Below are 113,503 nucleotides of genomic sequence, written 5' to 3' on the forward strand. Positions count from 1 at the left end.
CGATCGGCCGGCTCGCCGGCCTTGCCGACGGCCATCACCACGCGGCCCCAATTGGCGTCCTCGCCGGCGATTGCGGTCTTCACCAGCGGCGAGTTGGCGATCGACATTGCGATCTTGCGGGCGGAAGCCTTGGTCTTGGCGCCCTCGACCGTGATCTCGACCAGCTTGCGCGCGCCTTCGCCGTCGCGGGCGACTTGTTCAGAAAGATTGGCGAGGATCTGGTTGAAGGCCTTGGTGAAGGCCTTCAGGCGCGGATCGCTGGCGCGGCTGATTTTTGGCGCGCCGTGTTCGGCAGCCGCACCCGTCGCGAACGCCAGCAGCGTGTCCGAGGTCGAGGTGTCGCCGTCAATCGTCACCGCATTGAACGTGTCCTCGACGCCGGACTTGAGCAGCGCCTGCAGCGCGGCGGGCGCGATCGGCGCGTCGGTGAAGATGAAGGACAGCATCGTCGCCATATCGGGGGCGATCATGCCGGCGCCCTTGGCCATGCCGTTGATGGTGACCTTGGCCTTGCCGAGCTTCACGGTCGCGGTCGCGACCTTGGGGAAGGTGTCGGTGGTCATGATCGCTTTCGCCGCGGCGAGGTAATCGCCTGGCTCGGCGGTCTCGGCGAGGCGGCCCAGCACGCCGTCGAATTTGGTCGCGTCCAGCGGCTCGCCGATCACGCCGGTCGAAGCCAGGAAAATCTCGCTCTCGCTGCAGCCGACGGCCTTGGCAGCGATCTTCGCGGTCAGCGCCGTGGAGGCCCGGCCGGTCTTGCCGGTGAAGGCGTTGGCATTGCCGGAATTGACGACCAGTGCGCGCGCCTTGCCGCCCTTCAGCTTGGCACGGCACCATTCAACCGGTGCGGACGGGCACTTCGACTTGGTGAAGACGCCGGCGACGGCCGTGCCCTTGTCCATGATGGCAAGCAGCACGTCGGTGCGGTTCTTGTAGCGGATGCCGGCCTCGGCCGTCGCAAGACGGACGCCCGCGATCACGGGCATATCAGGGACATTCTTGGGGGCGAGGGGAGAGACGGAGGAGGACATCGCGGGGGCCTTGGTGAGGTCTGGATATGCAGATGCCCGGCCCCTCTTTGCGGGGGCCGGGCATCAGGTAGGCTTAGATACTCTCCGCGTCACCGAAGTGACAGCAAATTCTTACTTCTTGGCGGGAGGGGCCATCTTGCTGTCGGCCGGCTTGGCATCCTTGGACGCGTCGGCCGCCGGCTGGTCCAGCCGCTCGACCTTGGCTTCGGTGCGGAGCTTGGCGACGTAATCGGCCTGGGCCTTGCGGGTGACGTACTGCTCGATCTGGGGCTTGACCTGGTCGAACTCGGGCGCCTTGCGGTTGCGCTTTTCCTCGACCTTGATGATGTGCCAGCCGAACTGCGACTTGACGGGGTCGGAGATCTTGCCCGGCTCGAGCGTGAAGGCCACGGCCGAGAATTCCGGCACCATCTGTTCCTTGGTGAAGAAGCCGAGGTCGCCGCCGTCGGCAGAGCCCGGGTCCTTGGACTTCTTCTTGGCGAGGTCGGCGAAATCGGCGCCCTTGTCGAGCTCCGCCTTCACCGCCTTGGCCTCGTCCTCGGTCTCGACCAGGATGTGGCGGGCGCGCACTTCCTGCTCGCCGGTGATCTGCTTGGAGGCCTCCTCATAGACCTTCTTCATGGCGTCGTCGGTGGTCGCCGCCTTGCCTTCCTGGGCCAGCAGGCTGTCCATCAGCAGGCGGTTGCGGGCGAACGCCATCCGCTTCTTGAACTCCTCACCGTCGGCGACCTTCTTGTCCTCGGCGGCCTTGGCCACGATCTTCATGTCGATCAGGAACGACAGGACGTTTTCGTCCTTGGTCGCCGGATCCATCTGGGCGAGGCTCGGTCCGAGCTCTTCCTCGGCCATGGTGACGTCGCTCTTCTTGATTTCAGCGCCATTGACCTTGGCCAGGACCGGATCGTCGGCCGCCCGGAGCGGCCCTGCGAACGCCAGGGTCAGCGCCAAGCAGGCTGCCAAGCCGAGGCTGCCAGCCAGGACGGACGCTTGGCGGAAACGCAGGCCGGTGGTTACCGGGAACGAGGTGGTCATGGAAAATCCTTTTGTTGAAGCAGGGGGCTGCTCGAGCGGGGCGGACACTCGCCCAATTCAGGGGGGCTTGGCAACGCGAAAAGTCTGTCAAAATGATGAATTAGCCGCAATGCGCCCGCCGTTGACAAGGCCCTGACCGGGCCATATCTCTGCGCGGTCGCGACCATGGCGATGGCGTTTATTTTGCTGCGTTTTTGGCCGTTGAACCCAGACTAGCCCAATTCCCACCCATATGGCGGATGACCCCCCGCAGTCCGGGCTCTGGTGCCATAAGGCGTCACGGTGAGTTGATAGGCCGGAGGGTGACAACTTCTTAGGCCAACGCGGTTAAATCGCGAACACAGGAACTAGGCATGATCGGCGCGCTCGCCCGCAAGTTTTTCGGTTCCGCCAACGACCGGCGGGTGAAGGGATATCAGTCCCGCGTCAACGCGATCAACGCGCTGGAGCCCGAGCTCATCAAGCTCTCCGACGAGCAGCTCAAGGCCCGCACCGCCGAGTTCAGGAAGCAGCTCGCCGAGGGCAAGACGCTGGACGACCTGCTGGTGCCCGCCTTCGCCACGGTACGTGAGGCTGCCAAGCGCACGCTCGGCCAGCGCCATTTCGACGTTCAGCTGATCGGCGGCATGGTGCTGCACGAGGGCGACATCGCCGAGATGAAGACGGGTGAAGGCAAGACGCTGGTGGCGACGCTCGCCGTCTATCTCAACGCGCTCGCCGGCAAGGGCGTCCACGTCGTCACCGTCAACGATTACCTCGCCCGCCGCGACTCCGGCTGGATGGGCCAGATCTATGGCTTCCTCGGCATGACCACGGGCGTGATCGTCCACGGCCTGGACGATGCCGAGCGCAAGGCCGCCTATGCCTGCGACATCACCTACGGCACCAACAACGAATACGGCTTCGACTATCTTCGCGACAACATGAAGTACCGGCTCGAGGACATGGTCCAGCGGCCGCACTTCTTCGCCATCGTCGACGAAGTCGACTCCATCCTGATCGACGAAGCGCGCACGCCGCTGATCATCTCCGGCCCGCTCGACGACCGCTCCGACTTCTACAACACCATCGACGGCTTCCTGCCCAGGCTCGACAAGACCGACTACGAGGTCGACGAGAAGCAGCGCACCGTGACGCTGACCGAAGGCGGCATGGAGAAGATCGAGACGCTGCTGCGCGATGCCGGCCAGCTCAAGGGCGAGTCGCTCTACGACGTCGAGAACGTCTCCGTCGTGCACCACATCAACCAGGCGCTGCGCGCCCACACGCTGTTCACCCGCGACAAGGACTACATCGTCCGCGACGGCGAGGTCGTGATCATCGACGAGTTCACCGGCCGCATGATGCCGGGCCGGCGCTATTCGGAAGGCCTGCACCAGGCGCTGGAAGCCAAAGAGCACGTCCAGGTTCAGCCCGAGAACCAGACGCTCGCCTCGATCACCTTCCAGAACTATTTCCGCATGTACGAGAAGCTCGCCGGCATGACCGGTACGGCCGCGACCGAAGCGGACGAGCTGTTCGACATCTACAAGCTCGAGGTCGTGGAGATTCCGACCAACCTGCCGGTGGCCCGCCTCGACGAGGACGACGAGGTCTACCGGACCCAGAAGGAAAAATACCAGGCGATCCTCGCCGAGATCGAGCGGGCGAACGCGCGGCTGCAGCCGGTGCTGGTCGGCACCGCGTCGATTGAAAAATCAGAAGTGCTCGCCGAATTCCTCAAGGCCAACGGCTACAAGCAGATCGACTTCGGCAAGGAGAACGCGCTCGACAAGCTCTATGCCGCCGCGCGCGCCGGCAAGCCGGCAAAGCTGTTCGCGGTGCTCAACGCTCGCTTCCACGAGCAGGAAGCCTATATCGTGGCGGAGGCCGGCGTGCCCGGCGCGATCACGATCGCGACCAACATGGCCGGCCGCGGTACCGACATCAAGCTCGGCGGCTCGCTCGAGATGCGCATCCAGCAGGAGACCGCGGGCATCGAGGACGAGGCCGAGAAGGCCAAGAAGATCGAGCAGATCAAGGCCGACATCGCCCATTTCCGCGACATCGTGCTGAAGGCCGAGGAGACCGTCGAGGTCGAGCCGGCCAAGGGTTCAAAGCCTGCCAAGACCGTGAAGAAGCCGGGCGGCCTCTACATCATCGGCTCCGAGCGTCACGAATCCCGCCGCATCGACAACCAGCTCCGCGGCCGTTCCGGCCGTCAGGGCGACCCCGGCCGCTCAAAGTTCTTCCTGTCGCTGGAAGACGATCTGATGCGGATCTTCGGCTCGGACCGCCTCGACAGCATGCTGCAGCGTCTCGGCCTGCAGGAGGGCGAGGCGATCATCCATCCCTGGATCAACAAGGCGCTGGAGAAGGCGCAGCAGAAGGTCGAGGCGCGCAACTTCGACATCCGCAAGAACCTGCTCAAGTTCGACAACGTCCAGAACGACCAGCGTAAGGTGATCTTCGACCAGCGCGTCGACCTGATGAAGGACGACAGCGTCGCCGAGACCGTCAGCGACATGCGTCACGCCTTCATCGAGGATCTCGTCGCCAAGCACGTGCCCGAGCATGCCTATGCCGAGCAGTGGGACGTCGCGGGCCTGAAGGACGAATTGAAGCGCGTGCTCGATCTCGACCTGCCGGTCGACGACTGGGCCAAGGAAGAGGGCATCGCCGACGAGGAACTGCTCAACCGCATCGAGACCAAGGCGGATGAGCACATGGCTGCCAAGGTGGGGCAATGGGGTCCCGACGTGATGCGTTACGTCGAGAAGACCATCCTGCTGCAGACGCTGGACCATCTCTGGCGCGAGCATCTGATCATGCTCGACCATCTGCGCCAGGTCATCGGCCTGCGCGGCTACGGCCAGCGCGATCCGCTGCAGGAATACAAGACCGAGGCCTTCAACCTCTTCCAGGAGATGAGCGCGCATTTGCGCGAGGCCGTCACGGCGCAGCTGATGCGGGTCGAGATCGTGCCGCCGGAGCAGGAAGCCCCCGTGCTGCCCGCGATGGAAGCGCACAAGTTCGATCCGAGCACCGGCGAAGATGAAATGGCCCTCGCCAGCGTCACCCTCGCCCCGCAGCACACCGACGCCGCGCTGCGCGACCCGAAGAATCCCGCCAGCTGGGGCAAGGTCGGCCGCAACGAGGATTGCCCGTGTGGCAGCGGCAAGAAGTTCAAGCACTGCCACGGGCGGTACGCGTAGCGACTGGACGATACTGTCATGCCCCGCGAAGGCGGGGCATCCAGTACGCCGCGGCTTCTCGGCTCAATCACATCAGTCTCTGGAATACTGGATCGCCCGATTAAATCGGGCGATGACACTGTGTGGCGTTCAGGTATTTCCGCGTCGTCTTTAGGTCGGCTGGCTGCATCGCAACTCTCGTGCGTAACCGCCCGCTCAATTCGAGCTGTCGATCAAGCTCTCCAGCAGCCGCTTGAGCTCGCTCGTCGACTTGTCGCCGTAGCTCTCCAGGATGTGCTCTTCCTGGTCCACCGCGAGCGAGTTGAGCTTCTTGCACAGCACCTTGCCGCGATCGGAGATGAACATCAGCACCTTGCGGCGGTCGTTGGGGTCCTGCACGCGATAGACCAGCGTGTCGGAGACCATGCGGTCGATCATCTTGGTCAGCGTCGGATGGTTGAGCAGCACCGCGTCCGCAAGCTCGCCCATCGAGTGGCCATCGCCGTCAGACAGCACTTTCAGGATGCGCCATTGCTCGACGGGAACTCCTTCCTTGCTGAGGCGCAGTTCCAGCTGGCGGTTGATCTCTCGGTTGGCTTGCGCGAGCAGGTAGGCGAGGTGTTCGGTGATGGGAGCGTTCGATTTTGCCACGGCTAAAGACTTCGTCTTGACCCAATTGAGTGAATGTCTTGCAATCAATGCTGCATCTATATGCACTTCAATTGTTGAATATTCAATATTTTCAAAATAGGATGATTGCCCAACAAAAGGGCGGATGCCGCGGCCGCCTGCTCAACGGGCTTTCAGGTCTGGGACCGGACAGGAGTTGGCGTGCACGCGACGGTAAACTTCCCGGCTCACGGCGGTCCGGCGTTGCCGCCGTCCTTGCTGTTCAGGAATCTGTCGTCTTCGGCGGCTGATGGCGCGCTGTCGCCGCGCGATCACGCCCTCTTCAAGCGGCGCGGCGCCAACAAGCTGCGTGTCGGTGGCTTCATCTGCTGCACCGGATCGCCGGGGATCTGGGGCCCCTGCGCAACCAACAGCGCGCAGCTCGCCGTTGCCGAAATCAACAAGCGCGGCGGCATCCTCGGCCGCGAGATCGAGCTTTCCGTTTACGACGCCGGCGGACCGCTGGACGAGGTGCTGACCCGTGCCGAGCAGGCCATCGCCTTCGACGAGCTCGATCTCATCGTCGGCCTGCACACCAGCGCGGTCCGCGTTGCCTTGCGCGACATCACCACGCGGCATCGCATCCCCTATATCTACACGCCGGTCTATGAAGGCGGCGAGCGCACGCCGGGCGTGATGGCGATCGGCGAGACGCCGCGCTGGCAGAGCCGGCCCTCGATTCACTGGCTTGCCGATGTCAAGAAAGCAAAGCGCTGGTACCTGATCGGCAGCGACTACGTCTGGCCCTGGCAGTCGCACCGCGCGGTGAAGAACTACATCAGGGAAACCGGCGGCCACGTCGTCGGCGAGGAGTTCGTTCCCTTGGGCGAGGACAATCACGAGCCGCATCTGGCGCGCATTCGTGCCGCGCGGCCGGACGTGGTCCTGATCTCGCTGATCGGCACCGACAGCAGCACCTTCAACCGCGCCTTCGGCGAATGCGGCCTGGGCGCCACCACGCTGCGGTTCGCGGGCGCCATGGACGACACCGTGCTGCTAGGCATCGGCGCCGACAACAGCGAGAACATGTTCTGCGCCTCCGGCTATTTCACCGGCACCGGCGCGCCTGCCAATGACGACTTCCAGAGCCGCTATCGCGCGATGTTCGGGCCGAACGCGCCGCCGATCGGTTCGGTCGGACAGTCCGGCTACGAGGGCATGCGTTTCCTCGAAGCGGTTGCCAACAAGGCCGGCTCACTGGCGGTGGGGCCGATGCTCAAAGCCGGCCGCAACATCGTCTACAGCGGCGCGCGGGGGACGGTCACCGTTCGCGACGGGCGCGCGCGGATGCCGATGCATCTCGCCGAGGCCGACGGCCTCGATTTCAAGCTGATCAAGCCGATCTGACCCGCGCGGGGCAAGCCGCCGGGGAGGCTCCTGCAAAATAATACTTGAAAAGGAAAATATTTCCGTTTTGAATGTTTCAGCGGGGCCGGTGGTGCGCCGCGCCGGGGCGGCCACGCCCATCTTCGTTTCAAGAAACTTCAGGAGAGCGCCGTGACAGTTGTCCTTCCCACGCCAGCCCAGCTTCGCAGCGTCGCCGAGCAGTGCGGCCTTTCGCTGACCGACGACGATGTCGCCTCGTTCCGCGGCCTGATGCAGGGCTCGATCGAGGCCTACAATCTCGTCGCCGCGATGCCCGACGAGCTGCCCGAGGTGAAATACCCGCGCACGCCGGGCTACCGGCCCTCTGCGGAGGAGAACCCTCGCAATGCCTGGTATCGCAAATCGACAGTAAAGGGTGCGGCGAGCGGCAAGCTCAAGGGCAAGACGGTGGCTCTGAAGGACAACATCATGCTGGCCGGCGTTCCCATGACCAACGGCTCATCGACCCTGGAAGGTTATGTGCCCGATTTCGATGCCACCATCGTCACGCGCATGCTGGATGCCGGCGCCGAGATCAAGGGCAAGGTGCATTGCGAACATTTCTGCCTGTCGGGCGGCAGCCACACCGGCTCCTACGGGCCGGTGCACAATCCGCACAAGATGGGCTACTCGGCCGGCGGCTCGTCGTCAGGCTCGGGCGTCGTGGTTTCGCTCGGCGAGGTGGACATGGCGATCGGCGGCGATCAGGGCGGCTCGATCCGCATGCCGTCCTCGTTCTGCGGCGTCTACGGCATGAAGCCGACCTGGGGCCTCGTGCCCTACACCGGCATCATGCCGATCGAGATCTACGTCGATCATACCGGTCCGATGACGGCGAGCGTCGCCGACAACGCGCTGCTGCTCGAAGTGCTCGCCGGCGATGATGGCTACGACCCGCGCATCAAGGCGCCGAAGGTCGAGGAATACACCAAGGCGCTCGGCCAGGGCGTCAAGGGCATGAAGATCGGCATCCTCAAGGAGGGCTTCGAGCAGCCGGGAGCGGAAGCCGCGGTGAATGAAAGCGTTCGCGAGGCGGCAAAGCGCTTCAAGGATCTCGGCGCCAGCGTCGAGACGGTGTCGATCCCGATGCATCTCCTCGGCGGCGCGATCTGGACGCCCATCGGCACCGAAGGTCTGACCCAGACCATGATGTTTGGCGATGGCTACGGGCTCAGCCGCGGCGATCTCTATTCGACTTCGCTGATGGATTTTCATCGCGGCTGGCGCCGACAGGCCGATTCGCTGTCCGAGACCACGAAACTGTTCATGATGCTCGGCACCTACATCAACAATAACTTTGGTCCTCGCTTCTACGGCAAGGCGCTGAACATCTCGCGGCGGCTGACCGCAGCCTATGACAAGGCGTTCAGCGATTACGATCTGCTGCTGATGCCGACCACGCCGATGAAGGCGACCAAGCTGCCGGAGCCCAATGCCAGCCGCGAGGAGTACGTCGCCCGCGCGCTGGAGATGATCTCCAACACCGCTCCGTTCGACATCACGCATCATCCCGCGATGTCGTTGCCCTGCGGCATGGTCGACGGCCTGCCGGCCGGCCTGATGCTGGTCGGCCGGATGTTCGAGGAATCCACGATCTACCGCGCCGCGCATGCGTTCGAGCAGATCGGCGACTGGAAGAAGATGTGAGCGAAGTGTTGATACAGACGGGCGGACCAGAGCGTTTTCGAGCGAAGTGGATGCCGGTTCGCGTGAAGAAAACGCGTCAAAACAAGAATCCATCGCATGGCTAACGCGTTCGTCGCGGCGTTCGAAATCCTGAGCTTTGGCGCGATCATCGTCCTGATCGTGCTGGGGCTCGGGATCATTGCCAGCATGATGGGCATCTTCAACTTCGCGCAGGGCGAGTTCGTCCTGCTCGGGGCCTACATCACCTATCTCGCCTATTCCAGGGGCCTGCCGATCTGGGCCGGCATGGTCGCGGCACCCTTCCTGGTCGGTGCGCTCGGCTTCGTGCTGGAGGCGCTGATCATCCGCCGCTTCTATGCCGCGCCGATCGTGGCCATGCTCGGCACCTACGCGCTCGGCCTGATCATCCGCGAAGCCGTGCGCGGGCTGATCGGCGGCTTCTATCTCACCGTGCCCGAGCCGATCGGCGGCTCGATCGACATCGGCACCATGCACATCTCGGCCTGGCGCTTCACCATCATCGTCATCACGCTCCTGGTGATGGCCGGTTGCTATCTGCTGCTGTCGCGCACCAGCTTTGGCCTGCGCATGCGCGCCACGCTGGAGAACCCGTCGCTGGCCCGGGCGTCGGGCATTTCGACGCCGCTGATGTACGGCGCCACCTTCGCTTTCGGGTCGGCGCTGGCCGGCCTTGCCGGTGCGCTGATCGTGCCGGTGTTCAGCCTCTATGCCGATCTCGGCATCCGCTTCCTGATCCAGGGCTTTGTCGCCGTCATGGTCGGCGGTGTCGGCTCCTTCATTGGTCCGGTCGCCGGTGCCGGCGTCATCGGCACGCTCAGCGCCGCGCTGCCATGGATCATGGCGCCCGTGGTCGCCGATGTCCTCGTTTTCGTGCTCGCAATTGCCTTCATCAAATTCCGGCCGCAGGGCCTCATCGCTGGAAAAGGGGTTTAGTCATATGTTCGATCGTCAACTCTCACGCCGCCGCTTCCTGTCCAATTTCGCTTTTGCCTCCGGCGCAGTCGCAACCGGGGTCGGCAGCTGGGTGATCCCGGCGCCCTGGGCCAACGCGGCCGAAGCCCCGATCAAGGTCGGCATCGCCACCGACCTCACCGGACCGATCGCCTATGCCGGCAATGCCGACGCCAATGTCGCCAAGATGGTGATCAAGGACATCAACACTGCAGGCGGTCTGCTCGGTCGTCCGCTCGAGCTCTATATCGAGGACACCGCGTCGAATGAATCGGTCGCCGTCGGCAACGTCCGAAAACTGATCCAGCGCGACAAGGTCGACATGGTGCTGGGCGGCATCACCTCGTCGATGCGCAACGCGATCAAGGACCCGATCGTGGCGCGCGGCAAGACGCTCTATATCTATCCGCAGCTCTACGAGGGCAAGGAGTGCACGCCCTATCTGTTCTGCACCGGCCCGACGCCGGCGCAGCAATGCGACGAGTTCATTCCCTGGCTGATCAAGAATGGCGGCAAGAAGTTCGCGCTGCCGAGCGCCAATTATGTCTGGCCGCACACGCTCAACGTCTACGCCCGCAAGGTGATCGAGCAGAACGGCGGCGAGGTCGTGTTCGAGGAATACTATCCGCTCGACCAGATCGACTTCTCCTCGACCGTCAACCGGATCATCTCCAACAAGGTCGACGTCGTCTTCAACACCGTCATCCCGCCTGGCGTCGGTCCGTTCTTCAAGCAGCTCTATGAAGCCGGCTTCCTCAAGAACGGCGGGCGTCTCGCCTGCGTCTACTATGACGAGAACACGCTCAACATCAATCAGGCGAGCGAGATCGAGGGCCTTGCGAGCTGCCTCGACTATTTCAAGGTGCTGACCAAGGAGAACCCGTTCGACGCCAAGATCCAGGCGGCTTACGAGAAGGATTTTCCAGGCAACTTCCTGTTCGCCGCCGGCAGCGCGGCGACCGGCACCTATCGCGGCCTCAAGCTGTGGGAGGCCGCCGTCAAGGAAGCCGGCAAGATCGACCGTGACTCGGTTGCGGCCGCGCTCGATCACGCCAAGATCGCCGAAGGTCCGGGCGGACCGGCCGAGATGGTGCCGGGCAAGCGGCACTGCAAGATGAAGATGTACACGGCGGTCGCCAAGGGCGGGAATTACGAGATCGTCGGTCGCAGCGACGGCCTCGTCGATCCCAAGGAATGCTGATCTTTCTGCACCTCTCCCACAGGGAGAGGTCGGATCGCATCGGCGATGCGAAGCATCGTCCGGTGCGATCCGGGTGAGGGGATCCGGTCTCACTGGATGCTGCGGCCCCTCACCCGGATTGCTCCGCAATCGGACCTCTCCCCGACGGGGAGAGGTGCAGCGTCAGCCACAAGGTGCTTTAGTTCGAAATGCTGAAATCTATGAGCGCTGTGAAACAGGCGATCCCCGCCGAGATCGGCGGGGAGACGGACGCTGCCATGACTGAACGCATAGCGACGGCCCGGGCTGTCGCTGGTCGAAAGGTCCTGCCGATCGTCGAGGGCGTGGTGCTGATCGCCGCGCTGCTCGCGCCGCTGGTGCTGCAGGATTATCTCACGGTGTTCGCGACGCGGGTGGTCATCCTGGCGCTGTTCGCGCTGTCGTTCGATCTGGTCTGGGGCTATGCCGGCATCATGAGCTTCGGCCAGGCCTTGTTCTTCGGTTCGGCCGGCTATGGCGTCGCGCTGCTGGCGCGCGATCTCGACGTCACCAACATCTTCCTGGTGCTTCCCGCGGGCACGCTCATCGGCCTCACCTTCTCGCTGCTGCTCGGCGGCTTCCTGCTGCTGGGACGGCATCCCTCCAGCGTGATCTTCGTCTCGCTCGGCACGCTGACCGGCTCCTACGCCGCCGATCGTCTCGCCCGCGGCTGGTATTATCTCGGCGGCCAGAACGGCATTCCCTCGATCGCGCCGATGACGCTTGGCGGCTATGAATTCTCGGAAGGCCCGGCGTTCTATTATCTCGTGCTCGGCATTCTCGTCGTGGTCTATCTGCTGTGCCGCTTCCTGGTGCGCTCGCAATTTGGTCTCGCACTCGCGGGCCTGCGCGAGAACGAGCAGCGCATCGCCTTTTTCGGCTACAAGGCGCAGCACCTGAAAGCGATCATCTTCGCGATCGGCGGCGCCGTCGCAGGCCTTGCCGGCAGCCTCTATGCCTTCCACGAAGGTTTTGTGTGGCCCAACATGGTCGGCGTCGTGGTCTCGACCCAGGTCGTGCTCTACGTGCTGTTCGGTGGCTCCGGCACGCTGATCGGCGCCGTCATCGGCACCGTCATCGTCGAGGGCGTCAGCTTCTGGCTGTCGGATAATTACCGCGACATCTGGCCGATCATTCTGGGCGTGTTGCTGCTGCTCGTCATCCTGTTCCGTCCGCTCGGCCTGATCAGTTTTGTCCTCGGCGAGCGCGAGCGGGTCGGCAGCTTCGGTGCAACAATCAAGGGGAAGCGAAATGCCGCTCCTTGAAGCCGCCGGCATCTCGAAAATCTTCGGCAAGCTCACCGCGCTCGACGGCGCCGCGCTCAGCGTCGGCGAGAACGAGTTTCATGGCCTGATCGGGCCGAACGGCTCCGGCAAGAGCACGCTGATGAAGTGCATCGCCGGCGCCGAAGTGCCGACGCAGGGCAAGGTGAGCTTCATCAACACCGACATCACCGCCTTCACGCCGACCGAGCGCGCCCGCGCCGGCATGAGCCTGAAATTCCAGATCACGTCGGTGCTGCCGTCGCTGACGCTGTATGACAACATCCTGCTGGCCCTGCAGGCGCAATCCTCGCTGCTCGATCTCGTGTTCTCGCGCACGCGCGGTGCGCTCCATGATCAGGTCATGGCCATGCTGACGCAATTCCGTCTCGCCGACCGCGCCTTCGATGCGGCGGCCGCGCTGTCGCACGGCCAGCAGCAATGGCTGGAGATCGCGATGGCGCTCGCGGGCAAACCCAGATTGCTGCTGCTCGACGAGCCCACCGGCGGCATGAGCCTGGAGGAGCGCCGCGTCACCGGCGAACTGCTGCAGCCGATCAAAGAGCATTGCTCGCTCGTCATCGTCGAGCACGACCTCGATTTCATCCGCGACATCTGCGATCGCCTCACCGTGCTCGACCAGGGCAAGGTGCTGGCGTCAGGTACCGTGCCCGAGATCCAGGCCAACCCATCCGTCCAGGAGATTTATCTGCGCCGTGCCTGAATTTTTGCACATCAAGCATCTCGACGCCGGCTATGGCCGCAGCCAGGTGCTGTTCGACGTCAACCTCGGCATCCCCTGGCGCGGCGGTGTTGCCGTGCTCGGGCGCAACGGCGCGGGCAAGACCACGCTGATGAAGACTATCGTCGGCGAGCTGCCGGCGTGGAAGGGCGAGCTCGGCTTCGACGGCCGCGACATCAGCCGCAGGCGGCCCGAGCAGCGCGTCCGCGCCGGTATCGGCTATGTGCCGCAAGAGCATTCGGTGTTCGCGCGCCTGTCGGTGCGTGACAATCTCGCGGTCGGCTCGCTTTTCAACAAGGATGCCACTGCGGTCGACCGCGTGCTGGCGATCTTCCCGAAGCTCGGCCAGCGCCTCGACCAGCCCGCCGGCACGCTCTCCGGCGGCGAGCGCAAGATGCTCGCCATCGGCCGCGCCATGCTGGGAGATCCCAAGCTATTGCTGCTGGACGAACCCACTGAAGGCGTCTGGATCGGTGTGATCGAGGAGATCACCGAGCGCCTGATCGAGCTCGCGAAGAATATCGCCGTCATCATCGTCGAGCAGCACCTCGATCTGGCACTGCGCGTCGCCGACTACGCCTACGTCCTCGACCGCGGCCGCGTCGCGCTGCAAGGCGCCGCCGGCGAGGTGCGTGGCAATCCGGAGCTGATGCGGTATCTGGCGCCGTAGGCGGAGTCGAATTACGTGGCTCTCGCCCCGATCTCAACTGTCATGCCCCGCGAAGGCGGGGCATCCAGTACGCCGCGGCTTCTCGATTGATAACGACTGCTTCTGGAATACTGGATTCCCCGCCTTCGCGGGGAATGACAGCGTCAGTCTTGGACAGTTCGGCGGGAACGTGCGAAGCCTGCGCCTACTTCACCGCGCTAAAGCGGCTGTCGAACGAGTTCGACGACACCACCGGCGCTGCGCCAGCGAGCTGGCCGTTGCTGCTCGTCGTATCGCCCGCACCATTGCCCACGGACGGTCTCAGCGCGGGCCGGGTCGCCGCGACCTTGGTCTCGGCGGGCTTGGCCGGCTCGGCAGGCTTGGCGGCAACGGCCGGAGCGTCCTTCGACTTGTCGTGGCCGGGTATCAGCTTGGTCACCGCGGCCTTCAGCTTGGAGGTCGTGCTTGGCGCCGCGGGGGCCGGGGTCACCGATGCGGTGGCTTGCGGCGGCGGCGTGGTCGCCGTGGTGTCGGCGGTGCTGAAGCCCATCTTGCGGCCGAGATTGGAGAAGAAGCCGCCGGACTTCTCGGGCGCGGCGGCGGAGGCGACACGGGTGTTGGTTGCGGGCGCGCTGACGGCGACGACCGGCTCTTCCTGCGGGGCAGAGGCGACCGGCTCGAGATTCGGCTTCGGCGGGTTGACGGTGCCGGGGATGGTGCCCGGCGCCTTCGCCATCGCCAGCATCTGCAGCGTGTTGCCTTCGGCGCCTTCGGACAGGCCGGTCGAGCCTTCCGGAATCTTGGCAGCGAAGATCTTGTTCATGCCGCCGTCGATGCCGGTGTTCATGCGCGCCACCGGCGTGCCCTTGGCGACGAGCTTGTTGTACTCGGCCTCGTCGCGCTCCTGCTTCTCGCGCACGGCGCTGGCGATTTCTTCGGGGATCACATAGGCCGGGCACTTGGCGGAGGCGTCGAACACGGGTTCGCGCTTGGCATCGGGTGCCTTGGCCGCGTCGAACACGTATTTCTTCTCGCAGAAGTCGACCTTCGGCTCCTGCCGCGTCACCTCGAAATGATCATAGCCTTCCTTGATCATCTTCCAGAAGGCCATGTTCGGATTGTTGCGGTGCTTGGCCATGTTCACCGGCGTCATCCGGAACGGATAGGCCTGGAACTGGAACGCCTTCTGGCCGCCGAAGAAGGATTCGCGCCCGAGCGAATAGATCTCCGCGATCTGCTCGTCCGTCATGGCGTAGCAGCCGCGCGAAGAACAATCGCCGTGCACCATCAGCTGCGAGCCGGTGCGACCCAGCGCCTTGTCGAAGGCGTTGGGGAAGCCGGTGTTGAAAGAGAGGTAATAGGCCGACTGCGGATTCATCTGGCTCGGATTGATCGAGTAGAATCCTTCCGGCGCCTGACGATCGCCTTCGCGCACCTTCGGTCCCAAATCGCCCGACCAGCGGCAGATCGGATAGGTCTTGAGCAGCGCGAACCGGCCTGATCGGGTCTGCTTCCAGATCTCGAGCTCGGCCTCCTGCTTGAACAGGCGGATCAGGATCGGCGAATTCAGATCCATGTCCTTCTCGGCCATCGCGGCGACGAGCTTGGGCGGGACCGGCTGATTGGCCTTGGCGTTGGTCGCCAGCGACATCTGATCGGTATCGCAGCCGGCGAGCACAATGCTGGCGGCAAGCGCAACCGAAGCCAAGAGCGCGCGAGCAAGCGAACGAGAATTCAAGATGGACCCCACAACGTGCCGGGCGGAAGCGCGAACCCCTGATCTTGGAGCAAGGCCTGACCGGACAACCGGACGTTTTTCAGACCCAGCCCCAGCGCTTATGCCCTGAAGCCATTGATTAAAATTCTAACCTCCGCCCCTTCAGGTCGCAACCCGATCGGAAATCACGAGCCCGTTGGCGCGGCGGCGTGGTCAACAGAGACTTAAACTGGGCCGGAACTTGGACTTGGCAGCGAACCGGTACTGAGATCGCCGATTTGGGCAAAAAAAGGGTTAATGCGGGGTAACCGGGGGCTTCAGGGGGGTGCCGTAGGGTGGGCAAAGGCGCAAAGCGCCGTGCCCACGACTTGGTTCTTGCGGCCTGGAATGGTGGGCACGCTTCGCTTTGCCCACCCTACGGCACCGGAATCGAGGCGAATCAGCCCAGTTTCCGGCCGATATCGAGGAATTTCTGCCGGCGCTGCTTGCGGATGGCCTCGCCGTCCATGCCGCGGAGCTCGTCGAAGGCCTTGGCGATGGCGTCCCCGGTGGTGGCGATCATGGCGGCGGGATCGCGATGGGCGCCGCCGACCGGCTCCTTCAGGATGGCGTCGATCACCCCGAAGCGCAGCATGTCCTGGGCGGTGATCTTCATGTTGTTGGCGGCTTCCTGCGCCTTGGAGCCGTCGCGCCAGAGGATCGAGGAGGCGGCTTCCGGCGAGATCACGCTGTAGATCGCGTGCTCCAGCATCAAGACCTTGTTGGCGGTGGTGATGGCGATGGCGCCGCCCGACATGCCCTCGCCGGTGATGATGGCAACGTTCGGCACGGTCAGCGCCAGGCAGGCATCGGTCGAGCGCGCGATCGCCTCGGCCTGTCCCCGCTCCTCGGCGCCGATGCCGGGATAGGCGCCGGCGGAATCGGCCAGCGACAGCACCGGCAGGCCGAACCGCTCGGCCATCTCCATCAGCCGCACGCATTTGCGATAACCTTCCGGCCGCGCCATGCCAAAGTTGTGCTTGATGCGGCTCTCGGTGGAATCGCCCTTTTCCTGGCCCATCACGCAGATTGCTTCGCCGCGGAAGCGGCCGAACCCTGCGACCAGCGCCTCGTCCTCGCCGAACTTGCGGTCGCCGGCGAGCGGGGTGAATTCGGTGATCAGGCCCTTGATGAAATCGTTGAAATGCGGCCGCTGCGGATGCCGCGCCACCAGCGTCTTCTGCCACGGCGTCAGGTTTTGATAGAGGTCGGCCAGCGCCTGCGCGGCCTTGTCCTCGATCCGGCCGATCTCCTCGGCAATGTCGGTGCCGGAGGCGGCCAGCGTCCTGAGCTGGTCGACCTTGGAGTCGAGCTCGGCGACGGGCTTTTCGAAGTCGAGATAGCTGCGCATCTGGTCTGGCATCGTTTCAATATAGGGGGACGGGACGACGAGGCGAAGCGAGGTTGGCTTCAGATAAAGAAGTGTAGCTTCTTCAAGGGTTTGACCTGTGCGCATCATGGAAGCGCGCCAAATCAGTGACAAGGCCACGGCTCTTTCTGCGGAGATGTGGCCGAAGTCAAGGCGGTTTCGCCCGCCGCGGAGCGGCGGCGGCTACTTCTCCGCCAGCGGGTGCAGGTCGCGCACCAGGCTCTTCAGCCGCTCCTCGACGACGTGGGTGTAGATCTGCGTCGTCGAAATGTCGGTGTGGCCGAGCAGGGTCTGCACGATGCGCAAATCCGCGCCGTTATGCAGCAGGTGGCTGGCGAAGGCGTGCCGCAGCACGTGCGGAGAGACCAGCCGCGCCTGCAGTCCCGAGGCGACCGCGAGCTCCTTGAGGTCGCGGGCAAAATGCTGCCGCGTCAGATGCCCGCTCTCGCCGAAGGAGGGAAACAGCCATTTCGAGGCGGCGAGGCTGCCCTTCTTCTCCCCTTTCGCAGCTTCCGTTGCGGCGAGGTAATCCGCCATCGCCTGCCGCGAAGCCTCGTTCAGTGGTACCAGCCGTTCCTTGTTGCCCTTGCCGCGCACCACGATCATGCGGGCGTCGCGCTTGGCGGCCGAGCGCGGCAGCGACACCAATTCGGAGACGCGCAGGCCCGTGGCGTAGAGCACCTCGAGCAGGCAATAGAGCCGCAAGGCCCGCAGCCGCTGCGAGGGCGAGGCGTCCGCCGCCTCGCTCATCTCCTTGGCGCGGCGGAGCATGCGGTCGACGTCCGAGATCGACAGCACCTTGGGCAGGCCGCGGCCACGCTTGGGGCCGGACAGGATCGCGGCGGGATCTTCGGTCCGGATGCGCTCGTTCAGCAGAAAGCGGAACAGATGCCGCATCGCCGACAGCCGCCGCGCCACGCTGGAGGATTTGAAGCCGCGCGCATCGAGGTCGCCAAGATAGTCGCGCAGCGTTTGCGTCTCGGCGTCGACAAAGCTATGGCCGACACGGGTCAGAAACTCGGAGAAATCGGTGAGGTCGCGTCTGTAAGCATCGAGTGTGTTGGGCCCGGCGCCCTGTTCCGCCGCGAGCATGTCGAGGAACAGGCCGGTGAGCTTGGCATCGGAGGGCATGACGGCAGAGGGCTTGACGTCTGGGGGCTTGGCGGAGGATTTGCGCATGCCCTTCAGGCTAGCTCCTATTTCTTGAGAAACTTATCCGGCGGGATCGTCACCGTCATTTCCCGCGGCTTCGGATTGACGAAGTTGGCCAGCGCGAACACCGCGCCATAGACGATGCCGGCGATCACGGCGACGACCGTCAGGAAGCGGAACAGGCTGGGCATCGGGCAAGGTCTCGACGAGGGTCTTGATACGGGTCTTGAACAGGCAAATTAACCAATGAAATCATCCAACATGTTCGCCGTTTCGTGGCAAGAGTCCTCTGGCGAGGGCCCCGAGGGGGTCGTATAGGTGGCCCGGATGCCGCCTTTAGCGGCAGTGTGAGATCCAATCGAGCGAGATAATGTCCGACGTCGTATTGCCAGCACAAGCGAGCCCGGAGGCCGACATCCTGTCGGCGCTGGGGCTGCGTTCGATCGTGCTGGTCGGCATGATGGGCGTCGGCAAGTCCACCATCGGCCGCCGCATGGCTCTCAGGCTCAAGCTGCCCTTTGTCGACGCCGACACCGAGATCGAGGCCGCGGCCGGCATGACCATACCGGAGATTTTCGAGCGCCACGGTGAGCCGTATTTCCGCGACGGCGAGGCCCGTGTGATCGCGCGCTTGCTCGAGGGCGGGCCGGTGGTGCTGGCAACCGGCGGCGGCGCCTTCATGCGCGAGGAGACGCGCAGCCGCATCGCGGCGAAAGCGATCTCGATCTGGCTCAGGGCAGACCACGACGTCATCATGCGGCGGGTGCGCCGCCGCGCCGATCGTCCCTTGCTGCAGACCGCCGATCCCGAGGGAACCGTGACGCGGCTGCTCACCGAGCGCGAGCCGGTTTATGGCAAGGCCAACATCACCATTGCCTCGCGCGACGTGCCGCATGACAAGATCGTTGAGGAATGCATCGAGACGCTGCACGCCTATCTCTGTGGTCCACCACCAGCCCAATCTCCTGCCGATGTCGCGAGTGCCGTTCGATGACCGCACCCCTGAAACATTCCGACCCTGTTCATGTCGACGTCGCGCTCGGGGATCGCGCCTATGACATCGTCATCGGCCGCGGCGTGCTGGCCTCGCTCGGCGAGCGCGTTGCCGCGTTGCGCCCGGGTGTGCGCACCGCCATCGTCACCGACCGCACCGTCGCAAAATACTGGCTCGAGCCGGCGGAAGCCTCGCTCGCAGCTAGCGGCATTCCGACCGCGCGCGTCGTCGTCGAGGAAGGCGAGATTTCGAAAACCTATGCGGGCCTGGAAAAGGTCAGCGAAGCCCTGATCGCCGCCAAGATCGAGCGCAACGATCTCGTCATCGCGCTCGGCGGCGGCGTGGTCGGCGATCTCGCCGGCTTTGCCGCCGCGATCCTGCGCCGCGGCGTCGATTTCGTGCAGGTGCCGACCTCGCTGCTGGCGCAGGTCGATTCCTCCGTCGGTGGCAAGACCGGGATCAACTCGCCGCAGGGCAAGAATCTGCTCGGCGCCTTCCACCAGCCGGTGCTTGTCATTGCCGACACCGCGGTGCTCGACACGCTGTCGCCGCGGCAGTTCCGCGCCGGCTATGCCGAGGTCGCCAAATACGGCGTGCTCGGCGACGAGGCCTTCTTCACTTGGCTGGAGAAGAACCATTCCGACATCTTCAAGGGCGGCTCGGCTCGCGAGCATGCGATCGCGACCTCCTGCCGCGCCAAGGCGGGCGTGGTCTCGCGCGACGAGCGCGAGACCGGCGAGCGCGCGCTGCTCAATCTCGGCCACACTTTTGGCCACGCGCTGGAAGCCGCGACCGGTTTTTCGGATCGCCTGTTCCACGGCGAAGGCGTTGCCATCGGCATGACGCTGGCGGCGCAGTTCTCCGCAAAGCTCGGCATGATCGCGGAGGCGGACGCGATGCGCGTCGAGCGCCACCTGATCGCGGCAGGCCTCCCGACCCGCTTGCAGGACATTGCCGGCTTTGCGCAGGAAGGTCTTGCGGATGCCGACGCGCTGATGGCGCTGATGGCCCAGGACAAGAAGGTCAAGCGCGGCAAGCTCACCTTCATCCTGCTGGAGGCCGTCGGGCGCGCCGTCATCGCCAAGGATGTCGAGCCGGCGCCGGTGCGCGACTTCCTGAAGGACAAGCTCGCGCAAAAGGCTTGATGCGCGGCTGAACGATCAAAGCGTTTTCGAGCGAAGTGGATACCGGTTCGCGTCAAGAAAACGCGTCAAAACAAGAGCTTTGAGAGTCTCATGGATTGGCTCGGCTTCACCATCGTCATCATCTGCCTGCTGGTCTCGGGCTTCTTTGCCGCGAGCGAGACCGCGCTCACCGGTGCCTCGCGCGCCAGCATGCTCAGACTCTCCAAGCAAGGTAATCGCGACGCCGACGTGGTCTCGCAGCTGCTCGACATGCGCGAGCGCCTGATCGGCGCACTGCTGCTCGGCAACAACATCGCCAATATCACCGCCTCGGCGCTTGCGACTTCCATCTTCACCGCCTGGTTCGGCGATGTCGGCGTGCTCTATGCCACCGGCGTGATGACGGCGCTGGTCGTGATCTTCGCGGAGGTGCTGCCCAAGACCATCGCCATCAACGCGCCGGATCGCATGGCGCTCGCGGTGGCGCGCCCGATGCGGCTGACCATGTATGTGCTGGGGCCGCTGCTGCGGGTGGTGGAGGTCATCGTCCGCGTCTTGATGCGTCTGTTCGGCCTCGCCGGCGAGCACCAAGCGATCCTGTCGCCGACCGAGCGCCTGCGCGGCGCGGTCGACCTGTTGCATCACGAGGGCAAGGTCGAGAAGCAGGACCGCGACATGCTCGGCGGCCTGCTGGACTTACGCGAACTCCAGGTCTCCGACGTCATGATCCATCGCACCGAGATGATGATGATCAACGCCGACATGCCGCCGGACGATCTGGTGCGCGAGGTGCTGGCGACCGAATACACCCGCATCCCGCTCTGGCGCGAGAAGCCGGAAAACATCATCGGTGTGCTCCATGCCAAGGATCTGTTGCGCGCGATCCGCGCCTCCGACGGCGATACCTCGCGCATCGACGTCTCCACCATTGCGCTGCCGCCCTGGTTCGTGCCGGAGATGCGGCCGCTCGCCGAGCAGCTCAAGGCGTTCCGCCGGCGAAAAACCCATTTCGCGCTCGTGGTCGACGAGTATGGCGAAGTTGAAGGTCTGGTGACGCTGGAAGACATTCTGGAAGAGATCGTCGGCGACATCTCCGACGAGCATGACGTCGTGGTCGCGGGCGTGCGCGCCCAGCCTGACGGCTCCGTCGTGGTCGACGGCTCGGTACCGATCCGTGACCTCAACCGCGCCATGGACTGGCGCCTGCCTGATGAAGAGGCAACCACGGTCGCTGGCCTCGTCATTCACGAAGCGCGCTCGATCCCCGACCGCGGCCAGAGCTTTACCTTCCACGGTTTCCGTTTCCGCGTCCTGCGCCGCGAACGCAACCGCATCACCGCGCTCCGTATTTCACCGGTCCCGCGCGAGGCCGAGATGGAAGAGGTGAAGCCGAGACGGGCGGGGACGTCGTTCTAGCCTTCAGTCATTCCGGGGCGATGCGAAGCATCGAACCCGGAATCTCGAGATTCCGGGTTCGGCTCTTCGAGCCGCCCCGGAATGACTGAGCTAATTTTCCCCCGGCGCCTGCGCGTGGATCGCCAGCGCATGCACGCGGCCGGAAAGTTCCGCGGCCAGCGCCGCATTTATCATGCGGTGACGGTCGACCCGGCTCTTCCCTTTGAAGGCCTCAGACACGATATAGACACGGAAATGCGTCTCGCCGCTCGGCCGATGGCCGGAATGGCCCTCATGCAAATGTGACTCGTCGACGACTTGCAGGCTTTCCGGCGTGAAAGCTTCCTGCAACTTGTTGCTGATAGTATCTTTCATAACCATGAGTGCCATTAAATCCTGCGATCGCGCTCCGTCAATTGCATAGGCCGCCTCCGGCGGCCGTACTTCAACGGATGCCGAAGTGAAACTTCGGCTACGGGTTTCGTTCTAATTGCAATGTCAAGACTTGAAGGTTTTTGCATTGCGTAGTCAAAGTCAGCCATGCCGATCGATTCATCAAAGTTCTTCGACTCCATCCGTGTGAAGCCGCGGGGCAAGCAGGCCGAAGTGAAGCCGCGCGACACTGCGGTCGGTTGCGAATGGGCCGGGTGCCAGAACAAGGGCGCGCACCGCGCGCCGAAGGGCCGCGAGAACCAGCGTGAGTACTGGCACTTCTGCCTGGACCACGTGCGCGAGTACAACCAGAACTACAATTTCTTCTCCGGCATGAACGCCGACGCCGTCGCGCGCTATCAGAAGGACGCGCTGACCGGCCATCGCCCGACCTGGAAGATGGGCGCCAATGGCGGCAAGAAGGGTGCGGAAGCCGAGATCGACATGGCGTCCGATCCGTTCAGCATGTTCAGTGAGATCAACGGCCGCGCCAGCTGGCGCAAGGGCCCGGAGGCCGAGCCCAAGGCCGAAACGCGCAAGGTCATGAACGCCGAGCGCAAGGCGCTCCAGGTCATGGGCCTCGGCCCGAATTCCACCCTCGCCGACGTCAAGAGCAAGTACAAGGCGCTGGTCAAGCAGCACCACCCCGACGCCAACGGCGGCGACCGCTCCACCGAGGATCGCCTGATCGAGATCATCAAGGCGTATAATTATCTGAAGACGGTGGTGCGGGAGGCGTAAGGGCTTCCCGGTGTCGTCCCGGCTTTCGCCGCGGCGACAGTATCGTAGGGTGGGCAAAGCGTAGCGTGCCCACGCATTTTTTTTGTGATCGAGAGAGATGGTGGGCACGGCGCAAACGCGCCTTTGCCCGCCCTACGATTGCTACGATTGCTACGATTGCTTGCTCGCGGCGACATCCGCGATACCTCACCCCTCCGGCATCGCCCCCACATAGGACGAGCTCGGCCGGATCAACCGCCCGGTCCGCTGCTGCTCGCGTGCATGCGCGGTCCAGCCGGCGCTACGCGCCACCGCGAAGATCGGGGTGAACGCCTGCCTTGGGATCGCCAGCGCATCGAGCAGGATCGCGGTGAAGAATTCGACATTGGTCTCCAGCGGCCGGTTCGGATTCTTCTTGCGCAAGGCTGCGCGGATATAGGCTTCGACCTCGCCGGCAAACGGCAGGTCGGTGCCGTTGGAGGCCAGCGCCTCGACCGCGGTCTTGAGCACATCCGCACGCGGATCGCGCACGCGATAGACGCGATGGCCAAAGCCCATCATGCGCTCGCCGCGTGCCAGCGCCGCATCGACCCAGGGCTGGATCCGCTCGCGCGTGCCGATCGCATCCAGCATTTCCAGCACTGGCTCCGGCGCGCCGCCATGCAGCGGACCGGTCAGCGCGCAATAGCCGGCGGTGACGGCGGCGAACAGATCGGCCTGTGTCGAGGCGACGACGCGCGCGGTGAAGGTCGAGGCGTTCATGCCGTGGTCGCTGGCGGTGACGAGATAGGCATCGAGCGCGGTGACCTCGCGCGCTGCGGGCGCCCGCCCGTGCAGCATACGCAGCGTATCGGCGGCGTGGCTCACGGTCGGATCAGGCGCGACCGGGTCGAGCCCTTTCGCGCGGCGGACCAGCGCGCCGGCGATCACCGGAAACGCGCCGACGATGGTCGCTTCATGCTCCAGCCCGTGCTCGGCGCGGAGGCCCGCAACCGCTGCACGAAATCCGTCGATGATGCCCATGCCGCGCGCTGCCGGCAGCAGCTCGTCCAGCCGCGCGAAGGCCCGCTCGCGTGCCGCGCCGAGGCTCGCCCGCACATTGGCTTCGGTGAGGGTGGTCTTGCTGGCGCCGTTCCAGAGCCGGGCGGTGACGCCCTCGAAGCTGGAGATCGCGGCGAGGCGGCCGACATGCTCGCCCGCGATGATCAGCTCGCCGCGTTCACCGTCGACATGGCTCAGCACGGTTTCGGCCGCGGGAACGCCGTCCAGCCCGATCTGGCTTTTGGTGAGGTGGATGTTCATGGCCCAAATCTCCCTTTTTGCACTGCACCTGGAGAAGATCAGGCCTCTCGACAGATTGATCAATCTTGATTACATGAATCAATATGAAAAATTCCGACGGCCTTTACCTCTCTGCCCGGGAAGCTGCTGCCGAGCTCGCGATCTCGCCGGCGACCCTTTACGCCTATGTCAGCCGCGGCCTGATCCGCTCCGAGCCGACGCCGGACTCGCGCAAGAACCGCTATCGCGCCGAGGACGTCCGCGCCTTGAAGGAGCGCCGGGTGCCGTCGCCGGAGCCGCGCGGCCTGCGCAGCTTCGATGCCGACTTGCCTGTGATGGACACGGAGATCTCGACCATCACCGAGGAGGGCGCGATCTATCGCGGCGTGAACTGCATCGATCTCGCCGAGAACGACACGCTGGAGCACACGGCAACGCTGCTCTGGGACGTCTCCGACGTCGATCCGTTCGCGCCTGACAACCAGCCGAAGATCTCCGAGGAGATGCGCACGATCGCGCAAGCCGCGCGGCGCGCAGCGCCGATCGATCGCGCCATCGCGGTGCTTGCATTGGCGGCCAGCGCCGATTCCCGCGCCTTCACCCGCGCGCCCGATGGCCGTGCGCTGGTCGGCGCGCGCATCGTCCGGCTGCTAGTTGCCACCATGCTGAATGCCGAGCCGTCATCCGAGCCGCTGCATCAGCAGATCGCGCGCGCCTGGGCTCCCGATAACAAGCACGCGCCTGATCTGATCCGACGCGCACTGGTGCTGCTCGCCGACCACGAATTGAATGCGTCGACCTTCACCGCGCGCTGCGCGGCCTCGACCGGGCTCAATCTCTATGATGCCGTGATCGCCGGCCTCGCTGCGCTGAAAGGCCCAAAGCATGGCGGCGCCGGCGTGCTCGCCTCGCAACTGGTCAAGGCGCTGGTCGATCGTGACGTCGAGCCGATGGTGCGCGAGCGCGTCGCGCTGGGCGAGCGCATTCCGGGCTTTGGCCACGGCGTCTACAAGCGCGGCGATCCCCGTGCACAATCGCTGCTGAACGCGCTGGCGCGCACTGGGGCGCCGCGCAAATTCACCAAAGAAGTGCCGGAGCGGATCGCGGAAGCGACCGGCGAGTTCGTCAACATCGACTACGTTCTCGCCGTGCTCGTCCACGCGCTGCGGCTGCCTGCCGGCAGCGAGCTCGCCTTGTTTGCCATGGCTCGCAGCGTCGGCTGGATCGCCCATGCCAGCGAGCAATTGCAGTTTGGGAAGTTGATCCGGCCAAGGGCGAGATATGTGGGGCCAGCGCCGGGGCGGAGGGCGGCAGCTGCGAGTTAAATATCTGGGCGCTCCACTCTCCGCTGTCGTCCCGGCGAAGGCCGGGACCCATACCGCGTGATTTATCGGTTGCGGACGCTAGCAGTACCGGACGACGAGTCTTCGCCAAACCGCTCTGTGGTCATGGGTCCCGGCCCCCGCGCGCAATTGCGCGCTCGGCCAGGACGACTCGGGGAGGGCCTACACCCGCGGCTTGGCCTCCGCGACGGTGCCGCCATTGCGCCGGCGATAGATCCACACCGTCACGCCGACCACGATCGCCACGGCAACCACCGTCAAAATCCACATGTGCTTGAACGGATGCCCCTCGTGCGGCACGCCGAAATATTGGTGGAAGGCCGATACCGCCAGCACGCCCGGCAGCACATGGGCGGGCGCCCAGACCAGGATCGCCGGGATGTTGACCGCGTAAAACCGCGCCGGCTCCATCCCCAGGGCACCCGCCGTGACGGGCACGAAGGCGCGGATCGGCGGCACGAAGCGGGCGAAGAACACGGCCCAGGTGCCGAAGCGGTGGAAGAAGGTCTCGCTCTCCTCGACCACGCGCGGGTAGTTGGTCAGCGGCCAGGTGTTGAGGATCTTGCGCTGCTGCCGGTGTCCGATCCAATAGGCCGAGCCGTCGCCGAGCACGGCGCCAAGCGCGGCTGCCAGCAGTACCCATTGCAGTTTGAGTTCGCCGCCCGGAACCAGCGCGCTCAGCGCCAGAATGATGGTCGAGCCGGGAATGACCGAGCCCACCACCGGGACGGCTTCGAGCAGCGCCGCCAGGAACAGGGTCAGGTAGGCCAGCCACGCATGGACTGAGACGAAGGAGATGAGGGGGTCAAGGAAGGACGTCACGAGGTCTCTGTAGCGGACTGGAGCAATCGGGTTCAGACCCTTACATAAGTAAGCGGCGGCGATGGAAGTGCCATTCGCGTTGCCATTCCCTTGTGCAGGCGCCTGTCTGGCGCGAAATTTGGGCGAGATTTGCAGGGCAGCCTTCCAAAAATCGCGTTCCTTGCCTATCTAAATGAAAAGACAACGGAACTTTGATTGCGGGGCGGGCTTCTGCCGGCACGTTGTCTCTGATAGGTTCGAAAGCGCACCCAGCCGCAGCCAACGTGCAAATAACTGGTCTCGGGATCGCCCGGGGCCTCGGAGGATTGATGACGACCGCCGCCCTGTCCAAAGTTGAGGAAGTTTCCGGTTTGCCCGACATGAAGGTGTCGGTGCGCCAGGTGTTCGGGATCGACAGCGATCTCGAAGTGCCGGCCTATTCCGAAGTCGATCCTCACGTCCCTGAAGTCGATTCCGACTACCGTTTCGACCGCGCCACCACGCTTGCCATCCTCGCCGGCTTCGCCCGCAACCGCCGCGTGATGGTCACCGGTTATCACGGCACCGGTAAATCCACCCATATCGAGCAGGTCGCTGCCCGGCTGAACTGGCCCTGCGTGCGCGTCAACCTCGACAGCCACATCAGCCGTATCGACCTCGTCGGCAAGGACTCGATCGTGGTCCGCGACGGCAAGCAGGTCACTGAGTTTCGTGACGGCATCCTGCCCTGGGCGCTGCAGAACAACGTCGCGCTGGTGTTCGACGAATACGACGCCGGCCGCCCCGACGTGATGTTCGTGATCCAGCGCGTGCTGGAAGTCTCCGGCCGCCTGACGCTCCTGGACCAGAACAAGGTGATCAAGCCGCATCCGGCGTTCCGCCTGTTCGCGACCGCCAACACGGTCGGTCTCGGCGACACCTCGGGCCTCTATCACGGCACCCAGCAGATCAACCAGGGCCAGATGGACCGCTGGTCGATCGTCACCACGCTCAACTATCTCAGCCACGACGAGGAAGTCGAGATCGTGCTGGCCAAGGCCAAGCATTATCGCACCCAGGAAGGCCGCGACATCGTCAACAAGATGGTGCGCCTTGCCGATCTCACCCGCAACGCCTTCGCCAATGGCGATCTGTCGACGGTGATGAGCCCGCGCACGGTGATCACCTGGGCGGAAAACTCCGACATCTTCGGCGATATCGGGTTCGCCTTCCGCGTCACCTTCCTCAACAAGTGCGACGAGCTCGAGCGTCCCCTGGTCGCCGAGTTCTACCAGCGCTGCTTCAACGCAGAGCTGCCGGAATCGGCGGTGAACGTGGCGCTATCCTGATCTCTCTCGGCATGTCGTCCCGGCGAAAGCCGGGACCCATATCGCGTGATGTCTCGATTGAAGCGACGCTGATAGTTTCCCTGACCCAACGAACGCCGGTGGTTATGGGTCCCGGCCGCCGTGCGCAATTGCGCACCAGGCCGGGACGACGGTGAGATCGAGATGAGCACGCCTTCCAACTCCAAATTCCGCAACAGCAAGGAAGCCCCGACCGAGCCGTTCAAGCGCTCGGTGGCGTCCTGCCTGAAGGCGATCGCGAAATCGCCCGAGCTCGACGTCTCCTTCGCGGCCGAACGCCCGGGCCTCGCGCCGGGCAAAGCCCGCTTGCCCGAGCCGGCGCGCAAAATGACAAAACGCGACGCCGCGATCGTGCGCGGCCACGCGGACTCGATCGCGCTGAAGATCGCCTGTCACGATCCGAAAGTTCATCGCAAGTTGATGCCCGGCAATCCGCAGGCGCGCGGCGTGTTCGAGGCGGTCGAGCAGGCGAGAGTCGAGGCGATCGGTGCGCGCCGCATGGCGGGCGTTGCCAGGAATCTCACCGCGATGCTCGACGACCACTTCCACCGCGGCAAGTTCGACGAGATCACCGACCGCGCCGATGCGCCATTGGCCGATGCGCTGGCGATGCTGGTGCGCGAGCGCCTCACGGGTCTGGCGCCGCCCACGGCCGCCAGGAAGATGGTCGATCTCTGGCGTCCCATTCTCGAAGACAAGATCGGCAAGCGGCTCGACCGGCTCGATGGCGTGGTCGAGGACCAGACCAAGTTCGGCGATGCCGTGCATGACCTCCTCACCGCGCTCGACCTCGGCGACGAGCGCAGCGCCGACAGCGAGGACGACGAGGACAACGACGAGAACCAGGACGGCGACAACGATCAGTCCGGCGCGGAAGGCTCGCCCGATTCCGACGCCGCGCAGGAGATGAGCGCCGACCAGGCGCAGGCTTCATCAGAGGAGATGAGCGAGAGCGCGATGGAAAGCGCGCAGGCCTCGACCTCCGATACCTTCGACGACGGCGAGCTCGGCGACGACGAGACGCCGGGCGAGGCGACGCGTCCGAACCAGCACGGCAAGAACGAGCCGCGCGGGCCGGAATATCACGCCTTCGCGCCGAAATTCGACGAGGTCATCGCCGCCGAGGATCTCTGCGACCATGACGAGCTGGAGCGCCTGCGCGCCTATCTCGACAAGCAGCTTGCGCATCTCCAGGGCATCGTTGCCCGCCTCGCCAACCGCCTGCAGCGCCGGTTGATGGCGCAGCAGAACCGCGCCTGGGAGTTCGATCTCGAAGAGGGCATTCTGGACCCCGCCCGCCTGTCGCGCGTCGTCACCGATCCCTATCACCCGCTGTCCTTCATGCACGAGAAGGAGGCGACGTTCCGCGACACCGTCGTCACGCTGCTGCTCGACAATTCCGGCTCGATGCGCGGACGCCCGATCACGGTCGCCGCCACCTGCGCCGACATTCTGGCGCGCACGCTGGAGCGTTGCGGCGTCAAGGTCGAGATCCTCGGCTTCACCACGCGCGCCTGGAAGGGCGGGCAATCGCGCGAGGCGTGGCTGGCCGCCGGCAAGCCGGCCAATCCCGGCCGCCTCAACGATCTGCGCCACATCATCTACAAATCCGCCGACGCCCCCTGGCGCCGTGCGCGGAAGAATCTCGGCCTGATGATGCGCGAGGGGCTGCTGAAGGAGAACATCGACGGCGAGGCGCTGGACTGGGCGCACAAGCGCCTGCTCGGCCGCCCCGAGCAGCGCAAGATCCTGATGATGATCTCGGACGGCGCGCCGGTCGACGATTCCACGCTGTCGGTCAATCCCGGCAATTATCTCGAGCGGCATCTGCGCCACATCATCGAGGAGATCGAGACCCGCTCGCCGGTCGAGCTGATCGCGATCGGCATCGGCCATGACGTGACGCGCTACTATCGCCGCGCGGTTACGATCGTGGATGCCGAGGAGCTCGGCGGCGCCATCACCGAGAAGCTCGCCGAACTCTTCAGCGAGACCAACGCCGCGCCCACGCAACCGGCCGGTCGCCCGCGACGCAAACTGCATTCGTGAGCACAGATCAATCCCGCCGCAGCTTTCTTGGTCACGCGGCGGCGGGATTTTCCACTTTCGCTTTGCCCAGGCTCGCACAAGCGCAGGTCAAGCCGGCGCAGCTCGAGCATGCCGTCAACGAGCCCGTCAGCATCGAGGTCAATGCGCGGCCGATCCCGTTCTTCGAGCCGCGCGATCGTTCGCGCGTGCGCTTCGGCTCACTGCAATATCGCAGCGGGCTGGTGCTGACCTCGCCGCATCGCGGCTTCGGCGGCCTCTCGGGCTTCCGCTTCCTCGATGCCAACGGCGAGCGCTTCCTCGCGCTGTCGGATCAAGGCACCTGGTTCACCGGCGCCATCCGCTATGACGGCGGCAAGATGGCCGGCCTTGCCGATGTCGAGGCCGCGCCGGTGCTGAACGCGGAGGGCCGCCCGATCACCGAGAAGCGGCTCTGGTACGACACCGAGTCGCTCGCGCGCGACGGCTCGCTGGTCTATGTCGGGCTCGAGCGCGTCAACCAGATCATGCGCTTCGACTTCGCACACGGCGGCACGCGCGCCCGCGGCGAGGTGATCCCGACGCCATCGGCGATCCGCAAGCTGCCGGTCAACAAGGGGCTCGAAGCGCTGGTGTTCGTGCCGAAAGGCAAGAGCACGCCGCTCGCCGGCACGCTTGTAGCGTTCTCCGAGCGCGGGCTCGATGCCGACGGCAATCTGGTCGCCTTCCTGATCGGTGGCCCGTCGCCGGGCCAGTTCGCCGTGCGCCGCACCGACAAGTTCGACATCAGCGACGCCGTGCTGCTGCCATCAGGCGAGCTGCTCATCCTCGAGCGCAAATTCTCCTGGTTCACCGGCATCGACATCCGCATCCGTTCGATCCCCCTGAAATCGATTGCACCGGGGGCGCTGGTCGACGGCTTCGAGCTGTTTCGCGCCGATCTCGGCCACGAGGTCGACAACATGGAGGGCATCGACGCCCACGTCACTGATAACGGCGAGACCGTGCTGACCATGGTGTCGGACGACAATTTCTCCCTGCTCCAGCGCACGCTGCTGCTGCAATTCACGCTGGTGGAGTAGGTTGAACGTCGGCTGCCCCTGCGCCGACACACCATCATGCCCGACCGCCGCGCCGTCCTCGCTTTGCTCCTCGCCTTCGCCGCCTCGCCGGGCATGTCGCCCGCTTTGGCGACGGCCGAGCACAAATACGGCAAGGGTGAATACGCCATCATCCAGGGTGGCAAGGCGCCGAACGGAAAGCTCTCTGTTGCCGCGCATGGCGAGGGCGATGCCGGCTCGGAGAATTTCCGCCTCTCATTGATGGCGGAGCCCGCGCATCGCAAGCTGATGACCCTTCCCAATGTCAAGGACGACAACATCCTGGACTCGGCGCCGGATGCCTTCCACGCCGCCTGGTCGGCGGATTCGCGCATCGTCGCGGTGTCGTTCCGCAGCGAGCGCCACGTCGTCACGCTGAACATCTATGACATCAACGGCACCAGGGCGAAGCTGCTCGATAGCCCTGATCTATTCCGTGACGTCACCGGCCGCAGCGTCGATAGTGCCAACGATATCCAGGTTCGCTCGTCCGTCCCTGATTTCACCTGGGCGGCGCCGCGCCGTTTCCACCTCACCGAATACCGGGTCCTGGTTGCTGATGACGCCAAGCTGCTCGACAAGCTCGGCCCTCTCGCCAGGACGCTGAAGTATGACGGTGACGGCACGATGATCGAGTTCTCCGCGGTGGCGGATGGGGAGCTTCTGCCCGACGGCAAGATCCGCATGGGCAAGCCGACGCCGGGCAAGTTCGTGGATTCGCCGTAGGGCGCGCGCTTCCCGCAATGCATGGCCCCGCCATCCGCCATGCCGCCCGCGCATCTCGCAATTCGCCGCCCAGCCACTAGACTTCATGCAATCGCTTCCATCCCTCGCTGTCCCGGATCCCCCTCGCATGAGCGCCCTGTTTTCCCCGATCAAGTTGCGCGGCCTGACCCTAGAGAACCGCGTCGTGGTGTCGCCGATGTGCCAGTATTCGGCCGAGGACGGCGTTCCCACCGATTGGCACTTCACCCACATCAACAACCTGGCGCTGTCGGGGGCTGCGATGTTCTGCATCGAGGCGACCCATGTCGAGGCGATCGGCCGCATCACGCCGGGCTGTCTCGGCCTCTACAGCGACGCCTCCGAGGCCGCGCTGAAGCAGATCCTCAGCTCGGTGCGCAAGTATTCGCACACCGCCATCGCGATGCAGCTCGCCCATGCCGGCCGCAAAGCCTCCAGTGCGCGCCCCTGGGACGGCGGCCAGCTCATTCCGCTCGAGCAAGGCGGCTGGCAGACGGTGGCGCCGTCGGCGATCCCGCACAAGGAGGGCGAGGCCGCGCCGCTCGCGCTAGATAGCGCCGGCCTGAAGCGCATCCGCGAGGCCTTCGTCGACGCAGCGAAGCGCGCGACGCGCATCGGCATCGACGCGATCGAGCTGCACGGCGCGCACGGCTATCTCATGCACGAGTTCCTGTCACCGCTCTCGAACAGGCGCACCGACGAATATGGCGGCTCCTTGCAGAACCGCATGCGCTTCCCGCTGGAAATCTTTGAGGCCGTGCGCGCCGTGTTCCCGGAAAACAAGCCCGTGGGCATGCGGGTGTCGTCGACCGATTGGGTCGAGGGCGGCTGGGACTTGGGCCAGACCATCGAATTTGCCAAGGCGTTGAAGGCGCGCGGCGTCGACTGGATCGATGCCTCCTCCGGCGGCGTCTCACCGCTGCAGAAGATCACGCTCGGCCCCGGCTATCAGGTGCAGTTCGCAGACGCCATCAAGCGCGAGACCGGCGTGCCGACCATTGCGGTCGGCCTGATCACCGAAGCGAAGCACGCCGAGGAGATCGTCGCGAGTGGCAAGGCGGACATGGTCGCGCTCGGCCGCGCCATGCTCTACGAGCCCCGCTGGGGCTGGCACGCCGCCGCCGCACTCGGCGGCGAAGTCGAGGCCCCACCGCAATATTGGCGCTCGCAGCCCTCCACCCAGAAGGCGCTGTTCGGCAGGACGACGTTCGGGGCGAGGTAGCTTGTTCGCCGCCCAATTCGCACCAGGTCGTCATGCCCGGGCTTGTCCCGGGCATCCACGTTCTTGATGCCGCGAGACAAGGCGTGGATGGCCGGGACAAGCCCGGCCATGACGGAGAGAGACTCGCTCGCGCCCACTTCACGCATCCGTAACCCCGCTTAGCTTTCACCGGCCGGCAAACTGGCCTAACCTCTGCGCCTCATCACGGAGGGTCCGCCATGCGGTTTCGTGTTCGCAAGACTGCCCACGTGTTCGAGCGATTGGGCCTCGCCATGGCTGGCGCGGCGTGCGGGCTGTTCGTGGGCGCCTATGTCGGATCGGCGATATCAGCGCTGACAACGCAGGGCTTCCTGCTGCTGATGATGGTGCTCGGTGCCATCGGCTTCTATCTCGGCATCGACACGCCGCAGCTGCCGTTCGACGACGCCCACAGCCACATCGACGCCGCCGAGCTGCTCAGTTCCGCCGGCACGCTCTGCGCCACGCTCACCGCGCTCGTCTCCGTCGCCGTCATCGTGCTCCGCCTCGAGCCCCACGACGCGCTGACCTGGCTGGCGCTGCTGGGCTGGATCGGCGGCGTCGCCATGCAGATCGTCGCGGGCGCGAAGGCCAGGATGCGGAAGGCGTGAGGGAAGCGGGTCAGGCTTCGCCCAGCATTCCGCCGTCGTCCTGGCGAATTAAAACACCACGCCCACCCGCGTGCCGCGTTTCCACGCGATCCGGCAGCGCTTCTTGGTGTTGACGTGCAGCAGCTCGAACCGATCGGGGATCTTCACCTGCCCGCCGAGATCGACGCAGGCCCCGCCGGGCGAATAGTCGATCAGCGTGCACGGGATCACCGGCGCGCGCGGGTCGGTGATGATCTTGGCCTGGCGCGACACCAGGCCTGATGGCTTCACACGGGCAAACCTTCGCGGAAATTGTGGCACGTGTCCTCCTGCTCCGCCGCTCATGCGGAGGTCTCGACGGTCATGATGCCGGTGATGTGATGCGATCGCGCTAAAGCGAGGGCGAGAATTTTAATGAAAAGTAGCGGCGATTGCAGAATGCGGAGGTAGTGGGGTGGGGATTCTTCCCCTCTCCCCTTGCGGGCCCCTTGGGGGAGAGGGTGGCTCGCGAGCCTGCCTCCTCACACTCCGTCATTGCGAGGAGCCCTTGCGACGAAGCAATCCAGACCGCCTTCGCCGAGGCTTCGGCGGACAAGTCGCTTCGCTCGCAATGACGCGGAGAGGCCGGCGCCCGTCACTCTCCATCATCCCGTCACGACCTCCTCCACCCCCGCCGCCAGATCCACCCCCGGCGGCACCGGCATCGGCACCGTCACGAAATCCTTCGGCAAATTCACCGGCCGATAGTCCGGCTCGACGTCCATCCGTTTCAGCACGCTCTCATGCACATGCGCGCCTTCAGGGATGAAGCGCGGCTCGGCGTCGGGAATGTAGAAGCCCCACACCACCTTCCGCTCCCGCCATTCCCGATATTTCGCGCGCTTCGGCAGATATTCCAGCACGCGCCAGAGTGCCGTCATGGAATTGTGCAGCACGCCCGCCTTGCCCGTGAACGCGGGCGAGACGTATTGGAACGGCGAGTTCTTGCGCTGGATGCCCCAGGCGAGCTGGTTCACGGTGCGCCTGTTGAAGTTGAGCCCGGCCTTTTCCGCTTCCTCGATCATCCAGAGCAGCGGGTATTTCGATTCCGCGCTCGTCGCCTCCGGATAGCCGCCGCCGACGTCGCAATGCACGCCTGAGAACCACACCTGCAAAATGTCCTGCCCCACCTTTTTCTCGTCGGGCACGTAGCGGTTGCTCCAATATTCCTGCGGCTCCTCATACGCCTTGAGGCGGAACATGCGCCGCCGCTCGTCGATCGCGATCGCCTGGCGGAAGATGTTGACGCTCGGATTGCGCCTGACGAAGGCGAGCTCCTCCAGCGTGAACACCAGGAAGAACACGTCGCGCCGCGGCACGATCACGCTTGCCACCGTGTCCCACACGCCGATGAAGTGGATGGTCGGCCAGCGCGTCGAGGTGATGCGCGCGAACTGCGCGGCAAGGTCGAATGCGTCCTTCGGCAGCGGCCCCTGGTCGTCGACCACGATATCCTTGAGGTCCTCGATATCGTTGCCGCGCCCCAGCCCGGAATATTGCTTGTAGGCGACAAGGCCACTGCCTGCGAGGTTCGCCTGCTCCGGCGAGATCAGGCCGACTTTATGGATCAGCCCCGCCAGCACGCGCACGGTATAGGCGCCGCGCGAAAAGCCGAACAGATAGATGCGGTCGCCGGGCGCATAATGCTCGATCAGGAAGCAATAGGCGGACAGCAAATTGTCATCGAGCCCGTAGCCGGTGGCGAGCCCCAGCACCAGCTTGATGTTGGCCTTCCACCTGTTCCAGGTCGACGGCTCCGTCACCGTGCCGACCCCGGGATCGTAAAACACCATCTGCCGCGGCTGCGTCTTGTCGGTCTTGCGCAGGCAGCGATACAGCTTCAGGACGTTGGAGATGTTCTCGCTGATCTCGTTGCCGGTGCCGTCACAGCAGATGACGAGGTTCTTCGACTCGGGTTTGGCCGCGTACTCCATGGGATGCGCCTCCGGGTGATGCTACCGGGGCGAGTATAGCCGAAATGCGCGGCGGCGAGGAGACGGCAGTGGCGCCGCGAAGACGGTGCGCTCCCTCGCCCCGCTCTTGTCCGCCGAAGCCTTGGCGAAGGCGGATGCGGGGGCGCGACGAGCTTCGCTCGCGCTGAGAGGGTTGGGGTGAGGGGTGCTTCCGCAATCACGGTGAGAGTTGGGCGCGCGATCGCTCCACAAACTCGTCATGCCCGGGCTCGTCCCGGGCATCCACGTTGTGGTCTCCACGGCGCAAGAACGTGGATGGCCGGGACAAGCCCGGACATGACGGGCTCCGCGATGCAGCCGACGCTATATCTCTCGTTACTTCTTCTTCCCCGGCCCGAAATCCGGCTGCCAGTTCGCCTCCTTGCGGCTGGGCGCTGCGGCGATCACCTTGGCCTTGTCCTTCTTCGGCTTCTTGGCTTCACGATTGCTGCGCTGCTGTCCCTTGGCCATTTTCGTCTCCTCCAAAAGGTTTGGAATGAACTTGGCTTGACCGATGGCAACGTGTGCATCCCGCGCGACGTGCAGGCGCATAACAGAGGTACGCCTGTAGCGCACCGATAGCGAGAGCTAAAACGCCGCGCGTGCAAGCGCGCTAACCCCCTCAACTTCTATGCCGCACTCCCGGCCGAAGAACACCCGCCACCGCGCGCCGGTGACCGCACTGTTCGACGATTTCGCGAGACTTGGCGGAGATAGTTGAAGCGGGCGACGGGCGCCTGCGGTAGCCACGGCTCGCGCCCGGAAATAAGTATCGTCCCGGCCTAGTGCGCAAGGGAGCCGGGACCCATAACCACCGCAGCGAGTTGTTGCGGATAGTTGTGCCACAGCGTGCTTCGACAAGAGTAGACCGGGGTAATGGGTCCTGGCTCCGCAGCCTCGGCTGTTGACATTAACCACCTGTTAACCATGCGGTCGCCTAATGTCGGCGATGGGGGGATTCACCATGCCGGCCCATGTGACGCGACTGAAGTTGATGCCTGTTTCGGCCGATCCGGCCATCCAGTCGGTGGCGAGGCTGGCGGCACGCGCCAGGGCCGTCCTACAGGGCAAAACGCCTGTCCTACGGAGCAAAGCCATGTTCGGAAAGGATGACCTCGTGGACCATCTCAGCCGCGATCTCGATCGCGCGCGCGAAAGACGCGACGCACTCGCATCCGAAGCCACGACCCTGACGGCCCAGATCGCCGAAATCGAAGCCCGCCTCATCGAGGAAAAGAAAAGGCGGGAGCGCGAGCGCGTCCTGGGCGAGATCGAAGCGATCAAGACGCGAATCAAGCAAGCCGCCGGCGCATTTGCACCTGTCGTCGACGGTCTCTCGAGGGCGATCGAGCAGGCTACGGCAGTCGTGCCCGAGGCGCGCGAGCTCAATAGTTTCCTGGTGTCGGTGGCGAGCGAGATCGACAGCGTGCTCGATCCCCTGTTGCGCGAACTTGATCAGCGCGCGGATGGGGTGCGAGGGGGACAGGCCGTGCCGGAGCTGCCGAGTCCGGCCCATGAAGCGCCGCCGGTCGAGCTGCCGAAAGACACCAACGAGCGCCTGCTTCGCTTCCCGGCGTGGCTGTCTCGCGACAAGGAGGCGGACAAGAAGGAAACCGCAGAGAGCCCGCGCAGCACGGCAGCGTGAGCCTGGGTTGCGCTGCGCACGCTCGCAGCGCTCCATGTCCGGTCCTGGAGAGTTATTGTTTGCTCGTCATTCCGGGGCGCGCCTTTTGGCGCGAACCCGGAATCCATCTCTCGACGTTTACTGCGGCCAGATGGATCCCGGGCTCGCGACTTTGTCGCGCCCCGGGATGACGAGCTGTTGTTGGGCTCGCTGGTCGCCGAGCAGGTAACCCCGCCTCGTCCACTCAATTGGCCGCGCGGCGCAGGAAGGCCGGGATATCGAGAACGGCCTCGTCGGGCGCATTGCGCGCAGGCGCGCGGCCTTGGGGATGCAGCGGCTGAATTGCCGCCTGGCGCGCATACTCCATGCCCGGCCTTGCTGGTGGTCCCACGGGATGATGCGGCTGCGGGCGGAGCGGCGGGCTTTCTCCTTGCGGAAGGGGTGCGCTGCGCTCGATGCGATCGGCGATGCGCCGGCCGTCATTGCGCAGCTTTCCGGCGAGTTGGGCGAGGGCGGTTTCCACCGGCAGCGCCTGCGCCGCGTCGAGATTGTCTATGCCGGTCGCCACCACCGAGACGCGGACGATGCCTTCGAGGCCTTCGTCAAAGGACGCGCCGACGATGATGTTGGCGTCCGGGTCGGCCTCGTCGCGAATGCGGGTGGCGGCTTCGTCGACCTCGTACAGCATGAGATCCTTGCCGCCGGTGATGGAGATGATGAGGCCGCTGGCGCGCTTGATCGAGGGATTCTCGATCAACGGATTGGAGATCGCGGCCACGGCGGCGGCAAGCACGCGCTTCTCGCCCGAAGCCTCGCCCCGTCCCATCATGGCCTTGCCCTTCTCCTTCATGACGGAGAGGACGTCGGCAAAATCGAGATTGATCAGGCCTTCCTTGACGATGAGGTCGCTGATGCAGGCGACGCCCGAATACAGCACCTGGTCGGCCAGGGCGAAGGCATCGGCGAATGTGGTCTTCTCGCTGGCGACCCGGAACAGGTTCTGGTTCGGGATGATCAGGAGGGTATCGACCGTCTTCAGCAGCTCCTCGATGCCGGCTTCGGCGAAGCGCATGCGGCGCTGGCCCTCGAAGTAGAACGGCTTGGTGACCACGCCGATGGTGAGAATGCCGAGCTCGCGCGCGATCCTCGCGACGACGGGTGCGGCCCCGGTGCCGGTGCCACCGCCCATGCCGGCCGTCACGAACACCATGTGCGCGCCGGTCAATTGATCGCGGATCGTATCGATCGCCTCTTCGGCCGCGGCGCGTCCCAGTTCCGGCTGCGAGCCGGCGCCGAGGCCCGCGGTCACCTTCGTGCCGAGCTGGATGAGGCGGCTTGCCTTCGACATGGCCAGCGCCTGCGCGTCGGTATTGGCGACGACGAACTCGACCCCCTGCAGCCCGGCGGTGATCATGTTGTTCACGGCATTGCCGCCGGCGCCGCCGACGCCGAACACGACGATGCGGGCCTTCATTTCATGGATATCGATATTGCCAGCCATTTTTCCCTCTCGATTGGTCCGGCAAGCCGGGGATTAGAGAAAGTCTCAAATGCTACCCGCATGATTCGGAAAAGTGCGCTGCGGTTTTCCGAATAAGATCATGCGCAAATAACAACCTAGAGCGCGATGACTACTCATCCTGACCTCATCGCGCTCTAGCCATGCGGTCTGCTTGCACGATCGAAGCGGCCAGGTGTCCCAAGCGAAGCGCGGCGTGCCCGATGAGCGAGCCGCCCGCGCGGCGATCGGTCCGCAGCGCCGTCATTTCGTCTTCCAGTCGTGCCGCCCACGCATTGGCGGCCGTCGCCTCGGCGCTCGCCTGCTGCAGCTCGACGGCGAGGCGCTCGGCGCGCTCCCGCTCGCGCTCGAACACTTGCCTGTAGGCGGTTGCCACGTCTTCGAGCCGCGCGATCTCCGCCTTGAAGGCCTCGGTCTCAGAAGCGTTTTCGAGCGAAGTGGATACCGGTTCGCGCAAGGAAAACGCGTCAGAATAAAAATTTAGAGCCCCGTTCCGACTCCGTCGGAACGGAAATGGCTCTAACGCTTCGATCCTCGCGACGGAGTCCCCGATGGGGTCGGCCCGGCGACCCGTCCTTGGGCGGGGCGTGTACCGCAGTTCGGAGAAATCAACCCTCACCAGGGCCTTGCCGTCATCCGAACGCGAGCGCGGCAGGCGGCGACGTCTCGCCAGCGACCGCGCGGCCTCGCGCGAGATATTGAGGCGGGCACCCAGATCGGCATACGTCAACAACGCAACAGACATCGGCGCTTCTCCTGGAGCGAACCGGGAAGGCATTTCGGGCTAATGATGGCTGGACGATTACAGCAGGCTAGGCTGCGTTGGTTAATGCGTGGTTAACACCCGCGCGGGTGCTGTTTACCGGTGCTGTCACCGTGCCGCCCCTGGGGATCGGAGCGTCGACCTGGGGATCGGAGAGCACCATCTGTCGCGACTGCGTCTTGGCGGACTTGCGCCGGCAGCAAGTTGGGCGCGCGATCGCTCCACAAACTCGTCATGCCCGGGCTCGTCCCGGGCATCCACGTTGTGGTCTCCACGCCGCAAGAACGTGGGTGGCCGGGACGAGCCCGGACATGACGGGCTCCGCGATGCAGCCGACGCTATATCTCTCGTTACTTCTTCTTCCCCGGCCCGAAATCCGGCTGCCAGGCCGCGTCCTTGCGGCTCGGCGCCGCGGCGATCACCTTGGCCTTGTCCTTCTTCGGCTTCTTGGCTTCGCGGTTGCCGCGCTGCTGTCCCTTGGCCATGGCGTCACGCTCCTTTGCAGGTCTGAGTTCGTCCAGTTCATCCGCCTGCAGCACGCGTCCGCGCGGCGTGCAGACGCGCACGTCCATGTAGCCGTCGCGCAGCAGCTTCTGCGCCAGCCGCAGCGCCACGGTGGCGTTGCTGCGGCCGTGATTGGCGCTGCCATATTCGCCCGTCGCCCAGATCAGATAGGGCACGCGCACGGGCCTAGCCATGAAACAGCGCCGCCGCGCCGACGAGAAGCAGCAGGAACAGGGGAACGACGACAGGCGGAACGATCCATTCCGAGGCGCGAAAAGGCGGCATCGCATGCTCCTCTCGCGGACACGCGGAAGGCGTGCCCTGGCGACTGAATTGACGGCGGGAGCGCACGTGACCCTCAGTCACCGGTCGATGCCGTAGCGGAAGATGCGGTGATGGAAACAAGCCTACGCCTCCGCAACCCCAATAGCGAGGATTAAAACGCGACCTCGTTGAGCGACCTGCGCGCACGCCTCGTCCTTCGAGACGACCGCTCGCGGTCTCTTCAGTGCCCGCTAGAACTGCTGCCATGCACTCCGACCTCATCCTGAGGGCCCGCCGCAGGCGGGCGTCTCGAAGGATGCGCCACGGGGAAACTGCACAGCGACGATAGCGCTGGCTATTGCCGTGCAAGAAGCGCATGCTCGCGCTCGCCGGCGTCGGTTTGGGGCCGCTCTCGCAGCAAGGCAGGCGTGCATGACCATCCGTTCGCGGCGGGAAACCGTCACGTTCAAGCATCCGTTCCGCATCCACGGCATCGAGCGCGTGCTGCGCCCGGGCGCCTATCAGGTGATCGCCGACGAGGAGAGGCTCGAAAGCGAGACGGTCTCGGCGTGGCGCCGCGTCGGCACGTCGATCATCGTGCCGGCGGAAAGTCCAGCCGGCACCATGGAGATGCTGTCGATCCGCGCATCCGATCTTGCCGACGCGATCGCGTCCGATGCGAGCATCGCCAATGACTGATCACCCCGTCGATCTCGACAAGCATCGCGGCATGGCCGCGCAGAAGGCCACCGATCTGCGCCGCTCGCTCGCCGAGGTCGAGAACCATGTCCGTGAGTTGCGCGAGCGCGAGGCTGATCTCGAACACCGCCTGATGACGGTGCCATCAGTCTCCTGGCCCGAGGCCGCCGTGAAAGCGCGCTACCTCCTCAACCTCTACGCCGCCAGCCTCCCAGCGGAGGACACCCGCCACCGCGCCCTGGTGACGGCGCTGCTCGACGATTTCGCAAGGCTGGGCGGGGACAACTGAGGGCGGCCGCGCCGTACACCTCTCCCGCTTGCGGGAGAGGTCGACGCGCCCGGGCGATGCGAAGCATCGTCCCGCCCGGGCGATGCGAAGCATCGTCCCGCGCGGCGGGTGAGGGCTCTCTCCTCTTGGGGAGTGTCCCATTGTGGAAACACCCTCTCCCCAACCCTCTCAGCGCGAGCGAAGCTCGTCGCGCCCCGCAAGCGGGAGAGGGGGAACGAACCATCACCGAAGCAACGCGTTCAGTTCTCAGGAAGCAACCCGCGTAACAGGAGTCCCCCATGCCCCTCACCAGCGGCCGCTTCATCGGCCACGAGCAGGACCGCGGCATCATCCAGTTCTCCATGCACGACGGCGCGAAGGAAATCCCCTGCGCGATCTCCACCTCCGCCATGGACGATCTCGAACGCGGCCCGCAAACCCGCCCCGAGCACCGCGAAGCCCAGTTCACCCGCCTCCGCGACCGCATCGAAACCCGCGCCGCCAGCAAATACAGCGCCTGCGAGTTCGAAGGCACCCCGCCGGGCATCGTGCTGCGGAGCATTGATTTTCGGGGGTAGGGGCGGGCTATTGCTGCTCGTTGATGTCCGTCGTGAGCAGGCGGCGATGGAGCCTCAGGACGTTGGAGATGTTCTCCGAGCTCTCGTTGCCGGTGTCTTCACGGCTGATGACGAAATTCTTCAGTGCAGTGTTGGCTGCTTGCTGCACGCTGTAGCTCAGGTTGAAGCTTCGTGCTGAGTGTGCCGCGTCGCGATGCCGTAAAACTACGGAATTTCCTTAGGTCCTAAGTCTAGGTCCCTGGGTGTATTTTTCTCGATTACACCACTAAGTTCTTGCGTAGAATCGCATTCACCGATTGATTGCAAATCATTCTGTTTCGTCATTCCTTCTGACCGCGTACAGGATAAATTCGTGGACGACATTTCGGACGCTGGTGGCGTCGCCGCACGGATCGGATTCAAGTATCAAGATCATGTAGCGGCCTCGTTCGTGCTCGATATGATCGGCGACCGAAGGGTTGTTCAGGTTGAGTGCGAGACGAGCGATGATATCACTCGGATACTCCATCAAGATGATCTTGAAATTATCGAGTATATCCAGGTCAAAACTACGGATCGAGACAAGAAGTGGACGTCCACTGAGCTAACAGAGCGAGCAACAAAGGATAGCCCGACCTCGCTTGTCGAAAAATCCCTTCTAGCCGATAAGCATCAACCTTGCTCTCGTTTCAGGATCGTTACGAGACGATCTGTGAATGCAACGCTGGCCGCGTTGCTGGATCCTCTTGAGGGACGAACGGCCGCGGGTCAAATTTCCGTATTGGCTGCGAAGCTGAAGGCGAAGTATCCAAAAACGGTTTCATCCAATGGACACGATCTCGCTTATTGGGCCCAAAATGCACTGTGGGATGTTCGGTCCGGACTACAGCAAATTGAATCGCAAAACCTGCAGCTCCTGAGCAGGATCGCGGAAGAGTTTGGTGCGAATCCCACCTACTCTCAAGCGAAGAGGATTTACTCTGACCTGCTTCTATTGGTCGAAACCGCCGCTGCGGCGACGCGACGAAACAAGAGTCAAAAGGTCATTACGCGCGTCACCATCTTAGATTGGTGGAGTGCTCGCCTGGCAGAGGTTCGCGCGACAGCGGCAGCGACCGCGAAGCCCTATAGGATACGTGGCACTAGCTTTTTCATAGAAGTTCACAACGTTCCATACCCGCTCGAGAAGCGGCAAGCTCTTGGCTACGATGCTCAATATGAACGCAAAGTGTGGCGCTCGCGGCAGCTGTCTCAATATTTAGTCAGTTGGCTCGCCGAACTATCATTGAAGGCGAGCGAGCTTGCTGAGATCGACCAACTAAATCTTAAGCAGAAGCTTGATGCTGGGCTGGCTACTATCCGGGCGCAACGGACGCTGAATTCTCGGGAATTACTTGGAGAGTCGTTACTCCACGCGATCTTGCGCCATTATTTCGGGAGCGAGCCTGTCGCTTGCAAATTGTTTCATCGCTCTTGCTTGGGAGATCGAGTAACAAGAAACGCGCACATTGTATCGAATCAACAGGGCGACCAACTTTGGTTGGGGCGCACTTACCTCTTAGAGAGTGAAGACGAGCGTGAGCTCTTGGCTCGGATCGCAGATGATTTGTGCGAGACTCTCGCAACCGAAGTCCTTCAGGAGGAGAGGCAGGTAATAATCCAATTGCGAGAGCCGCAGCATCTGACCTCGCGGTCCTTATGGGATGCCTTTGGGCCTGGGACGCCGATCGACCGGCTACTTGAGATGCTATGTATCCCAGTATTGATTGCATACGACAGTGCAGTGCTCGGCGTCGGTCATTCAGACGATTATCAGCAGAGGTTGAAGTCAGAGATCGCAAAGTTTGCAGACAGACTTGTTTCAAGTCTCCCGGCGCAAACGGCGGAAGTTCAAGTGCATATCATTTTTGTTCCAGTCGAAGATCTCTCTGTGCTCGTAGATCAATTTGAAAAGGAAATTGGCTTGGCATGAACTACAGGCAACTAAGGGACCAACTTGGCCAAGAGGACCTTCAATCCGCCGATATGTTCAAGGTCTTGGGGCAAATCGCGGGCCACGTAAACAACAAAGAGACGCATAACCAAGGGCGCGATCTCGTAATCCGCGCGCTCGCTCGGAGAGATCTTTGTGGCGAATTTGAAACTCGCGTTCTAGCGTCCCTTGTTCGTAACGTCGGGCTCTATCCTTACTTGTCGCCGATGCTAGAAGCCGTTGAGGATGATGATTTTCTAGCCTACGAGTTGCACCGCCCTGATGGGCTAGATGCGGTATTTCATAGCTTGCAGGCCCGTATCTACTATCAGCTGCGATCGGGCTCGAACGTTGTCTTGAGCGCGTCGACCAGCGTTGGCAAGAGCTTGTTGATCGATGCCATGGTTGCCCTTGGCAAGTTCAGGAAGATTGTCGTGGTCTTGCCCACGCTTGCCCTGATTGACGAAACTCGAAAGAGGCTAGCTTCTAAGTTTCGCGAACGGTGTCACCTAATTACGCACCCAACTCAAGTCGCTCGTTCTGACAAGATCAACGTGTATGTGCTGACACAAGAGCGGGTTCGGCATCGAATTGATTTGTCTAACATAGATTTCTTCGTAGTGGATGAGTTCTATAAGCTTGACTTCAGGCGGGACGATGACAAGCAAAGGGCGATTGAGCTCAATCTCGCCTTTCATCAATTGGCATCTACGGGCGCGCAGTTTTATCTCCTCGGCCCAAATGTCCAATCGATTAAGGGATTAGACAAGTACGAATTCCATTTCATCCCATCCGACTATTCAACTGTAGCGGTAGATGTTGTGCAGTTCGATCTGCCGAGTCGTGGAGACGATCGTCCAAACAAGCTGGCGGAGCTGGCGCAGGTGATAGAGGGCTCTACCTTAATTTACTGCCAAGGCCCCAGTAGTGCCGTCAAAGTTGCCCGGCGACTCATGCGCAGCGTTGAACCAAGTAGCGCTGAAGCGTGCGTAGGTACTGCGCATTGGATGGCGGAGAACTACCATCCAGAGTGGGCAGCGGTTGCGGCTGTGCAACATGGAATAGGTCTTCACCATGGAGGCATTCCGCGCGCCCTTCAGCAGCATATGGTGCGCATGTTCAATGATAGTTCACTTAAGTTTCTGGTCTGCACCTCGACCCTCATCGAGGGCGTGAATACGGCGGCGAAGAACGTCATTGTGTACGATCGCCGGCGGAATAGGAACGTGTTGGACTTTTTTACTTATAAGAATATTCAAGGTCGCGCGGGGCGAATGGGTACATACTTCGTGGGCAAGGTGTACATGCTGGAGAAGCCGCCGGTCGACGACGATGTTGTTGTCGAGTATCCGCTCGGGGAGCAGTCCGAAGAAACGCCCCTAACTCTTCTTCTTCAGTTAGATGACGACGAACTCTCGGATCTCTCAAGATCGAGGGTTGAAGATGCAATTAAGAATAGCTTCTTGTCGGCCAATACGCTTCGTCAGAACGGCGCAGTGGCGCCAGATATCCAAAATCGGATTGCAGGCATTGTTCATCAAAAGTTCAAATCCGGAGACACTGCCTTGGTCTGGAGCGGATTCCCCAAGCACTTTCAGCTAATCGCCGTCTGTGAAATCATAGTCGATGAATTGTCAGGTCCGCGCTTAAACGATCTTGGCATTAGCTCTGGAAGGCAACTCGCCTGGCATCTGAGCACGCTAAGTCAAGCGGATGGAATTCCTGGCTATCTTGCCGAGATCGCGCGCGGAACGTTAGCTCATCAAGTTGTATCCGACAGAATTGATGAGGCTCTAAAGGTCATTCGCAATGTCATTACGTTTCAATTTCCGCGGGATCTGATGGTGCTAGACAGAATCATTTCAGAGGTCGCAAGTCGCCTGGAGATGGCTGGACCGAACTACAGCATTTATGCCGAGGCCACTGAGAATCTTTTCCTTCCGCCTGCGATTGCAGCATTAGAGGAATATGGAATTCCGGTGCAGATCGCGAGGAAGCTGTCTGCCTACCTACATGAATATGATCTCGATCGAACCTTGGACGATCTGAGAACGCTTGATCTCTCGACGGTCGAGAAGCTTTCGGCCTTTGAGCGTACGTTCGTTGGATCGGTTCAGAACGCGGTTTAAACGGAAGACTCTGCGGGAACTAGCCCACAAAAAACAAAAACGGCCGGATCTTTCGATCCGGCCGCAACGCAAACTCTACCCGGCTAAGCCTACGCCACGCGACGCAACCTAGCCCCCCGCCCTATTCCGAAAAATTCTCAGCTGGCCTTCTTGGCCGGCGCGTCGCCGACCTTCTTCTCGATGGCGCGCTTCAGCTCGACGGCGCGCGGCGAGAGGGCGTCGGTTTTGGCCTTGAGCAGGAAGGCATCGAGGCCACCATTGTGGTCGACGCTCTTCACCGCGTTGGTGGAGACGCGCAGGCGCACGTTGCGGCCCAGCGCTTCCGAGATGAAGGTGACGTTGACCAGGTTCGGCAGGAAGCGGCGCTTGGTCTTGATGTTGGAGTGGCTGACCTTGTGGCCGACGAGGGGGCCCTTGGCCGTCAGTTCGCAGCGGCGAGACATGGCATAATTCCTTCGTTCGAAACCCCCAATGCTTGCGGCCGCCATTCGGGGCGCCACGGGGGCAAATTCTTTCGTCCTTGCAGGGAGCGGGCGGACGTATAGGGGGACTGGGGCGGATAGTCAAGGATTTGGGGCGGGGATTCATGCCGCGCAACAGGTGTCATCGCCCGGCTTGACCGGGCGATCCAGTATCCCAGAGGCCGGCGTTTGAGGGCTCGCTCTTGCCAGATCGGCCGCGGCGTACTGGATGCCCCGGTCGAGCCGGGGCATGACAGCGGAGCCAGCACGGGGGAGGTGTCCGGGCCCGGCGCGACTCCCGCCCAATCACCAAAACGGCAATGTTTAAAACCCCTTACCATCACATAAAGGGCGTAATCGCCGCTGAATAGTCAGGTCGGTTCCTTAAAGCTTGGCCGTTGGGACACATTGCTTGCCGCCGGAACAGGCTTAAGTAACAACCACTCGTTTTCCGATTGGATCGTCTCGTGCACACGTCCCCCCTCATCCCGCCCCGGCTGCGCGCGGCCGGCAGGCTGGCCGTTGTCATCAGGCTGGCGCTGGCGGCTGTTGGCGGGCTGGTTTGGGTGTGGGGAACGCAGCCGGCGGCGGCGCAGGGCAAGCTCGAGGCGCAATATGAGGCAACGCTGTCAGGCATCCCAGTCGGCCGCGGCGCCTGGAACATCGATATCCAGGACGACGTGTTTTCCGCGGCGGCTAGCGGCGGCACCACAGGCATTCTGAAATCCTTCGCCGGCGGGTCCGGCACCGGCGCTAGCCAAGGCCGCGTCGTCAACGGCGCGCTGGTCGCCTCCGCCTACCAGGCCTCCACCACCACCTCGAAGAAGACCGAAGAGATCCACATCACCCTCGACAAGGGCAATGTGAAGGACTTTGGCATCATTCCGGAGCCGCCGGTCGATCCTGACCGTATCGTCGTTACCGAGGCGCATCGGCGCGGCGTGTTCGATCCGATGACAGCCTCGCTGGTGCGCGTGCCCGGCACCGGCGATCCGCTGTCGCCCGAGGCCTGCCATGGCAGCGCGCCTGTTTTCGATGGCCGCATGCGCTACGAGCTCAAGCTCGATTTCAAGCGGATGGAGACGGTGAAGGCGGAGAAGGGCTATCACGGCCCGGTCGTGGTCTGCGCGCTCTATTTCGTGCCCGTCGCCGGCTACATCCCCGACCGCCCCGTGATCAAATATCTCGCCGCCCAGCGCAACATCGAGATCGCGCTCGCCCCGGTCGCGGGCACGCGGATCCTGGTTCCGTTCTGGCTGAAGGTCCCGACCCCGCTCGGCCCCGCCATGCTGGAAGCCACCAGCTTCATCACCACAGCCCAGCCGCCAAGGGTGGCGAAGACGCAGTAGGGATTTTGGCTTCTGACACCACTCCTAGACCGTCACCCTGAGGTGGCCGCTTCTTCAGCGGCCCTCGAAGGGCGACAGCCCGACTGTTCCCGCGCGCGCAACCCAGCCGCCCCATCGGGGCCCTCCATCCTTCGAGGCTCCCGGCACGGCGCTGTGCGCCGCGCCGCTCGCACCTCAGGATGACGGATGCGGCGGCTGACACCCGCCTTAGCCATATCAATGACTTACCTACTGTGCATGGGGTTGTTTTCGTATCATGCCTCGGAGGGCCATTCGTCGCGAATCCATTTGACTCCGCCCCGATTCTGATTCGACTCGACGCCATCCCCAACTTAAGGGTTTCAGCCCCCACATCGTCGCTTGTGCGGCACCCCAAAACTCCATCTAGTGCACACGCAAAACGAGTCCCACGACACCTTGCGTGAACGGAACGGGACTCACAGGGGAGTCAGCGATTCGGCCGCGATTCGTTCTAGAGTCGTTCCGAAGCTTAAGGGATGAGGAAAAAGCGTCGCAAAGTGAGACAGTTGCGCGAGGTTTTCAAACCCCGTCATCCTGAGGTGGCCGCTTCTACAGCGGCCCTCGAAGGACGACGGGCCCGGCTGGTGCCATCAGGGATGCACCCCGGCCGTTCATCCTTCGAGGCTCGCCCAGCGGCGCGCTTGCGCCGCAAGGCGAGCACCTCAGGATGACGGATCGCGCGCTCGGCACCCCTTCGCCTCATCAAGCCCTGACTTTCGCCCCATCAGCCATTACCTATTCCGGCAGACATGGCCTTTCCTCCCTCCCCCTTCGCTTCCGAGCGCGTGCCCGGCGCTGGCGTCACTGCGGTGCTCGGGCCGACCAACACCGGCAAGACCCATCTCGCCATCGAACGGATGCTGGCGCATTCCTCAGGGCTGATCGGCCTGCCGCTGCGCCTGCTGGCGCGCGAGGTCTATAACAAGATCGTCGCCCGCGTCGGCCCCGAGGCCGTCGCGCTGGTGACGGGCGAGGAGAAGATCAAGCCCAGGAGCCCGCGCTACTGGGTCTCGACCGTCGAGGCGATGCCGCGCGATCTGGATGTCTCCTTCCTCGCCGTCGACGAGATCCAGATCGCCTCCGATCTCGAGCGCGGCCACGTCTTCACCGACCGCATCCTCAACCGCCGCGGCCGCGACGAGACGCTGCTGCTGGGCGCCGCCACGATGCGCCCGATCATCGAGCGGCTCCTGCCCGGCGTGTCCATGATCACCCGTCCCAGGCTGTCGCAGCTGGAATTCGCCGGCGACCGCAAGATCACGCGCCAGCCGCGCCGCACCGCCATCGTCGCCTTCTCCGCCGACGAGGTCTACGCCATCGCCGAGCTGATCCGCCGCCAGCACGGCGGCGCCGCCGTGGTGCTCGGCTCGCTCTCACCGCGCACCCGCAACGCGCAGGTGGCGATGTTCCAGAACGGCGATGTCGATTATCTCGTCGCCACCGATGCTGTCGGCATGGGCCTCAATCTCGACGTCGACCACGTCGCCTTCGCCTCCGACCGCAAGTTCGACGGCTTTCAGTTCAGAAGGCTGACGCCGGCCGAGTTCGCGCAAATCGCCGGCCGCGCGGGGCGCGCCACGCGCAACGGCACCTTCGGCACCACGGGCCGCTGCGGCCCGTTCGAGCCCGAGCTCGTGAATGCGCTCCAGAACCACATTTTCGATCCCGTGAAGATGCTGCAATGGCGCAACTCGAAGCTGGATTTCTCCTCCCTCGGCGCGCTCCAGGTCTCGCTCAACCTCGCCCCCGGCCACGAGACGCTGACGCGGGCGCCGATCGCCGAAGACATGCGCGTGCTCGACCACGCCGCCCGCGACGTCGAGGTGCGCGATATCGCGCATGGCAAGGCCGCCGTGGAGCGGCTCTGGGAGGCCTGCCAGGTCCCGGACTACCGGAAACTGTCGCCGGCGGCCCATGCCGAGCTGGTGACGACGCTCTACGGCTTCCTGATGCGGAAGGGCTGCATCCCCGATTCCTGGTTCGCGGCCCAGGTCGACCAGGCCGATCGCGTCGACGGCGACATCGACACGCTATCGGCTCGAATCGCGCAGATCCGCACCTGGACCTTCGTCGCCAACCGCCCGGACTGGCTGAAAGACCCCGATCGCTGGCAGGGGATCGCCCGCGAGGTCGAAAATAAATTATCGGATGCGCTCCATGAACGCTTGACTGAGCGTTTCGTTGATCGCCGGACCAGTGTATTGATGCGCCGCCTGCGGGAGAACACGAGCTTGAATACGGAAATCGGCAAGACCGGCGAAGTTATCGTCGAAGGCCATGTCATCGGCCGCCTCGATGGCTTCACCTTTGCACCGGATGCGGCGGAAGCTGGCTCCGATGCGAAAGCCTTGCAGGCTGCCGCGCAAGCGGTGCTCGCCGGCGAGATCAATACGCGCGCCGAAAAACTCGGCAACGCGCCGGACGATCAGTTCGTGCTGACCTCCGACGGCACCATCCGCTGGACCGGCGATGCCGTGGCGCGGCTGACGGCCGCAGAGGAGGCGCTGCATCCGCGCATCCGCATCATCTCGGATGAGCGGCTCACGGGCGCTCCCCGCGAAAAAGTGCAGGCGCGGCTCGACCTCTGGCTCAAGACGCATATCGAAAAGCTGCTCGGGCCGATGTTCGAGCTGTCCAAGGCCGAGGACGTCACGGGTATCGCCCGCGGCATCGCCTATCAGCTGGTCGAGGCGCTCGGTGTGCTCGAGCGTCCGAAGATCGCCAACGAGCTGAAGGATCTCGACCAGCCCTCGCGCGCGACGCTGCGTAAATACGGCGTCCGCTTCGGCGCCTATCACATCTATTTCCCCGGCATCCTGAAGCCCGCCGCGCGTGCGCTGGCCGCGCTGTTGTGGGCGCTGAAGCAGGACAATGTCGATCTGTCGGCGCTGTCGGGCGCGCAGCATCTGGCTTCATCCGGCCGCACTTCGTTCCCGGTCGACAAGAGCTTGCCGCGCGATGCCTATCGCGTGCTCGGCTACAAGCAGGCCGGCGAGCGTGCCGTGCGGGTCGACATCCTGGAGCGCCTTGCGGATCTGATCCGGCCCGCACTGGCCTGGCGCGAGAACTCGCCCGGCGAAAAGCCCGCCGGCGCGTTCGACGGCCGCAGCTTCGTTGTGACCCAGGCGATGACCTCACTTACCGGCTCCGCCGGCGAGGACTTTGCCTCGGTGCTGCGTGCGCTCGGCTATCGCATGGAGAAGCGTGCACCGCTGCCGCCGAAGCCGATCGCGACCGTGGCTGCGGAAACGCCGGCTGCTGAGGCATCTGCAGAAGCGCCTGCGACCGAACAGGCGGTCGCACCCGCGGATGCCGCGATCGAAGCCGTCACCGTCGAAGACGCGCCCGGCATGGAGCAGCACGACGAGCCCGCTCATGAAGAGCCGGCGCTCGAAGCCTCATCTGATTCGCCCGTCACGCCCGAAGATGCCCCCGGCATTGCCCCACCGGTGGAAGAGGCTGCTGCACCGGCAGAGGCTGCTGCCGAAGACGCTCCCGCGGAAACCGCCGCAGTCGAAGCCGCCGCCTCTCCCGATGCCGCTGCGCCGGTCGAGGCGGCGCCGACTGAAGCTGCGGCTGCGCCCGCTGAGCCCGAGCTCGTCGAAGTCTGGCGTCCCGGTGGCCGTCACGAGGATCGCAAGCCGCGTCACGAGCGTCATCGCCATCAGCGTCACCACAATCAGCGCCCGCAACAGGCGAGCGCCGAGGCCGGCGCTGAAGGCGCCACGGCGGCGCCGGGCGAAGCCGCCGAAGGCGCGAAGCCGGGGCATCGTCACGGCGGTGGCCATCGTCGCGACGGCGGCAGGGATTTCCGCAAGCCGCGTGAAGGCGGCGAGGCTGGTGAGCGCCGCGACGATCGCAATCGCAGCTTTCAGGGCAAGGACCGCGACAAGGATCGCGATCGCAACCGCGACAACAAGAAGTTCGGCGGCGATCGTGACAAGGGCCGCGACAATCGTGGTGGCCGCGACCGCGACAAGGGCAGGGATCGCCGCGACCGCGAGTCAGGTCCGTCGCTGCGTCCCTACGCCTCGAGCGCGAACCCGCGTGAGCGCGATCGTCCCGCCGATCCGAACTCGCCTTTCGCCAAGCTCGCCGCGCTGAAAGAGCAGCTCTCGGGGCGCAAGGAGTAGTCCCACGACCACCGAGCGGCAGCGCCTCGACAAATGGCTGTGGCACGCGCGGGTGGTGAAGGCGCGGACCTCGGCGGCTGAACTTGTCGTAACCGGCCACGTCCGCATCAACGGCACGCGCGAGAAATCGCCGGGCCATGCGGTCAAGATCGGCGACGTCATCACCGTCGGGCTCGATCGCACCGTGCGCGTGCTCAAAGTGACTGCTTTCATCGAGCGCCGCGGCGATGCCGCCTCGGCGCGCCTGCTCTACGAGGAGCTCGGCGACATAAAGCGCAATTAGTTGCGCGTGGTATTCATTTCTTGGTCGATCAACCACACAAAGCCGTCATGATCGGGGCTTCCCGACCTTGCAGCGCGGGGCCATCCGCGCTACGCAAGCCGCGACTTTTAAAAGAGCTTTTCGGAGCGTTGGATGACTTACGTCGTCACTGAAAACTGCATCAAGTGCAAGTACACCGACTGCGTCGAGGTCTGCCCCGTCGACTGTTTCTACGAGGGCGAGAACATGCTGGTCATCCATCCTGACGAATGCATCGATTGCGGCGTGTGCGAGCCGGAATGTCCGGCGGACGCCATCAAGCCGGACACCGAGCCGGGCCTGGAAAAGTGGCTTGAGGTAAACTCCGAATACGCCAAGAGCTGGCCGAACATCACCCAGAAGAAAGAATCACCTGCCGACGCCGAGGAGTTCGACGGGCAGGAGGGCAAGTTCGAGAAATATTTTTCTAAGAATCCCGGCTCCGGAGACTAAATTCCGGCGCAAACTTAACCCTAATAGCGTCGTCAGCGCCGAAAACCAGCCCTCAAGACCCCTAAATCATTGATTTTTGCGGGAAATGTGCTATATTGGGCACATTAAGCCGAACCCCGTCAGCCCCGCTTGGCCCCTCTGGGTTCCCGTGAAACCAAATGTCGAAACAGGGGCGTGGCAGTTTCCGCGCGCAGGCTGTGTCACAGAAAACGCGTAAAAAGAGTACTTCAGCGAGGGCTTCCCATAAGGAGGCCAAAAAAGTCGCCGCGGCCAGCCGTAGCGCATCCAAGGGTCGGACCGCGACGAAGGCGCCGGCTGCAAAGTCCTCGAAGAACAAAAGAAGCGCAATGCCTAACAAGACTGCCAAACCGGCCGCGAAAGCGACCGTTGCCAAGCCTGCTGCTGCCAAGGCTCCCGCGGCCAAGGCTCCCGCTGCCAAGCCCGTTGCTCCGAAGGCTCCCGTTGCTGCCGCCCCCGCCAAGGCCCCCGTTGCTGCTGCCAAGCCGGCCGTGAAGGCCGCTGCACCCGCGCCGAAGGTCGAGGAAAAGAAGGTCGTGACCCAGCGTCAGGGCTTCAAGGCCAATGAATTCGTCGTCTATCCCGCTCACGGCGTCGGCCAGATTCTGGCCATCGAGGAGCAGGAGATCGCCGGTGCGAAGCTCGAGCTGTTCGTCATCAACTTCATCAAGGACAAGATGACGCTGCGCGTTCCGACCGCGAAAGTTGCCAATGTCGGCATGCGCAAATTGTCCGAGCCGGCGTTGGTGAAGAAGGCGCTCGAGACCCTCAAGGGTCGCGCCCGCGTCAAGCGCACCATGTGGTCGCGCCGCGCCCAGGAATACGAAGCAAAGATCAATTCGGGCGACATCGTCGCGATCGCGGAAGTCGTGCGCGACCTCTATCGCTCGGAGTCGCAGCCCGAGCAGTCGTACTCCGAACGTCAGCTCTACGAAGCGGCGCTCGATCGTCTGTCCCGCGAGATCGCGGTGGTGCAGCACTCGACCGAGACCGAAGCGGTCAAGGAGATCGAGGCCCAGCTTGCCAAGAGCCCGCGCCGCGCCAATGCCAAGGCAGAAGCCGCCGACGGCGAAGGTGAGACGGATGCCGAGGGCGATACCGACGATACCGATGGCGACGACACCACCGTCGCCGACGAGGCCGCGTAAGCATCTCGTCGCGTCGATCGCAACAGTTCAAAAGCCCGGCCGCTCGGCCGGGCTTTTTGTTGGGGCGCGTGATCCAACGGCGGCCGAAGCTTCGGCATGGTCACGCGCGCGGCTGGGTCCAGATCGCGATCGGCCGCTCGAGCCCGCGGATCGGTTGGGGATCGCAGGCGATCAACGATGCAAATGCTCCGGCTGTGCTGCCGAGCTCCAGCTTGGCGCGGCTGACGAGATCGTTGCTTGCCACCAGCGCGCAGTCGAGCGTGCGCGTCAGCCCCTCCAGTCGGCTTGCCGCATTGACGGTCGCGCCGATCACGGCAAATTCCAGACAGGTGTGCCCGATGTCGCCGAGAACCACCGGTCCGTAATGCAGGCCAAAGCCGACGCGCATCGCTGGCTCGCCGGCCGCCGTTCGTCGCGCGTTCCAGCCGTCTGCCGCCGCGATCATGGCCTGGGCACAGCGCAACGCGTTGCTGGCATCGCACGGACCTGCGAAGGGCGTGCCGAATGTCGCCATCAATCCATCGCCCAGATATTTGTCCAGCGTGCCCTCGTGGCGGAAGACCTCCTGCTCCATCAATCCGTGGAATTCGCGCAGCGTCCGCACCACTTCGTCCGGAGCGCGCACATCGGCAAAGGCCGTGAAGCCGACGATGTCCACGAACAGCACCGCGACGTCCTGGGTGCGCACCTGCTTCAACGGCTCGTCGTGCTTCGATAATTCCGTGACGACGTTGGGTGAGAAGTAGCGCGCAAGGTTGCCGCGTTCCCGCTCCACCGCGGCGTGTCTGATCAAGAGATCATTGCTGCGGCGAACCGCGAGCGCCAGCGTAACGGCCACGATCAGGAAGACGACGATTTCCTGGATGCGGAGGCCGAATCCGATCGCGCTGGGCGAAATCAACGCGAGCAGCCTGTGATCGCTGCCCACCGCCTCTGCAATGCGGGCGGTCAGCGCGGGACTAGGATCGGGTTGCCACCACACCCAGGCAAGGCCGATCGCCCACAGCGCCGCGGTCCATGTGCCGACCGCAATCACGGTTCGCCAGGAATAGGCCAGCGTGCCGGCGGCGAGCAGTACGAAGAAGTAGATGAAGTTGCCGAAATGGTATTGCATCGCCGCCGGCCAGTGTGTCGTGCCGAACGGGTTCGGGACGACGATGACGAATGTGAGCAGCGCCAGGTCGCAGAACAAAAGCGCCAATTCCGGTCGCGAAACGCCGACCCGTCCGACCCTGACTTGGGCCCAGCCGATCAAAGCGAACAGGCCTAGCAACGCCACGTAGTAGAGCTGCTCCCATGCCGGGTTGATGGCCAGCAACAGGCAGGCGATGACGGCCAGCGCGACATAGCGCGCCCGCACGGCCAGTTGCAGGCCCTCCTTCTTGCCGGCTTCGAGCGCGGCCTGTGCAAACTGGACGGTTTCGGTATCACGCTGGCTGCGCGCGCGCGACTGCGCGGCGGACCCGCCGAGGCGTTCGACGAGCATTGTCACAAGGCGGTCTCCTCGCTTGGCCGTTGCAGCACTGCGCCGGCCGTCAGCCGACGCATCCGGTAGTCTAGTGATGCATGGCCGCGAGGTCATCAGCTCGGCTGGGTGTTTTCCTCTCCACGCGGCGAACCGCTCATTTCACCGGTCGCTTCTCGAGCTTCCGCGCCAGCGTGCGGCGGTGCATGCCCAGCCGCCTTGCCGCCTCCGAAATGTTGAAATCGGTCTCGATCAGCGTCTGGTGGATGCGCTCCCATTCCAGCGTCTTGATCGAGGTCGGCCGCACGTCCAGCGCGACTTCGGCGTTGCCTTCGGCCTTGGTGAAGGCGGCTTCGATGTCATCGGTGTTGGAAGGCTTTGCGAGGTAGTGGCAGGCCCCTAACTTGATGGCCTCGACGGCGGTCGAGATGCTGGCAAAGCCCGTCAGCACCACGATCAGCATCTCCTCGTCATGGGCATGCAGCAGCTCGACACAGGCGAGCCCCGAGGCGCCCCCGAGCTTGAGGTCGACCACGGCGTAGCCGAACGATCGATCCTCCAGAACCTTTCGGACATCCTCGATCGACGCGGCGAGCACGACCTCATAGCCGCGGCGCTCGAACGAGCGCTTCAGCGTGCGCGCAAAGCCTTCGTCGTCCTCGACGACGATGAGCGAGCGGTCAGGCGTCAAAGCGGCCTCCGATCGCGAGCGTGGCGAGCGGCAAGGTGAGCCGGACGGTGGCGCCGCGCTTCCTGTGGTTCTCCGCGGTCACGCTCCCCCCCAACTTGCGCACCACGTTCACCACCAGGAACAGGCCGAGCCCGCCGCCGGCGCGGCCCTTGCTCGACTGATAGGGCTTTCCGAGCTGCGCCAGCATTTCCGGCGCAAAGCCCGGGCCGCGGTCGCTGATCGACAGCACCAGATTGTCGCCCTCGCGCTCGGCGAGCAACTCCACCCATTCGCGCGAGACCTCGTAGGCGTTGTCGAGCACGTTGAAGATCACCTGCTTCAGCGCGATGTCCGAGACGATCGCGACATCCTCGCCAAAGGTGTTGGTGAAATAGAGCGTCCGCGCCGAGCGGGCGTCGCGCCATTCCTCGACCAGCGCGGTGACGAAGTCCGTCACCGTCGTCGGCGAGGATCCTTCGCCGCGCGCCTCGCCGGCCGACACCAGAATGCCTGTTACGATGCTTTTGCAGCGTTGCAGCGAGGTCTCCATCTCCGTGAGGTCCTCGGCAAGCTCCTGATCGGCGACAAGATCGGGCATGCGGCGCCAGTCGCTGAGGATGACGGAGAGCGAGGCGAGCGGCGTGCCGAGCTCATGCGCGGCGCCGGAGGCAAGCAGGCCCATGCGGACGATGTGGTCCTGCTCGGCGGCGTGCTGCCGCAGGGCCGCCAGATGCGCGTCGCGCTGACGCAAATTCCTGTTGATGCGGGTGACGAACACGACCAGCAGCACGGCGTTGAGAACGAAGCCGAGCAGCATGCCTGTGACGGTGAGCGTGTAGGTCTCGCTGAGGGGATTTGGCGGCAGGTCGAGCGGCCGATAGGCCAGCGTCAGCCAGACGAAGCTCGCGCAGGTCAGCGCCACCAGCGACCAGGTCGAACGGGAATCGAGCAGCACCGCTCCCAGCGTCACCTGGAGCAGGAACAACGAGGTGAAGGGATTGGTGGCGCCTCCGCTGAGATAGAGCTGCGCGGTCAGGGCGGCGACGTCGAGCATCAGCGCGACCAGGAGCTCATTGTTGGTGATCGCGGCGCGATGGCGCACCCAGACCAGGCTGGAGACGTTGAGCAGCACCAGCGCGCCGATCACCGCGCCCATGCGGGTGAGGGGCAGGGGAATGCCGAGCCAGAAGTGCACGCCGCCGATGGTGACGATCTGGCCGACCACCGCGGTCCAGCGCAGCTGGATCAGCAGCGCCATGTTCTTGCGATTGGTCTCGTCGTCGGTCGGGGCAGCGCCGATCAGCTCGCTGCGCGCGTCCGCCTGCGATTGCAGCGTGACGGCCAGCTCGCCAAAATGTCGTCCATCGTCAGGTCGGTTCGACGATCGTTCCAGCATCTGATCCCGTCCTGCGGGCGGAGGCGTCTAGGCCGCCGGCCGGTTCGAAGCGTTGGCGGCGGAACAGCCCGCCGCGAAATGTGACGAAAAGTCTACCGGCCAGCATGAAAGCCAGGGCAAACCACGTCAGCGCGTAGATCAGGTGGTTATTGGGAAAGCGGACCACGGTCAATCCGCCGATTGGACCGGGACCGGATCGTGATCCGGCATCGGCATCGATGAAAAAGGGCGCCACGTTGTGGAGATCGCGGGCCGCCGCAATCGCGGCGACATCCCGCGAATACCAGCGGTTGTGCTGGGGCACGTTGTCCCTGAGGAATCCGCCTTTCGGCTCGGTGATGCGCAAAAGGCCCGTGACCTCGACCTGGCCGTCCGGATTGCCATCTTGGCGCGCCGATGGGGCACGCCGCTCCGACGGCGCGAAGCCGCGGTTGATCAGGACAGTCGTGCCGTCATCGCGCTCAAGCGGCGTCAGCACCCAATAGCCGGGGCCTTCCTCGGTGACGGCCTGAACCAGCGTCTCGCGGTCGTGCAGGAAGCGGCCGGCGACGCTGACATGCCGGTATTCGTCGCTGGCGGCGGTGATCGCCGGCCACGACGCCCGCGAGGGGATCGGCCGCGCCGGGGCATGAACGCGCTGCTCGACCCGGTCGATCAGCGCCAACTTCCAAGTGCGGCGCTCGACCTGCCAGACGCCGAGGGCCATCAGAACGACAAACGCGATGAGCGAGAGAACCGTGAGCCACAGGGACGGACGCGCAGCCCGTTCGGGGCTGCGCGTTTCGTGATCCTCTGGTCTCACGGGATCGCTCACTTCATTCCCGTCATCTCGTGGGTCGGCATCATGTTGCTGTTGAGGTGGTTCATCACCCACAGCGAACCCGACAGCGCGATCACCACCATGACGATGGTGAAGATCAGCGCCATCATGCTCCAGCCGTTCTCGGACTTGGGGCTCATATGCAGGAAGTAGATCATGTGCACGACGATCTGCACGACCGCGAAGGCCATGATGACCAGTGCGGTGATCTGCTTGCTCGGCAGCGTGCCGCTCATCACCAGCCAGAACGGGATCGCGGTCAGCGCCACCGACAGCACGAAGCCGAGCATGTAGCCCGAGAACGTGCTGTGGGCGTGGCCGTCGTCGTGGTGATGGCCGTCCGCGTGCGCGGCGTGGGTATCGGTGCTCATCGAAGAACTCCCAGGAGATAGACGAAGGTGAAGACGCCGATCCAGACCACGTCGAGGAAGTGCCAGAACATCGACAGGCACATCAGGCGGCGGCGGTTGGCCTCGATCAGGCCGAAGCGCCAGACCTGCACCATCAGCGTCACCAGCCAGATCAGGCCGCAGGAGACGTGCAGGCCGTGGGTGCCGACCAGGGTGAAGAAGGCCGACAGGAAGGCGCTGCGCTGCGGCGTTGCGCCCTCATGGATCATGTGGGCGAACTCGGTGAGCTCGATGCCGATGAAGGCGGCGCCGAACAGGCCGGTGATCAGGAGCCACATCTGTGTCTGCGCGATCTTGTTCTGCTGCATCGTCAGCATGGCAAAACCATAGGTGATCGACGACAGCAGCAGCATCGAGGTGTTCACCGCGACCAGGTTGAGGTCGAACAGGTCCTTCGGTGCGGGGCCGGCGGCGTAGTTGGCGCCGAGCACGCCGAAGGCGGCAAACAGCATCGCGAAGATGAGGCAGTCGCTCATCAGATAGATCCAGAAACCGAGCGAGGTGCTGTAGCCTTCCGGATGCGGATGTTCGTCGGCGAGATAGAAGACCGGCTCGCCGGTTTGGGTGGGATTGACAGCGACGGTCATTTACTTGGCTCCGGCGAGCAGTTTGGTGCGCGCGTCCTCGGTCCGGATGACGTCGTCAGCCGGAATGTCGAAGTCGCGGTGATAGTTGAAGGTGTGACCGATCCCGACGGCGAGCATCGCGATGAAGCTCAAGGCGGCCAGCCACCACATGTACCAGATCAGGCCAAAACCCATCGCGGTGGCGAAGCCGGCGAGGATGATGCCGGTGCCGGTGCTGCTGGGCATATGGATCGATTTGAATCCCATCAGCGGACGCTGGTAACCGCGCTTCTTCATGTCCCACCAGGCGTCGTTGTCGTGGACGACGGGCGTGAAGGCGAAGTTGTAGTCCGGCGGCGGCGAGGACGTTGCCCATTCCAGCGTGCGCGCATCCCAGGGATCGCCGGTGACGTCCTTGAGCTGCTCGCGCTTGAGGAACGAGACGGCGAACTGCATCAGCATCGAGAGAATGCCGAGGAAGACGAGACCGGCGCCGATCGCGGCGATGACGAACCAGACCTGAAGCGAGGCATCGTCGAACACGCGCAGGCGGCGGGTCACGCCCATCAGGCCGAGCACATAGAGCGGCATGAAGGCCATGTAGAAGCCGGTGACCCAGAACCAGAACGAGCACTTGCCCCAGAACGGATCGAGCTTGAAGCCGAACGCCTTCGGGAACCAGTAGTTGATGCCGGCGAACGCGCCGAACACCACCCCGCCGATGATCACATTGTGGAAGTGCGCGATCAGGAACAGGCTGTTGTGCAGGACGAAGTCGGCCGGCGGCACCGCGAGCAGCACGCCGGTCATGCCGCCGATCACGAAGGTGAGCATGAAGGCGATGGTCCACAGCATCGGCAGCTCGTAGCGGATGCGGCCGCGATACATCGTGAACAGCCAGTTGAACATCTTCGCGCCCGTCGGGATCGAGATGATCATCGTGGTGATGCCGAAGAACGAGTTGACGCTGGCGCCGGAGCCCATCGTGAAGAAATGGTGCAGCCAGACCAGATACGACAGGATGGTGATGACGACAGTGGCGTAGACCATCGAGGTGTAGCCGAACAGGCGCTTGCCGGAGAAGGTCGAGGTGACTTCCGAGAAGATGCCGAAGGCGGGGAGAACCAGGATGTAGACTTCAGGGTGGCCCCAGATCCAGATCAGGTTCACGTACATCATCGGGCTGCCGCCGAAATCGTTCGTGAAGAAGTTGGTGCCGACATAGCGATCGAGCGAGAGCAGCGCGAGCACGACGGTCAGGACGGGGAAGGAGGCGACGATCAGGATGTTGGTGCAGAGTGAGGTCCAGGTGAACACCGGCATCTTCATCATGGTCATGCCGGGGCAGCGCAGCTTGACGATGGTGCAGATCAGATTGATGCCCGATAGCGTCGTTCCGACGCCGGCGACCTGGAGCGCCCAGATGTAATAGTCGACGCCGACATCAGGACTGTAGCCGATGTTCGACAGCGGCGGATAAGCCAGCCAGCCGGTGCGGGCGAATTCGCCGATGAACAGCGAGGCCATCACCAGCACCGCGCCGCCGACCGTCATCCAGAAGCTGAAATTGTTCAGGAACGGGAACGACACGTCGCGGGCGCCGATCTGCAGCGGCACGACGTAGTTCATCAGGCCTGTCACCAGCGGCATCGCCACGAAGAAGATCATGATCACGCCGTGGGCGGTGAAGACCTGGTCGTAGTGATGGGCGGGCAGGAAGCCTTCCGAACCGTTGAACGCCATCGCCTGCTGCGCGCGCATCATCAGCGCGTCGGCGAAACCGCGCAGCAGCATGACGATGCCGAGGATCATGTACATGATGCCGATGCGCTTGTGGTCGACGGTGGTGAACCACTCGCGCCACAGATAGCCCCAGAGGCGGAAATAGGTGAGGCCTGCAAGCAGCGTGATGCCGCCGAGCGCGACCATGATGAAAGTGCCGACGAGGATCGGCTCGTGCAGCGGCAGCGAATCGATGCCGAGACGGCCGAAGATGAACTTGAGAAGATCAGGAGACATGCTGGATCTCTTTAGGAATCGGACTTCAGGAATCGGACTTGGGACGCTGTCCGAGGAAGAAGGACGAGGACTTCAGCGGCGCCAAAGTCGGCCGCTTCAGGCCGGCACCGACGAGCGGCGCGGTGTCGAGCGGCGCCTTGATCGCCGCCGTCGTCCGGCCTTGCGGCGCATCCGGCGTGCAGGTGCCGGCGACGAAGACAGGCTCCGGCCCGAGCACGGTGCCGCGGCGGGCGTATTTGTCGTAGAGCGGAAGGGTGTTGTTCAGGCCCTCATGGCCGTTACCGCCCTTGGCGTCGATCGCCATCATCTCGCTCTGGCACATCTTGCCGGTCTCGACGCACATGTTGAGGATCAGGCGATAGAGATCGGAATCGACCGAGCCCCAGCGGCGCACCGGCTCGTTCTCGCTGGGCTTTTCGAGCTGGAGATATTCAGTGCGGCCAAGCGAGCCACCGGCGGACTTGGCCTGCGCGACCCAGGCGTCAAAACCCCTGTCGTCGAGGCCCTGGAAGTTGAAGTGCATGCCGGAGAAGCCGGCACCGCTGTAGTTCGCCGAGAAGCCCTTATAGGTGCCGGCGTGATTCACGACGGCGTGGAGCTTGGTCTCCATGCCCGGCATCGCATAGATCTGGCCGGCGAGCGCGGGGATGTAGAACGAGTTCATCACCGAAGAGGCGGTAATGCGGAAATTGATCGGACGATCGACGGGCGCTGCCAGGTCGTTGACGGTGGCGATGCCGTAGTCGGGATAGATAAAGAGCCACTTCCAGTCGAGCGCGACGACATCGACCTCGAGCGGCGCCTTGGACTGGTCGATGGCACGGTCGGCATGGATGCGCCCGAGCGTGCGATAGGGGTCGAGCAGATGCGTGCCCATCCAGGTCAGCGCGCCAAGGCAAACGATGATCAGCAGCGGCGCCGACCAGATCACCAGCTCGAGCTTGGTCGAGTGGTCCCAATCCGGCTCATAGCGGGCCGAGGTGTTGGACTGGCGGTAGCGCCAGGCGAACAGCACCGTCAGCGCCATCACGGGGACGACGATCAGGAGCATCAGGACGGTGGAGATGATGACGAGGTCGCGCTGTTGGGCAGCGATATCGCCGGCTGGCGCCAGCACGATGTAGTTGCAGCCGCTGAGCGCGGCCGCCAGGGGTAGCAGCGCCAGGATCTTGAGACGGGACACGGGCCGAGCCTTATGAGAATGAGTTTCCTTTGCGGGGCCAATGGGTAGCTGCGGCGCAGCAATCCGGACATTGGACAATTTGTCCAATGTTGCAGTGCGAGATGTTGGGTCAAACAGGTCTGGATTGCCTGGCGTCAAGCCGGGCGGTCGGCTTTGGTTTTCAGGACGTTAAGGGCGCACGCATGGCGACGGCACAGACCCCCGCACTGGCGGATATCCACTCGGGCGAGCACGGCCACGACCAGGCCAGTCCCGGCGAGATCGCCATCGGCGTCATCATCGGCCGCACCTCGGAATTCTTCGACTTCTTCGTCTACGCGATCGCCTCGGTGATCGTGTTTCCGCGCCTGGTGTTTCCGTTCACGAGCGAGCTGACCGGCACCCTCTATTCCTTCATGATCTTCGCGCTGGCCTTCATGGCCCGGCCGATCGGCACCGTCATTTTCATGACTGTTGACCGCGAGTACGGCAAGACCGCCAAGCTGGTCTCGGCGCTGTTCCTGCTCGGCACCGCCACGGTGGCGCTGGCGTTCCTGCCCGGCTATTCCGAGATCGGCGTAGCCGCGATCTGGCTGCTGGCGCTGGCGCGTCTTGCGCAGGGTCTGGCCTGGGGCGGCGCCTGGGACGGCATGGCCTCGCTGCTGGCGCTGAATGCGCCGGCGTCCCAGCGCGGCTGGTACGCAATGGTGCCGCAGCTCGGCGCCCCGCTCGGGCTGATCGTGGCGAGTGCGCTGTTTGCCTATTTCGCCGGTCTCCTCTCGGCCGATGATTTCTTTGACTGGGGCTGGCGCTATCCGTTCTTCGTCGCCTTCGCCATCAACGTGGTTGCGCTGTTCGCCCGCCTGCGCATGGTGACGACAGAAGAATACGCCACACTGTTCGAGACTCGCGAACTCCAGCCGGCGCGGATCTCAGAGACGGTTGCACGCGAAGGCCAGACCATCATGCTTGGCGCGTTCGCGCCGCTGGCGAGCTTCGCGCTGTTCCACATGGTCACGGTGTTCCCGCTGTCCTGGGTGTTCCTGTTCACCCGCGAAAGCCCGGTGCGCTTCTTGATCATCGAGATCGTGGCGGCCGTGTTCGGCGTCGCTGCGATCGTGGCCTCCGGCATCATCGCCGACCGCGTCGGCCGCAAATCGCTGTTGATGGGGTCGGCAATCGCAATCGCGATCTACAGCGGCTTTGCCCCGCAGCTGCTCGATGCCGGCGCGTTCGGCGAGACCATCTACATGGTGATCGGCTTCATCCTGCTCGGCCTCTCCTTCGGCCAGTCCTCGGGCGCGATCGCCTCGAACTTCAAGCAGATGTATCGCTACACGGCCTCCGCCCTGACCTCCGACATGGCCTGGTTGTTCGGCGCCGGCTTCGCCCCGCTGGTCGCGCTGTTGCTCGCCACCAATCTCGGCGTCATCGCCTCGGGTGCGTACCTGCTGTCCGGCGCGTTCTGGACCCTGCTTGCGCTCTGGCTCAGTGGCCAGCGCGAAGCCGGTGACATGGACGCGGGTCAATCGTCGAACTGACGGGAATAAAGTTCGAGGCGGACGATCCTGTTGGCGGGACCGCTAACAGGAGATGCCATGAACGTCTGGTCGAATTCCGCCGGTCGGCGAAGCACTGCAAGCCTGGCTTTCGCGATTACGCTTCTTTGCGCTAGCGGCCCCGCCGGCGCGACCGGCAATGTCGCGCGGGGGCAGACGCTCTACAAGGGCTGTGCAGACTGCCACTCGATCGACGAGAACGGCGTCGGTCCGATGCACAAGGGCGTGGTCGGGCGCAAGGCGGGCAGCGTCGCGGGCTACGATTACTCGCCCGACCTGAAGAACTCCGGGATCGTCTGGACCGAGGACAATCTCGACAAATGGCTGACCGGGCCGCAGGCCATGGTGCCCGAAACCAAGATGTTCTTCGACGTGCCGGATGCGCAGGATCGCGCCGATATCATCGCGTATTTGAAGGAGAAGGCGCGGTAAGGCAGTGCAGGTCTCGTAGGGTGGGCAAAGCGAAGCGTGCCCACGATCTGTTGCTACAATTGATGAATGGTGGGCACGGCGCTGCGCGCCTTTGCCCACCCTACGGCAGCCGCGCCAGCCTCAATCCGTCACGATCTTCACGCGGTCACGCACCTTCACCTGCGCGGTGCGGTCGAGCCCGTTCAGCACACGAAAGCGTTCGGCGGGATGATCGACGCCGGCCATGCGGTGCGAGAGCGATTCCACGGTGTCGCCGGGCTGCACGGTGATGACCTTGATGCGTAGCGGACGCGCGGCCTGGATCTCTTCGAGCGTCAGGCGGCGGAAGGAATTGACGGTCTCGCGCGCATTGCGCTCGCTCTCGGTCGACTTCTGCCGCGTGGCGAAGATGAAGCGGTAGACGTCGCTGCCGAAGCGCAGCGCATAGACCTTGAATTGCCACTGGTCGCCCTTGGCGGCGGCGGACGCGGCCGGGAAGCCGTTGATGGTCAGGTCTTCGGTCGAGGCCTTCTCGACGCCCTCCATCCAGCCGGAATTGAGGTAATCGCCGAGCGATTGTTCGGCCGGCACCCGCACGACATCGAAGCGCATCGCCTGCGAGCCGCCCTCGCGCACGCCGATCACCGCCTGTGCGGTGTTGTCGAGTGTAAAGTTATCGGGCGCCTGGAAGGTGAAGCCGAGCTTCGGATGCAGGAATCTGCGGCCGCGGACGAAGCCTTCGCTCGGATCCTCGCCATAGACGAGGTTGTCGATCGCGGCGAGATAGCTCTCGCGGTCGCGCTCGGCGCCTTCGGGCGCCGCATATTGCCGCGCGATCGTCTGCGCATTCTGCACCCGCTCGGGCGTTGCCGGATGCGACGATGTGAAATCCTGCGCGCGCGGATCGAGCGAGCTCTTGCCGGCCTTCAGCTCGGCATTGCGCTCCATCGCCGAGAGAAAGCGGGCGGCACCGTAAGGGTCGAAATGCGCCTTGGCGGAGATGCCGACGCCGATGCCGTCAGCCTCGAATTCCTGGTTGCGCGAAAAGCTCGCCATGGTGAGCTTGGTCTTGGCGAGCGCGAGCGCGGTCAGATCAGGGTCGCTGCTCATATCGGTGACGACACGGGTCACGATCGCGGCCTGACGGGCCTGGTCCTCGCGCATCGCGGCGTGCTTGGACAGCACATGCGCCATCTCGTGGCTGAGCACGGAGGACAATTCCGAGGTATCGCTGGCCAGCGCAATCAGCCCGCGGGTGACGTAGAGCTGGCCGTTCGGCAGGGCGAAGGCGTTCACTGCGCCGGAATTGAGGATGGTGACCTTGTAGCCCTGATCCGGGCGGTCGGAGGCGGCAACGAGGCGGTCGACAGTCTTGCTGACCAGTGATTCGAGCTTGGGGTCGTCGTATGTGCCGCCATAGCTCGCCAGGATCCGCTCGTGTTCCTTTTCGGTGGCGGGGGTCTGGGCGACGGCCGGCTTGGGCTTGGGCATCGCCACGGTTGCCGGGGTCGCAACAGTCTGGAACCGACCCATATCGCCGCAACCGGCCAGACCTGTGCCCAGCAGCAGGCAAAGCATGGCCGGCGCAGCCCGCAGGCGGCGTCCTTCGCCAATTTTGCGCTGTTCTAGCACCCCATTCACGTCGCTTAACCCGTGCCCGGCCTTAAGGCCTTACCCCAGTAGGCTCGTTTGCGCCCAGCAATTCAACCTGTCCCAACAGACGCACGTCGATACGCGGCCCCGTCGTCCCCTCAACCCAGCCCCGGACACGAATACGCCTGTTTTCCAGGGACTTAAGGGATATTCCTGCGTTTTCGAACGCCGGCAGGTTGCGCTTTGAAATAGTCACAGCAAAGCCGTGTGTCCAGTTTCGTCCGAAGTTGAGGTAGGTCATTGCCCCAGCTTGCCGGACCGACAGGACTTTGCCCTCGACCACCATAAAGCGCCCGATCCCGGCCAAAATATCGTCCGGACTTTCCGCGTTTTTTATGGCCGACGGGTCAGCCCAACTGCCCTTTTTTTGGCGCCGCGCCTCCGCCTCGGACGACATCAGGGCGGCTGAACAGTCCTTGTCGGTGATCTCGGCCGAGACCAGGGCGTCGCCCTGGGCGAGGAGCATCGACTGAACTGGGATATCGCTCTCGCCGATAAACAGCAGCGCACCTTGGCGGCCGTAGCGGTCGGGCGTGTCGTCGGTGCCGCGCAGGATGACGTCGCGGCCGACGAGCAGCGAGGTCAGCGCCTGTCTGGTCGTTGCTGTCGCCTCGATGCCGGTGAGGCGAACCTCACGGCCGTCATCGAAACGCACGCTGCGCGCGTCGGTGATTGCGGCGACACGGCCTTCGCCTTGTGCTTCGAATTGGCACGGGGCTGCGACCGCGGGGAGACCTGCGGAGAGAAGGAATGCGACGATGAGGTGAAGCCGTTCAGTCACGAGACCCGCAGAGGTTGCATTGTGATATAGATTTACCCCAAGTTTAGTGAGTCGTGAAGACATTTCCTCACACTCCGTCATTGCGACGAGCCAAGCGACGAAGCAATCCAGAGTCTTTCCGCGGTGAGATTTCTGGATTGCTTCCGCCTTCGCCAAGGCTTCGGCGGACAAGTCGCTGCGCTCGCAATGACGTGGAGATATCGATCCATGCCTCACCATTCCGCTTTGCGGAAAACATGAGCGGCAATCGTGCGCTCGAGACGCGCTTCTGCTTGCTGCGCTCTCGCGCATGCGGCATGATTGCGACAATAGCAATAATCAAGCCGCCATTCAGAGCAAGGCGATCAAGGGAGGTTGTTTTCAATGAAGCCTATTTTGTCGGGCATTTTTGCCGCCGCGTTGGCCCTCAGCGCGAGCGCCGTGCAGGCCCAGGACAAGCCTCCTCTCAAGATCGGCGGTATCCTCGACATGTCGAGCCTTTATGCCGACATCACCGGTCCGGGCAGCGAGACCGCGGCCAAGATGGCGGTGGAAGATTTCGGCGGCGAGGTGCTGGGACGCAAGATCGAGGTGCTGGCGGCCGACCATCAGAACAAGGCTGACCTCGCTGCCAACATCGCGCGCGACATGCTCGACAATCAGGGCGTCGAGATGATCTACGACGTCGCGGCCTCCGCCACCGCGCTTGCCGCCGGCGAGATCGCAAAGGCGCGGGGCAAGATCATCATCTTCAACGGCCCGGGCTCGATCCGTCTCAGCAACGAGGCCTGCGGCCCCACCACGATCCACTATGTGTTCGACACCTACGGCCAGGCTAACGTGACCGGTCTTGCCGCCGTGAAGTCGGGCCTCGACACCTGGTTCTTCCTCACCGCCGATTACGCTTTCGGCCAGGATCTGGAGAAGGACACCGGCGCCGTCGTCACCAAGACCGGCGGCAAGGTGCTCGGCAGCGTGCGCCATCCGCTCAATACGTCGGATTTCTCCTCGTTCCTGCTTCAGGCGCAGGCCTCGAAAGCCAAGGTGATCGGGCTCGCCAATGCCGGCGGCGACACCGTCAATGCCATCAAGCAGTCGGCCGAGTTCGGCATCATGAAAGGCGGCCAGAAGGTCTCGCCGCTGCTGGCCTTCGTCACGGACATCGACTCGATCGGGCTTGAGACCGCGCAGGGACTGCTGCTGGCCGAAGCCTTCTATTGGGACATGAACGACGAGACGCGCGCTTTCTCGAAGCGCTTTCAGGAACGCGTCAAGCGGCCGCCGACCTCGGCACAAGCCGGCGTCTATTCCTCCGTCACGCACTATCTGAAGGCCGTGAAGGCGGCCGGCACAACCGATGCGGCGGCGGTGATGAAGGTGATGAAGGACGCGCCGATCAACGATTTCTTCGCTCACAACGGCAAGATCCGCGAGGACGGCCGCATGGTGCACGACATGTACCTGTTCGAGGTCAAGAAGCCGTCGGAATCGAAGGGCCGCTGGGACGATTACAAGCTGCTCGCCACCGTGCCGGGCAACGAGGCGTTCCAGTCGCTGGAGCAGTCGCGCTGCCCGCTTGTGAAGAAGTGACGGCGTGACGTCGTCACGCCGTCATCCCGGGGCGCGAAGCGAACCCGGGATCTCGAGGTTCCGGGTTCTCGCTTCGCGAGCCCCGGAACGACGGAGATACAGAACAACGATAAGGAAGTTGTCCCATGAACGACATGGTCCTGCAAAAGCTCGAAGCCGGGCTGCTCACCATCACGATGAATCGCCCGGAGCGGAAGAACGCGCTCAATCCCGAGATGGTCGCGGGCCTGGTCGAGGCGGCCCGGCGCGCGGCTGACGATCCCGAGGTGCGTGCGGTGCTGTTGAAGGGCGCCGGCGGCTCGTTCTGCGTCGGCGGTGACGTCAAGTCGATGGCGGCCGGCCGCGCACCGCTGCCGTTCGAGCAGAAGCTTGCGAACCTTCGCCGCGGCATGGAGGTGTCGCGCATCCTGCATCAGATGCCCAAGCCCGTGGTGGCGCAGCTCGACGGCGCCGCGGCCGGCGCCGGCCTGTCGATGGCGCTGTCGTGCGATCTGCGTGTTGCCTCCGAATCCTGCAAGATCACGACCGCTTTCGCCAAGGTCGGCTTCTCCGGCGATTACGGCGGCACCTATTTCCTGACCCAGCTGCTCGGCAGCGCGCGGGCGCGTGAGCTCTACCTGACTTCGCCCGTGCTGACCTCGAGGGAAGCGCATGCGATCGGCATGGTGACCAGGGTCGTGCCCGACGCCGAGATCGACGCTGCCGCGCACGAGCTTGCGATGTCGCTGGCGCAGGGGCCATCGATCGCGCTCGGCTTCATCAAGCGCAACATCAACAATGCAGAGCATCTTCCGCTGGAGGATTGCTTCGACGGCGAGGCGATCCACCACACCCGCTGCAGCGACACCGAGGATCACAAGGAGGCCGCCAAGGCTTTCGTCGAGAAGCGCAAGCCGGCTTTCAAGGGCGCATGACCATGGCACCCTATATGCGGCTGCGGCAGATCTGTCTGGTCGCGCCGCAACTCGTGCCTGTCATCTCCGATATCGCCGAGATCATGGGCCTTTCCGTCTGCTACCGCGATGGCAATGTCGCCAAATATGGCCTGGAGAATGCGCTGCTTCCGGTCGATACGATCCTGCTGGAGGTGGTCGCTCCGTTCAGGGACGGCACCACCGCCGGCCGCTTCATCGAGAAGACCGGCGGCCGTGGCGGCTACATGGCGATCTTTTGCTGCAATGATCCGGACGAACGAGGCCGCAACGCCAATGCGATGGGCGTGCGCACCGCCAACGTGATCGACCACGCGCCCTATCACGGCGTCCAGCTCCATCCCCGCGACTGCCGCGCCGCCTTCATCGAATTCAACCACACCGAGGGCAGCGACGACATTTTAGGCGCCTATCCGCCGGCCGGGCCTGACTGGCAAAAATTCATCCGCAAGGATGTGACGCAGGCGTTGACGGCGGTGGAGATGCAGAGCCCGGATCCGCACGGCCTGGCGACGCATTGGGGCAAGATCATCGGGGTTGCGGCGAATAGCGATGCCGAACTGAAGCTGCCCAATGCGACCTTCCGCTTCGTGAAGGGCGCGAGCGAGATCATGAGCGGTCTGGAGTTTCGGGTGGCTGATGCGGCGAGCGTGTTGCATGCGGCGCGTGAGAAAGGGCTCGCGGTCGCTGGCAACGAATTCCTGCTGGGCGGCGTCACGTTCCACGTTCATTCGTGAGCTGTTGCGACAAATTCCGCTGTCGTCCCGGACAAGCGAAGCGCAGATCCGGGATCCATACGCCGCAGCAATAGTTTTGCGAAGACTCGGAGTTGCCGTTTCGCGCAGCAGCCTCCCCTGTGGTAATGGGTCCCGGCCCCCGTGCGCAATTGCGCACTGGGCCGGCACGACAGGGGAAATTGTGGCGACGCTTGTCGCATACGGCGAAGCGCAGCCGCAATCACCTTCCCTTAAAATTCGCCACCCGCCGTTCTTCCGTGGCCTTCACACCCTCCATGAAATCCTCAGTCGCGCGCAGGCGGGTCTGTTCGGCGAGCTCGTGGTTGGTCGCAGCCATCACGCGGTCGGCGAGGCCGGCGCGCATCGTGGCGCGGGTGGAGAGCAGGCCGAGTGGCGAGCATTCGGCAATCTCGCCGGCGAGCTTCATCGCGGCTGATTTCACCTGGTCCTGCGGCACCAGTTCATTGGCGAGGCCCCACTTATACGCCTCTTCGCCGGTGACGCGGCGGCTGGTGTAGAACATCAGCTCGGCGTTGTTCTTGCCGATCAATTCGGGCAGCGTCGTCGTCAGGCCGAAGCCGGGATGGAAACCGAGCTTGGTGAAATTCGCGGAGAAGCGGGCTTCGGGGCAGGTGACGCGGAAATCCGCCGAGACCGCGAGGCCAAGGCCGCCGCCGATGGCTGCGCCCTGCACGGCGGCGACGATCGGCTTCTTTGCGCGGAAGATGCGCACGGCCTGGATATAGAGATGGTTGATCGGGCCGAGACTGTCGGCCGGATCGCCCTTGGCCTTCTTCTCGGCCTCCTGCGCTTCCTGCGCCTGCCGCGCGGGATCGCCAAAATTTGCGCCGGCGCAGAACGCCTTGCCTTGCGCCGAGAGAACGGAGGCGCGGATCTCGATGTCGCGATCGAACTCGTCGAGCGCGTCTGCGATCTGGTTGATCAGCGAAATGTCGAAGAAGTTCAGCGGCGGCCTGCGGATCTCGATGGTGCCGACGTGGCCAACTTTTTCGACGCCGATATCTTTGTAGGTGCTCATGATGTCCTCGAAGCGTTAGCGCAAACCAAGTCCGCGGGCGATGATGCCGCGCAGCACCTCGGTGGTGCCGCCCTGGATGGTGAGTTTCGGTGCGGTCTTGATGGCGAAGTCGAGCTGTCGCTCCAGTGTCTCGCGGTTGCTCGCCGTCTCCTCGACGAAGGCGGCGAGATCGCGCACGCGGTGCGGAAGCTGCTGCTCCCAGACCGTGCCGATGTCCTTGACGATGGAGGCTTCCACCACCGGCTCCTTGCCGGCTTGCAGCATGCCTGCGACTGACACCGACATGCGCCGCATGGTGTGAAGCTGCGCGACGAGCCGGCCGATGCCTTCGGCGCTGCGCGTATCCGGGGTGGGACCGACCGCGCGGACCAGCTCGGTCAGCACGTAGTAGGTCTCCAGGAAGCGCTCGGGCCCTGAACGCTCATAGGCGAGCTCGCTCGTCGCCTGCTTCCAGGCGCCGTCGACTTCGCCGAGCACGTGATCATCGGGCACGAAGAAGTCGGTGAAGACGACCTCGTTGAATTCGTACTGGCCGGTGATCTGGCCGATCGGATTCACCTTGATGCCCGGCTGCTTCATCTTGACCAGGAACTGGGTCAGGCCGTGACGGCGGTTTTCCTTGGTCGGTGGCGAGGTCCGGAAGATCGCGATCATGTAGTCGGCGATATGCGCCGACGACGTCCAGATCTTGGTGCCGTTGATGAGATAGCCGCCGTCGGTCTTGGTGGCGCGCGTCTTCGCCGCGAACAGGTCCGAGCCGGAATTCGGCTCGCTCATGCCGATGGCAAAGCAGATCTCGCCGCGGCAGATGCGCGGCAGGATATCCATCTTGATATGTTCGGGGGCGTATTTCAGCAGCACCGGCCCGCTCTGGCGGTCGGCGACGAAGAAGCGCCGCGTCGGCGCGTTGGCGACGCGCATCTCCTCGGTCACCACGTAGCGCTCGAGGAAGGAGCGCTCCTGGCCGCCATATTTCTTCGGCCAGGTCATGCCGATCCAGCCGCGCTCGCCGACGCGGCGACAGAATTCCGGCACATCGGTGTCCTCGCGGTTGGGCTTGAACGGGTTGAAGGTGCCGCGAGCCATCTCCTCGGCGAGGAACGCGCGCACTTCCTTGCGCAGCTCTTCGCATTTGGGCGGCAGGCGAATCGGATCGAAACGAAGCGCTGCGGTCATGTGTCTCATTCCTTCTCAGCGTGAGGCGACCAGCGGCCACAATTGATCGGCCCCTCTTGAGGCGACGAGCTTGCCGAGTTCGACGGCCCAGTAGCTTTCCGAGCCGAAATCGTCGCGCCATGCCAGCGCCCGTAGCGAATAACGGTGCAGGATGTGCTCGATGGTGAAGCCGATCGCGCCATGAACCTGGTGCGCGATGCCACCGCCCTTTTCCGCAGCTTCCGCGCAGCGGATCTTTGCGGCGGCTGCTTCGAGATAGACCTCGTCGTCGAACGACTTTGCGTTCGCGATCGCGTCAGCTGCCGAAGTCGCGGCCGCCAGTGCGGCGGCGGATTCGCCGGCGAGGCGGGCGAGATTGTGCTGCACCGCCTGGAATTTCGAGATCTTCTTCTCAAAGGCGACGCGCTCATTGGAATAGCGCACGGAGATGTCGAGCATCGATTCCAGTGCGCCTGCAATCTGCAGGCTGCGCGCGACGCCGCCCATCAGCATCATCGCGGTCTGGTCAAAGCCACCAGGCGCGGCCTTGATGGTGAGGGGCTGGAGCTTGTCCAGCGTCACGGTATCGCTGTGGTCGTAGCCGACATTGAGGCCGGAATCGATCCGCGCCTTGCTCGCGTCGACCAGCGCGATCGCGACACCGTCCTTGCCGTGCGCCAGCACCGCAAAATGCTTGGCCGATTTCGCAAAAGGCACGCCGCGGCAGCGGCCCGAGACGGCGCCATCGGCATCGACAGTGATGCGATCCTTCGGCGAGGCCGGCAGCACCGTCATCTCGCCTTCGGGTGAGGCGATCTTCACCTGCGCCAGCAGCCAGCCTGCCAGCATGGTCTCGGCCAGGGGAACCGCGACCGCGAAGCGGCCCGCTGCGTTCAGCAGCGCAAATCCGTCGGCAAGACTGGCGCCGGAGCCGCCGAGATCATCGGGGACCCAGGACAAGGGCAAGCCGGCTTCGCTCAGCGCCTGCCACAGCGGCGCCTGCCACGAATTGTTCTTGTCGTTGTTGATGGTTTGCGGATCGGCAAGATCGGCGAAGATCTTCTCCGCGGTCTCGACGACGATATTGTCACTCTCCGCCACAGCGTTCCCCGTGTTTGCCATTGGCGCGTCGACCCAAGGGGCGGTGCGCGATCTCTTCTTGCGCCGGATGATCCGAAAAAGCCATGGCCCTGACAAGCGTTGATCGCAGGTCAACCTGCGGGGCGGGCATGGGCGATAAGCTAATTCCGCTTAGCGGAGTTTGCTCGATTTGCAGGGCGCGGCAAACTCGCTAAACAGGGCGCCAGAAACTTACAGAGGGAAGGACATCCGGATGGCCAAGGACAGTTTGTGCGCAATCGTGACGGGGTCCGCATCCGGCCTCGGTGCTGCAACCGCAGAAATCCTCGCCCGAAACGGGGCGCGGCTCGTCATCAACTATTCGTCGAGCAAGACCGAAGCCGAGGCCACGGCGGAAGCGTGCCGCAAGGCGGGCGCCGCCGAAGTGCTGGTTGCGCAGGGCGACGTCTCCAAGGATGACGATTGCCGCAGGATCGTCGCGGCTGCGAGCGGCTGGGGCAAGCTCGACATCCTCGTCAACAATGCCGGCACCACCAAGCACGTTGCTTATGGCGATCTCGACGGACTATCGGCGGACGATTTCCAGCGCCTGTACGGCGTCAATACGGTCGGACCGTTCCAGATGGTGCGTGCTGCGCGCAGCCTGCTCGAGGCCGGTGCGAAGGCATCGGGGCGAACGTCGGCGGTCGTCAACGTGTCCTCCGTCGCCGGCATCAACGGCGTTGGCTCCTCGATGGCCTATGCCGCGAGCAAGGGTGCACTCAACACCCTCACACGGTCGCTGGCCGTCGCGCTTGCGCCGATGATCCGGGTCAACGCGGTCTGTCCGGGCTATATCGATACGCCCTGGTTCACCAAGGGCCGTGGTGAGGAAGGCGCGAAAAAGGTGCGTGACGCCGTGTTGGCGAAGGTGCCGCTCAAGGTGGCCTCGTCCGCCGCGGACATCGCGCAGCTCGTCTGCTTCCTGGCGCTGCCGGCTTCCGGCAACATGACCGGCGAAGCCGTGCGCATGGATGCCGGGATGCATTTGATCACGTAGCTTTCGGCGCGCTCTCTCCGCGTCATGGCCGGGCTTGACCCGGCCATCCACGTGTTGCCGCGCGGACCGAAAGACGTGGATGCCCGGGTCAAGCCCGGGCATGACGATGCGGAGGCAATGCTCTCCGGCGCTTTAAGGCGCTACCCCTTGATCACGCCACTCGCCACCAGCCGGTGCCAGATGAACAGCACCACCACAGCGCCGATCGTGGCCATGATGAAGCCCGCGCCCTGATCCGGGCCGTAATGGCCGATGGCCTGGCCGATGAAGGTCGCCAGAAACGCACCGGCGATACCGAGGATGGTGGTGAGGATAAAGCCGCTCGGGTTGTTCGGTCCCGGTGCCAGAAAACGCGCGATGAGGCCGGCAACGAAGCCGACGATGATGATCCACAACAGGCCGCCCATGCTCATGTCAGTGCTCCCCTTGCCAACGGCATGATCCGGAAAAGTGTGCAGCGGTTTTCCGAGAAGATCATGCTCAAGCGATAACCTAAAGCGCGATTGTGATTGATCCTGATCTCATCGCGCTTGAGGTCAGAGTTCGATTAAATTCGTCCCGAAAGCTCGTTCTCGGTCGGTAGCCGTCCGTCCGGCGTCAGATGATCGACCACCTGCGGCAAATACTGGCTGAGGCCGGAGAGCAGCTCATCGCGCGACAGGCCGCTTTGGGCCGACAGGCTCTGGATCTGGTCAGCGCCGAGCGCATTGGCGAGATCGCCGGGTGCGATCGGCTTGTTCTCGCCCTTGCCGACCCAACTGTTTGCGGTTTCGCCATGGCCGCCTTGCTGGAGCTGGTTGAGGAGATCGCCGAGGCCGCCGCTCAGCACGGAGCCGGCCGCGCCGCCCGCGAGCAGGCCACCGAGGCCGCCCTTGAGGAGATCACCGAGACCGCCACCGCCGCCGAGAGCACCACCAGGTCCCGCATTCGCGGGTGGGGGCACGGGAGTCGGCGCCGGCTGCGGCACGGCGCCCGGCTGGCTTGCGGTCATATGCTTGAATGCCTTCCAGGCGAGCAGGCCGAGGATCGCCATGGTCATCGGCGACATGCCGCCGGAGGAGGATTGTGAGCTCGGCGTGCTCGGGCCACGGGGCCCGTTCTGCATGCCGTTGAGGACATCGAGTAGACCCATGGTGCTCTCCTTTGGCGTTCTCGTTCGGCGAGCTCTCGCCGCTGACAGCGCCCCCGGAGCGAAAACATATGGGCCTCTCATGACGGTTACAAGGCAGCTGCGCCGTGGCCGCGATGGGCAGCCGGCCTCGCCTCTGCCTGCTGGCTCTGCTATCGAAAGCCCGTCATTCAGGGAGCAGGTCAGGTGGCGACGGATCGACCGATCATTGTGGCCGGCGCGGGCGCCATCGGCTGTTTTGTCGGAGGTCAGCTCGCCGCTGCCGGTCGCCGTGTCGCACTACTGGTGCGGCCGCGGGTGAAGACCGAGATCGAGCGGTTCGGCCTGCTGCTGACGGATTTCGACGGCTCCGAGACAAAGCTCGGTGCGGGACAGCTGGCGCTGTCGGAGGATCCTGCGATCCTCCACAGTGCCGGCATCGTGCTTGTCACGGTCAAGAGCGCCGACACGGCTGATGTCGCGGACCAGATCGCGCTGCACGCGCCGCAGGATGCCGTGATCGTGTCGTTGCAGAATGGCGTCGGCAACGTTGCCATTCTGAACGAACGTCTCGGCGGCCGCCGCGTGCTCGCCGGCATGGTGCCGTTCAACGTGGTCGCGATGGGCGAGGGACGTTTCCATCGTTCGACCTCGGGCGACATTATTGTCGGCGAGGATGCGGACAACACGGCGGCGGCGCTCTCGGTAGCCGGTCTCACGACGCGTGCCAACCGCGACATCACCGCCGTGCAATGGGGCAAGCTGATCATCAATCTGAACAACGCGCTCAGCGCGTTGTCCGACATGCCGCTCGCGGCCCAATTGGCAAGCCGTGACTGGCGACGGCTGTTCGCCGACCAGATGGCTGAGGGCCTCGCCGTGCTCAAGGCCGCCGGCATCACGCCGGCCTCGGCGACGCCGATCCCGCCGAACTGGACCCCGACCTTGCTGCGACTGCCCGACATGATCTTCAACGCGATCCTCGGGCGCACGATGAAGATCGATCCGCAGGCGCGCTCCTCGATGTGGCAGGATCTGAAGCAGGGCCGCAAGACCGAGATCGACTATCTGCAAGGCGCGGTCATCGCGCTTGCCGAGCAGAACAATGTCGAAGTGCCGCTGATGCGCCGCATTGTTGCGCTGATCAAGGAGGCGGAGACATCAGGCAAAGGCCCGCCGCGGCTTTCGCCGCAGCAGATTCGCGGCGTGGTTTGAGAACGACGGAGGAACCAATGAGGCGTTGCCTTAGGATCGGGCTCGCGCTGACCGCGCTCTGCGAGGCATCGACGCTCGCTTACGCGAGGCCGCCGACCGTCATGAATTCTCCCGGCTATGACGCGCGCCTGCAGGAGAGCCGCAAGGCGCTGGGCAATTCACAGACAGCGACAACACCCGCGGACGTTCCAGCCGCCGCCCCGAAGCGCAGCAAGAAAAAACACGCGAACTGAAGCTACACCTCCGCTTGTCCGGGATGACAGCGGAATGCGGGGAGCGCTGTCTCAGCCCTTCTTCGCCGGCTTGCTGGGCGTCGGGCTGAACAGCTTCTTCAACTCGCTCAAACCTTCCGACAGGCGCGGCCATTCGCAGGTGAAAGAGCCCTTGGTGCAGGGCGCGCCCTTTTGTCGCAACACCTTCGGCCGCTCGACCGGAACGGGCACGCGCTCGACCTCGGTGCGCAGCGCGACCTGCTGAAGCTGCTGCACTTGCTGTTCCTGCTGCTCGTGTTGCTGCCGCGCGGTCGCCCGTGCCGCTTCATTGCTGCGGCGCTGATCGGCGAGATAGGCAGTGTAGGATTCGTCGATCCTCTTCTGCTCCTCCGGTGTCGGGTTGGGACCTGCGATGTCGAAGCTGCGATCCTGGAGGAAGTCGTAATAGGTGTAGCCCCCGCCTGCCTTGCGGCGGCCCGCGAACTTTGCATTGCAGTCGGCGAGTGCCGCGGTCTTTTCGGCCTTGCTTGCGGATCTTTCGGCAGCGTCGGCGCATTCCTCGAAATCGACAGGCGCGCGCTTCCACCATTGCGCCTGGGCATGCGGCAATGTCAGCAGAAAAAGTCCTGCTGCGGCAACGAGAACCGGCGCCGCGCGACGCGATGCAACTACGTCAGACATTCTAAGAGAGTATTCCTCGCAAACTCAACCCAGACTGAGTCGTGACCGATTTTTGCCTCTTTCTCGCCGGCTTGTCACCCATGGAACCAGGGAAATTCATGGCTGGGTTGCTGACATTTTTTGCTTGACGTGGCTCGGGAGTCACAGCCCCGCAGCGCATGATGCGCTTAGAATTTTATCGGTTTGATGCGACAGGGACATGTTCGTCATGAGAGCGCTGAGCTGGATGGCCGCAATCGCTTTGGTGCTGATTTGCGGCCGCGCGCTGGCCGCGGAGGACGAGATCCCTCACGACAAGCCGGTGAAGGTCGTGGCCGATGCGCGGCTCTCGGTCGGCGGGCAGGGACTGTTGCCGCTCTATCTCTCCAGTGACTGGTCGATGCCGTTGCCTGCGATCTCGCGCGCCGTCATCGTGCTGCATGGCCGCCTGCGCAATGCCGACGAATACTACCTCTCGGCCCACACCGCACAGGTCGCTGCCGGCGACGATGGCAAGAGCGCGCTCATGATCGTGCCGCAGTTCCTGGCGCAGGTCGATGTCGACGCCCACAAGCTGCCCGCCGATATGCTGCGCTGGTCGCTGGCGGGTTGGGAGGGCGGCGAAGCCGCGCTTGCGCCCAATCCGGTTTCCTCCTTCGCGGCGCTCGATGCAATCCTGGCAAAGCTCTCCGACCGCCGCATCTTCCCGAACCTGAAGCAGGTCGTGATTTCAGGTCATTCCGGCGGTGGCCAGGTCGCGCAACGCTACGCCATCGCCGGCAAGGGCGAGACCGCGCTGTCGCGTCAGCATATCGGCGTTCGCTACGTCGTCGCCAATCCGTCGTCCTATGCTTATTTCAGCGCCGAACGGCCGGTGCCGGCGATTGCCGCGTCCTGCCAGGGCTACAATGTCTGGAAATACGGCATGGACGGGCGGCCGCCTTATCTGGCGGACGCAACGCCTGAAGCGCTGGAGCAGCGCTATGTCGAGCGTGACGTGATCTATCTGCTCGGCACGCTCGACACCAAGCCCGCGGCGGACAAGAGCTGCATGGGCGAGGCACAGGGCCCCAATCGCTACGTCCGCGGTCATGCCTATGCCGACGCGATGGCCAAGCGCGGTCACGGCACGCCCAATCACAGGGTGTGGGACATCGCCGGTGTCGGCCATGACGGCGACAAGATGCTGACCTCGAAATGCGGCCTCGCCGCGCTGTTCGATATCCCGGGCTGCGGCGCGGAGCGCTGATCTGGACGTCTTGAAGGCTGGCACGGGCGCACGCCGAATAAGATCATAAAAGGACCAAACGCCATGACGATTACCATCGCAGCGAACAGCGTGCCGAAACCGCCGGCCGATATCATCGAAGGTTTCAGGAATGCGCCGACCTCGATCATTTCCGACAATCTCAGCCGGCTGCCGGGCGCGGTCGGGTTGAAACCCTATCATCGCAGCGGCAAGCTGGTGGGTGCGGCCTTCACGGTGCGCACCCGGCCCGGCGACAATCTCGCCATCCACCGCGCGCTCGAGCTGGTCGGCCCCGGCGACGTCATCGTGGTCGATGGCGGCGGTGACGAGACGAGGGCGCTGGTCGGCGAAATCATGAAAAACATCGCGCAATGGCGCAAAGCCCAAGGCTATGTGATCGACGGCGCGATCCGCGATGTCGCGGCCTTCGCCGCCGACGACTTCCCCTGCTTCGCCCGCGCGGTGATTCATCGCGGCCCCTACAAAAACGGCCCGGGCGAGATCAACGTGCCCGTCACGATCGGCGGCAGCGTGATCTCGCCCGGCGACATCGTGGTCGGCGACGAAGACGGCGTGGTGTCGTTTCCCGCCGCCGGCGCCGCGGCCCTGCTGGAGGCGGTGCGCGTCCAGATCAAGCGCGAGGACGACACGCTGAAGGCAATCCGCGAGGGCCGCTACCAGGGGGCTTATGGCAAGTCCTGAACACGGCGCCGCTTAAGTCAAGGCAATGGCCGGATCGATCCTAGACCGAACTCGGCCATCGCTACGTTCAAAGTGCTTTTCGCGATCTCTGTTTCGGTCAAGGCTCTCATATTTCTTATGCTGAGGTTGCTTCGCGTGGTGAGGAATTGCTTAACTGTCTTGCCTGGCGTTCTCGTCCTGTTGGTCTCTGTCGCCTCCGCCGATAGCGAGCGGCGAATGACGGAAGAGGTCTACGCAAAAGCCAACAGTCTCTCCCCTGACGTGGTCCGAAGCCGTTTTGCTGCCAGTGGAGTGCTGCGATGCCCAGGTGGAGATAGCAGCGCTCAAGTGACTGGAGCGCGCGATGTGATCACGACCGCGGCTCACGCGTTTCGAGACCTTTGCAAGCCGCCGATGTCGCCGGACAAATGCATATTCGAGTACTATCTGGGAGCGGAGAAGCGGACCGTTCCTTTGTCCGCAAAATTGTGGATGGGCACTTGCTTCGAACACGGGGCGAAAGCTGTTGCCGGCGATTGGGCAGTCGCAAAGCTCGCCTTTCCCGCAGAGGTCACGCCTTACGAGATCTATGAAGGGGCTGACATCCTTGTCGAGCTGGAGCGTGTCCTGGCGGCTGTCGGTTACGATATCGAGGCCGCAGGAAAGGCGGACAGATACGGGCCGTTCAACAAGACAATGCAGGAATGTCAGATCCGCGACGTAAGGGACTGGTCCATATTTGAAACGAACTGCGAGTTCACAGTCGGGGCATCGGGTAGTGCGCTGCTTCGTCTGCTGGGCGGCCGAATGACCCTGTTCGGCGTTCTCAGCGGCGACTATCACGATCAAGCATATTGCCCCCGCGGTCGCTGCGAGTTCAGGAGCCGGCAATGGTCCAGCGTATACGTGACCTTGAAAGGCGAATTCAAAGACCGGCTTCTGGCCGCGGTGAGCCAATCTGCTGCAAAATGAAACCTAGAAGGCAGCGAGGGCTTCCGATTCGGCGCTCGCTTTGATATGAACAGCTCCAGGCAACCCGTCTCATCGGCGGGTTCCGCGGTCCCGTAGCTCAGCCGGATAGAGCGGCGGTTTCCTAAACCGTAGGTCGCATGTTCGAGTCATGCCGGGATCGCCAGCCTTCACCTAGTCGAGCGATGAAGAGACGCGCTCCAGCGAGCTCGCGGCTTTCTTCCGCCATCCTTCGTTAAGCATGTCGTAGGTCGCGCTATGGTCGCGGTCAAAGCCGGTATGCTCGAGCCGGAGATCGGTGCCGCCAGTCGACGAGAGCCTGAGTGTCCAGGCCACGCTCGTGTCCAGAGGCCCTCCGCGCCAGGAGTATACCAGTCGCGAGCCGGGCTCGACCTTCAAGACCTCGCACCGGACGACGCCGTCAAATCCTGGCGCCGGCGCCGCGCGAAACGTGAAGCGGCGGCCGGCCTCGGGTTTGATGTCGTTGGGCATCAGCCAACTTTCGAGCAACCGAGGCTCTGTCAATGCACGCCAGACTTTGCGTGGCGGTGCGGATAGCTGGTAGTCAACAATGATCGCGCGCTTGTCCGTGCGCTCTTTCTGATCACGCATCGTCAGGCTCCTTCAGAGTTTCTCGCAAGCCGATCCGGGTTCTTCTGACCGGCGGAGCGTGAGGCTGCTCGCTTTCGCCCTGGCCACGTCTGAACGCCCGGCAGGAGCCGTTCGAAGGTGATGAAATGAAGAACAAGCCAGATCAGCACGCTCCGCAGCACGCTCGCAGTGCGTCCCCCCATCACGAAAAGTATCTGGTGATCGTTGGCATCAAGGGGGAAGAGTGCCGCGAATCGACCGATTGCAACGGCTTGTGCGAAGGTTGAGAAGCTAAATGGGCGGATGAGCCGGCCCTGGCTCCGCGCGATGACTTGTTCTGCCGCATAGACGCCGGAAACTGCCGCCGCCAATGCAGATGCGCGAAACGGCGCGCCGGTCGGTCCATTCGGGTGCGCACTATCGCCGACGGCGAGAATCGCGGGATGAGACACCGACCTCAAATCGGTTCCGACGACCACGCGATCTTGAGCATCAACCTGCAGCCCGGCCTGCCTCGCCATCGCGGGAGCGCGCATGCCTGCAGCCCAGATGCATATGTCGAAGGGAATGCGCCGCCCGCTGGCGGTCATCGCCGCATCGCTCTCAATCCCGGTAACTCGTTCGTTGTCGACAAGCTCGATGCCCAATCTTGTCAGGTCGCGTCTGATAACGGATCGAACCTTGGCGCTGCTGAAGTCGCCAACACTCGTGGGGCTCAGCAGCGTCACGCTCATATTGGGCCATGTCGATTTGGCTTCGCCCGCAGCCTCGACAGAAAGCGGTCCGCCGCCAACGGCAAGCACGCGAGCGGGGCGCCCGGAAATCTCATGAAGCGCGGCTCGCAGCGCGGCGGCAGAGCGCGGACCTTCACCCGGATCAAGGCGAAAGGCATGCTCTGGCGCGCCAGCGGCATTGTCGGTGTCGACATGTGAGCCCAGCGCGTAGATCAGTTGCGTGAAAGCAATCGTGCGCGGTGAGCCATCCTCTTCGATCGTGACGCTATTCCGAATGGGATCGAGCGACACCACGCAAGCACGTATGAACTGGACATTGGTGCGGCGCAGATATCTTGAAAGGGACGCGATCCGCGGTTTGACCGGGGCGACCATCGTCTCCTGCAGTCGGACACGCTCGACGAACTGTTCATTGCTATTCACCAGTGCAACGCGAAGCCCAAGCCGGCGTCGACCCAGTCGAAGAGCCGCCATCATGCCCGCATATCCAGCTCCCAGAACCACGACGTCGTAGGCTTCATGACTTGATCCGGGTGATCGGGACATCGATTGCTTCCTCTGCACACGCTTCTGTTTGGAGAAGAGGCTAGGCATAGCGCGACGCGGCCATGGCAAGCACTGCGACTGCGAGAAGAATAGCCGCGCCGCGATACGCCATCGCCAATTGAGATCGCACCTTTGGCTGGTCCCCCGGGGACGTCCGCAGCCTCCGCAACGCGCTACGGATGACGGTTATTTGAATAACGAGCGCGACGATTGCCGCCACGGCGCCTGCGCCCAAAAGCTGCTCCGTGGGCCCAAACGAACCCTCATGCAATGCCTTCCAAAGGTAAGCACCTGACAGCACCGCCACGGCAGCCGCGCCCAACTGCGGAGCGAACAGTTGCTAACCATCATTCCCCGTCGTCCGAGCGCATGCGAAAGTCGAGCCGGCCCAGAACGTGGCAGCGAGAATGTGGAGCGAAATGGCTATAAGCAGAACCGGCTGCATAGGGATCTAGACCTTTTGCACGAAGCTATTTGGATATACATGATGTATATTGAAATTCAAGAGGCGGAACGTGCCTAAGCGTGCCTATGTCAGCGTGGCGCGGGCTGAGGCCGCCGCGGCGAAACGGAACCAGGTCGTTCAGGCCGCTGCGCGGTTCCTTCGCGAGGAGGACAGCATCACCACCTTTTCGCTCGACGCAGTCGCAAAAGCGGCAAAGGTGACGCGCTTGACCGTCTACAACCAATTCGGCTCGCGCCGTGGGCTGCTCGAAGCAGTGTTTGATGATATCGCCCGCCGGGGAGGGCTCGCACGCCTGGAGGACGCCGCTGCCCATTCCGACCCTGAAAAGGGCCTCGAGATGATGGTTCGGATCTTCTGCGAATTTTGGGACAGCGACCCCGCGGTGGCGCGTCTTCATGACGCCATGGCGATTGACCTGGAATTCGCCCAAGCGCTCGCGGCGCGGAACGAGCGTCGGCGGCCGCTCATTGGAGAATTGATTGCACGAATAGCTGCCAAAGACACGCCGATCAGCGCCAAGCGCGATGCTGTCGATCTGATTTACGTCCTTACCAGCTGCGCGACCTTTCGGATGTTCTCGGGAGCGAGATCCGTCTCCGCCATCTGCGCCTTGCTCACGAACGCCACGAAGGCAGCGGTGGCCAAGATCAAGTGAAGGGCATACAAGCGGCCGGGTTGAATCCCGCCGTGAAAATCGACAAGCCAAACCAACCAGGTCAGTCGCAGTCGACGTACCCTGATGGAAAATCGTCCGCGGCTGATTTGCTTCGCTGGTGTGAAAATTGCTAACAGAGGCCGCCGGGCTGGAAGCGCACCTTCCAGCCCGGTCCATGTTTACCTGATCCGGAGACGATGATGCCTTTCGACTTGATCCTGCGCGGCGGGCGGGTGATCGACCCCTCGCAGAAGCTCGATGCCGTGACGGATGTCGCGTTTTCGGGTGGCAAGGTCGCCGCGGTCGGCTCCGGGCTCAAGGCGGATTCCGGCACTCAAGTTCGCGACGTCTCGCAGTTCATCGTGACCCCCGGGCTGATCGATCTCCACACTCATGTCTATTGGGGCGGCACTTCGCTCGGCATCGATGCCGAGGAGTTCTGCCGCAACTCCGGCGTCACCACGTCGGTCGACACCGGCAGCGCCGGCCCCGGCAATTTCGCCGGCTTCCGCAAGCATGTGATCGAGCCGAGCCAGGTCCGCATCCTCGCTTATCTGCACGTCTCCCATGCCGGCATTTTCGGCTTCTCGCACCGGATCATGGTCGGCGAGAGCGAGGAATTGCGGCTGATGAACCCGATCGAGGCGGCCAAGGTGGCGGACGCCAACCGCGACGTCATCGTCGGCATCAAGGTGCGGGTCGGGCTGCACTCCTCGGGCACATCAGGCGCCGTGCCGCTCGATATCGCGCTCCAGGTCGCCGACGAGGTCGGCATGCCGTTGATGGCGCATATCGATCATCCGCCGCCGACCTATGAGGACGTGCTGGCGCGCCTGCGCCCCGGCGATGTGCTGACCCATGCCTTCCGTCCCTTCCCGAATTCGCCGGTGACCGCGCAGGGCACGGTGAAGAAGGCGGTGCTCGACGCGCGCGAGCGCGGCGTGCTGTTCGACATCGGCCACGGCAAGGGCTCGTTCGCGTTCAAGACCGCGCGCGCCATGCTCGCCAACGGCTTCTATCCCGACACCATCTCATCCGACATCCATCAGCTCTGTATCGACGGCCCGGCCTTCGACCAGGTGACGACCATGTCCAAATTCCTCTGCATGGGCATGCCGCTGTCGGACGTGATCAAGGCCTCGACCGAGAATGCCGCGATGGCGCTGCGGCGGCCCGAGCTCGGCAGCCTCAAGCCCGGCAGCGTCGGCGATGCTACGCTGGTCTCGGTGAAGCAAGGCCAGTTCGACTATGAAGACGTCGTCGGTGAGCACCTCATCGGCGACAAGAAGATCGTTTCGGTGGGCGTCGTCATCGGCGGCCGCTGGTGGCACCCGAACTAGGTTTGCTCACGATAGAATTGCAGCAATTGCGCGCCTGCCGGTGAGAGCCAGTCGGGCGCGCCGGCGATGTAGCCTTCGACCTGGCCGCTCGTCCCGATGAGATAGGTGATGGGCATGCCGACGATGGGAAACATCTCTGTCGATGCTTGCGCGGCTGCGCCATAGGCGTCGACATAGCAGGCGAGGTTCTTTACGGCGAGGCCGGCAAGGAACGCGGTGATCTTGCGCAAATCTCTCGTGTCGGTGCAGACAGCGACAATATCCAGACGGTCGCGTTGCGATCCGGCGAGGCTCGCCAGCCCGGGCAGGTCGAGCCGGCAGGCCGCGCACCACGTCGCCCAGAAGTTGACGAGGGTGATGCGTCCCGGCTTTGCCGTCACCACCACGTCTTTTCCATGCAGGTCCTGAAGCCGTATCGGCGGCATCGCCGCGCGCGGCCGCACCACCGTGAACTGGCTGCGGCCGGCTTCGAACACCGGCGGCCAGCTTTCCTGCGCACCGCCCGCAGGCAGAAAGGCAAGAAGCGCCGGCGCGGCGATCAGGAGCGATCGCCGCGACAACGCGTGGTGTGTCTCACGCATGGATATAGGCCCAACCCCTCAGTTGCAGATCCACGACGCGCCCGATGCCGAAGGGCACAAGGTTCGCACCCGGGATCAGCGGGATCGAGAGCTGCTCCTTGGCTTCCGCGATCGCCTTGGACGAAGCGCACATGCTGTAGGTGAGATCAGGCAGCGACTGGCGTAGCGTCGCCAGCGGCTCGGCCAGCGGGGTCTTGTCCGCCCTGAAGACGTCGATGCCCTTGCCATTGGCGACGACCTCGATCAGCAGGCGGGTACCCTTGTCGGCAAAGTGCTTGGCGAGATTGGCGGAATAGCTGATCGCGTGTCCGATGACATAAGGCTCGTTGCTGTCGATCAGGATCACGACGCCATCAGCGAGGCGATCCTCCCTGGCCGCGGCCGCGCCGCCAGCCGTGAGGATCGCGGTGCCTGCGAGCAGGCCCCTGCGGGACCATCTGATGGCAGAGATCATGGTGGCGATGCTGCCGTTTAGAACCGACGCGGCGCGATCGGCGCCTTACTGTTGCGACCCCACAGCACGAACAGGCTGAGCGCGAGCAGGATAATGTTGAGTGGCGTCACTTCGGCCTCGCCGCGCGAGAGATGGAAGGCGAGTGCAATCACCTGCAACACCGAGCAGCCCAACGCGGCGAGCACCGTCAGCCGCGGCAGGATCCGCGTCAGTGCCGGCAGCAGAATGCCGATCCCGCCCGCGAGATCGACAAGTGCGATGGCGCGAACGAAAGTTTCGGAATACTGGCCGGCCCAGGGCATCATGGCGGCCAGCTGCGGAATGGGCGTGGTCAGCTTGACCAGCCCCGCCCCGACAAACGCGAAGGCGATGAGGATTTGCGCGGCCCAGAGGCCGATGCGAAGGGCGCGGCCGGGTGTGGCGGTCTCGAAGGTGGTGGTCGACATGGTGGCTTCTCCAAAATGTGAGGGCTGCCACCATTTGATGGTTTCACTATTTTTGATCATTATCGGTTCCAGGATCGATTCCTTTCCTGAATGTTGATGATCTCATGGATTCCCTGGTCAGCATGCGGGTGTTTTGCCTGGTCGCGGAGCTGAAGAGCTTTGCGACCGCGGCGCAGCGCCTGCGCATATCGCCTGCGATGGCGAGCAAGCATGTGATGCAACTCGAGAAGCGGCTGGGCACGCGGCTGCTCAACCGGACCAGCCGGCGCGTCAGCCTGAGCGAGAGCGGTGCGCTCTATTTCGAGCAGGCGCGGCAGATGCTGGATTCGCTCGACGAGGTCGAAGCTGCCGTCAGCAAGGCGACCGTCGTGCCGCGCGGCACGCTACGGCTGACCGCGCCGGTGTGGATGGCGAACACGATCTTCGTGAGCGTGCTGGCCGACTACCAGGCGCGCTATCCCGAGGTGCGTCTCGACATTGATCTCAGCGGGCGGCTGGTCAATCTGGTCGAGGAGGGATTCGATCTCGCCTTGCGCGCGACCGGGGCACCCGATGAGGCGCTGATCGCACGGCCCATCACCGGCGTTCCGTTCTACATGGTCGCCGCGCCTGCCTTCCTCAAACGCGCGGGCCGCCCGAAGACGTTCGCTGATCTCTCAGGCAAGGCCTTGTTGCACTACGCGCTTTATCCGGGCGAGAGCTTCTCCATCGAGGGCGAGCACGGAACCGAGACCATCAAGCTCAACCCCGTGCTGCGCAGTGGCAACGAAACGCTGCTGCACATGGCGGCGCTGGAAGGCATGGGCCTCGCCTTCCTGCCGAAATGGCTGGTCGCCGAGGACATCGCGGCTGGACGGCTCGAGCACGTCATGCCCGAGCACATCATCTTCGTCGGAAAGCTGTTCGCAGTCTATCCGAGCCGCAAATATCTCTCCGCGAAAGTGAGGACCTTCATCGACTTCATTGCCGCCGACAAGCGGATGAAGTAGCGCCCCTCTACAGCGATCTCGCGATCAGCAGCTTCATGATCTCGTTGGTACCGCCGTAGATCTTCTGGATGCGGGAATCGATGAAGATGCGCGAGATCGGATATTCCTGCATGTAGCCATAGCCGCCGAACAGCTGGAGGCATTCGTCGGCGGTTTGCACCTGCTTGTCCGAGCACCAGTATTTTGCCATCGACGCCGTGACAGTGTCGAGATCCCCGGCAACCAGGCGCTCGATGCACCAGTCGACAAAGACGCGTGCGATCATGGCTTCGGTCTTGCGTTCGGCCAGCGTGAAGGCGGTGTTCTGGAAATCCAGCAGGGGCTTGCCGAACGCCTTGCGCTCCTTGGTGTATTCGGTGGTGAGCTTGACGGCGCGCTCCATCGAGGCGACGGCGCCGACCGCGAGCGCGAGGCGCTCCTGCGGCAATTGCTGCATCAGCTGGACAAAGCCCTGGCCTTCCTCCTTGCCGAGCAGGTTTTCCGGCGGCACGGTGACATTGTCGAAGAACAGTTCCGACGTGTCGGAGGCGTGCAGTCCGATCTTGTCGAGGTTGCGTCCGCGCTTGTAACCTTCGGCGCCTTCGGTCTCGACCACGATCAGCGAGATCCCTTTCGCGCCCGCTTCGCCGGTGCGGGCGACCACGATGACGAGGTCGGCGGCCTGGCCGTTGGTGATGAATGTCTTCTGGCCGTTGATGACGTAGGAATTGCCCTGCTTCTTCGCTGTGGTCTTCACGGCTTGCAGGTCCGAGCCGGTGCCGGGCTCGGTCATGGCGATGGCGCCGACCATCTCGCCTGTGGCCATCTTCGGTAGCCAGCGCTTCTTCTGCTCCTCCGAGCCGTAATTGAGGATGTAGTGGGCGACGATGGCGCTGTGCACGGAAACGCCGGTCGTCAGCTCCGGCACCGTGCTTTCGAGATCATCAAGCACGGCCGCGTCGTAGGCGAAGGTTGCGCCGAGCCCGCCATATTCCTCCGGCACGCTTGCCAGCAGCGCGCCCATCTCACCGAGCCCGCGCCAGGCGAAGCGGTCGACCATCTTCTGCTCGCGCCATTTTTCGGCATGCGGCGCCAGATCCTTGGCGAGATATTTCCGGAACTGGTCGCGGAAGACGTCGAGCTCTTCGGTCATCCAGGAGGAGCGGTAGGCCATGGTCACCCTCGGTCGATCTTGTCGCAGGCGCGTACGCATCACGCGTGCCACAACGGTGACAGCGGGCGCAAGCCCGCCCGCCGTGGTACGCCAACCCCGGGTGCCGATGCCAGTGTTTTCAGGCTGCCGGCTATCCAGCCTGCGCGGTCTTGCCGCCGTCGACGACGAACTGTCCGCCCGTTGCATAGGGATGATCGTCCGAGGCGAGCACCAGCGCAAAGGCCGCGATCTCCTCGGGTGTTGCCACACGTTGCATGCCCGGAACGTGCGATTTGGCCCATTGCGCAACCGCGATGTGCCAGGCGGCATCGGGCAGATTGTCCATGCCGGCAAGCCTGCGAATGAACGGCGTATCGGTCGTGCCCGGGATCAGGGTGTTGATGCGGATGCCGTGCTGGGCGTATTCGAGCGCCGCGGCCTGGACCATGCCGACAAGTCCGCGCTTGGCCGCGGAATAGGCCGAGCGCTTCGCCGACGTGGCGATGGCGTTGGATGACGAGGTGACGACGATCGATCCGCCCTTCTGCATCATGTGCGGAATCTGGTACTTCATCGCCAGGAACACGCCGCGCAGATCGGTATTGATCACGTCGTCGAATTCGGCTGCGCTGTACTGATGCAGCGGCTTCTCGATGGAAATTCCGGCATTGTTGAAAGCGACGTCGAGGCGGCCGTGAAGTTCGATCGTCTTGTCGACCAGGGCCTTGACCTCGGCCTCGTTGCGAACGTCGGCGCGGACGAACGCGGCCTCGCCGCCACCGCCCTTGATCTCGTCTTCCACCTTCGTGCCGCGCTCGACATTGCGTCCGCAGAACACCACCTTGCCGCCTTCGGCGGCGAACATCAGTGCGGCGGCGCGGCCGATGCCGGAGGTGCCGCCGGTCACGATGATGACCTTGTCGGTGAAACGCTGGCGGCCGCTCGGCTTCTGCTGGGGCAGCGCCGTGCCCTGGCCGAGCGCCACGCCGCCGACAAGGCCGCCGAGGGCGCTCGTCAGCATGCCCAGCACGGCGCCGCCGACCAGATGGCGCCGTTTCATCGGGGAGGACGCGGTGCTATGCTCCGTTTCGGTCATTTCGAACTCCCGGCCCATCAATCTAAACAGTGTTAAGATAGATAGCCGCCAATCTAAACAGTGTCAAGTTACGCATGACGAAACCGATCGCGCCCGCGCGCGCCAAGCCGAGCCGCAAGGTTCCGAAGCCGGAAGCCGGCTATCATCATGGGGAGCTTCAGGAGGCCCTGATCGCGGCCAGCGAGGCCATTCTGGCCGAGCAAGGCGCCGAAGGCTTTACCTTGCGCGAAGCTGCCCGCCGCGCCGGCGTGTCCCCGGCCGCGCCGTCGCATCATTTCGGCAATGCGCAGGGCTTGCTGACCGAGGTAGCGATCCGCGGCTACGAGGCGCTGGCCGACGCGCTGCGGGATGCCGCATCCCGCAAGCAGGGCGCGCGCGAAAAACTCCACGCGCAGGGCCTCGCTTATGTCGAATTCGCGCTGAAGCATCCCGGCCGCTTCCAGATGATGTTTGCCAACAAGCGCCTGGTTGCGGACGATCCGCGTCTCAGGCAGGCAAGCAGGGCGGCCGGGCACGAGTTCGAGATCATCATCGCCGAGCTTGTCGGGGGGACGCCGAAGCAGGCGAAGACCGCCGCCGCGGCCGCCTGGTCCACCGTCCACGGTTTTGCCAAGCTGGCCCTCGAGGACAAATTCGGTTCAGTGCAGAGCGAGGCCGGCTACCGCGAGATCATGACGACCCTCAATCATGTCCTGAACTATCTCTGGCCGGCGAGCCGCTAAATGCAGATCCAAGGGTGAGGCGTCATGACGGCCAAGGCGACTGAGCTCAAGCTCGACATCGGACGCATCGGCACGGTTTCCGCGATCCTGATGCAGCCGGACAATGCGCGTGCGTGCTACGTACTGGCGCACGGCGCCGGTACCGACATGCGGCATGTGTCGATGGACAAGATTGCGGTGGGCCTCTCGATGCGCGGCATTGCGACGCTCCGCTTCAATTTTCCCTACACGGAGAACAAGCAGGGCCGTCCCGACCAGCCGGCCGTCGCGCATGCCACCATCCGTGCCGCGGTCGAGGAGGCGGCGCGGCTGTGCCCGGGGTTGAAGCTCGTCGCCGGTGGAAAGTCGTTCGGCGGCCGCATGACATCGCAGGCGCAGTCCAAGGCAGCGTTGCCTGGTGTGAAGGGTCTCGCCTTTCTTGGCTTTCCCCTGCATGCCGACAAGAAGCCATCCACCGAGCGCGCCGAGCATCTTGCCGGCGTCGCCATTCCCATGTTGTTTCTTCAGGGAACGCGGGATGGCCTCGCCGATCTCGGCCTGCTCAGGCCCGTCGTCGCGGCGCTCGGGGCGAAGGCGACGCTGCATGAGATCGAAGGCGGCGATCATTCCTTCGCGGTGTTGAAGAAGTCCGGTCGCACCAACGATGGGGCGCTGGCGGAAGTGCTAGACACGCTGGCAGGTTGGATCGACAATCTCGCCTAAGGTTCAGGCGGAGTAGAGCCCCTTGTCGCGCGCCTTCTGGATCGCGAGCGCTGCGATCAGGTCGAGCGTCGGCGTCGACAGGCCGGCGGTGCGCGCGAAGGCGGCCGGCGCCTTCACCAGCACGTCGATCTCCATGGCACGGCCGAGCTCGTAATCCTGCAGCAGCGACGGCTTGTGGTTGGGGGCGGGACCGCTGCGGGTCACGCGCTTGACCTCGGGAATGAAGTGCTGCGCGATGTCGTTGGCCTCGTTCAGCATCCGCGGAATGACTTCGGTGAAGGCAGGGTCGTCGCGTACGCCCCGCGCAGTCTGGCCTGTGAGCAGGCAGAGCACCGACAGCGACATGTTGGTCAGTAGCTTTGACCAGATCGCCTCGCGGATCTCGGCCACCGGCGGCGATTCCAGCCGCGCATCATTGAAGACGCCGCGGAGCCTGGTGATGCGCTCGCAATTGCGGTCGTCACATTCGCCGATCAAGAGGCGGTTGCGGTCCGGGGTGAGGTTCTGCACCACGCCGGGTGCCGCCACCTCGTTGGAAGAGAAGATGACGCCACCGATGATCCGCTCCTTCGGGATGCAGGCGCGCAGGCGTCCGCCGGGATCGAGGAAGGAAATGTCCGGCGGCGTCGGGTGCCGCGGCGGCAGGCCGATACCGTACCACCAGGGAATGCCGTTCTGGGCGAACACAATGGCGGTGTCGTCCTGCAGCAGCGGCTTGATGCTGGAGACGAGGCCAGTCAATGCCGTGGCCTTCAGCGTCGAGATCACGACGTCCTGCGGGCCGAGCTGGGCCGGATCGCCCGATGCGTTCACCTTGGCCGCGACCTCGGAATCGCCGACGCGCAGCTTCAGGCCATTGGCGCGCACCGCCTCCAGATGCGCGCCCCTCATGACGCACGAGACCTCGTGGCCGGCGCGGGCGAGCCTGACTGCGAGATGGCTTCCGACGGCGCCCGCGCCGAAAATGCAGATGCGCATATGATGTCCCGTCCCTGATCTTTGGTCGTCGCCCGGAGGCAGCATGACACAAGCCGCCATGCGATGGGCGCGGCCGCCCTACGCTGGAAAGATATGGATCGGGATGCGTTGCCTCGGCCATAGTGCGCGCCATCAGAATGAGCGGAGGATCGCCGATGACTGCCAACCCTGTGCTGTGGAGCCTTGATGAGCGTGGGGTTGCGACCGTCACGTTGAACCGGCCGGAGGTCAACAACGCCTATGACGGCGCCCTGATATCAGGCGTGCTCGCGGCCCTGGACGATCTGGGCAAGAAACCCAACCTTCGCATCGTCGTGCTCAAGGGCAACGGCAAGCATTTCCAGGCCGGCGCCGACCTCAAATGGATCAACGGCGTGCGGCCACAGTCGCCTGAGGCCAACGAAGCGGCGTCCCGCGCGACGTTCGAGGCCGTGCAGCGGCTCAACACGCTGCCGATCCCGACCGTGGCGCTGGTGCAGGGCGGCTGCTTCGGTGGCGGCACCGGCGTGATCGCGGCCTGCGACGTCGTGATCGCCGCCGACAACGCCCTGTTCTCCATCACCGAAGTGCGCTGGGGCCTGACCGCCGCGATCATCATTCCCCAGCTCTGCGACGCCATTGGTGTACGGCAAGTCCGCCGTTACGCATTGACCGGCGAACGCTTCGGCGCCGAGGATGCCCGCCGCATCGGCCTCGTCCATGAGGTGGTGCCGCTCGCAAATCTCGAAGCCGCAGGCAGCAAGGTGGTCGAGCAACTGCTCGCCAACGGCCCGGAGGCGATGGCCGAGACCAAGCGGCTGGCGCTGGAAAGCTCGTTCGGCGGCATGGCGGTGGACGATGCGGCCTACACGCGGCTCGTCCAGCTGCACTCGCTCAAGCGCCAGAGCGCGGAGGCGGCGGAGGGGCTGGCCTCGTTCGCCGAGAAGCGCCCGGCGAAGTGGGGCGGCGGGAAGGGCTGAGCACGCTTCACTCCGCCGTCGTCGCCCGGCTTGGCCGGGCGATGACAGCAAGTAGCCCGGATGGAGCGAAGCGCAATCCGGGGCCGGCGTTCCCGCATTCCGCTGCGCTCCATGGGGCTACGGCACCATCATTTACAGCGACGGTGCGAGTGACGTTTTCAGCAAGGTCAGCAGCGCCTGCACTGCGGCCGCATTGCGCCGGCGTTCCGGGATCGCGGCTTTCACCCACAATTCCGGAATCGGAAAGTCGCGCAGCACCGGCTTCAGCGTGCCGTCGCGCAGCGCATCCGCGACGAGATAATGCGAGATCAGCGCGATGCCGTTGCCGGCGATCGCGCTGCGCGCCAGCACATGCCCCTCGTTGGAGGACAGCAGTGGGCTGACCTGGATGGTGATGCGGCCGCGCGGCCCGTCAAAGACCCATTCGGGGCCTGTTGGCATGAAGCTGAGGCAGCGATGCTCGACGAGGTCGCGCGGATGCTTTGGCGTGCCGTGCTTCTTCAAATAAGCCGGCGAGGCGCAAAGCAGTCGCTTCAACGGCACCAGCGGCTCATCGACCACGCCGCCGAAGGAATGCGGGAAGGCGCCTATAGCGATGTCAAACCCTTCAGTGACCGGATCGACTGGGCGGTCGATCAGCACGATCTCGAGCTTCAGCCGCGGGTTTTGTGTCTGAAAGGCGCTGAAGGCATCGGCAAGCCGCGCCACCGTCATCGAGGTCGGCGCCTTGATGCGGAGATGATCGACGAGATCATGGCCCTTCTCGCCCATGCGCGACAGCAGGTCGGTCGCATCAGTCACCACGCCGCGGGCGCGATGCACGTAGCGCTGGCCCGCTTCGGTCAGCCGCAATTGCCGGGTCGAGCGATGAAACAGCGGTGTGCCGATCCGTGTTTCAAGCTGCGTGACGCGCTTGGCCACCACTGAGGTCGAGACGTTGAGTTTTCGCGCAGCGGCGGAAAATCCAGCCGTATCAGCGGTGGCGAGGAAGGCCTGAAGGTTCACCAGGATGTCCATGTCGACCTTTCGCGATTCGAGAAAGCTGATCGCATATTTTGGTAGATTGTAGCCCTCCGCGCGTTAATTCATAGTCCGCCCCAAGCAAGGGATTTTGGGAAGGACGCGCCATGCGGGCCATGACGATCAATGAACCGGCACGACAGGTGCCGCTCTACGGCGAATATGAAATCGTCGTGCTCGGCGGCGGCCCGGCCGGCATCGTCGCTGCGGCCTCAGCCGCGCGCGCCGGCCGCAAGACGCTGCTGATCGAGCGCTACGGCTTCCTTGGTGGCATGGGCACCGCGGCCGGCGTCACCAATTTCTGCGGCCTGCATGGCAACGTCTATGGCGAGGCGGTCAGGCTGGTGCAGGGCATGGCGTCCGATCTGCTGGCGCGGATCGATCATCTGGGCGGCCTCAACGCGCCGCATCTGATTCTCGGCAAGGTCTTCGCGCAGGCCTATGACACTGCGGCCTACAAGATCGCGGCCGATCAACTGCTGGCGAGCCACAAGGTGCACATTCTCTTCCATGCCATCGGCGCCGGCGTCGTGATGGGCGATGACAACCGCATCGACGCGCTGATGGTCGAGACCAAGGCCGGCCGGCAGGCGGTGCGCGCAGAGATATTCATCGATTGCTCCGGCGACGGCGATCTCGCGGTCTGGGCCGGCGCGCCCTACGAGATCGGCGACGCGCATGGTCATCCGCTTTTTCCATCGATGATGCTCCGTCTCAACGGCATCGATCCCGTGAGGGCGGGGGATGCCTGGCGCACCATTCCGCAATTGATGGAAGCGGCGACCGCGGCTGGCACCCACAAATTCCCGCGCAAGAGCGCGATCGTGCGGCCGCAGAAATCCGGCATCGAATGGCGGGTGAACTTCACGCAGGTGGCGCGCGAGGACGGCCACGCCATCAACGGTGTCGAGCCCGATGATCTCACCCGCGGCGAGATCGAGGGCCGCAAGCAGGCGCTTGCCGCCTTCGAATTCCTGCGCACGGTGCCGGGCTTTGAAAAATCTTACATCGTCGATCTGCCGCCGCAGCTCGGCATCCGCGAGACCCGCCGCATCAAGGGCGGCTACCAGCTCAGCGGCGAGGATGTGCTTGGCTGCGCCTCGTTCGAGGACTCCATCGGCGTCAATGGCTGGCCGATCGAGGCGCATGTTCCAGGCGATGTCGTCTTCACTTTCCCGCCGATCCCGGAATCGCGCGGCTACAACGAATTGCCGTATCGCATGCTGGTGCCCGAGGGCGTAGACAACCTTCTCGTCGCCGGCCGCTGCGCCTCCATGACCCATGAGGGCCAGTCGGCGGCGCGGGTGTCGGGGGCCTGCTTCGTGATGGGGGAGGCGGCCGGTTCCGCGGCCGCGCTGGCGCTGTCCGGAAACCGGATCCCGCGTGACATACCGGTTGAAAAATTGCAGGAAACATTGAAACAACAGGGCGCCTTCATCGGACGGGACGAGCCCGTGCCAAAGGGCCTGTAACGGACTGCAAAAAGAGAATTATTGGAGGAAGCGGGATGATCGGGATTGCGCGGGTCGCGGCACTCAGCCTTTTGGCTATGATGGCGATGGGGACGGCCAGGGCCGAGGATGTGCTGAAGGCCAAGGTCGGCGTGCTCCGCCTGTCGTCCTCCGCGCCCGTCTTCATCGCGCAGGACAAGGGCTATTTCCGCGAGGCCGGCCTCGACATCGAGCTGAAGTTCTTCGATGCGGCGCAGCCGATCGCGGTCGCCACCACCTCGGGCGACGTCGATTTCGGCGTCACCGCTTTCACCGCCGGCCTCTACAATCTCGCCGGCAAGGGCGTGCTGAAGGTGATCGGGGGCATGAGCCGCGAGAAGGCGGGCTATCCCCTGATCGGTTATTTCGCCAGCAACAATGCCTATGCCGCCGGCCTGAAGACGCCGAAGGACCTTGCGGGCAAGCGCATCGCGATGACGCAGGTCGGCTCATCCTTCCATTATTCGCTTGGCCTGCTCGCCGACAAATACGGCTTCAAGCTGTCGGACGTGAAGATCGTGCCGCTGCAATCGCTGTCGAACGCGGCCGCGGCGCTGAAGGGCGAGACCGTCGATGCGGCGCTATTGCCGATCTCGACGGCGCGAAAATTGATGGACGATGGCGGCGCGAAATTCCTGGGCTGGGTCGGGGACGAAACGCCCTGGCAGCTCGGCGCCGTGTTCGCCTCGCCGAAGACGCTGGCCAACAAGGCGCTGGTGACGAAATTCCTTGCCGTCCTCGCCAGGGCCGATCGCGAATATCACGACGTGATCCTGGCGTCGATGAAGGACGGCGTCGCGCCGATCAACGAGCAGACAAAACCGCTGCTGGAGATCATCGCCAAATACACCAACCTGCCGGTCGAGCAGGTGGTCGGCAACTGCGCCTATATCGACCCCGACGGCAAGCTCGACGTCAAGAATGTCGACAACCAGATCAAATGGCTCCAGGAGCAAGGCTTTGCCGACAAGGGCTATGATGCCGATGCGATCATCGCCAAGCATTATGTGAAGGCGGATTGATGCTGAGTGCTCCTCTCTTACTCCGTCATCCTGAGGTGCACGACTTGCGGCCTGCCGCAAGTCGTGCCTCGAAGGATGTACGGCCCGGATGCATCTCGGCCGTTCATCCTTCGAGGCTCCCAACGCGATGCGTTCGCATCGCGGTGCTCGCGCCTCAGGACGACGGGGAGAAAGCAGGGCGTAATTCATGGACCTGATCGCCAACCACATCTCGCACCACTTCGGCGATCTCGCCGTGCTCGACGATGTCTCCTTCACGGTGAGCGCCGGCGAGGTGGTGGCGATCGTGGGTCCTTCCGGTTGCGGCAAGAGCACGCTGCTGTCGATCCTCGGCGGGCTGCTGCAGCCATCCTCGGGCGCGCCCGAACTGCGCGGCGCGCCGCCGGCGGATAGCCTCAATCCGCTCACCTTCGTGTTCCAGGACTTTGCGCTGCTGCCCTGGGCCACGGTGGAGGAGAACGTCGAATTCCCGTTGCTGCACACCCAGCTTTCGGCCACGCAGCGGCGCGCGCTGGTCGAGGATGCCTTGCGTCGCACGGGGCTGACCGATTTTCGCAAAACCTATCCAAAGCAGCTGTCCGGCGGCATGCGCCAGCGCGTCGGCATTTCGCGCGCGCTCGCAGTCAAGCCCGCGATTCTGTTGATGGACGAGCCGCTGTCGGCGCTGGACTCGCAGACGCGCGAGCTCTTGATGGAAGATTTCGTCCGCCTGCTCGCCGATGGCGGCATGGGTGCGGTCTATGTCACGCATAATCTCGAAGAGGCCGCGCGCCTTGCCGATCGCATTGTGGTGCTGTCGCGGCGGCCCGGCCGTATTCGCGAGGTCGTGGCGGTGCCGATGACACGCACTGAGCGCGGCGACATCGCTGCACGTGAACAGCTGCTCGCGCTACAGAACCAGATCTGGTCGCTGATCCGCAACGAGGCGATCGATGCCGAACGCGAGGTCCAGCATGCTTGATCGCGCGACCGGGACGTCGGCCAACGAAACCACGCGGCGCGTGCGCTTCCGCGGCGCGGGCTTCGTGCCTGCGTCGAGCCGGTTCGGCGGCTGGATCGCGCTCGCCCTCGTGATCGCGATCTGGCAAGCGGCTGGCAGTGCCAGGCTCGTCAATCCGTTGTTCCTGCCGGCGCCCTCGGCGATCGTGCGCGCGATCTACGAGCTCGCGGTGTCGGGCGCGCTCTGGCAGCATCTCTCGGCCTCGCTGCTGCGCATCGGCGTCGGCTGGCTGCTCGGCACCGCGGCTGGCGTCGTGGTCGGCTTTGCCATCGGCCTGTCGCGGCTGGCGCGCAGCGTCGGCATCACCTTCATCTCGGCGCTGTTCCCGATTCCCAAGATCGCGCTGCTGCCGCTGTTGATCCTCTGGCTCGGCATCGGCGAAGAGCCGAAGATCGCGACGATTGCGCTCGGCGTGTTCTTCTCCACCGCGATCTCGGTCTATAGCGGTGTCGATGCCGTGCCGCGCAATCTCATTCGCATGGCGCAGAGCTTCAACGTGCCCTTTGCCACCATCGTGCGCAAGGTGGTGTGGCCCGGCGCGCTGCCCGCGATCCTCGCCGGCTTCCGCATCACGGCGTCGGTGGCGCTGCTGCTCGTCGTCAGCGCCGAGATGATCGGCGCCCAATTCGGCATCGGCGCCTTCGTGCTCCAGGCCGGTAATCTGATGCAGACGGATCAACTGCTCGCGGGCGTGGTGATCCTGTCGGTGTTTGGCCTCGCAGTCGGCAAGCTGATCGGCTGGCTGGAAGTGCGGCTGTTGCACTGGCGGTAGCCAAAATCACCGCCGCCGTAGGGTGGGCAAAGCGTAAGCGTGCCCACCATCCTTCATGAGTCGCGAAGACGTGGGCACGGCGCAAGTGCGCCTTTGCCCACCCTACGGGACCGTCACGCCTCACGCATTCCCGCGATCCTCGCGAAACAGATCCAGCTTCTGCTGCACCGGCCGGTCCGAGAAGCTGAACAGCACCGCGTCCTCATCCGCCTCGTGCGTCACCCATTGCCAACTCGGCACCACGAACAGATCGCGCGGGCCCCATTCGAACACGGCATCGCCGATGCGGCTGCGACCCCTGCCCTCGATCGGGCAGAACACCGTCGCATCCGTCGCGCGGTAGCGCGCAGTCTTGAAACCCTTCGGCAGCAGCTGGATGAAGGTCCCGATGGTCGGCATCGCGAAATCGCCGGTCTCCGGGTTGCTGAATTTCAGCTTCAGCCCGTGACAGGCATCCCACTCCTGGCCGGTCCGCGCTTTCTCCAGGGCTTCGCGGGTGTAGGCATAGGGATAGCTGAAGATCGGCGAGGTCTTCGAGGACCGCTTCACGTCGACCGGCAAGAGATTGTGGCCATAGCGGGCGAAGCTGTCGCCAGCCGGCTTGGTGATCTTCTGCTGGTCTTGCTTGGCGCCTTCCGCAAAGGAGCAATCGAAGAACTGCACCAGCGGAATGTCGAGGCCGTCGAGCCAGAACATCGGATCACTGGTCTCGTTGGAATGATCGTGCCAGGTCATCGACGGCGTGATGATGAAGTCGCCGGGCTCCATCGCGGTGCGCTCGCCGTCGACGGCGGTGTGAGCGCCCTTGCCTTCGAGCACGAAGCGCAGCGCCGATTGGCTGTGCCGATGTGCGGGCGCGACGTCGCCGGGCACCACCATCTGCACGCCGGCATAGAGCGAAGTCGTGATCTTGGACTGGCCGCGCAGGCCCGGGTTCTCCAGCACCAGCACGCGCCGCTCGGCTTCCTTGGCCGTGATCAGCCGGCCTGCCTCCGTCATGTAGTCGCGGATCACGTCGAACTTCCATAAGTGAGGCCGACAGGCGCTCTTCGGCTCCGGCGTGATCAGATCGCTCATCACCGTCCACAGCGCGGTGAGATTCTCGCCGTCGATCTTCTTGTAGAACGCCTCGCGTTCCGGCGTCTTGGTCACGGCTTCCATGATGAGCCTCCCGTTCGTCTTGTCGATTGACAGTATACTTACAATCTAGTTAGCGTCAACTTGACGAACGACACACAAGGTCGTTGTCATTCCGGGGCGCGCCGCAAGGCGCGAGCCCCGGAACGACAGAGAGGGAGGGCTTCCGATGAAGCTGCACGGCTATTTCCGCTCCAGCGCCGCCTATCGCGTCAGGATCGCGTTGAATCTCAAGGGTCTCGGCGCCGAGCATCTGCCGCATCACTTACGCAAGGGCGAGCAACGCGCGCCCGCCTATCTCGCCATCAATCCGCAAGGCCTGGTGCCGGCTCTGGAAAGCGACACGGGAGCGGTACTGACCCAATCCGTCGCGATCATCGAGTGGCTCGATGAGACACACCCGAATCCGCCGCTCCTGCCAAGGGACCCCTTGCAGCGGGCCAAGGTGCGGGCCTTCGCGCTGGCGATCGCCTGCGACACCCATCCGGTGCAAAATTTGAAGGTGCTGGCGCGGCTGCGCGAACTTGGTTTGTCCGAGCAGAAAGTGCAGGACTGGGCCGCCTGGGTCAATCGCGAGGGGCTGTCGGCCTGCGAGACCCTGATCAAAGAAGAGCCGGGGCCATTTTGTTTTGGCGCTGCGGCGACGCTCGCTGATCTCTGCCTGGTGCCGCAGCTCGCCAATGCGCGCCGCTTCGGCGTCGATGTCGCGGCCTATCCGCGCCTGCTCATGGCCGAGGCCGCCGCCAAGGCGCTGCCGGCCTTCGCCAACGCAGCACCGGAGAAGCAGCCCGATGCCGAGTAAGCCGCTGCCTCCGATCACGATGGACGCGGTCTATGCTGCGCCGGGCTATCTGTTCCGGCGCATGCAGCAAATCGCGGTCTCGATCTTCATGGAGGAGTGCAAGGCGTTCGATCTCACGCCGGTGCAATATGCGGCGCTGATCGCGATCCACACCCATCCCGGCATCGACGCGACGCGGCTGTCGGCGGTGATCGCCTTTGACCGCTCCACGCTCGGCAGCGTCATCGAACGTCTTCAGGCCAAGAATTTTATCGAGCGCAAGCCGGCAGCCGAGGACAAGCGCATCAAGCTGCTCTATCTGACCAAGCCGGGCGTCGCGATCCTGCGCGAGATCATCCCCGCAGTCGAACGCGCCCAGGCGCGCATGCTGGAGCCGCTCAAGCCGACGGAGCGCAAAGCGCTGATGGGGCTGATGTCGCAGCTCGTCGAGCTCAACAACGAAGCCTCGCGCGTGCCGCTGCGGGCCGAGGACGCGCTGGAGCATTTGGGCAAGGTAGGTTGAGGGGGAGACGATACCGTCGCCTCATCCCCAGATCTTGTAGGGTGGGCAAAGGCGCCCTTGCGCCGCGCCTACCACGTCTCTCCAACAGATCGGAAGTCGTGGGCACGCTTCGGTTTGCCCACCCTACGATTGCTCGCGTCTCATGCCGTCGCCTCGCCCGCTGCGTCTCCGCCGTTCTTCTCGGCCTCGTAGCGTGCCATGAAGGCCGGCGACATCGCGCGCAGCCGGGAATCGTCGATGCGGCCGGAGCGGGTGATGTAGCTATAGGCGAAGTCCATGAGGCCAAGCTGCATGTGCTGGGCGAAATGCTCGTACCAGAACGCGCTGGTGCGTGCGGCATTGACCAGCTTTTGCACCACCGGCTTGCGCGCGGCCTGGTAGCGATGCAGCGCGGTCGACAGATGGGCATCCGATTCCAGCGCCTTGACCAGCGCGATCGCGTCCTCGATCGCAAGCCTCGTGCCCGAGCCGATGGAGAAGTGCGCCGAGTGCAGCGCGTCCCCAATCAGCACCATGTTCTTGAATGACCAGTGCTCGTTCCAGACCCAGGGGAAATTGCGCCAGACCGATTTGTTGGAGACCAGGCAGTGGCCGCCGAGCGTGTCGGCGAACACCTCCTCGCACACGCCCTTGGACTGCTCGACGTCCTTGTAGGCGAAGCCGTAGGCCTGCCAGGTTGCGTGATCGCACTCGACCAGGAAGGTGCTCATGTTGGGCGAATAGCGATAATGGTGCGCATTGAAGGCGCCGCGGTCGGTCTTCACGAAGGTCTGCGACAGCGTGTCGAAGCGCTTCGAGGTGCCGTACCAGACGAATTTGTTGGAGGAGTAGGACAGCGACGTGCCGAAATCGCCCTCATAGGCGCGGCGCACCAGCGAGTTGAGGCCGTCGGCGGCGACGATCAGATCGTGGCCGTTGAGCTGGTCGATCGTCTGGATCTGGGTGTCGAAGCGCGAGGTGACGCCGACGTCGAGCGCGCGTTGCTGCAGGAATTGCAGGAGCTCCAGCCGCCCGATCGAGGAGAAGCCGACGCCGTCGATGGCAACGCTGTCGCCGCCGAGATTGAGCGTGATGTTCTCCCAGCTCTCCATATGCGGCCCGATCGCATCGACCGTCTCGGGGTCGTCGGCGCGCAGGAATTCCAGCGCCTGGTCGGAGAACACGACGCCAAAGCCCCAGGTCGCGTCGGCCGGGTTCTGTTCGAACAGGTCGACTTGATCCTCGGGATGACGCTTCTTCCAGAGATAGGCGAAGTAGAGCCCGCCGGGTCCCCCGCCAATCACGGCGATCCGCAAATCCTGCCTCCCTAATTGGCAGTATACTTACTGTCTCAGGGGTAGACTAACGGGCTGCGGTGTCCCACGCCAGCGGAACTCAAGGCGAGGTGCGCCGCAGCACGGCCGCAGCCACCCGCCTCGCGCGTGCCAAAGCCGTCAGTTATGAATCATAGCCAAACCGCGCCGGATTGACCACCCGGGTGTCAGACGCAGCGCTTCACGTAGACCCCGTTCACCAGCACCCTGGTACAGCGAACCACTGGCACCGGGTGACGAACCGCGACGGCGCCGTTCGGACCGGCGCAACCGGCGCGGTAGACGCCGCGCGCGCACACCACAGCGTTGGCATTGGAGGATTCGAAGGTCATGGTCGCCGCGAAGGCGAACAATGCAGACGCAATCAGCAGAAATGCACGCATGTGGTCTCTCCCGGTCTTGTCGCGATTGAAATCTGATATCGGCAACGGATGAGTCGCAAGGAGCGCACGAAAATTCACGCGCCGCCCAACATCGATGACGATGCGCGCTGGCGTGCCGCTCACCGCGCAGCGAATGGTGCGAGCACGTCCTTGCAGGCCGGCGACAGCGACGCTGCATTGCCGGCGATGCATTGCACGATGCGGCCGCCACCCGGGGCGACGCCGGCACAGAGCGAGCGGATGTCCGCGCCGCAAGCGGAGCGCACGATGAACAGCTCTTCGCGCGGCAGCAGCGGGCGCAGAACGATCACGGCGGGCGCGGCGGCCGGCGCTGCTGCGGGCGCGGCGCCAGTTGCCGGCGCGGCAGTCGCTGCGCCGCCACCGGCCGCAGCGGTCACCGCTTTCGCGCAGGCCGCCGAAACCTTGGCCTTGTTCTTCTCGAGGCATTCCAGCGCGGGAGCGCCGCCGGGCGGCACGCTGGCGCAAACCTTGGGATAATCGGCGCGGCATGCGCTCTTGACCGCGGCGACCTGCGCGCTGGCCGGTTGTTTGGCCGCTTCTGCCTTCGGGGCAGTTTCGGCGGCCGGCTTCGCCGCGGGTTCGGCGGTGGGCGCCGCTTCGGTCTTTGCAGGCTCAGATTTGGCGGGCTCAGATTTGGCAGGTTCGGATTTTGCCGGCGCAGCTTCGGTCTTGGGTGCTGCCGCCGGCTCGACCGCGCGAACCGCGGTCTGGCATCCCGCTGACAGGCTCGACATGTGGCTCTGGAGGCATTGATACGCTTCGACGCCACCGGGCGTCACGCTCGCGCAATGCGCCATGAAATCCGAGCGGCATGCGGAGCGGATCGCGCTCTTCTGGGCCTCGGTCTGCGCGAACGCGCTTGTTGCAGTTGCGAAGAAAGCCGCGGCGAGCAACGCGTGACGCGTCGATGCATGTTTCAACGTGTTGAACATTTGGGTGATTTCCTGCCCTGTCGGTAACGCCGATGATTTTTTGAAATGCCGTACAAATGCAATCGTCGCGAGTGATGCCTCGCGAGCGGTATCTTGGCTGCTTTGGCCACTACCGCAAGTAGATAATGCCCGCGGAATTGCGACGTAACTACGTCGCTAGAGCTTGACCATGCGCTTGCCGCGGTTCTCGCCGGCCAGCAGTCCGATCAGAGCCTTCGGCGTGTTGTGCAATCCGTCGATGATGTCTTCCTGCACCTTCAGCTTGCCGGATTTCACCCAGGCCTGCAGATCAGCGAGGGCGCGCTGGCTCTCCTTCATGTAGTCCATCACGATGAAGCCCTGCATCACGAGCCGCTTCACCACGATCAGGCCGGGCACGCCGCGCGGGCCATGGGCCGAAGGCGTGCCGTCATATTGCGAGATCGCGCCGCAGCAGGCGATGCGGCCGTAATTGTTCATTTGTGGCAGGCAGGCTTCCAGAATGTCGCCCCCGACATTGTCGAAATAGACGTCGATGCCTTTGGGAGCTGCTGCGCGCAGCGCCTTGAACACCGCACCGTCCTTGTAGTCGACGGCCGCATCGAAGCCGAGCTCGGAGGTCAGCCAGTGGCACTTGTCGGCGCCGCCGGCGATGCCGACCACGCGGCATCCCTTGATCTTGGCGATCTGTCCGACGATCGAGCCGACCGAGCCCGCGGCGGCCGAAACCACGACCGTCTCGCCCTCCTTGGGCTTGCCGACCTCGAGCAGGCCGAAATAGGCGGTGAGGCCGGCGATGCCGAACACGCTGAGCAGATGCGTCATCGGCTCGAGCTTCGGCATTTTCGTCAATTGCTTTGCCGGTACTGCTGCAAACTCCTGCCAGCCGGTATCGCCGAACACGATGTCGCCGGGCGCAAGCTCGGGCGCCTTCGAGCTGACCACCTCGGCAAGGCCGCCGCCGGCCATCACGCTGTTGGGTTCGACCGCCGAACGGTAAGTCGCGCCGTGCATCCAGGCGCGGTTGGCGGCATCGAGCGAGATGTAGCGCACGCGCAACAGGGCTTCGCCGTCCTTCGGTTCCGGCAGTTTGCCATCGACCATCTTGAAGTGCTCGGGGCCGAGCTTTCCGCTCGGCTTCTCCACCAGAAGAATTTGGCGATTGATGCTCCCGGTCATGGCGGTCCCTCTCTGATTGTTTGATGTTTATTGAAGCACTTGCCGCAAACAAAACGTGCAAGCCGCATTCGTTGTGCGCTGCATGCAGGCTAGATCGCTACGTCCCGTTTCGCAACGGGAACATCCGGCAGGCGATCGCACGCAAAGCGTGTTGCGTCGCTGTCATATCTGCGACATCATGAAGCGGTCGGTGTCGTGGGGGTTCTTTCAATGTCGAACAGGTTTACGCAATACATCCTGGCCGCGATGGTGCTCGGCATCATCATGGGTTCGGCGATCTACAATTTCCTGCCCGACACGCGCGGCGACTGGGCCTCCTCCATCAACCTGATCGCCGTGATCTTCCTGCGCCTGATCAAGATGATCATCGCGCCGCTGGTGTTCGCGACCCTGGTCGGCGGCATCGCCCATATGGGGTCGGGCTCCAAGCTCGGGCGCATCTTCGCCAAGACCATGGGTTGGTTCATCAGCGCATCCTTCGTCTCGCTGCTGCTCGGCCTCGTGATGGTCAATCTGCTGCAGCCCGGCGCGAACTTCCCCGGTACGCTGCCCGCGGCGGGACAATCGACCGGCCTGCCGGTCTCGGCCTTCTCGATCGAGAAATTCCTGACCCATCTGATCCCGACCTCGATCGCGGACGCGATGGCGCAGAACGAGATCCTTCAGATCGTGATCTTCGCCGTATTCTTCTCGGTGGCGATGGGCGCATTGCCCGAGCGTTCCAAGCAGCTCCTGTCGCTGATCGACGATGTCGGCCACATCATGCTGAAGGTGACCGGCTATGTGATGCTGTTTGCGCCGTTCGCGGTCTGGGCTGCCATCACTGCGACGGTCGCCAAGAACGGCCTGCTGGTGCTCTGGAAGCTCATCGTGTTCATGGGCGGCTTCTATCTGTCGCTGTTCATCCTCTGGGGCATCCTGGTGGTCGTCGGCTTCGTCGTGATCGGGCCGCGCTATAGCCATCTCCTGAAGCTGATCCGCGAGCCGCTGATGATCGCGTTCTCCACCGCGAGCTCGGAGGCGGCCTACCCGAAGACGCTCGAAGGCCTCAACCGCTTCGGCGCCTCCTCGCGCATCTCGAGCTTCGTGCTGCCGCTCGGCTATTCGTTCAATCTCGACGGCACGATGATGTATTGCACTTTCGCCAGCGTCTTCATCGCGCAGACCTACCACATCGACATGTCGCTCGGCACGCAGCTCGCGATGCTGGCGACCTTGATGATCACCTCCAAGGGCGTCGCCGGCGTGCCGCGCGCCTCCCTCGTGGTGATCGCCTCGACGCTGTCGCAGTTCGGCATTCCCGAGGCGGGGCTGTTGATGATCATGGGTATCGACACCTTCCTCGACATGGGCCGCAGCGCCACCAACGTGATCGGCAACACGCTGGCGACCTCGGTGGTGGCGAAGTGGGAAGGCGAGCTCGGGCCCGAGCATGCGATGGGGCCGGGCGATGCCGTACCTGAAGACATGGTGCCGGGTGAAGTGCCTGCGATGGCCGGTCATTGACGGGAGTGCGTCATGCGCCCTTTGACGGCGATTTCGAGCGGCCTGTTGCTGGCAGCGTGTCTGCTGGCGTCTGGTGCCTCCGCCCAGACCGGCGGCAGCGAAGGGCTTAGCCCGACGCTGTCGGCCATCAAGAAAGCGCACGCCGTGCGGCTCGGCTATCGCGAGAGCTCGCCGCCGTTCTCGTTCCTCGACCCGTCGGGCCGGCCGATTGGTTACAGCCTTGAGCTCTGCGAGGCCATCGTCGAGGAGATCGGCGTCGAGGTCGACGACCCCAATCTCAGAATCGACTACGTCAAGGTCACCTCGGACGATCGCATCGACGCGGTGCTCCAGAACAAGATCGATCTGGAATGCGGCTCGACCACCGCGAATTCCGAGCGCGCCAAGCGCGTCGCGTTTTCGCCGCTGATGTTCGTTGCCGGCACCAAGCTGATGGTGCCGAAGGCCTCCAGCGTCCAGCAGCTGGCGGACCTGAAGGGCAGGACCGTCGTGGTGACGAAGGGCACCACCAACGAGCAGGCGGTCCAGGCGGCCGACAAGAAGCTGTCGCTGGGCCTGAACATTGTTGTCGGCGCCGACCACGAGCAGTCGTACCAGATGCTGGTCGAGGGCAAGGCTGACGCGTTTGCGACCGACGACATCCTGCTCTCGGGGCTGATCGTTCGCCACAAGTCGCAGGACAAGTTCCGCGTAACCGGCGATTATCTGTCCTACGATCCCTATGGCATCATGTTCCGCAAGGGCGAGCCGCAGCTCTCCGCCGTGGTCGAGCGCACCTTCCGCAAGCTCGGCTCCAACCACGATCTCGTGCCGCTCTACAACAAATGGTTCATCGCACGCATGCCGACCGGCGAGAAAATGAACGTGCCGATCTCGCTGCAGCTGGAAGAAGCGTTCAAGGCGATGGACGATTCCGCTAGCGCGAATAATTAGCTCGCGATTCCGTCATCCCCGCGCAATGGCTTAGCCATTGCGCGGGGGTGACGGTGATGGATTGGTGCTCGGGGAAGCATCCCCAAACACCCGATCCAGCGCCGCGCCATACGTCGCCTGCACCAGCTCCGGATGCAGCTTGCTCAGCGCTTCCATCATCACGCCGGAATTGATCTCCAGCACCTTCCACGCGCCATCGACGCGCACCACGTCGATTGACGCAAAGCGGATGCCGATGGCGCGCGCAGCGTCGACCGCGAGCTTCACGCAAGCCGTGCGCACCGCGCCGTCCGCCAGCAACACCGGCTTGGCGCCGGCATCCAGATTGTGCCGCCAATCCGAGCCACGCTGCTTGCTGTAGACGATGCGGGGCACATCATCGAGCAGGATCACACGGACCTCGTCCTCGATTGCGACATAAGGCGAGATCACGAGCCCGGTGCTCATCGAAAAGACCTCGTTCGTCGCGTGGTCGAGCTCCGCCGCCGTCGTCACCTTGAACACCGAGCGCCCCGACGTGCCCTCGTTCGGCTTCACCACCACGCCCTGCGGATGGTCGTGAAGCAGCTCGAGCATGGCCTCGCGCCAGCCGAGGCCGACAACCTTCTCGCCCAGCTTCGGGTTGAGGAAGAGGTGATGGGAAATGCAGGGCACGCCTTGCAGCGACAGCGCCTCCGTGGCGGCGGATTTGTCGTTGGCGAGCCGATGCGCGATCGCACTGTTGAGGCCGATGTCGTAGCCGAAGGCGAAGCGGCGCTGGTCGTCCCGGCGCATCGCGATCAGCCAGCCTCCGGCGCGGACATCGACCTCGATGTCGTGCGCCGCGCAATAGCGCCTGATGGCTTGGACGAAGGTCCGTTCACTGCTTGCCATGTATTTCGATCGTTCCGGGCGCCAAAAGCCGCAAAAATGCGGGAAATGGCGCCAAAGTGGGGTGAAAGTCAGAGCTATTCTTAATGAAATTCTCGCGAGCGCGATGGAAATTAAGTGCTGCTTTCAGGTCCGAAAGGGAAAAGAAATTGCCCTTTGCGCGCGCCGGACAGCAGATCCGTTCATGATGTGATCATTTCCGCCGCAAATGCCTGATTGACCGGCATCAATTGCATCCGGAACGAGGTTGATTATTGGTCTCAATGGCGTAGATCACACACGCGAAATCCTCCGCCATGGCAAATGGTGTCCGCCCGTTTTCAGGGCCGGGCAACGCTTTTGCCCGAAAACCGCAAGACATTCGGAATATCGAAAATCATGAGCGCGTTTTACCGAGAGAAGGTTCTTTCCGTCCAGCACTGGACCGACACACTGTTCAGCTTCCGCGCCACGCGCGACACCGGCTTCCGCTTCCAGAACGGCCAGTTCGCCATGATCGGGCTCGAGGTCGACGGCCGCCCGCTGCTGCGCGCCTACAGCATGGCCAGCGCCAATCACGAGGAAGAGCTCGAGTTCTTCTCGATCAAGGTGCAGGACGGCCCGCTCACCTCGCGCCTGCAGAAGATCAAGGAAGGCGACACCATCCTGGTCGGCCGCAAGGCGACCGGCACGCTGATCACCGACAACCTCATCCCCGGCAAGCGGCTGATGCTGCTCTCGACCGGCACCGGCCTTGCGCCCTTCGCCAGCCTGATCAAGGACCCCGAGGTCTATGAGCAGTTCGAGAGCATCGTGCTCGTGCACGGCTGCCGCCAGGTCTCCGAGCTCGCCTATGGCGAGAAGCTGGTCGCGAATTTGCGCGAGGACGAGCTGTTCGGCGAGCTGCTCGCCGACAAGCTGATCTATTATCCGACCGTGACCCGCGAGCCGTTCCGCAATCGTGGCCGCATCACCGACCTCATCAACTCCGAGCAGATCTTCAACGATATCGGGCAGTCGCCCCTCAACATCGAGACCGACCGCATCATGATGTGCGGCAGCCCGGCGATGCTGGAAGAGCTGAAGGCGATGTTCGAGAGCCGTGACTTCGTCGAAGGAAGCGGCAACAAGCCCGGCCATTTCGTGATCGAGAAGGCGTTCGTCGAGCGCTGATTGGCGCTCGCTCTCGGTATCGTGCTGGCGAAAGCCAGGATCCATCGCCACCGAGTCGAATTGGGCGAAGGCTGGTCGTTGTCGGTCTTCGCGCAGCCCCGTTGAGGGGGAATGGGTCCTGGCTTTCGCCAGGACGACGGCGATGGCTACAGCCTCCTGGCCGGCCAGCTGCTCCTTCCATCCCCGCCTCTGCTGCAGTGCAATAGGCTCACCTCTCGGTGGATTGATTTTTCTCGGGCGAATTCGCTAGCCTGAAACAAGCGCTGCGTCATATCCGTATGACAGGCGCGGGCGTATCGTTCCGCCTGATGCTGGCGAGAGGGTGGGAATCGTGGCCGACAACAACAAGACGCAGGAACCGCCCAAACGTTTGCCGTTGGCGGAAGAGGGGATCATGGAGACCCTTCTGCTGCCATTCTCGCCGCGCTTCATCGTCCTGACGATCTGCGCCGTCATCACCGCACTCCTGATCGGCATCGCTATCGCCGACCGCAGGATCTTCGACATCCTGCTGGTCCCGATCTGCATCTTCGGCGCGCTGACGCTGCTCGGCGTCCGCGACCTGATGCAGAAGAGCCACGCGGTGCTGCGCAACTACCCGATCTCCGCGCATATCCGTTTCCTCCTGGAGGAAATCCGCCCGGAGATGCGGCAGTACTTCTTCGAGAGCGAGAAGGACGGCATGCCGTTCTCGCGCGACACCCGCGCGGTGGTCTATCAGCGCGCCAAGATGCAACTCGACAAGCGTCCGTTCGGCACCCAGGAGGATGTCTATCGCGAAGGCTATGAGTGGATGCATCACTCGGTTGCGCCGAAGGCGCATGCCGAGGAGAAGTTTCGCGTCACCATCGGCGGGCCGGACTGCGCAAGGCCCTATTCGGCCTCGGTGTTCAACATCTCGGCGATGAGCTTTGGCGCGCTCAGCCCCAATGCCGTGCGCGCACTCAATGCCGGCGCCAGGAAGGGCGCTTTCGCCCATGACACCGGCGAGGGCGGCTTCAGCCCCTATCACGCGGAGATGGGCGGTGACGTCATCTGGGAGATCGGCTCCGGCTATTTCGGCTGCCGCCATCGCGACGGCAGCTTCGATCCGGAGGCGTTCGCGCGGGTTGCGAGCCGGGACCAGATCAAGATGGTCGAGCTCAAGATCAGCCAGGGCGCCAAGCCCGGCCATGGCGGCGTGCTGCCGGCGGCAAAGGTCTCGGAGGAAATTTCCAAGATCCGCGGCGTCGCGATGGGCGAGGATTGCATTTCGCCGGCCTCGCATCGCGCCTTCTCGACTCCCACCGGCATGATGCAGTTCGTCGCCGAGATGCGACGGCTTTCAGGCGGCAAGCCGGCCGGCTTCAAGCTCTGCATCGGCCACCCCTGGGAATTCCTGGCAATATGCAAGGCGATGCTGGAGACCGGCATCTATCCCGATTTCATCGTGGTCGACGGCAATGAAGGCGGCACCGGTGCGGCGCCGCTGGAATTCATGGACCATTTGGGCATGCCGATGCGCGAGGGCGTCAATTTCGTCCACAACGCGCTGATCGGCATCAACGCGCGCGACCGCATCAAGATCGGCGCATCGGGCAAGATCGCGACCGCCTTCGACATGGCCCGCGCGATGGCGATCGGCGCCGACTGGTGCAATTCGGCGCGCGGCTTCATGTTCTCGCTCGGCTGCATCCAGTCGCTGAGCTGCCACACCGACCGCTGTCCGACCGGTGTCGCGACCCAGGATCCGACCCGGGCACGCGCGCTCTACGTGCCGCTCAAGATCGACCGCGTGGCCAACTATCACCACGCCACGCTGCACTCGCTGACCGAGCTGATCGCTGCCGCCGGCCTCGAACATCCGCAGGAGCTGCGCCCGATCCACTTCAGTCAGAGGACGTCGACGACCAAGGTGCAATCCTTTGCCCAGCTCTATCCGGCGCTGCGGCCGGGCGAGTTGCTCGAAGGCACCGAGGATCCGCGGTTTCGTGATGCCTGGCGGCTGGCCCAGGCGGCGTCGTTCCAGCCACTGCCGTGAGGGTTTCCGTGCCATACCAGGGGTCGCGGTGGCCTAAATTTGCTGGCATCGGGGTTGCGTTTTAACTCTTGTGTCAGCTTAGGGTGTAAAATGTTCCGATGGACGAAGAACGACGCAACAAGGCCAGGCACCGCGTATTGAAGGCCGGAACCATTGAGTTCGGCGGCGGCGCGATTGATTGCACCGTCCGCAATTTCTCCGACACCGGCGCCGCCCTGGACGTTACCAGTCCGGTCGGCATTCCCGAGCATTTCACCCTGAATATCAAGGTCGAGGGTGTGCACCTGCCCTGCACGGTGGTTTGGCGCAAGGAGAAGCGGATCGGGGTGCGGTTCGGGTGAGGCCTTGCGCTTGCTGCGCGCGGCAAATTACCCCGTCTCCACCTCACCCCGCCGGCTCGCCAGAATCTTGTCGATCCGTCGGCCGTCGAGATCGACCACCTCGATGTGCCAGCCGGCGAAGTCGAAGGCGTCGCCGACATGGGGCAGCACGGTGAATTGCTGCAGCACGAGGCCGGCTACCGTGTTGTAGCGGTGATGCGGCGGCAGCTCGACGCTCAAGAGCTCGCCGAACTCGTCGACCGGCATCCAGCCCGAGACCAGCAGCGAGCCGTCCGCGCGCCTGACATAGGCCGGCTCCGGTGGGCCTTCCTCGGAATGGAAGGCGCCGACGATCGATTCCAGAATATCAGCCGCCGTCACCACGCCTTCGAAGGCGCCGTATTCGTCATGGACGAGACCGAGATGCACGGGCGCGGCCTTCAAAATCGCGAGCACGTCGCGCGCGTCCGCGGATGCCGGAATGATCGGCGTCTCGCGCACCAGCGCGCGCAGATCGGGCGTGCGCTCGCGCATATAGGCGACCAGCAGATCCTTGGCCTGGAGCACGCCGATCGGCTTGTCGCGATCGCCGTCGCAGACCGGAAAACGCGAATGCGGGCTCCTGGTGATCAGCGCCTGGATCGCCGCCTGATCGTCGTTCAGGTCGATCTCGTCGACCTCCGTGCGCGGCGTCATCACGGCGCCGACCGGGCGGTCGCCGAGCCGCATCACGCCCGCGATCATTTCCTTCTCGCCGGGCTCGAGCACCCCGGCGCTTTCGGCCTCGTTGACGAGATGATGGATCTCGTCCTCCGACACTTTCTCTTCCGCCTTGCCGCCACGACCGAGCAGGGTGAGGATCAGCTTGCCGGAGAGGTCGAGCAGAAACACCAGCGGCAGCGAGACCCGCGCCAGCACGTGCATCGCGGGCGCAACCTTCACTGCGATGCTCTCGGGGTCGCGCAGCGCCACCTGCTTCGGCACCAGCTCGCCGACGATCAGCGTCGCGTAGGTGATGATGGTGACGACGATGCCGACACCGACAATGTCGGCAATGCCAGAGGACACGCCGAGTTCGACCAGCCATTGCGTCAGCCGCTGCCCGAGCGTCGCGCCGGAGAAGGCGCCGGAGAGCACGCCAACCAGCGTGATGCCGATCTGCACGGTCGACAGGAACTTGCCGGGATCGGCGGCCAATGTCAGCGCGCGCTCGGCACCGCGCACGCCTTTGGCGGCCAGCACCGACAGCCGCGCCGGGCGCGATGAGACCACAGCCAGCTCCGACATGGAGAGCAGGCCATTGATGACGATCAGGACGACGACGATGATGAGTTCGACGGAGAGCATTGACCTTCCAAGGTAAGGGAGTGTGGCGGCTCGACCGCGCTGATATAGGTATTCTGGGGGGAAAATGCCGGCATTCTGTCGCATCATGCGCCGCCGTTCGCGCGCCCCCGTCCATCTGACACTCCGCGGAACTACGGAACCGTGCTTAACGGGCTCTTAGCCGCCGCCCGTTAGATTTTCTGACAATTTGCAGAAATCTGTTCGAGGACCTGAGGATGCGGATAGGGAAGCTTTTCGCGCTGTCGATGCTGACGGTGACGGTTTTTGCGGTCATCCTTGGCGCCGAGGTGCTGATACCCCAGGCCCGCATCTTCACCGACCGATCCGACGCGATCAAGCGAGTCGACGCGTTCGGCACGATCCTCATGGTCAGCCAACACGTCGCCGGCCTGCGTGCCCCCTACATCTCTCCCATCTTTCAGGAGGGAGCTGCGACGCAGGCTCAGACCGACGCCACGACCAAGGCTGCGAAAGCGGCCGAAGCCTCCTTCGAGAGCGCAAGGCGCGCCCTTCTGATGCTGGATGACGGCGCTCCGATGGCCGAAAACCTCGACCGCACAGCGCGGCGGCTGAAGGACATCACCACCGCTGCAGACCGCGCGATGAGCGTTCCTCTCGCTGCGCGCGACAGCGCTGCGATCAAGGGCTTCCTTCCCGCCGTTGCCGAGGTCATCGCCGGCATCGAACCGATCATGAACCGGCTGGAGGGAAGGGTCGTGGATGCCGATTCCTCGCTGGCGGCGCTGTTGAGCCTGGCCCGGACGGCGCAGGATCTTCGCGTCTCGGCCGGCAATCGCGCCGCGACATTGGCCCCGGCGTTGACCGCACATCGACCGCTGGTGACGGCTGAGTTCTCTCTGATGGATCGCATGCAGGGGCGTGTGGAGGCCGATCGCGAGCGGATCGCGGCCGGCATCGACCAGCTCGGCAATCCGCCGCGCATCGCCGCCGCGTTCAAGGCGGCGAGCGAGTCCTATTTTGGAAGAGCTGCGCCGGTAGTTGAAAAGGAGATGCCCGCTGCGCGCGCCGACGGCAAGTACGGCATCACCAACGATGAGTTTGCCAACGTGATCGTGCCTGCCATCCAGATGTTCTTCGGAGTGCGCGACGCCGCCCTGGCGGAAGCGGCCGAGCGCGCCTCGGCTGCCCGCAGCGGTGCGCTGGCGATGCTCGCGCTCGCGGCCGTTGCCGTGCTCGCGTTGCTCGGCACGCTGGCCGGTGTGACCATGATGCTGCGTCGCCGCGTTGTGACGCCGCTGGCGAAGCTGGCGGGCGTGATCGGCACACTCGCCGCCGGACAACACGAGGTCGAGATTCCGGCCACCGGCCGCGACGACGAGATTGGTCAGGTCGCCGGCTCGTTGCGGCATTTCAAGGATTCGCTGCTCGCTCAAAAATCTGCAGATGCGGCCGCTGCGGTCGAGGCCGAGGCGAAGCTCAAGCGCAGCCAGCGCATGGACCAGATCGCGCGCGATTTCGAGGCCATGATCGGCGACGTCATCAACACG

General features: G+C 63.9%; 108 protein-coding genes, 1 tRNA gene and 1 pseudogene (2 of these 110 only partly in view). 60 read left to right on the top strand and 50 right to left on the bottom strand.

Annotated features, from left to right (window positions below):
- Positions 1-1,031 carry the 5' portion of a bifunctional glutamate N-acetyltransferase/amino-acid acetyltransferase ArgJ gene (argJ, locus tag XH80_RS39990; RefSeq protein WP_271603376.1) on the bottom strand. Its footprint begins 211 nt before the window's first position, so only the first 1,031 of its 1,242 coding nucleotides appear in the window; the start codon lies at positions 1,029-1,031; the stop codon falls past the left edge of the window.
- A gap of 111 nt (positions 1,032-1,142) precedes the next feature.
- Positions 1,143-2,063 carry a peptidylprolyl isomerase gene (locus tag XH80_RS39995; protein WP_271603377.1) on the bottom strand — a complete coding sequence of 307 codons (921 nt, stop codon included), beginning with the start codon at positions 2,061-2,063 and terminating at the stop codon, positions 1,143-1,145.
- 353 nt (positions 2,064-2,416) lie between these two features.
- On the opposite strand from XH80_RS39995, the gene secA reads away from it, so the two are divergent.
- Entirely contained in the window at positions 2,417-5,257 is a 2,841-nt protein-coding gene (gene secA / locus XH80_RS40000) for a preprotein translocase subunit SecA (protein WP_271603378.1), read from the top strand.
- 195 nt (positions 5,258-5,452) lie between these two features.
- Here the strand turns inward: secA and XH80_RS40005 are convergent, their stop codons facing one another.
- The gene (locus tag XH80_RS40005; protein WP_057747431.1) at positions 5,453-5,887 is read right to left on the bottom strand and encodes a MarR family winged helix-turn-helix transcriptional regulator; all 435 of its coding nucleotides are present in this window, start codon (positions 5,885-5,887) and stop codon (positions 5,453-5,455) included.
- A gap of 180 nt (positions 5,888-6,067) precedes the next feature.
- Between XH80_RS40005 and XH80_RS40010 the strand changes: the two genes are divergently transcribed.
- The 7 genes from XH80_RS40010 to XH80_RS40040 all read left to right on the top strand — a co-directional run bounded on the left by XH80_RS40010 (position 6,068) and on the right by XH80_RS40040 (position 13,782).
- Positions 6,068-7,252, top strand: coding sequence for a substrate-binding domain-containing protein (locus tag XH80_RS40010; protein ID WP_271603379.1), 1,185 nt, complete (start codon positions 6,068-6,070; stop codon positions 7,250-7,252).
- Between the two features lie 150 nt (positions 7,253-7,402).
- Entirely contained in the window at positions 7,403-8,917 is a 1,515-nt protein-coding gene (locus tag XH80_RS40015) for an amidase (protein ID WP_271603380.1), read from the top strand.
- A gap of 96 nt (positions 8,918-9,013) precedes the next feature.
- Positions 9,014-9,871, top strand: coding sequence for a branched-chain amino acid ABC transporter permease (locus XH80_RS40020; protein ID WP_271603381.1), 858 nt, complete (start codon positions 9,014-9,016; stop codon positions 9,869-9,871).
- Positions 9,872-9,875: 4 nt separating this feature from the next.
- Entirely contained in the window at positions 9,876-11,090 is a 1,215-nt protein-coding gene (locus XH80_RS40025) for a substrate-binding protein (protein WP_220001267.1), read from the top strand.
- 188 nt (positions 11,091-11,278) lie between these two features.
- Positions 11,279-12,373, top strand: a complete 1,095-nt coding sequence (locus XH80_RS40030; RefSeq protein WP_271603382.1) for a branched-chain amino acid ABC transporter permease — start codon at positions 11,279-11,281, stop codon at positions 12,371-12,373.
- Positions 12,360-13,094, top strand: coding sequence for an ABC transporter ATP-binding protein (locus XH80_RS40035; RefSeq protein ID WP_271603383.1), 735 nt, complete (start codon positions 12,360-12,362; stop codon positions 13,092-13,094). The genes XH80_RS40030 and XH80_RS40035 overlap by 14 nt, the downstream gene beginning before the upstream one ends.
- A complete protein-coding gene (locus XH80_RS40040) occupies positions 13,087-13,782 on the top strand; it encodes an ABC transporter ATP-binding protein (protein WP_271603384.1) in 696 nt (231 codons plus the stop codon). Before XH80_RS40035 ends, XH80_RS40040 begins: the two co-directional genes overlap by 8 nt.
- A gap of 184 nt (positions 13,783-13,966) precedes the next feature.
- Here the strand turns inward: XH80_RS40040 and XH80_RS40045 are convergent, their stop codons facing one another.
- From XH80_RS40045 to XH80_RS40060, 4 genes are all read right to left on the bottom strand, one after another.
- A complete protein-coding gene (locus XH80_RS40045; RefSeq protein WP_271603385.1) occupies positions 13,967-15,499 on the bottom strand; it encodes a L,D-transpeptidase family protein in 1,533 nt (510 codons plus the stop codon).
- A gap of 418 nt (positions 15,500-15,917) precedes the next feature.
- Positions 15,918-16,880 (bottom strand): acetyl-CoA carboxylase carboxyltransferase subunit alpha, encoded by a 963-nt coding sequence (locus XH80_RS40050; RefSeq protein WP_271603386.1) that lies wholly within the window; start codon positions 16,878-16,880, stop codon positions 15,918-15,920.
- A gap of 189 nt (positions 16,881-17,069) precedes the next feature.
- A complete protein-coding gene (gene xerD / locus XH80_RS40055) occupies positions 17,070-18,017 on the bottom strand; it encodes a site-specific tyrosine recombinase XerD (protein WP_271603944.1) in 948 nt (315 codons plus the stop codon).
- Positions 18,018-18,082: 65 nt separating this feature from the next.
- Entirely contained in the window at positions 18,083-18,229 is a 147-nt protein-coding gene (locus tag XH80_RS40060) for a hypothetical protein (protein WP_057747440.1), read from the bottom strand.
- A 179-nt stretch (positions 18,230-18,408) separates the two neighbouring features.
- Here XH80_RS40060 and XH80_RS40065 point away from each other — a divergent pair, with 179 nt between their 5' ends.
- The 3 genes from XH80_RS40065 to XH80_RS40075 all read left to right on the top strand — a co-directional run bounded on the left by XH80_RS40065 (position 18,409) and on the right by XH80_RS40075 (position 21,572).
- Entirely contained in the window at positions 18,409-19,032 is a 624-nt protein-coding gene (locus tag XH80_RS40065) for a shikimate kinase (RefSeq protein ID WP_271603387.1), read from the top strand.
- Positions 19,029-20,177, top strand: coding sequence for a 3-dehydroquinate synthase (gene aroB, locus XH80_RS40070; RefSeq protein ID WP_271603388.1), 1,149 nt, complete (start codon positions 19,029-19,031; stop codon positions 20,175-20,177). Before XH80_RS40065 ends, aroB begins: the two co-directional genes overlap by 4 nt.
- A gap of 90 nt (positions 20,178-20,267) precedes the next feature.
- Complete coding sequence (locus tag XH80_RS40075) at positions 20,268-21,572, top strand: HlyC/CorC family transporter (protein ID WP_057747443.1); 1,305 nt, start codon at positions 20,268-20,270, stop codon at positions 21,570-21,572.
- A gap of 90 nt (positions 21,573-21,662) precedes the next feature.
- Here XH80_RS40075 and XH80_RS40080 read toward each other — a convergent pair whose 3' ends face one another.
- Positions 21,663-21,932: a BolA family protein gene (locus XH80_RS40080; protein ID WP_442868650.1), complete on the bottom strand. Its 270-nt coding sequence runs from the start codon at positions 21,930-21,932 to the stop codon at positions 21,663-21,665.
- 159 nt (positions 21,933-22,091) lie between these two features.
- Between XH80_RS40080 and XH80_RS40085 the strand changes: the two genes are divergently transcribed.
- On the top strand, positions 22,092-22,724 hold the full coding sequence (locus tag XH80_RS40085) for a J domain-containing protein (protein WP_220001277.1): 633 nt from the start codon (positions 22,092-22,094) through the stop codon (positions 22,722-22,724).
- Between the two features lie 186 nt (positions 22,725-22,910).
- Here the strand turns inward: XH80_RS40085 and XH80_RS40090 are convergent, their stop codons facing one another.
- On the bottom strand, positions 22,911-24,005 hold the full coding sequence (locus XH80_RS40090) for a citrate synthase/methylcitrate synthase (protein WP_271603390.1): 1,095 nt from the start codon (positions 24,003-24,005) through the stop codon (positions 22,911-22,913).
- An 83-nt stretch (positions 24,006-24,088) separates the two neighbouring features.
- Here XH80_RS40090 and XH80_RS40095 point away from each other — a divergent pair, with 83 nt between their 5' ends.
- A complete protein-coding gene (locus XH80_RS40095; RefSeq protein WP_271603391.1) occupies positions 24,089-25,309 on the top strand; it encodes a citrate synthase family protein in 1,221 nt (406 codons plus the stop codon).
- 180 nt (positions 25,310-25,489) lie between these two features.
- Here the strand turns inward: XH80_RS40095 and XH80_RS40100 are convergent, their stop codons facing one another.
- Positions 25,490-26,149 carry a DedA family protein gene (locus XH80_RS40100; RefSeq protein WP_271603392.1) on the bottom strand — a complete coding sequence of 220 codons (660 nt, stop codon included), beginning with the start codon at positions 26,147-26,149 and terminating at the stop codon, positions 25,490-25,492.
- A 308-nt stretch (positions 26,150-26,457) separates the two neighbouring features.
- Between XH80_RS40100 and cobS the strand changes: the two genes are divergently transcribed.
- From cobS to XH80_RS40130, 6 genes are all read left to right on the top strand, one after another.
- Complete coding sequence (cobS, locus tag XH80_RS40105) at positions 26,458-27,456, top strand: cobaltochelatase subunit CobS (protein WP_025032652.1); 999 nt, start codon at positions 26,458-26,460, stop codon at positions 27,454-27,456.
- 162 nt (positions 27,457-27,618) lie between these two features.
- Positions 27,619-29,523, top strand: coding sequence for a cobaltochelatase subunit CobT (gene cobT, locus XH80_RS40110; RefSeq protein WP_057747448.1), 1,905 nt, complete (start codon positions 27,619-27,621; stop codon positions 29,521-29,523).
- Positions 29,520-30,581: an esterase-like activity of phytase family protein gene (locus XH80_RS40115; RefSeq protein WP_271603393.1), complete on the top strand. Its 1,062-nt coding sequence runs from the start codon at positions 29,520-29,522 to the stop codon at positions 30,579-30,581. Before cobT ends, XH80_RS40115 begins: the two co-directional genes overlap by 4 nt.
- Before the next feature lie 36 nt (positions 30,582-30,617).
- Positions 30,618-31,325, top strand: a complete 708-nt coding sequence (locus XH80_RS40120; RefSeq protein WP_271603394.1) for a hypothetical protein — start codon at positions 30,618-30,620, stop codon at positions 31,323-31,325.
- A gap of 127 nt (positions 31,326-31,452) precedes the next feature.
- Positions 31,453-32,565: an NADH:flavin oxidoreductase/NADH oxidase gene (locus XH80_RS40125; RefSeq protein ID WP_271603395.1), complete on the top strand. Its 1,113-nt coding sequence runs from the start codon at positions 31,453-31,455 to the stop codon at positions 32,563-32,565.
- 218 nt (positions 32,566-32,783) lie between these two features.
- The gene (locus XH80_RS40130; RefSeq protein ID WP_271603396.1) at positions 32,784-33,194 is read left to right on the top strand and encodes a hypothetical protein; all 411 of its coding nucleotides are present in this window, start codon (positions 32,784-32,786) and stop codon (positions 33,192-33,194) included.
- 48 nt (positions 33,195-33,242) lie between these two features.
- Here XH80_RS40130 and XH80_RS40135 read toward each other — a convergent pair whose 3' ends face one another.
- From XH80_RS40135 to XH80_RS40145, 3 genes are all read right to left on the bottom strand, one after another.
- The gene (locus XH80_RS40135) at positions 33,243-33,494 is read right to left on the bottom strand and encodes a PilZ domain-containing protein (RefSeq protein WP_083514210.1); all 252 of its coding nucleotides are present in this window, start codon (positions 33,492-33,494) and stop codon (positions 33,243-33,245) included.
- Positions 33,495-33,817: 323 nt separating this feature from the next.
- Positions 33,818-35,146 carry a DUF2235 domain-containing protein gene (locus XH80_RS40140; protein ID WP_271603397.1) on the bottom strand — a complete coding sequence of 443 codons (1,329 nt, stop codon included), beginning with the start codon at positions 35,144-35,146 and terminating at the stop codon, positions 33,818-33,820.
- 354 nt (positions 35,147-35,500) lie between these two features.
- Entirely contained in the window at positions 35,501-35,635 is a 135-nt protein-coding gene (locus XH80_RS40145; protein ID WP_271603398.1) for a hypothetical protein, read from the bottom strand.
- A gap of 625 nt (positions 35,636-36,260) precedes the next feature.
- Between XH80_RS40145 and XH80_RS40150 the strand changes: the two genes are divergently transcribed.
- Positions 36,261-36,809: a hypothetical protein gene (locus XH80_RS40150; protein ID WP_228749228.1), complete on the top strand. Its 549-nt coding sequence runs from the start codon at positions 36,261-36,263 to the stop codon at positions 36,807-36,809.
- Positions 36,810-37,032: 223 nt separating this feature from the next.
- Here XH80_RS40150 and ftsZ read toward each other — a convergent pair whose 3' ends face one another.
- The 3 genes from ftsZ to XH80_RS40165 all read right to left on the bottom strand — a co-directional run bounded on the left by ftsZ (position 37,033) and on the right by XH80_RS40165 (position 39,768).
- On the bottom strand, positions 37,033-38,289 hold the full coding sequence (ftsZ, locus tag XH80_RS40155) for a cell division protein FtsZ (RefSeq protein WP_271603399.1): 1,257 nt from the start codon (positions 38,287-38,289) through the stop codon (positions 37,033-37,035).
- 145 nt (positions 38,290-38,434) lie between these two features.
- Positions 38,435-39,052, bottom strand: a complete 618-nt coding sequence (locus XH80_RS40160; protein ID WP_271603400.1) for a hypothetical protein — start codon at positions 39,050-39,052, stop codon at positions 38,435-38,437.
- 368 nt (positions 39,053-39,420) lie between these two features.
- Positions 39,421-39,768, bottom strand: coding sequence for a hypothetical protein (locus tag XH80_RS40165; RefSeq protein WP_271603401.1), 348 nt, complete (start codon positions 39,766-39,768; stop codon positions 39,421-39,423).
- A 502-nt stretch (positions 39,769-40,270) separates the two neighbouring features.
- On the opposite strand from XH80_RS40165, the gene XH80_RS40170 reads away from it, so the two are divergent.
- From XH80_RS40170 to XH80_RS40180, 3 genes are all read left to right on the top strand, one after another.
- Positions 40,271-40,537, top strand: a complete 267-nt coding sequence (locus XH80_RS40170; protein WP_220001287.1) for a hypothetical protein — start codon at positions 40,271-40,273, stop codon at positions 40,535-40,537.
- On the top strand, positions 40,530-40,826 hold the full coding sequence (locus tag XH80_RS40175) for a hypothetical protein (RefSeq protein WP_271603402.1): 297 nt from the start codon (positions 40,530-40,532) through the stop codon (positions 40,824-40,826). Before XH80_RS40170 ends, XH80_RS40175 begins: the two co-directional genes overlap by 8 nt.
- A 278-nt stretch (positions 40,827-41,104) precedes the next feature.
- Entirely contained in the window at positions 41,105-41,383 is a 279-nt protein-coding gene (locus XH80_RS40180; protein WP_057747459.1) for a DUF1488 family protein, read from the top strand.
- Positions 41,384-41,390: 7 nt separating this feature from the next.
- Here the strand turns inward: XH80_RS40180 and XH80_RS40185 are convergent, their stop codons facing one another.
- On the bottom strand, positions 41,391-41,531 hold the full coding sequence (locus XH80_RS40185) for a hypothetical protein (RefSeq protein WP_271603403.1): 141 nt from the start codon (positions 41,529-41,531) through the stop codon (positions 41,391-41,393).
- A gap of 204 nt (positions 41,532-41,735) precedes the next feature.
- Here XH80_RS40185 and XH80_RS40190 point away from each other — a divergent pair, with 204 nt between their 5' ends.
- Entirely contained in the window at positions 41,736-43,334 is a 1,599-nt protein-coding gene (locus tag XH80_RS40190; protein WP_271603404.1) for a HamA C-terminal domain-containing protein, read from the top strand.
- Positions 43,331-45,463 (top strand): DEAD/DEAH box helicase, encoded by a 2,133-nt coding sequence (locus XH80_RS40195; protein ID WP_271603405.1) that lies wholly within the window; start codon positions 43,331-43,333, stop codon positions 45,461-45,463. The genes XH80_RS40190 and XH80_RS40195 overlap by 4 nt, the downstream gene beginning before the upstream one ends.
- Before the next feature lie 137 nt (positions 45,464-45,600).
- On the opposite strand, the gene rpmB is transcribed toward XH80_RS40195, so the two are convergent.
- A complete protein-coding gene (gene rpmB, locus XH80_RS40200; protein WP_271603406.1) occupies positions 45,601-45,906 on the bottom strand; it encodes a 50S ribosomal protein L28 in 306 nt (101 codons plus the stop codon).
- Positions 45,907-46,463: 557 nt separating this feature from the next.
- Between rpmB and XH80_RS40205 the strand changes: the two genes are divergently transcribed.
- The 5 genes and pseudogenes from XH80_RS40205 (at position 46,464) to XH80_RS40225 (ending at position 53,347) form a co-directional block, all read left to right on the top strand.
- The gene (locus XH80_RS40205) at positions 46,464-47,273 is read left to right on the top strand and encodes a DUF3108 domain-containing protein (protein ID WP_333932782.1); all 810 of its coding nucleotides are present in this window, start codon (positions 46,464-46,466) and stop codon (positions 47,271-47,273) included.
- Between the two features lie 770 nt (positions 47,274-48,043).
- Positions 48,044-51,427 (top strand): helicase-related protein, encoded by a 3,384-nt coding sequence (locus XH80_RS40210; RefSeq protein WP_271603407.1) that lies wholly within the window; start codon positions 48,044-48,046, stop codon positions 51,425-51,427.
- A 13-nt stretch (positions 51,428-51,440) separates the two neighbouring features.
- Positions 51,441-51,710: pseudogene (locus tag XH80_RS40215) on the top strand (RNA-binding S4 domain-containing protein); the annotation flags it as partial.
- Between the two features lie 132 nt (positions 51,711-51,842).
- Positions 51,843-52,181, top strand: coding sequence for a ferredoxin FdxA (gene fdxA / locus XH80_RS40220; RefSeq protein WP_220001295.1), 339 nt, complete (start codon positions 51,843-51,845; stop codon positions 52,179-52,181).
- 347 nt (positions 52,182-52,528) lie between these two features.
- Positions 52,529-53,347, top strand: coding sequence for a CarD family transcriptional regulator (locus XH80_RS40225; protein ID WP_220001296.1), 819 nt, complete (start codon positions 52,529-52,531; stop codon positions 53,345-53,347).
- Between the two features lie 100 nt (positions 53,348-53,447).
- Here the strand turns inward: XH80_RS40225 and XH80_RS40230 are convergent, their stop codons facing one another.
- The 8 genes from XH80_RS40230 to cyoA all read right to left on the bottom strand — a co-directional run bounded on the left by XH80_RS40230 (position 53,448) and on the right by cyoA (position 61,876).
- Positions 53,448-54,833, bottom strand: coding sequence for an adenylate/guanylate cyclase domain-containing protein (locus tag XH80_RS40230; protein ID WP_271603946.1), 1,386 nt, complete (start codon positions 54,831-54,833; stop codon positions 53,448-53,450).
- A 136-nt stretch (positions 54,834-54,969) separates the two neighbouring features.
- Positions 54,970-55,503, bottom strand: a complete 534-nt coding sequence (locus XH80_RS40235) for a response regulator transcription factor (protein ID WP_220001298.1) — start codon at positions 55,501-55,503, stop codon at positions 54,970-54,972.
- Positions 55,493-56,878 carry an ATP-binding protein gene (locus XH80_RS40240; RefSeq protein WP_271603408.1) on the bottom strand — a complete coding sequence of 462 codons (1,386 nt, stop codon included), beginning with the start codon at positions 56,876-56,878 and terminating at the stop codon, positions 55,493-55,495. Before XH80_RS40240 ends, XH80_RS40235 begins: the two co-directional genes overlap by 11 nt.
- Complete coding sequence (locus XH80_RS40245) at positions 56,850-57,680, bottom strand: SURF1 family protein (protein WP_442869207.1); 831 nt, start codon at positions 57,678-57,680, stop codon at positions 56,850-56,852. The genes XH80_RS40240 and XH80_RS40245 overlap by 29 nt, the downstream gene beginning before the upstream one ends.
- An 8-nt stretch (positions 57,681-57,688) precedes the next feature.
- The gene (cyoD, locus tag XH80_RS40250) at positions 57,689-58,069 is read right to left on the bottom strand and encodes a cytochrome o ubiquinol oxidase subunit IV (RefSeq protein WP_271603410.1); all 381 of its coding nucleotides are present in this window, start codon (positions 58,067-58,069) and stop codon (positions 57,689-57,691) included.
- Positions 58,066-58,695: a cytochrome o ubiquinol oxidase subunit III gene (gene cyoC, locus XH80_RS40255; protein ID WP_057747468.1), complete on the bottom strand. Its 630-nt coding sequence runs from the start codon at positions 58,693-58,695 to the stop codon at positions 58,066-58,068. The genes cyoD and cyoC overlap by 4 nt, the downstream gene beginning before the upstream one ends.
- On the bottom strand, positions 58,696-60,693 hold the full coding sequence (cyoB, locus tag XH80_RS40260; RefSeq protein ID WP_271603411.1) for a cytochrome o ubiquinol oxidase subunit I: 1,998 nt from the start codon (positions 60,691-60,693) through the stop codon (positions 58,696-58,698).
- 25 nt (positions 60,694-60,718) lie between these two features.
- Positions 60,719-61,876, bottom strand: coding sequence for a ubiquinol oxidase subunit II (gene cyoA, locus XH80_RS40265; protein ID WP_271603412.1), 1,158 nt, complete (start codon positions 61,874-61,876; stop codon positions 60,719-60,721).
- Between the two features lie 182 nt (positions 61,877-62,058).
- On the opposite strand from cyoA, the gene XH80_RS40270 reads away from it, so the two are divergent.
- Entirely contained in the window at positions 62,059-63,396 is a 1,338-nt protein-coding gene (locus XH80_RS40270) for an MFS transporter (protein WP_057747471.1), read from the top strand.
- Between the two features lie 57 nt (positions 63,397-63,453).
- Positions 63,454-63,846, top strand: coding sequence for a c-type cytochrome (locus XH80_RS40275; protein WP_271603413.1), 393 nt, complete (start codon positions 63,454-63,456; stop codon positions 63,844-63,846).
- Between the two features lie 120 nt (positions 63,847-63,966).
- Here the strand turns inward: XH80_RS40275 and XH80_RS40280 are convergent, their stop codons facing one another.
- Together XH80_RS40280 and XH80_RS40285 are read right to left on the bottom strand one after the other, a co-directional pair.
- Positions 63,967-65,403: a M48 family metalloprotease gene (locus XH80_RS40280; RefSeq protein WP_271603414.1), complete on the bottom strand. Its 1,437-nt coding sequence runs from the start codon at positions 65,401-65,403 to the stop codon at positions 63,967-63,969.
- Between the two features lie 85 nt (positions 65,404-65,488).
- The gene (locus tag XH80_RS40285) at positions 65,489-66,340 is read right to left on the bottom strand and encodes a thermonuclease family protein (protein ID WP_271603947.1); all 852 of its coding nucleotides are present in this window, start codon (positions 66,338-66,340) and stop codon (positions 65,489-65,491) included.
- A gap of 282 nt (positions 66,341-66,622) precedes the next feature.
- Here XH80_RS40285 and XH80_RS40290 point away from each other — a divergent pair, with 282 nt between their 5' ends.
- The 3 genes from XH80_RS40290 (at position 66,623) to XH80_RS40300 (ending at position 69,497) form a co-directional block, all read left to right on the top strand.
- The gene (locus XH80_RS40290) at positions 66,623-67,828 is read left to right on the top strand and encodes an ABC transporter substrate-binding protein (RefSeq protein ID WP_271603415.1); all 1,206 of its coding nucleotides are present in this window, start codon (positions 66,623-66,625) and stop codon (positions 67,826-67,828) included.
- Between the two features lie 125 nt (positions 67,829-67,953).
- The gene (locus XH80_RS40295; RefSeq protein WP_271603416.1) at positions 67,954-68,742 is read left to right on the top strand and encodes an enoyl-CoA hydratase; all 789 of its coding nucleotides are present in this window, start codon (positions 67,954-67,956) and stop codon (positions 68,740-68,742) included.
- Between the two features lie 2 nt (positions 68,743-68,744).
- Positions 68,745-69,497, top strand: a complete 753-nt coding sequence (locus XH80_RS40300) for a hypothetical protein (protein ID WP_271603417.1) — start codon at positions 68,745-68,747, stop codon at positions 69,495-69,497.
- A 220-nt stretch (positions 69,498-69,717) separates the two neighbouring features.
- On the opposite strand, the gene XH80_RS40305 is transcribed toward XH80_RS40300, so the two are convergent.
- Genes XH80_RS40305 through XH80_RS40315 form a run of 3 tightly spaced genes read right to left on the bottom strand, consistent with a single transcriptional unit; the run spans position 69,718 to position 72,792 of the window.
- Positions 69,718-70,536 (bottom strand): enoyl-CoA hydratase/isomerase family protein, encoded by an 819-nt coding sequence (locus tag XH80_RS40305; protein WP_271603418.1) that lies wholly within the window; start codon positions 70,534-70,536, stop codon positions 69,718-69,720.
- 15 nt (positions 70,537-70,551) lie between these two features.
- A complete protein-coding gene (locus XH80_RS40310; protein ID WP_057747480.1) occupies positions 70,552-71,712 on the bottom strand; it encodes an acyl-CoA dehydrogenase family protein in 1,161 nt (386 codons plus the stop codon).
- 15 nt (positions 71,713-71,727) lie between these two features.
- Entirely contained in the window at positions 71,728-72,792 is a 1,065-nt protein-coding gene (locus XH80_RS40315; RefSeq protein WP_271603948.1) for an acyl-CoA dehydrogenase family protein, read from the bottom strand.
- 232 nt (positions 72,793-73,024) lie between these two features.
- Here XH80_RS40315 and XH80_RS40320 point away from each other — a divergent pair, with 232 nt between their 5' ends.
- Positions 73,025-73,810, top strand: coding sequence for an SDR family NAD(P)-dependent oxidoreductase (locus XH80_RS40320; protein WP_271603419.1), 786 nt, complete (start codon positions 73,025-73,027; stop codon positions 73,808-73,810).
- Positions 73,811-73,950: 140 nt separating this feature from the next.
- Here the strand turns inward: XH80_RS40320 and XH80_RS40325 are convergent, their stop codons facing one another.
- Positions 73,951-74,223: a GlsB/YeaQ/YmgE family stress response membrane protein gene (locus XH80_RS40325; protein ID WP_205668226.1), complete on the bottom strand. Its 273-nt coding sequence runs from the start codon at positions 74,221-74,223 to the stop codon at positions 73,951-73,953.
- Between the two features lie 134 nt (positions 74,224-74,357).
- Entirely contained in the window at positions 74,358-74,942 is a 585-nt protein-coding gene (locus XH80_RS40330) for a YidB family protein (protein ID WP_271603420.1), read from the bottom strand.
- Between the two features lie 183 nt (positions 74,943-75,125).
- Between XH80_RS40330 and XH80_RS40335 the strand changes: the two genes are divergently transcribed.
- Positions 75,126-76,133, top strand: coding sequence for a 2-dehydropantoate 2-reductase (locus XH80_RS40335; protein WP_271603421.1), 1,008 nt, complete (start codon positions 75,126-75,128; stop codon positions 76,131-76,133).
- A 17-nt stretch (positions 76,134-76,150) separates the two neighbouring features.
- Complete coding sequence (locus tag XH80_RS40340; protein ID WP_271603422.1) at positions 76,151-76,366, top strand: hypothetical protein; 216 nt, start codon at positions 76,151-76,153, stop codon at positions 76,364-76,366.
- A gap of 51 nt (positions 76,367-76,417) precedes the next feature.
- On the opposite strand, the gene XH80_RS40345 is transcribed toward XH80_RS40340, so the two are convergent.
- Positions 76,418-77,026: a hypothetical protein gene (locus XH80_RS40345; protein ID WP_057747485.1), complete on the bottom strand. Its 609-nt coding sequence runs from the start codon at positions 77,024-77,026 to the stop codon at positions 76,418-76,420.
- Positions 77,027-77,234: 208 nt separating this feature from the next.
- Here XH80_RS40345 and XH80_RS40350 point away from each other — a divergent pair, with 208 nt between their 5' ends.
- From XH80_RS40350 to XH80_RS40365, 4 genes are all read left to right on the top strand, one after another.
- Positions 77,235-78,254, top strand: a complete 1,020-nt coding sequence (locus XH80_RS40350) for an alpha/beta hydrolase (RefSeq protein WP_271603949.1) — start codon at positions 77,235-77,237, stop codon at positions 78,252-78,254.
- Positions 78,255-78,317: 63 nt separating this feature from the next.
- A complete protein-coding gene (locus XH80_RS40355; RefSeq protein WP_271603423.1) occupies positions 78,318-78,956 on the top strand; it encodes an RraA family protein in 639 nt (212 codons plus the stop codon).
- A gap of 216 nt (positions 78,957-79,172) precedes the next feature.
- Positions 79,173-79,907: a hypothetical protein gene (locus XH80_RS40360; protein ID WP_271603424.1), complete on the top strand. Its 735-nt coding sequence runs from the start codon at positions 79,173-79,175 to the stop codon at positions 79,905-79,907.
- A gap of 86 nt (positions 79,908-79,993) precedes the next feature.
- Positions 79,994-80,070: transfer RNA gene (locus XH80_RS40365), tRNA-Arg, on the top strand.
- 8 nt (positions 80,071-80,078) lie between these two features.
- Here the strand turns inward: XH80_RS40365 and XH80_RS40370 are convergent.
- Both XH80_RS40370 and XH80_RS40375 read right to left on the bottom strand, forming a co-directional pair.
- On the bottom strand, positions 80,079-80,516 hold the full coding sequence (locus XH80_RS40370; RefSeq protein ID WP_271603425.1) for an SRPBCC family protein: 438 nt from the start codon (positions 80,514-80,516) through the stop codon (positions 80,079-80,081).
- Between the two features lie 2 nt (positions 80,517-80,518).
- Positions 80,519-81,775, bottom strand: coding sequence for an NAD(P)/FAD-dependent oxidoreductase (locus XH80_RS40375; RefSeq protein ID WP_271603426.1), 1,257 nt, complete (start codon positions 81,773-81,775; stop codon positions 80,519-80,521).
- A gap of 539 nt (positions 81,776-82,314) precedes the next feature.
- On the opposite strand from XH80_RS40375, the gene XH80_RS40380 reads away from it, so the two are divergent.
- Together XH80_RS40380 and XH80_RS40385 are read left to right on the top strand one after the other, a co-directional pair.
- Entirely contained in the window at positions 82,315-82,896 is a 582-nt protein-coding gene (locus XH80_RS40380) for a TetR/AcrR family transcriptional regulator (protein WP_271603427.1), read from the top strand.
- Positions 82,897-83,096: 200 nt separating this feature from the next.
- Entirely contained in the window at positions 83,097-84,236 is a 1,140-nt protein-coding gene (locus XH80_RS40385; protein ID WP_271603428.1) for an amidohydrolase/deacetylase family metallohydrolase, read from the top strand.
- Here the strand turns inward: XH80_RS40385 and XH80_RS40390 are convergent.
- Genes XH80_RS40390 through XH80_RS40400 form a run of 3 tightly spaced genes read right to left on the bottom strand, consistent with a single transcriptional unit; the run spans position 84,233 to position 85,717 of the window.
- On the bottom strand, positions 84,233-84,817 hold the full coding sequence (locus XH80_RS40390; RefSeq protein WP_271603429.1) for a TlpA family protein disulfide reductase: 585 nt from the start codon (positions 84,815-84,817) through the stop codon (positions 84,233-84,235). The two genes, XH80_RS40385 and XH80_RS40390, sit on opposite strands and share 4 nt — an antisense overlap.
- On the bottom strand, positions 84,810-85,271 hold the full coding sequence (locus XH80_RS40395; RefSeq protein ID WP_271603430.1) for a DsrE family protein: 462 nt from the start codon (positions 85,269-85,271) through the stop codon (positions 84,810-84,812). The genes XH80_RS40390 and XH80_RS40395 overlap by 8 nt, the downstream gene beginning before the upstream one ends.
- Before the next feature lie 17 nt (positions 85,272-85,288).
- Positions 85,289-85,717 carry a DoxX family protein gene (locus XH80_RS40400; protein ID WP_271603431.1) on the bottom strand — a complete coding sequence of 143 codons (429 nt, stop codon included), beginning with the start codon at positions 85,715-85,717 and terminating at the stop codon, positions 85,289-85,291.
- A gap of 104 nt (positions 85,718-85,821) precedes the next feature.
- Here XH80_RS40400 and XH80_RS40405 point away from each other — a divergent pair, with 104 nt between their 5' ends.
- Positions 85,822-86,706 (top strand): LysR family transcriptional regulator, encoded by an 885-nt coding sequence (locus XH80_RS40405; RefSeq protein WP_271603432.1) that lies wholly within the window; start codon positions 85,822-85,824, stop codon positions 86,704-86,706.
- Positions 86,707-86,713: 7 nt separating this feature from the next.
- On the opposite strand, the gene XH80_RS40410 is transcribed toward XH80_RS40405, so the two are convergent.
- Positions 86,714-87,859, bottom strand: coding sequence for an acyl-CoA dehydrogenase family protein (locus XH80_RS40410; protein ID WP_271603433.1), 1,146 nt, complete (start codon positions 87,857-87,859; stop codon positions 86,714-86,716).
- Between the two features lie 130 nt (positions 87,860-87,989).
- Entirely contained in the window at positions 87,990-88,934 is a 945-nt protein-coding gene (locus tag XH80_RS40415) for an SDR family NAD(P)-dependent oxidoreductase (protein WP_271603434.1), read from the bottom strand.
- Positions 88,935-89,008: 74 nt separating this feature from the next.
- On the opposite strand from XH80_RS40415, the gene XH80_RS40420 reads away from it, so the two are divergent.
- Both XH80_RS40420 and XH80_RS40425 read left to right on the top strand, forming a co-directional pair.
- The gene (locus XH80_RS40420; protein WP_271603435.1) at positions 89,009-89,656 is read left to right on the top strand and encodes a TetR/AcrR family transcriptional regulator; all 648 of its coding nucleotides are present in this window, start codon (positions 89,009-89,011) and stop codon (positions 89,654-89,656) included.
- A 24-nt stretch (positions 89,657-89,680) separates the two neighbouring features.
- Positions 89,681-90,358 (top strand): alpha/beta hydrolase family protein, encoded by a 678-nt coding sequence (locus XH80_RS40425; protein WP_271603436.1) that lies wholly within the window; start codon positions 89,681-89,683, stop codon positions 90,356-90,358.
- A 3-nt stretch (positions 90,359-90,361) separates the two neighbouring features.
- Here XH80_RS40425 and XH80_RS40430 read toward each other — a convergent pair whose 3' ends face one another.
- On the bottom strand, positions 90,362-91,336 hold the full coding sequence (locus XH80_RS40430) for a ketopantoate reductase family protein (protein WP_220001336.1): 975 nt from the start codon (positions 91,334-91,336) through the stop codon (positions 90,362-90,364).
- A gap of 155 nt (positions 91,337-91,491) precedes the next feature.
- Here XH80_RS40430 and XH80_RS40435 point away from each other — a divergent pair, with 155 nt between their 5' ends.
- Positions 91,492-92,295, top strand: coding sequence for an enoyl-CoA hydratase-related protein (locus XH80_RS40435; RefSeq protein WP_271603437.1), 804 nt, complete (start codon positions 91,492-91,494; stop codon positions 92,293-92,295).
- 132 nt (positions 92,296-92,427) lie between these two features.
- On the opposite strand, the gene XH80_RS40440 is transcribed toward XH80_RS40435, so the two are convergent.
- A complete protein-coding gene (locus XH80_RS40440) occupies positions 92,428-93,312 on the bottom strand; it encodes a LysR family transcriptional regulator (RefSeq protein WP_271603438.1) in 885 nt (294 codons plus the stop codon).
- 110 nt (positions 93,313-93,422) lie between these two features.
- On the opposite strand from XH80_RS40440, the gene XH80_RS40445 reads away from it, so the two are divergent.
- From XH80_RS40445 to XH80_RS40460, 4 genes are all read left to right on the top strand, one after another.
- On the top strand, positions 93,423-94,787 hold the full coding sequence (locus XH80_RS40445) for an FAD-dependent oxidoreductase (RefSeq protein WP_271603439.1): 1,365 nt from the start codon (positions 93,423-93,425) through the stop codon (positions 94,785-94,787).
- Positions 94,788-94,822: 35 nt separating this feature from the next.
- Positions 94,823-95,827 carry an ABC transporter substrate-binding protein gene (locus XH80_RS40450; protein WP_271603440.1) on the top strand — a complete coding sequence of 335 codons (1,005 nt, stop codon included), beginning with the start codon at positions 94,823-94,825 and terminating at the stop codon, positions 95,825-95,827.
- 187 nt (positions 95,828-96,014) lie between these two features.
- Positions 96,015-96,788 carry an ABC transporter ATP-binding protein gene (locus XH80_RS40455; RefSeq protein WP_220001341.1) on the top strand — a complete coding sequence of 258 codons (774 nt, stop codon included), beginning with the start codon at positions 96,015-96,017 and terminating at the stop codon, positions 96,786-96,788.
- Positions 96,781-97,599 carry an ABC transporter permease gene (locus tag XH80_RS40460; RefSeq protein ID WP_271603441.1) on the top strand — a complete coding sequence of 273 codons (819 nt, stop codon included), beginning with the start codon at positions 96,781-96,783 and terminating at the stop codon, positions 97,597-97,599. The genes XH80_RS40455 and XH80_RS40460 overlap by 8 nt, the downstream gene beginning before the upstream one ends.
- Positions 97,600-97,719: 120 nt before the next feature.
- Here the strand turns inward: XH80_RS40460 and gtdA are convergent, their stop codons facing one another.
- Positions 97,720-98,760 (bottom strand): gentisate 1,2-dioxygenase, encoded by a 1,041-nt coding sequence (gtdA, locus tag XH80_RS40465; RefSeq protein ID WP_271603442.1) that lies wholly within the window; start codon positions 98,758-98,760, stop codon positions 97,720-97,722.
- Positions 98,761-98,905: 145 nt separating this feature from the next.
- Here gtdA and maiA point away from each other — a divergent pair, with 145 nt between their 5' ends.
- Together maiA and XH80_RS40475 are read left to right on the top strand one after the other, a co-directional pair.
- Positions 98,906-99,538, top strand: coding sequence for a maleylacetoacetate isomerase (maiA, locus tag XH80_RS40470; protein ID WP_271603443.1), 633 nt, complete (start codon positions 98,906-98,908; stop codon positions 99,536-99,538).
- Positions 99,528-100,040: a MarR family winged helix-turn-helix transcriptional regulator gene (locus XH80_RS40475; protein ID WP_271603444.1), complete on the top strand. Its 513-nt coding sequence runs from the start codon at positions 99,528-99,530 to the stop codon at positions 100,038-100,040. Before maiA ends, XH80_RS40475 begins: the two co-directional genes overlap by 11 nt.
- A 140-nt stretch (positions 100,041-100,180) precedes the next feature.
- On the opposite strand, the gene XH80_RS40480 is transcribed toward XH80_RS40475, so the two are convergent.
- The 4 genes from XH80_RS40480 to XH80_RS40495 form a co-directional block, all read right to left on the bottom strand.
- Positions 100,181-101,335, bottom strand: a complete 1,155-nt coding sequence (locus tag XH80_RS40480; RefSeq protein ID WP_271603445.1) for an FAD-dependent monooxygenase — start codon at positions 101,333-101,335, stop codon at positions 100,181-100,183.
- A 185-nt stretch (positions 101,336-101,520) separates the two neighbouring features.
- The gene (locus tag XH80_RS40485; protein WP_271603446.1) at positions 101,521-101,736 is read right to left on the bottom strand and encodes a hypothetical protein; all 216 of its coding nucleotides are present in this window, start codon (positions 101,734-101,736) and stop codon (positions 101,521-101,523) included.
- Positions 101,737-101,855: 119 nt separating this feature from the next.
- Positions 101,856-102,689: a cysteine rich repeat-containing protein gene (locus XH80_RS40490; protein WP_271603447.1), complete on the bottom strand. Its 834-nt coding sequence runs from the start codon at positions 102,687-102,689 to the stop codon at positions 101,856-101,858.
- A 156-nt stretch (positions 102,690-102,845) separates the two neighbouring features.
- Complete coding sequence (locus XH80_RS40495) at positions 102,846-103,847, bottom strand: NADP-dependent oxidoreductase (RefSeq protein ID WP_271603448.1); 1,002 nt, start codon at positions 103,845-103,847, stop codon at positions 102,846-102,848.
- 210 nt (positions 103,848-104,057) lie between these two features.
- Between XH80_RS40495 and XH80_RS40500 the strand changes: the two genes are divergently transcribed.
- Together XH80_RS40500 and XH80_RS40505 are read left to right on the top strand one after the other, a co-directional pair.
- Complete coding sequence (locus tag XH80_RS40500; protein WP_057744391.1) at positions 104,058-105,353, top strand: dicarboxylate/amino acid:cation symporter; 1,296 nt, start codon at positions 104,058-104,060, stop codon at positions 105,351-105,353.
- Positions 105,354-105,365: 12 nt separating this feature from the next.
- Positions 105,366-106,286, top strand: coding sequence for an amino acid ABC transporter substrate-binding protein (locus tag XH80_RS40505; protein ID WP_271603449.1), 921 nt, complete (start codon positions 105,366-105,368; stop codon positions 106,284-106,286).
- Between the two features lie 30 nt (positions 106,287-106,316).
- Here XH80_RS40505 and XH80_RS40510 read toward each other — a convergent pair whose 3' ends face one another.
- On the bottom strand, positions 106,317-107,159 hold the full coding sequence (locus XH80_RS40510) for an ATP-grasp domain-containing protein (protein WP_271603450.1): 843 nt from the start codon (positions 107,157-107,159) through the stop codon (positions 106,317-106,319).
- A gap of 375 nt (positions 107,160-107,534) precedes the next feature.
- Between XH80_RS40510 and XH80_RS40515 the strand changes: the two genes are divergently transcribed.
- The 3 genes from XH80_RS40515 to XH80_RS40525 all read left to right on the top strand — a co-directional run bounded on the left by XH80_RS40515 (position 107,535) and on the right by XH80_RS40525 (position 110,669).
- Positions 107,535-108,308: a ferredoxin--NADP reductase gene (locus tag XH80_RS40515; protein WP_057744545.1), complete on the top strand. Its 774-nt coding sequence runs from the start codon at positions 107,535-107,537 to the stop codon at positions 108,306-108,308.
- A 394-nt stretch (positions 108,309-108,702) separates the two neighbouring features.
- Positions 108,703-110,328, top strand: a complete 1,626-nt coding sequence (locus tag XH80_RS40520; RefSeq protein ID WP_271603451.1) for an FMN-binding glutamate synthase family protein — start codon at positions 108,703-108,705, stop codon at positions 110,326-110,328.
- A 98-nt stretch (positions 110,329-110,426) separates the two neighbouring features.
- A complete protein-coding gene (locus XH80_RS40525; protein WP_271603452.1) occupies positions 110,427-110,669 on the top strand; it encodes a PilZ domain-containing protein in 243 nt (80 codons plus the stop codon).
- A 27-nt stretch (positions 110,670-110,696) separates the two neighbouring features.
- On the opposite strand, the gene XH80_RS40530 is transcribed toward XH80_RS40525, so the two are convergent.
- A complete protein-coding gene (locus XH80_RS40530) occupies positions 110,697-111,995 on the bottom strand; it encodes a hemolysin family protein (protein WP_271603453.1) in 1,299 nt (432 codons plus the stop codon).
- 215 nt (positions 111,996-112,210) lie between these two features.
- Here XH80_RS40530 and XH80_RS40535 point away from each other — a divergent pair, with 215 nt between their 5' ends.
- Positions 112,211-113,503 carry the 5' portion of a methyl-accepting chemotaxis protein gene (locus XH80_RS40535; RefSeq protein ID WP_271603454.1) on the top strand. It continues 783 nt past the right edge of the window, so only the first 1,293 of its 2,076 coding nucleotides appear in the window; the start codon lies at positions 112,211-112,213; its stop codon lies off the right edge, out of view.

The sequence above is a fragment of the Bradyrhizobium sp. CCBAU 45384 genome (assembly GCF_028128665.1).
Lineage (GTDB): Bacteria > Pseudomonadota > Alphaproteobacteria > Rhizobiales > Xanthobacteraceae > Bradyrhizobium > Bradyrhizobium manausense.

Coding starts and splice junctions, on each gene's coding strand:
- XH80_RS40445 (WP_271603439.1), top strand. CDS start 93,423: ATGCGGGCCATGACGATCAATGAACCGGCACGACAGGTGCCGCTCTAC.
- XH80_RS40460 (WP_271603441.1), top strand. CDS start 96,781: ATGCTTGATCGCGCGACCGGGACGTCGGCCAACGAAACCACGCGGCGC.
- XH80_RS40225 (WP_220001296.1), top strand. CDS start 52,529: ATGCCTAACAAGACTGCCAAACCGGCCGCGAAAGCGACCGTTGCCAAG.
- XH80_RS40525 (WP_271603452.1), top strand. CDS start 110,427: ATGGACGAAGAACGACGCAACAAGGCCAGGCACCGCGTATTGAAGGCC.
- XH80_RS40120 (WP_271603394.1), top strand. CDS start 30,618: ATGCCCGACCGCCGCGCCGTCCTCGCTTTGCTCCTCGCCTTCGCCGCC.
- XH80_RS40030 (WP_271603382.1), top strand. CDS start 11,279: ATGCTGAAATCTATGAGCGCTGTGAAACAGGCGATCCCCGCCGAGATC.
- XH80_RS40180 (WP_057747459.1), top strand. CDS start 41,105: ATGCCCCTCACCAGCGGCCGCTTCATCGGCCACGAGCAGGACCGCGGC.
- XH80_RS40295 (WP_271603416.1), top strand. CDS start 67,954: ATGAACGACATGGTCCTGCAAAAGCTCGAAGCCGGGCTGCTCACCATC.
- XH80_RS40095 (WP_271603391.1), top strand. CDS start 24,089: ATGAAAAATTCCGACGGCCTTTACCTCTCTGCCCGGGAAGCTGCTGCC.
- XH80_RS40130 (WP_271603396.1), top strand. CDS start 32,784: ATGCGGTTTCGTGTTCGCAAGACTGCCCACGTGTTCGAGCGATTGGGC.
- XH80_RS40325 (WP_205668226.1), bottom strand. CDS start 74,223: ATGAGCATGGGCGGCCTGTTGTGGATCATCATCGTCGGCTTCGTTGCC.
- XH80_RS40495 (WP_271603448.1), bottom strand. CDS start 103,847: ATGACCGGGAGCATCAATCGCCAAATTCTTCTGGTGGAGAAGCCGAGC.
- XH80_RS40170 (WP_220001287.1), top strand. CDS start 40,271: ATGACCATCCGTTCGCGGCGGGAAACCGTCACGTTCAAGCATCCGTTC.
- XH80_RS40320 (WP_271603419.1), top strand. CDS start 73,025: ATGGCCAAGGACAGTTTGTGCGCAATCGTGACGGGGTCCGCATCCGGC.
- XH80_RS40175 (WP_271603402.1), top strand. CDS start 40,530: ATGACTGATCACCCCGTCGATCTCGACAAGCATCGCGGCATGGCCGCG.
- XH80_RS40310 (WP_057747480.1), bottom strand. CDS start 71,712: ATGACCGCAGCGCTTCGTTTCGATCCGATTCGCCTGCCGCCCAAATGC.
- ftsZ (WP_271603399.1), bottom strand. CDS start 38,289: ATGGCTGGCAATATCGATATCCATGAAATGAAGGCCCGCATCGTCGTG.
- XH80_RS40490 (WP_271603447.1), bottom strand. CDS start 102,689: ATGTTCAACACGTTGAAACATGCATCGACGCGTCACGCGTTGCTCGCC.
- XH80_RS40275 (WP_271603413.1), top strand. CDS start 63,454: ATGAACGTCTGGTCGAATTCCGCCGGTCGGCGAAGCACTGCAAGCCTG.
- XH80_RS40060 (WP_057747440.1), bottom strand. CDS start 18,229: ATGCCCAGCCTGTTCCGCTTCCTGACGGTCGTCGCCGTGATCGCCGGC.
- XH80_RS40350 (WP_271603949.1), top strand. CDS start 77,235: ATGAGAGCGCTGAGCTGGATGGCCGCAATCGCTTTGGTGCTGATTTGC.
- XH80_RS39995 (WP_271603377.1), bottom strand. CDS start 2,063: ATGACCACCTCGTTCCCGGTAACCACCGGCCTGCGTTTCCGCCAAGCG.
- XH80_RS40425 (WP_271603436.1), top strand. CDS start 89,681: ATGACGGCCAAGGCGACTGAGCTCAAGCTCGACATCGGACGCATCGGC.
- XH80_RS40150 (WP_228749228.1), top strand. CDS start 36,261: ATGTTCGGAAAGGATGACCTCGTGGACCATCTCAGCCGCGATCTCGAT.
- XH80_RS40025 (WP_220001267.1), top strand. CDS start 9,876: ATGTTCGATCGTCAACTCTCACGCCGCCGCTTCCTGTCCAATTTCGCT.
- aroB (WP_271603388.1), top strand. CDS start 19,029: ATGACCGCACCCCTGAAACATTCCGACCCTGTTCATGTCGACGTCGCG.
- XH80_RS40035 (WP_271603383.1), top strand. CDS start 12,360: ATGCCGCTCCTTGAAGCCGCCGGCATCTCGAAAATCTTCGGCAAGCTC.
- XH80_RS40530 (WP_271603453.1), bottom strand. CDS start 111,995: ATGCTCTCCGTCGAACTCATCATCGTCGTCGTCCTGATCGTCATCAAT.
- XH80_RS40450 (WP_271603440.1), top strand. CDS start 94,823: ATGATCGGGATTGCGCGGGTCGCGGCACTCAGCCTTTTGGCTATGATG.
- XH80_RS40485 (WP_271603446.1), bottom strand. CDS start 101,736: ATGCGTGCATTTCTGCTGATTGCGTCTGCATTGTTCGCCTTCGCGGCG.
- secA (WP_271603378.1), top strand. CDS start 2,417: ATGATCGGCGCGCTCGCCCGCAAGTTTTTCGGTTCCGCCAACGACCGG.
- cobT (WP_057747448.1), top strand. CDS start 27,619: ATGAGCACGCCTTCCAACTCCAAATTCCGCAACAGCAAGGAAGCCCCG.
- XH80_RS40510 (WP_271603450.1), bottom strand. CDS start 107,159: ATGGCAAGCAGTGAACGGACCTTCGTCCAAGCCATCAGGCGCTATTGC.
- XH80_RS40375 (WP_271603426.1), bottom strand. CDS start 81,775: ATGTCCCGATCACCCGGATCAAGTCATGAAGCCTACGACGTCGTGGTT.
- XH80_RS40520 (WP_271603451.1), top strand. CDS start 108,703: ATGGAGACCCTTCTGCTGCCATTCTCGCCGCGCTTCATCGTCCTGACG.
- XH80_RS40355 (WP_271603423.1), top strand. CDS start 78,318: ATGACGATTACCATCGCAGCGAACAGCGTGCCGAAACCGCCGGCCGAT.
- cyoC (WP_057747468.1), bottom strand. CDS start 58,695: ATGACCGTCGCTGTCAATCCCACCCAAACCGGCGAGCCGGTCTTCTAT.
- rpmB (WP_271603406.1), bottom strand. CDS start 45,906: ATGTCTCGCCGCTGCGAACTGACGGCCAAGGGCCCCCTCGTCGGCCAC.
- XH80_RS40435 (WP_271603437.1), top strand. CDS start 91,492: ATGACTGCCAACCCTGTGCTGTGGAGCCTTGATGAGCGTGGGGTTGCG.
- XH80_RS40125 (WP_271603395.1), top strand. CDS start 31,453: ATGAGCGCCCTGTTTTCCCCGATCAAGTTGCGCGGCCTGACCCTAGAG.
- XH80_RS40240 (WP_271603408.1), bottom strand. CDS start 56,878: ATGCTGGAACGATCGTCGAACCGACCTGACGATGGACGACATTTTGGC.
- XH80_RS40050 (WP_271603386.1), bottom strand. CDS start 16,880: ATGCCAGACCAGATGCGCAGCTATCTCGACTTCGAAAAGCCCGTCGCC.
- XH80_RS40410 (WP_271603433.1), bottom strand. CDS start 87,859: ATGGCCTACCGCTCCTCCTGGATGACCGAAGAGCTCGACGTCTTCCGC.
- gtdA (WP_271603442.1), bottom strand. CDS start 98,760: ATGGAAGCCGTGACCAAGACGCCGGAACGCGAGGCGTTCTACAAGAAG.
- XH80_RS40415 (WP_271603434.1), bottom strand. CDS start 88,934: ATGACCGAAACGGAGCATAGCACCGCGTCCTCCCCGATGAAACGGCGC.
- XH80_RS40210 (WP_271603407.1), top strand. CDS start 48,044: ATGGCCTTTCCTCCCTCCCCCTTCGCTTCCGAGCGCGTGCCCGGCGCT.
- XH80_RS40405 (WP_271603432.1), top strand. CDS start 85,822: ATGGATTCCCTGGTCAGCATGCGGGTGTTTTGCCTGGTCGCGGAGCTG.
- XH80_RS40420 (WP_271603435.1), top strand. CDS start 89,009: ATGACGAAACCGATCGCGCCCGCGCGCGCCAAGCCGAGCCGCAAGGTT.
- cyoD (WP_271603410.1), bottom strand. CDS start 58,069: ATGAGCACCGATACCCACGCCGCGCACGCGGACGGCCATCACCACGAC.
- XH80_RS40400 (WP_271603431.1), bottom strand. CDS start 85,717: ATGTCGACCACCACCTTCGAGACCGCCACACCCGGCCGCGCCCTTCGC.
- XH80_RS40360 (WP_271603424.1), top strand. CDS start 79,173: ATGACGGAAGAGGTCTACGCAAAAGCCAACAGTCTCTCCCCTGACGTG.
- XH80_RS40290 (WP_271603415.1), top strand. CDS start 66,623: ATGAAGCCTATTTTGTCGGGCATTTTTGCCGCCGCGTTGGCCCTCAGC.
- xerD (WP_271603944.1), bottom strand. CDS start 18,017: ATGCCCTCCGATGCCAAGCTCACCGGCCTGTTCCTCGACATGCTCGCG.
- XH80_RS40140 (WP_271603397.1), bottom strand. CDS start 35,146: ATGGAGTACGCGGCCAAACCCGAGTCGAAGAACCTCGTCATCTGCTGT.
- XH80_RS40475 (WP_271603444.1), top strand. CDS start 99,528: ATGCCGAGTAAGCCGCTGCCTCCGATCACGATGGACGCGGTCTATGCT.
- XH80_RS40455 (WP_220001341.1), top strand. CDS start 96,015: ATGGACCTGATCGCCAACCACATCTCGCACCACTTCGGCGATCTCGCC.
- XH80_RS40085 (WP_220001277.1), top strand. CDS start 22,092: ATGCCGATCGATTCATCAAAGTTCTTCGACTCCATCCGTGTGAAGCCG.
- XH80_RS40505 (WP_271603449.1), top strand. CDS start 105,366: ATGCGCCCTTTGACGGCGATTTCGAGCGGCCTGTTGCTGGCAGCGTGT.
- maiA (WP_271603443.1), top strand. CDS start 98,906: ATGAAGCTGCACGGCTATTTCCGCTCCAGCGCCGCCTATCGCGTCAGG.
- XH80_RS40440 (WP_271603438.1), bottom strand. CDS start 93,312: ATGGACATCCTGGTGAACCTTCAGGCCTTCCTCGCCACCGCTGATACG.
- XH80_RS40285 (WP_271603947.1), bottom strand. CDS start 66,340: ATGACGGAGTGTGAGGAAATGTCTTCACGACTCACTAAACTTGGGGTA.
- XH80_RS40300 (WP_271603417.1), top strand. CDS start 68,745: ATGGCACCCTATATGCGGCTGCGGCAGATCTGTCTGGTCGCGCCGCAA.
- XH80_RS40080 (WP_442868650.1), bottom strand. CDS start 21,932: ATGGTTATGAAAGATACTATCAGCAACAAGTTGCAGGAAGCTTTCACG.
- XH80_RS40270 (WP_057747471.1), top strand. CDS start 62,059: ATGGCGACGGCACAGACCCCCGCACTGGCGGATATCCACTCGGGCGAG.
- XH80_RS40385 (WP_271603428.1), top strand. CDS start 83,097: ATGCCTTTCGACTTGATCCTGCGCGGCGGGCGGGTGATCGACCCCTCG.
- XH80_RS40145 (WP_271603398.1), bottom strand. CDS start 35,635: ATGGCCAAGGGACAGCAGCGCAGCAATCGTGAAGCCAAGAAGCCGAAG.
- cobS (WP_025032652.1), top strand. CDS start 26,458: ATGACGACCGCCGCCCTGTCCAAAGTTGAGGAAGTTTCCGGTTTGCCC.
- XH80_RS40165 (WP_271603401.1), bottom strand. CDS start 39,768: ATGGCTAGGCCCGTGCGCGTGCCCTATCTGATCTGGGCGACGGGCGAA.
- XH80_RS40195 (WP_271603405.1), top strand. CDS start 43,331: ATGAACTACAGGCAACTAAGGGACCAACTTGGCCAAGAGGACCTTCAA.
- XH80_RS40020 (WP_271603381.1), top strand. CDS start 9,014: ATGGCTAACGCGTTCGTCGCGGCGTTCGAAATCCTGAGCTTTGGCGCG.
- cyoB (WP_271603411.1), bottom strand. CDS start 60,693: ATGTCTCCTGATCTTCTCAAGTTCATCTTCGGCCGTCTCGGCATCGAT.
- XH80_RS40305 (WP_271603418.1), bottom strand. CDS start 70,536: ATGAGCACCTACAAAGATATCGGCGTCGAAAAAGTTGGCCACGTCGGC.
- XH80_RS40500 (WP_057744391.1), top strand. CDS start 104,058: ATGTCGAACAGGTTTACGCAATACATCCTGGCCGCGATGGTGCTCGGC.
- XH80_RS40090 (WP_271603390.1), bottom strand. CDS start 24,005: ATGAACATCCACCTCACCAAAAGCCAGATCGGGCTGGACGGCGTTCCC.
- fdxA (WP_220001295.1), top strand. CDS start 51,843: ATGACTTACGTCGTCACTGAAAACTGCATCAAGTGCAAGTACACCGAC.
- XH80_RS40075 (WP_057747443.1), top strand. CDS start 20,268: ATGGATTGGCTCGGCTTCACCATCGTCATCATCTGCCTGCTGGTCTCG.
- XH80_RS40230 (WP_271603946.1), bottom strand. CDS start 54,833: ATGCTCGTCGAACGCCTCGGCGGGTCCGCCGCGCAGTCGCGCGCGCGC.
- XH80_RS40430 (WP_220001336.1), bottom strand. CDS start 91,336: ATGCGCATCTGCATTTTCGGCGCGGGCGCCGTCGGAAGCCATCTCGCA.
- XH80_RS40395 (WP_271603430.1), bottom strand. CDS start 85,271: ATGATCTCTGCCATCAGATGGTCCCGCAGGGGCCTGCTCGCAGGCACC.
- XH80_RS40330 (WP_271603420.1), bottom strand. CDS start 74,942: ATGGGTCTACTCGATGTCCTCAACGGCATGCAGAACGGGCCCCGTGGC.
- XH80_RS40065 (WP_271603387.1), top strand. CDS start 18,409: ATGTCCGACGTCGTATTGCCAGCACAAGCGAGCCCGGAGGCCGACATC.
- XH80_RS40340 (WP_271603422.1), top strand. CDS start 76,151: ATGAGGCGTTGCCTTAGGATCGGGCTCGCGCTGACCGCGCTCTGCGAG.
- XH80_RS40515 (WP_057744545.1), top strand. CDS start 107,535: ATGAGCGCGTTTTACCGAGAGAAGGTTCTTTCCGTCCAGCACTGGACC.
- XH80_RS40345 (WP_057747485.1), bottom strand. CDS start 77,026: ATGTCTGACGTAGTTGCATCGCGTCGCGCGGCGCCGGTTCTCGTTGCC.
- XH80_RS40390 (WP_271603429.1), bottom strand. CDS start 84,817: ATGCGTGAGACACACCACGCGTTGTCGCGGCGATCGCTCCTGATCGCC.
- XH80_RS40160 (WP_271603400.1), bottom strand. CDS start 39,052: ATGTCTGTTGCGTTGTTGACGTATGCCGATCTGGGTGCCCGCCTCAAT.
- XH80_RS40280 (WP_271603414.1), bottom strand. CDS start 65,403: ATGCTTTGCCTGCTGCTGGGCACAGGTCTGGCCGGTTGCGGCGATATG.
- XH80_RS40370 (WP_271603425.1), bottom strand. CDS start 80,516: ATGCGTGATCAGAAAGAGCGCACGGACAAGCGCGCGATCATTGTTGAC.